The following is a 115,343-nucleotide window of genomic DNA, read 5'->3' as shown; positions in this document are numbered from 1 at the left end:
CCGGCGGTGGACGGCCACCTGTTCGCGGTGCCGCTGCTCATCGGGTGGACACCGGCGATCGATACTGCCGCCTACCCCGGTCGACTCCACGTGTTCCCGCCCTCGCACACACGGTGGCTGCTGCAGGTGGAAGGCTCACCGACCCGTGATGGCGGTCTCGTCGTGCGGATGACAGGCAGCGCAGAAGCATTCGGCCACTGCGAGATCGACGCGGTGTCGACACGCATCGTGCAGCGCGTGGAGTCGATGTGACCCGGCAGCCTCGACGCCACTCACTCGCCGCGGATGGGGGAACGACCAACCGCGTGACTCCCGTCGCAGTACGGCTGGATCGCCGACCGGCCACACCGGCACAGGGCCACCGTGGCGCGGCGCCGCGGCACCGGATCGCCCAGGGTGTCGACGATCTCGACGTCGCCACGCACCACCAGGGGGCCACCGGGGGTGACCGTGATGCGCGCGGGGGCGCGACGCGCACTGCGCGGGTTCTCGAACTGAGCGGAATCCATATCACCATGGTGCGCCACGAGGCGGCCGGACGCGAGCGAGTTGACGAACGCAGCCGCCGACCGGTGGCCGAACGTGGGTGGATGGCGACGTGACCACGGAAACCGTTGGGGCCGGGCGCTGCCCGATGGTCGAGCCGTGCGGTGACCTCGGTCGGGCCCTGGCCGAACTGCTCGACGGCAACCCACACGACCCACGCCGCGACCTGGCGGTCGGCGATCAGGCGCTGTTGACGCTCCCTCACGATGCAACGCTTCTCGACAACCTCGACGCACAGCGCACATGGTTCTTGCTGGCCGAGCTAGACGGTCGCGGACTGGCCGGTGTCGACGACCGTTGGAACGAACATCCCGCGGTGGCCGATCTGCGGTGGCGGTTGGGTGGTGCACTCGAGGCCGCGATCCGGGATCGGACAGGTCCGATCGTGGCGTGTACCGCCGCCGAGCTGCCTGATCGAGTGCGCGCCGAGCTCGCCGCCGTGGACTCACCACCGCTGTCGGTGCACCTTGCGACGAACGGGACCGTCGAACACTACCAGGACCTGCTCCGGCATCGGTCGCTCTACCACCTGCGTGAAGCCGATCCGCACACCACCGCCATCCCGCGGTTGACCGGCCGCGCCAAGGCCGCCCTGGTGGAGATCCAAAGCGACGAGTACGGCGGCGGACGTCACGAGTGGATGCACTCGACGCTGTTCGCTCGGACAATGCAGGCACTCGGGTTGACCACCGACTACGCCCTCTACGCCAGCGGGCTGCCGGCCATCACCCTGGCATGGTCGAATGCGTTGACATTGTTCGCTTCACGGCGTGAACTGCGGGCGGCGGTCGTCGGCCACCTGCTGGCACTCGAGTGCACCTCGTCGATCCCGAACAAACGCAACGCACAAGGTCTTCGACGACTGGGTTACGGCGATGCCGCGACTGCATTCTTCGACGAACACGTCGAGGCCGATGCCGTGCACGAGCAGATCGCTTTGTACGACATGGCCGTTCCGCTGCTGGAAGCCGAGCCGACGCTGTCGATGGATCTGCTCACCGGCTTTCGTGCCGCCCTTGCGCTGGATGCCGATGTCGCGCAGTACCTGTTGCGGCAATGGGGAATCTGAGAACGACGCCGCGAACCGCAACCGGTACGGTGAGCGCTGCTGCGCCGGCGAGCGCCACCGCCGCGGAGACGTCGGTGAGCCAGTGCGCTGCCATGTACAGCCGAGTCGCCGCAACCACCGCGGTGAGCGCGAGGGCCGAGATGATCGCGATCGATCGCGTGAGCGTGGTATGGGTGATGATCACGGCCAACACCAGGAGCAGGGCGGCTATGCCCGTCACATGTCCCGAGGGGTAGGAATTGACGGTCTCTACCGTGGTGATCTGATCGATTGCCGGTGGCCGCGCTCGGTGTACGACAACTTTGAGGATCTCGCAGATCCCGCCTGCTGCGCTGACGGTGGCGACGATGGTCAGCGCACGAACCACGGTGCGGTCGGCGACGAATGCGACTCCCGCTGCTGTCATCGTCATCACCGCGACCCACAGGGGTCCGAACAGGGCGGTGACCAGGACAACGATGCCGCTGCGCGTGGGGTCCCGGTGATCGAGCACGAATTGGAGAGTGGACTCGTCGAGCGCTTCCAACGGCTGGTGTCGGGTCATCACGCCCACTCCGTACGCCAACACGAGCAACAGTAGGACGGTCGCGATCATGAGGGCCGAGAACCGCTTCATGAGGCCAGCATGTGGCTAGGCACCTGTGGGACTGCTGTACGCCGCTGAATGCCGGCTGAAAGTGACAGGTGCCCGCGCGGGTGCGCACCGGCGCGGACGTTGCCGGTCTCTGCGGGCCGTTCGGGAAGGCGTCGCGACGACGTACATTCGGGGGATGCCCAAGCGGTCGCGCCGACGTCACCCGTCGGGTCGTGGTGTGCGGCAGCGGCGCACCAGTGTGCGCACGCGGCTGACCGTGTTCGGCGCAGGCATGCTGACGTTGGCTCTGGCCATCGCCGGCGGTGTGGTGCTGTTCGTGCTGTATCACTCGCTCACCTCCTCCGCGGATGCGGCGACGTCCTCGCGTGCCACCGAGATCGCCGACTCGGCCGCCACGGACGGTGTGGGTGGGATCGATCCGGCGCTGCTCGTCCACACCGACACGATCGACCTGGTCCAGATTCTGGATCCGGCTGGCAGGGTCGTTGCCGCCAGTTCGGGTGACCAGCAAAGCCGCGGCATCGTGGGGCCGGTGGCGGCCGATCAGCGTCAGACCGTCGTCGACGCCGCGTACGGCGATGATGAGCCCGAATATCGCGTGACGGTGCAGGGCGTCGCGACCCCGGACGACGAAACGGTGACCGTTGTGGTCGGCGCCGCGGAAGGTCCGATCCATGCCACGGTATGGACGGTGTTCGCGGTGCTGTGCGTGGTTTTCCCGATCATCGTCGCCGCATCCGTCGTCGCCACCCATTATCTGGTGGGCAGGGCTTTGCGGCCCGTGGAGTCCATCCGCGCAGAGGTGGCGGCGATCTCGCGCTCGGGCCGCGCGCAGCACATTCCCGTGCCGGCCACCGAGGACGAGATCGCAACCCTGGCCACCACCATGAACGAGATGTTGGACCGGCTGGCCTTCGCCCGGGAACAACAGGTGCGCTTCGTGGGCGACTCGTCACACGAGTTGCGCAGCCCCCTGGTTACGATTCTGGGACTGCTCGAACTCGCACGCCGAACCGGCGAGCCGATCGACCACGCGACGGTGTCGACTCTGCTTCTGCCGGAGGCACATCGATTGCGTGATCTGATCGACGACATGCTGCTGCTCGCCCGTGCCGATGAGTTCGGGATGACTCCCGAGTTGGCCGATATCGACCTCGACGACCTCGTCAACGACGAGATCACCCGGCTTGACCTCACCACCGACCTGACGGTCACCGCCACCGTCCTCCCGGTACGTCTGCGCGGGGATCGGGGCCAGATCTCTCGGGTTCTGCGCAATCTGAGCGACAACGCTGCCCGTCACGCCCGAACGTCCGTCGATGTCTCGATGGCGATCTGCGGTGCCACGGCCGAAGTGTCGGTGGCCGATGACGGTCCAGGAATTCCGGAGCCGGATCGCGCACGCATCTTCGAGCGATTCGTGCGGCTCGACCCGACCCGCACGCGTAGCGTCGGCGGGGTGGGACTGGGTCTGTCGATCGTCGGTGAGATCGTCCGGGCCCATCACGGAACCGTCGGAGTCACCGAGACCCCCGGCGGCGGTGCGACCATCACTGTGTCACTGCCACTACCGGAAACGGATCAGGCAGTCGAGTCGCCGCCGTCCTCGGCAAGTCGGTAGCCGGCGCCGCGGACAGTGAGGATCGACCGGCGACCGTAAGGCGTGTCGATGCGCCGACGAAGGTAACCGACGTAGACCTCGACGATATTGTCGTCGCCGCGGTAGTGGGCGTCCCATACCGACGCGATGATCTCGGCCTTGGAGACCACCGATCCCTTGTGACGCATGAAGTATTCGAGGACGGCGAACTCTCGAGCGGTCAACTCGATGAGCTCGTCGTCGCGCCGAACCTCACGCCGGGCGGGGTCGAGACTGAGCGAACCGGCGCGGAGGATCGCGGGCCGCTCCGGTGCGCCGCGGCGCACGAGAGCTCGGAGCCGGGCGGACAGGACCACGAAGGAGAAGGGTTTGACGAGGTAGTCGTCGGCGCCCAGGTCGAACGCATCGGCCTGGTCGTAATCTCCGTCCTTGGCGGTGAGCATCATGACCGGAGTCCACACGTCGCGCCGGCGGAGCTCGCGGACCGCTTCGTAGCCGTTGAGCACCGGCATCATGATGTCGCAGACGATGACGTCGTAGGTACGCACGCATGCGGTCTCGACACCCTCGGCGCCGTCTTCGGCGACATCGACAGCCCAGCCGTCTGCCGTGAGCGTTCGCCGTAACGTCTCGGCTGCTCGCGGGTCGTCTTCGATCACCAGTACGCGCACGAGATCATCGTCCGTGCGGCTCGGGCGCTGTCCGGTTCATCGGCTACCCCCATACCGACTGGGCGCCACTGTCGCCGATGAGGTAGACCGTCACCACCGACCCGATGGCGACGGCCAGGATGGCCACGCCCAGCACGATGTCGACCACGCGCCGCGTCCCGCCGGTCAACGACGGCAGTCGCGATCCGATCGCGGTCGAGACCCGTTCGTCGTGCAGCGCCCACCACAGGACGGTCAGGCCGAACAGTGGCCCAGACCAATAGATCATCTGCTCGCCGAGATCGGCGTGATGTTCGATGGACGGGGGGTTACCCAATTGCTCCTCGAGCGCTTCGCCGGCGCTGGTGGTGAGTGGTATCGCGATCAGCGTCGCGAGTGCGAACAGCGGCACCAGGATTCCCAGTCGACGCTGTGCTGCGGGCCACAGCACGACCGCGATGGCCATGATCGCAGTCAAGGGTACGAAGACCACCACGAGGTGAACAAGAAGCGGATGCGCCGGCAATCCGTTGAGAGTATCCACATGTGCGAACGTAGCGAGCTTCGGTTGAAGAAGCGCTGAAATCGGGGTGAAAGAAAATCAATGGCCCACTGACCTGCGCATCCGACACACTGATCGGGTGACCATGTCGGCCCGGACGCACGTGCCCGCGGCGCTGAAGCCCTTCGCGCTGCGCCAGTACAGGCTGCTCGCGCTCGGTCTGGTCCTGGCGATGTTCGCCGACGGTGTCTGGACCGTTGGGGTGGTGTGGCAGGTGATCGAACTCGGTGGCGGCCCCACCCAGGTCGCCGTGGTGACCGGTGTCGCGGCGGTGGGAATGGTCGTGTCCACCCTGGCAGGTGGAGTACTCGCCGACCGGGTGTCGCAGCGGCTCATCATGATCGGACTCGAGATCGCGAAGCTGATCGCCTTCGCCCTCGTCGGGGTGGCGGCGATGACCGGCTGTGTCGGCCAACCGCTGCTGATCGCGGCCGCTCTCGTCGGTGGCGTCACCACCGGGATGTACTACCCCGCCTATTCGGCGTTGCTGCCGAGCCTGGTGTCGACGGCACAATTACAGGCTGCGAACGGGATCGAGGGTTTCCTGCGACCGGTGATCTTCCAGGCCGCCGGGCCGATGGCGGCCGGTGGGGTGATCTCGATTGCGTCACCAGGGGCAGCGATAGTCCTGGCGGGGCTGGCAAGCGCGGCGTCGGCGTTGTTCTACATGGCGATGGAGCCCGTCACCGTACGGTGTGGACCGGATTCCGCAGCGTCTCATCCGATTCGCTCGATCACGGCCGATCTGGCCGAAGGCTTCGGCTACATGTGGCGGACGCCGTGGTTGTGGGCCACGCTGTTCTTCTCATCCGTCCTGGTGCTCGCCGTGATGGGACCGATCGAGGTGCTGGTGCCCTTCGCTTTGCGTGAGCGAGTCGACGGCGGCGCGGGTGACCATGCTCTGGTGCTCACGGGGTTCGGAATCGGGGCGGCGGCGACATCGCTCGTCTTCGCGTCGATACCGATGCCGCGCCGCTACCTGTCGCTGATGTTCGGCATCTGGACGTTCTCGAGTGTGCCGCTGGCGATCATGGGCGTCGCCGAGCAAACCTGGATGTTCGTTGTCTCCGGGTTCCTGATGGGTGCGATGTTCGACGGACCGATGGTTCTGTGGGGGACGCTACTGCAGCGTCGCGTCCCACCCGGGTTGCTGGGCCGGGTGGCGAGCCTCGACTTCTTCGTCTCCGTCGTCCTGATGCCGGTGTCGATGGCGCTCGCCGCACCGGTCAGCCATGCGATCGGGCTGACCGCCACCTTCGTGGCCGCCGGGTTGATCCCGGTCCCGGTGGCGATCGCCTTCTATCTCGCCGCGCGCCTGTGGCGTGACGAGGTGGATCATCCACTCAGGGTCGAGATGGCCGACGTGACTGCGGTGCCGGCCACGGCCCACACGATCGGATATACCCCATAGGGTATTGTGGCGAGAGGCTGGATCGACACTGCACCCGAGGGGAAACGAGGGCTGACGCCCGTGGCGTGGACATCGTGATGAGTTCGATCGCCGGACTGGCGATCGGTGCCTTGCTGGGACTGCTGGGTGGCGGTGGTTCCATTCTCGCCGTGCCCGCCCTGGTCTATGGCGTGGGCGAGCCGATCTCGCATGCGGTGCCGACCGCGCTGCTGGTGATCGCAGTGTCGTCGGCCGTTGCTGTGCTACCGAGAGTGCGTGCTCGACAGGTCAACTGGCGCCTCGCGGGCATCTTCGCGGCCGTCGGCTTCCCGGCAACGCTCGCAGGTGGCGTCCTCGGCGGCCGGCTCCCGGAATCGGCGGTCATGATGGTGTTCGCCGCGGTCATGGTGGTCGCCGCGGTACGCATGCTGCGCGACGTCGGCCCCACGGGAACCGCGTGTGCAATCGACGAATCGGGCATCGACTGGCGTCGCTGTGCCTCGCGATCGATCCCGGTCGCCGCAGCGGTCGGGGCGCTCACCGGGATGCTCGGCGTCGGGGGTGGGTTCCTCATCATCCCGGCGCTGGTGATGGCGTTGGGGGTCGAGATGTCGGTCGCCGTCGGCACGTCGTTGCTGATCATCGCCGCGAACTCGGTTTCCGGGATCCTCGCGCACGTCGGTGATCTCGACATCGACTGGGCGATCACCGCGACGTTTGCGGGCGCGGCGATCGTGGCATCGCTGATCGCGGCCATCGTCGGAGCCCGCCTCCGGACCCAGCGATTGCAGAGGTGTTTCGCCTATCTGGTGCTCGTCGTCGCGGCGTTCGTGGTCACCGAGACGATCGTGGTGCGCTGACCGGCACCAGGTGCTCGGCCGCGGCGGCCACCGTCAGTTCGGTGAGGGCGTCGAGGATGGGCGAACCGAGCTTCCAGTACTGCCAGAAGAGCGCGACGTCGACGTGGTCGTCGACAACTCGTGTCACGCGGCCCGCGCGCAGGGCGTCGGCAATCTGCACCTCGGGTACGGCACCCCAGCCGATCCCGAGTTCGACGGCCCGGTGGAACTCGACCGACGACGGGATGTAGCTGATCGGCGGCGAGACCGGACCGTCGGCCAAGCGAGTCAGGACGTCGCGCTGGATGTAGTCATTGCGATCGAACAGCACCATCGGCGCCTGCGCCAACGCTTCCGCGGATGGACCCCGCGGCATCCACCGCGCGACGAAATCCGGCGTCGCGACGGGTAGATAGCGCATCGCGCCGAGCGGGCGGATGGTGCAGCCACGAATGCCGAGCGGGTCGGAGGTGATGGCGCCCAGTACCTCTCCGGATCGCAGGAACCGACTGTTCTGGCTCTCGTCGTCGCGGAGAACTTCGACGGCCACCGGATGCTCGGCGTGCATCGTGGCGATCACCGGCAGGAACCACGTGGCCAGCGAATCGGCGTTGGCCGCGATGGGCAGATGGATGCGGGGACGATCGCGGTCGGCGGGATCACCGCCGAGCAACTCCGCGCGCGCTTCGGCCGCCAGTAGTTCCCACTGTTTGGCGAGTCGCACGAGCGTCTCGCCGTCGGGTGTGGCAGTGGCGGGTTTCGTTCGCCGCACCACCACCCGTCCCACCGAGATCTCCAACGCCTTGATCCGCTGACTGACCGCTGACGGGGTGATGCGCAGGGTGCGGGCGGCCCCGTCGAAGGTGCCCTCCCGCAGCACCGCTGCGAGCGTCTGCACCCCCTCCTGGTTGATCTCCACGGTCTGATCGTAAGTTCTGTTCATGATTCATGAAAAACATTCGCTGGACTGTTCCAGCGCCGGTTTCTAGCCTCATCGTCATGACCACGTACGTCCTCACCGCCGTCGCCGGCCTGCTCACCGGCGCCGGGCTGATCATCGCGATCGGCCCGCAGAATGTGTTCGTCCTCCGGCAAGGAGTCGCACGAGCGCATGTGGTGCCCGTGGTCGTGGTGTGTGCGGTCTCCGACGTCGTGCTGATCGTCGCTGGCGTGGCCGGGTTGGGTGCCCTGGTGGCCGCCCACCCGTCGGTGGTGACCATTGCCAAGATCCTCGGCGGGGGATACGTCATCGTCCTCGGAGTGCTGGCGGCTCGGCGGTGTCTGCGCAGTTCCGAGGCGATTGTCGCCGATTCCGGTGAGGCCGCGACCGTGAGTCGCTGGGCGGCCGTGGGCATGACCCTCGCCCTGACCTGGCTCAACCCGCACGTCTACCTCGACACCGTGCTCACCATGGGTGCGATCGCGAACAGTCACGGACACGCGAAGTGGGCGTTCGCGGTGGGTGCGTGCCTGGCCAGCCTGCTCTGGTTCGCGACGTTGGGCGGTGGCGCCACCAGGCTGTCGCGGTTCTTCGGCTCGCCCCGGTCGTGGCGCATCCTCGATGCCATCGTCGCCGTCGTGATGTTTGTGGTGGGGGCGGGGTTGCTGCTGTCGGTGTAGCGGACCACCGGCGTGACAGTCATCGTTGCGGTTGCACGACAGACTTTCGGTAATCTCGCGGTCCGATTCCGTAGTGCTGTCGGAATCGGTTTCTGAACGTGGCGACGCTGGGGAATCCGCATGCAGCCGCGACTTCCGAGACGGATAGTGCAGGGTTGGCTTCCAGGAGTTCGCGCGCGCTGCGGGCTCGTCGTGCCGCGATGAGACCCGCCACGGATTGCCCTGCGTTCTCGAAATGGCGGTAGATCTGGCGCCGACTCACATGGAGTTCTTCTGCGATCACGTCGGGGGAGAAATCGGGGTCGCGATGGTGACGTTCGATCAGGTCGAGCGCGGCCTCGTGAACGAACAGGGTGTTGTCCTCGAGGCGGTATCTCTCGACATTGAGTTCGGCCAGCGCCGCGGCGATCAAGTCCACGGCGGCCAGCTCGGTGTCGACAGGTGGGACAGGCCCGGACGAGAGCGCGGTGTCGGCAGCAAACCGTGTGACGAATCCCGCCGCTGCGCGCGCCAGGAGAGTTGATGACGCCCCGCTGCGTTCGGTCAGTTCTGCGGTCCTCCGCAGACGTCCCAGCATCTCGGTCGGGATGATGATGCCGGTGGGGTCGGTGACGGATTCGCAGTACTGGCTGTACGGGACGGCCAAGTTCACGAATACCAGTTGGCCTGGCCGATAGGCGACATCACGGGTTCCTTGTCGGACCGTTATGTGGCCGGGCATGGAGCTGACATGGACGACGACACTCTCATATGGCCTGGCACGCACCAACTGCGGCGTTCTTTCCAACAGCATCGGCGTGTGGAGTGCACAGTATGTGGTCAGCTTCGACAGGGTGCGCCGGTACAACATCGCCCCGAAGTTGTCGGGGTCTGGTGTGCTCACGTCGACCAGTGCGTTGTACTGGGTCATGCCGTCGGCCCCGAAGCGCCCGATCGGTGGTGTCGGGGGACTGGTTCCGGCGTAAGCCTCCAGCCGGGTCGTCCACTCCGAAACCAGGTCACAGGTCAGTCGCGTCGATGGCCTGTCCGTCATGATGCCCGTCCTACGCACTGGGCGTCCGCCGCCTGGGCAGCACGACGAGCGAAGCGAAGAAGAAGCAGAGCGCGCCGATGAACGTCCCCACCGTCGCCACTGTGGCGTCGACCGTCACCCCGTCGGGGGTGATGTAGGCGCCCACGGCCGACACGCCGAATGCCACGCACCCGATCCAGTTGATCTGCACCGACCACCAGTCGGCGCGCCGGGGTGCCCAGTTCGTCCCTGTCGCACGGTAGTAGGCGATGTACGCGACTGCGCCGCTGACCAAGAAGGCCAATGACCCGCCGGCGTCGGGGCTCCATACGAGATGGCGCTGAGAAGGGATCGAGTGGGCGGCTATGGCGGCTGTTGTGCTCACATTGAAGAGCACTGTGCCGAGCGATTGGGATGCAGCGGTCAACCACTCGGCTCGCACCATCCGGCCCGTCCCGTACGTCACCGGCGCGGTGCGGTCGCCGCTGCGCAACAACTGGATCAAGCCGGCGGTGGTGAAGAACCATGCGCCGATGAAGTAGCAGATGTTCGACGCCGCGGCACCGGCCCACTGTCCGAAGCCCGGAGCCGACCCCAGTGCGAACAATGCCGAGCCGATCATGAAGCCCCAGCACTGCTTCCGCAAGGTCGGGGCTAGCGCCGCACCGATCCGGTCGGCGCCGGCATCCGCAATACTCATCCCAACTCCCGTTTCGAACTGTCTGACCGGGGCGACGGACACGTCGCCCCGGCGGCGACCTCAGTGGTGGAAATGCGAGCCGGTTCCTTCCCGCGGCATCGGGGCGGAGAGGTTGTCGAGGAACGCGATCTCGCTCTCCATGTCGCGCAACAGCGCGTTCGCGAGGTCATGACTGAGACCTGCTCGAACGACGATCCGCTGCAGCGTCATGTCCGCGAGGTCGTCGGCCATCGGATACGCTGGAACCAACCACCCCTTCATCCGCAGCCGATCCGACAGATCGTAGAGCGTCCACTTGTCGGTGTAGCCGGACTTGAGTTGCCAGGCGAAGACGGGGATCGTGTCCCCCTTGCTCACGAGATCGAACGGGCCCATTGCTCCGATCGCACTCGAGAGGTGCTGCGCGACATCCAAAGAGCCCTGCTGCACCTGCCGGTAGCCCTCGCGGCCGAGGCGAAGGAAGTTGTAGTACTGCAACAGGACCTGTGCACCGGGGCGAGAGAAGTTGAGCGCGAGGGTCGGCATGTCGCCACCGAGATAGCTGCAGTGGAACACCATGCTCTCGGGCAGTGCCTCGACGTCGCGCCAGATGATCCATCCCAGACCGGGATAGACAAGGCCGTACTTGTGGCCGGAGGTGTTGATGGAGACCACTCGAGGAACACGGAAGTCCCACTCGAGATCCGGCTGGCAGAACGGGGCGATCATCGCGCCGGATGCGCCGTCGACGTGGATCTTGATGTCCAGGCCGGTCTTGTCCTGGATCTCGTCGAGCTTCGCGGAGATCTCCTTGACCGGCTCGTAGAGACCGTTGTAGGTGACACCCATGATCGCAACGACGCCGATGGTGTTCTCGTCGACGTACTTGTCCAGGTCGTGTCCGTCGAGGACGATGTGTTCGTCGCTGACCGGTACCCATCGCGGCTCGACCTCGAAGTAGTTCAGGAACTTCTCCCAGCACACCTGAACGGCCGTGGACAGCACGAGGTTCGGCTTGTCGATCGGCTTGCCCTCGGCCTTGCGCCGGGCCTGCCAGTGGCGTTTGAGAGCGAGGCCGCCGAGCATCGCGGCTTCCGAGGAACCGATGGTCGATGTCCCGATCGAGTTCTCGACGTCCGGAACATGCCACAGATCGGCGAGGATCTTCCAGCACCGATCCTCGATCGCCGCGGTCTGCGGGTACTCGTCCTTGTCGATCATGTTCTTGTCGTAGGTCTCTGCGTACAGCTGCCTGGCTTCGTCGTCCATCCAGGTCGAGACGAAGGTCGCGAGGTTCAGCCGTGCATTTCCGTCGAGCATCGCCTCGTCGTGCACGATCTGGTAGGCGGTCTCCGGCAGACTCATGTCTTCCGGGATGGTGAACTTCGGAAGCTCGGTGGCTTCACCTGGACGGACGAAAACCGGGTTCAGAGTGAGACTGTCGCCGATATTCGTCGTGTGACGTGCATTGGTGTGCTTGCGCTTGGACATGGAAACTCTCCTCGTCAAAGATCAGGGGTCACTTCAGCGGGTATGCGTTGCTCGTCGTGTCGGATATGGCTGTCGCGCGGCCTCCTACACCTCGACCGGCGGATACAGCCGATCCATGTTGTATTGCCGGTTGCGGCGGGCCGCCCAGGTCGAGACCGCGAGACAGGCGGCGGTCAGAAGAACCAGGACGGTCAGCGCGATCCAGAAGCGATGGTCGATCCCGCCGAGCGTGAGCTGTCTGAGTCCGGTGACCGTGTATGTCATCGGATCGACCCAGTGGATGTACTGGAACGGTTTCGTCGTCGTCGGGACCGGATATATCCCTCCCGCAGACGTCAGCATTATCATCAGGAATGCCAACGTGACGACCCTACCCACTGCCGGCCCGAAAAGGGCATTGAACATCTGGATCATGGCCAGGAACACTGCGACCATCAACAACATGAAGCCGAAGGTGGCCACGGGGTACATCGGGCGCAGTCCTACTGCGAAGACGACGACCAGGTAAAGTATCGCGGCTTGGAGTACGCCGACGAAGAACGTTGGCGCATAGGAGGCCAGGACCACACGTAGTGAGCTGAGCCCCTGCGCAATCGGCCTCGACTGGAGCGGAGTGAACAGCATCCAGGCGATGATGCTTCCGACGAACAACGCCAATCCGAAGAAGAACGGCGTGAACCCGGTGCCGAAGGTCTTCGCCTCGTTGAGAGTGTTCTCCGTCAGCGCCACAGGTTTGGAGAGGGCGTCGGCCAGAGCGTTGCGTTGCTCACCTGACCATTGCGGGACCGCCTTGACTCCCTCGTCGACCTGAGTTGCGAGTTCCTGCGTACCCGAAGCCAGCTGTGTGGTGCCCGCCGCCAACTGATCGGCGCCATCACTGAGCTCGACGAGTCCTGAGCTGAGTTGATCTGCACCCGAGCTCAGTTCGTCGGCGGCGCCGCGCGCGGCGAGGATGTCCGAGCGCAGTCCACCGTTCTCCAGCAAGGCCATGGCCGTACGGGCCGGACTCTGCGGGTTGCCGAGTTGTTGTGACAGCGTCTTCGAGTCCTCGCGTACCCGGCTGATCGTATTGTCCGCGTTCGGTCCCAAGCCCTCGGTGGCCAGGAACTGCACCGCAGGTGTCAAGGTGTCGGCCAGCCGGCGGACGTTGGGATCAGAGTTCGCCCGTAGTTGTTCGACCACTCCGGAAACCAAACGGCTGGCCTGTGACTGAGTAGACGCGGCGGCCGAGAGCTGGGCGTCGAGTGTGGAGGCGTCGGAACCGAGGCGCTGAACCACGCTGTTGAGCTGGTTGGCGTCGAGGCCGGCGCCGCCGGATCGATCGAGGATGTTGAGAATGGGGTCGGTCGCCGAGGTGACCGCGTTGTCGAGTTGGGTGAGTCCACCCGCCAGTTCACCGGCCCCGTTGCGGGCCGTCACCAGATTGGTTGCCAGCTCCTGGGCACCGTTGTTGGCTGTCTCCATTCCGGCATTGAGTTCATTCACGCCGTCCTGCGCCTGCTTCAGTTTCGGCATGAGGCCGCTCACATCGTTGAGCACGATGTCGAACGTTTGCGCGCCGACCTGAGCGCCGACCTGGTTGACCACCTGCTCGGCCGCATCCTGCCCCATGACGGTCGAGAGATAGTTGTTGGCGTCGTTGTAGGTGAAGATCAGTTCAGCCGAACGGGGATCGGACCCGGTGGGTGATGCGACGGCCTCGCTGAAGTCTTCGGGAAGAGTGATGGAGAAGTAGTACTTCCCATGCTCCACACCATCTCTGGCGTCATCGGCCGAGACGGGATGCAGGTCCAGTTGCTTCGAATCGATCAGGCCCTGCGCAACCTGATCGCCTGCCTTGAGCGGTTCGCCCTCAACTGTGGTGCCGCGATCAGAGTTGACCAGGGCCACCGGGATCTTGTTCACCGCGTCGAAGGGATTCCAGAATGCCCACAGATAGAGAGCACCGTAGAGCAGCGGCATGAGGATGATGACGGCCAAAGCGAGTCGGGGCATGCGGCCCCGGTAGTAGCGTTTGAAATCGCTGCCCGGCGAGAATGCGGCAAGCATGTCAGATCCGATCGTGTTGTTCGAGCTGGACGAACTCGTCGTCTGTCAGGTTGTGAACGTCGACAACGTCCCGGACACCGTTGAGCCGGGCCCCGTTGACATCTGCGGTGATCACCGTCTGGTCACGTCCCAGGTCGACCAGGCGGGAGAGAAGTTTGTCGGCGCTCTCGATGCGAGTCAGCCGATCGACACCACCGACCACCAACAGCGGCGGCCGACGAATGTTCGCCATCGCGATTCGGAACAGCGCTGCGGTGAGCTCGGGGAGTTCTTCGACGTAGTCCTCCATCGCGGGCAACGCGAAGTTGCCGAAGACCGGCCCACACAGTCGCTCGAGGTCCTCCTGCCGTGACGGACGAACCCACCGGTACCAGGGCGCGGCCCACCGGATCTGTTCGGTCACAACATCACTGACTCGAATCGTCTGATCGATACCATCGACCTCGTCGATGTCGGCGATCGCGGCCTGCGAGAACAGATGGTGGGCATCGTTGGCGCGGCCAAACGCCGTCAGGGTGCCGGTGGACGGCCGCATGCGTCCGGCCAACGTGAGGAGCAGCGCGGTACGACCTCGCCCACCCGACCCCGCAAGCACTGTGACTCCGCCGGCGCGGACAGAAAGACTCGTGGGGCCGAATATGCGACCCCATGACGCCCGCACCCCGATCTCTTCGGCGTGCAGCAGCACATCACCTTCGTCGGCGATCGGTGCGATCTCCGTGGTGATCTCATTGCTGAACGAATTGTCGTCGGGCATCGTCTGTTCCCGTCGTCGGTGCCTGGCGGTCCGCGCCGCACGGCAAATCGAATGAATGGCGTTATCGACTCGGCGGGTTCAGTGGGCTGAACCTACCGACTGCGACTCTGTGATGATTGGTTACGGGTGCAGGGAAGGATCTCGTCTTACTCGGACCTGCGTCAGGTTGGTATCGGCGAACAAAAAGAAACTATGCGACGCCGAGACTGGGCCGCTCCCACTTCAGCGCATTGTCGGTGCCGATGTTCAGGTGCACCGTGCAGACGGACCGGCGACGAACGCGTCAGATGTCGCAGTGGATGACCTGTCGAACATGCCATCAAGGCATGCGGCCTTGCGGAATGCGGTCCTGCGGGGATCAGGCGTGAAACTCATGGTGGAGAATCTAGCGCGAGCAAACGAAAGTTGTCGACCGCGGCCGAACCGTGGTGACACTTCGACCGGCCGGTCGAAGTGACTGCAGGAGAACGCGATATAGCTGCCGGAAAGCTCGCTGCGGGGACGGTCGGCGCAGTAGAATACCGCAGCGGCGTTGTTTGTGTCCAGATTTTCGGTCGGTCGTTGCGTATATGTGGAAAAGTGCGTGCCTTTCCGCACTTTCGGGTGGCGCGAAAGGCCCTGGCCGTCCCTGATTGTGGGCACAGAATTTTCATCTGGATGGCACTTTTCTGCACTTTGTTGGCGCAGCGGTAGGGCGCGAGCGAGGAAGTGGGGTAAGAGTCGCTGTGCGGGGCAGCCGGCTGCGGCAGGAATGGGCATGGAATTGTCGGCCGCCGGTGGGGTTGGCGAGTTCGATCAGCGGTGTGCTCGGCGATACCAGGTGTTTATCGGGTGTTCAGCAGCTTCCATGTCGTCGGCCAGTGTTGGCGGGTGATGAAAGGGGCGATCACGCTGGCGATCATCATGGAGATCGCGATGCTCAGCACGGAGAGCGCGGCGTTTGTGCCCAGACTGTCGAGTTGGTGATCGGCGGTGATGGCGCCGCTGACCGCCACGAATCCCATCGATCCGGGAACGATGAGCCAGAAGGACGGCAAGAACACCGCAAGCACGCTCGGTCGGCCCTTCGCATACGCGTTGATCGTCCACGCCACGAGCAGCGCGGTCCCGATGGCCACGCCACCGGCGAACGCCGACGAGATCGCATTCACCAGAAAGTGATTGAGCCAGAAGGTGCCGACAGTCAGAGCGAGCACCCACAGCCACAACCGCCGTGGCGTGCAGAAGTACAGCATCGTGCCGAGACCGAAGATCGGTGCAGCCGGCCATAGCACCCACGATGGTGCCTGCGAACTCGTCAGGTCCTGTAGGTCTGCTGACGTGAGTCCGACGATGTCGATCGCCAACGCCAATCCGAACGCCATGGACAGCAGAACGACGAGCGAATAGGCCAGACGTGTTGTGCCCGCGATCATGTCACCCGCGGTGATCTCGATCAGAGCGGTGGCCAGTGCTGCCCCGGGGATCAATGTCACGACCGGTATCACCGCCAGTCGAACCGGATCCGGCAATCCACCATGGACCGCCCACAACGTGATCACAAGCGCAGACAGAAAGGTCAACAGCACCGGCATCAATGCCGCCAGCGCGCCTTTGACGTTGGACCACAGCAGGATCGTCGCCGCCGGTATCGACACCAGTACCGCGGCAACGGTAGCCGCGGCACTCATCCGGAAGCAGAAGGCGAAGCCCAGCGCCATCAGCGCGTACCCGACGCCGCGGACGAGCGGATTCACCGGCGGCCGCGAATCGGCGATCGCACCGAACTCATCGATGGCCTGGCCGATCGGCACACCGGCCTCCCGCAGGCGGTGCACCAGTGCCTCGGCTTCGGCGATCTGGTCGAAGCGGTACATCGAACCCGTGTTGGCCATCCGCACCCGGCCGGCCGACTCGTCGAGCGCGATGATGTAGTTGGCGAACACCTGGGTCGCGATGTCGTGACCGTAGGCCGTACAGATGTCGTGAATCACCTGGGTGATCCGCGGGACCGGATACGACGATCTGTTGAGAGCGTTGCCGACCTCGACGATGAGGGTCAGCATCTCCGCGGTGTCTGGGCTGTCTCCGTGCTCGGCAATGTGGTCTGACGTCATCGGGTCAGATCGAGAAACCGCCGCGGTTGATCGCCGACTTGCCCTCCTTGAGGACCAGCAGGATGTTGTCGTGGTCGGTGAGGGAATCGATGTCGGCGAGCGGGTCACCCTTCACGACGACGATGTCGGCGAGTTTGCCCGCTTCCAGGGTGCCCAACGTGTCGTCGACGCCGCACAGCTCGGCGGAGGTCTTGGTGGCCGCGACGAGCGCCTGCATCGGGCTCATGCCGCCGAATTTCACCAGGCAACCGAGTTCGCCGAGGTTGTCGCCATGATCGGGGACCAGCCCGGCGTCGGTGCCGACGGCGACCTTGATCCCGGCTTCCACCGACGCCTGGATCGACTCGTGGGCGAGCGCGTGCCACTTGGTGCTTTTGGCGACGGCCTGCGGGGTCGCAGTGTCGGGCTTGAGCGTCTCGATCAGCGTCGGAACCAGGAACTGTCCGCGCTGGACCATCTCGGTGCGCAATTCGTCGGTCAATGCGTAACCGTGCTCGATGCTGTGTGCGCCGCCCTGCACAGCGGCTTGGATGCCGGCGAGGCCGATGGCGTGGGCGGCCACCTTACGGCCTCCGTAGTTGGCGGCCTCCTCGACGAGCGCCGCGACGATCTCGGTGCGGGCACCAAGCCAGTCCGGGTCATCACTGGGGGAGGTGACGCCGCCACTGGAGGCGACCTTCAGCAGGTCGACGCCGTCGCGCAGGAGTGCGCGGGCGTGACGGCGTGCCTCGTCGACCGAGTCGACGATGAGTCCGCCGATCAGCCCGGTGCCATCGAGTCCGGACGGGATGTGGAAGTCGGCGTGGCCGCCGGTCTGACTGAACATTTTGTCCGCGACCAGCAGCCGCGGTCCTTCGATGATCCCGTGGGCGACCGCGTCGCGGACCCCGACGTCGACACCCATCAGGTCGCGGACCGTGGTGACGCCGGCACCGATGGTGGCGGTGAGGCGGTCCAGGATCTCGAAGTAGCGGTAGGACTGGGGGACCATCGCGGCCATGATCGGCGAGCCCTTGGTGCCGGGCAGCGACAGGTGGACGTGGCAGTCGAAGAAGCCGGGGGTGACGGTGTTCCCGCCGACGTCGATGCGGATGGGTGTGGTCGACTCGTCGACCTGTGGGGCGCTCGAATTGCTTCCGGCGTAGGTGATCTTCCCGTCGTCGATGACAACAACAGCGTCGGAGACGGGATCGGCTCCGGTGCCGTCGATGAGCCGGGCGTTGTGCAGGATTAGTGTCGTCACACCATCGGTGTACGCGATCGATGCAGAGATCTCAGCATCCGACGACACATTTCCGCCCGGTAGCCGATATCTGGCACAAAACAGACGTTCGTCGGCGCCGATCGACCGTCTGGGCGCCGGCCCCGAGCCGGCCGAACCTCGTCCGACCGAGGAGCTGCACCGGACGGCAGCGGCCCCCGGTCTGGGGCGAGCATGCGCCTCGTCTCGCGAGCCCACTTCTGCTCCTGCGAGTCCTCATCCGCTCGCGGGCGCCGAAATCCACTCGCGGACCGTTTGGCTTCTATCGGAGGAGGTCGGGGCTCACACTTTCGCCGGCTGCGGCTCCCACAGGTCGGGGTCGACCTTGTTCTCCAGCGGGATCTCTCGGATGGCGGTGCCCTCGACGTCGACGTTGGGCAGGATCTTGTCCAGCCACTTCGGTAGCTTCCAGGCGGTGTCGCCGAGCAGGGTTATCACTGCCGGTACGACGATCATCCGGATGATGAACGCGTCGAAGAACACCGCTGCGGCCAGCGCGAAACCCATCATCTTGGCGATGGTGTCGGGGGCGAGCATGAACGCCGCGAACACCGAGATCATGATGACCGCTGCCGAGGCCACGACGCGGGCACCGTGCTGGTAGCCGATGATCACCGAGTCCTTCGCCGACACCCCGTGCACGTATTCCTCGCGCATGCGGGTCACCAGGAACACCTGGTAGTCCATCGCGAGACCGAACACCACACCGACGAGGAAGATCGGCAGGAACGAGATGATCGGTTTGGTGTGGTCGATGATCCCGAAGTCGCCCTCCTGGAAGATCGCGACCGTCGCACCGAAGGTGGCGCACACCGAGAACAGGAAGCCGACGGTCGCGATCAGCGGCACCAGTAGCGAGCGGAACACGACCGTCAGGATGATGAACGCCAGGCCCACCACCACGATCAGGAAGGGGATCAGCGCCGAGCTGAGCTTGTCGGAGATGTCGGACATGATCGCGGTCTGACCGCCGACGTTGACCGTCGCACCGCCCGGATCTGTCGCGGCGAAATCGCGGATCTGCTCCATCAGCTCGTGAGTGGCCGGACCGCTCGGTGACTGCTCCGGCGTCACCGAGATCAACGCGGCAGTCGCACCCGACTGGGTGTCGGCCGGATTCTGGCCGTTGCCGACCCACGTGATCTGCGCCGGGTTGGCGACATTGTCGAGGGTCTTGACGTGCGCCACCACCTCGGCGGCGGCCGGGGCGACGTCGCCACCCTGGGCGTCGCTCACGGTCACCAACAGGGGCCCGTTGATCCCCTCACCGAATCCCCGCTGCAGCAACTGGGTGGCTTCGTACTCGCTGTCGGTGGTGGACTCCATGCCCAGTTCCATCTTCGTCATCGGGATCGCGGCGATGGCCAACAAGACCAGCCCGATGATGGCCACCGGCAGCGGATAGCGAGTGATGAACCGGGCGAACCGCAGACCGTTGGACGGCTGCGAGTCGGGCTCGTCGCCGTGCCGGACGCCGGGGATGCGGGGTGTGAACGCGAACCGGCCGAATGCACCGAGCAATGCCGGGATGAGCGTGATCGCCCCGAGCACGGCGATGAACACCGCCACCGCGGCCGCCACGCCCATCTGGGTGATGAACGGGATGCCGACCACGCCGAGCGCAGCGACGGCCACCATCACCGTCAGACCGGCGAACACCACCGCCGACCCCGCAGTGCCCACGGCCCGCCCGGCGGACGCCTCCCGATTGCCGTCGAGATTGAGCTCCGAGCGGTAGCGCGACACGATGAACAGCGCGTAGTCGATGGACACCGCGATGCCCAGCATCGTGATGATCGTCGTCGCGCTCTGCTGCACGTTGATGATCTCGGCGCTCAAGGTGACCAGCAGCATGGTGATGCCGACACCGAGAATGCCGGTGACGATCGGGATGAACGCGGCGATCAATGCGCCGAACGCGACGATCATGATGATGAAGGCGACGGCGAAACCGAGCAGTTCCGAGGTGCCGCCGGCCTCGAAGACCTGCATCAGCGATCCGGTGCCCTCCACCTGCAGGCCATCGCCGCGGTGTTCGGCCAGCAGCTCCTTGAACTGCTCCATCTCGGCCGGCGTCAGGTCCTGCATGGGGATGTTCTGGCTGATCTGGATCAGACCGACCCTGCCGTCGTCGCCGAGCACCGCAGCCGCCATGGCGGGGTCCTGTTCGGCGACGGTGACCGGGTTGGCGACGGTTTGCGGGTCGATCACCTCGGGCAGCTCACGCGCATCGGCCACCAACGCGTCGATCTGCTGCATGTGATTGGCCAAGCCGTCTTCGGCGGCGATGAGGATGCTGGTCGAGGCTTCCATCTGCCGCTCGTTGATGGCGGGGAAGTCCTCCTTCATCACCGTCATCGCCCGATCGGAGTCGGTGCCGGGCAGTTCGAAGTCGGTGGCGAACTTCGGCTGCACCGCACCGACGATCGCGCCGAATGCGATCAGCACGGCGAGCCATGCGCCGATCACCGACCACTTGTGTCGAAATGTGAAACGGCCGAGCCGGTACAACCACAACGCCACGGTCAGAACCTCCCCTTGGATGTGAGGGTCAGGGTAGTCGGCGGAGCGGACACGGCGATGTGACCACGGGCACACCAGGGCGCTGCCCGATTCCTATGATGAGCCCATGATCGTCGTCCTTCGTCAGGAGTGCCACCGTGACCGATGAGACCACTGCGCCGACGGGCGTGGGCCGGGCCCGGCAGAACGAGATCTACACCGAGGGAATCCACGGTCGTCGGCCCCGGGTGCCGACCGATCACGCCGAACTCGAGCGCCGGGCGCAGCGGGTGATGTCGAAGCGGGCGTGGGCCTACATTGCCGGGGGAGCCGGCGAAGGGGCGACCATGACGGGCAACCGGGCGGCCTTGGATCGGTGGGCGATCGTGCCCCGGGTGCTGCGCGACGTGTCGTCGCGCTCGTTGCAGACGGAACTGTTCGGACGGACGCTACCGGCTCCGGTGCTGTTCTCCCCGGTCGGCGCGGGTGCACTCGCGGCCCGCGAGGCCGACGTGCACATCGGCCATGCGGCCGCGGAACTCGGGGTGCCCTACATCTTCTCCAACCAGGGCAGCGCGCCGATGGAGCGGGTGGCCGCGGAGATGGACCGGGTGCGGCCGGGCGCGCCGCGTTGGTTTCAGCTGTATTGGTCTACCGACGACGACCTCGTGGACAGTCTGCTGGCGCGCGCGGAGAAGATGGGGGCCGACGCCGTGGCGGTCACCCTCGACACCACCATGCTGGGGTGGCGGCCGCAGGACCTGAATATCGGGTCGTTGCCGTTTGCGCGCGGTGAGGGGATCGACCAGTACACGTCGGACCCGAGGTTCACCGAAATCGTCGCCGATCGGGTCAGGGCCGCGGTGGGGGAGCGTCCGGAGATCTCGCTCGGCGCGATCAAGACCTTGTTATCCATCGCGCGGAACTCGCCGGGACGCCTGCTGAAGAATCTGACGGCGCCTGAGCCGCGGACCGCGGTGCAGACCTTCCTCGACATCTATTCGCGGCCGTCGCTGAATTGGGATGACATCGCCGGGCTCCGGGATCGGACGTCGCTACCCATCGTTCTCAAGGGGGTGCTGCACCCCGACGATGCGCGCCGGGCGATCGATGTCGGGGTCGACGGGATCATCGTCTCGAACCATGGTGGCCGTCAGGTGGATGGTGCGATCGGGTCGATCGACGCCCTGGCCGCCATCGCGCCGGTGGTCGACGGCCGGATGAGGGTGCTGGTGGACTCCGGAATTCACACCGGCGCCGACGTGTTCAAGGCGCTCGCGCTCGGCGCGGACGCCGCGTGCATCGGCCGCCCGCACATGTACGGGCTGGCGCTCGCCGGCGCCGACGGTGCGCGGGATGTGGTCGCCAACATCATCGCCGAACTCGACCTCACCCTCGGCCTGTCGGGCCACACCTCCGTCGCCGACATCACTCGCGAAGCGCTACAGCAGATTTCGTAGTACGAACACGCGAAATTCGCATGTTCGTACTACGAAATCGCCGGGAGGTCAGACCAGCGGGCGTCCGGTGCGGATGCGCCAGCGGACATCCCACAGGAAGAAGTTGAAGGGGAACTCGCGCAACACCTTCGGCAGGTGATCACTGATGGCCTTGGCGGCCTTGTTGTGCGCGTTGAAGACCCGACGCTTCCACGGCGTGAACTCGAGTCCCATCTTGTCGCGGAAGTTCTCCGGCAGGAAACCGATGGTCAGCAACTCGAACCACCAGCCGAACAGGAAGCTGAACCAGCGCGGCATGAACTCGGCCCGCACGATGGAGATGAGCATGTCGCGGATGACGGGATCGATCTCGAAGGTTTCCACGGTCTCGTCCCAGTAGGTCTGGAAATCCGCGCGGGTGGCCGGCCACATCTCACGCGGGACCTGCAGCGTGGTGCCCAGCACGGCGCCGTTCTGGTAGGCCTCCTCGGTGATGTCGGCGGGATCGCCGTAGAAGTACTGCATGTCCTCCCACCCCTTGTAGAGGCAGGCGGCCACCCAGAGCTGCAGCTTGGGATCGAACGCGTTGTACTTGACCGGGCTGTCTTCGGTGGAGCGGACCTGTGCGTGCGCCTTGCCCACGGCCTTGCGGTACAGGCGCCGATCCTTCGGCGTGCCCATCACGGCGACGGCAAGGTAGCTCAGGGTGGTGCGGGTGCGCTTGATGGGATGCTTGAAGAGGTTGCCGCTGTCCACGCGGCTCTCGTAGACGCCGTATCCCACTGCGGGCATCGCGAGCTGCATGATGACGTTGGCAGGTCCGGCGAGGGCCGAGATGCCCTTCATCTCGTTCTGGCGCGTCGGCAGCGCGTCGAGCTCACCACGGGTCATCCGCGCCTGCGGCGGGATGTACTCGGTATCCGGGTCGACCGCGGCGAAGGCGGGTGGCAGGTCGATGTCATCGACGAGTGGTTCGGTGCTCATTGAAACCCCCTGTTCGAGCCGCCATCTGACTACGGCTGTTGTCTTTTTCATTGGACATTGTCAAGCTGGTCGATGTCAAGCGCCGACGGCGCCGGTGACGACAGTGTCAAGATGGGTGGGTGGCGAGTACATCCGGTGAGACGAAACCTGCCGACGCTTCCGCAGGTGAGAACCTGCGCGCTTACGGTGGCGAAGACGGAGGCATCCGGGTGGCCCGACGGCGGGCGACACTGATCGACGCCGCGCTGGAATTGCTGGGTGCCTCGGACGGCGGCTCCATCACCGTCCGCGGGGTCTGCCGGGAGGCCGGCCTCACCACCCGCTACTTCTATGAGAGTTTCGATTCGATCGAAGCGCTGGTCGCCGCGACGTTCGACGGTGTCATCGGGGAGATCGCCGAGCTGGGAGTGGCCGCATTCGATTCCGGCGACGATGTCGAGGGCAAGGTCCGTGCTGCCGTCGGGGCCATCGTCGCGGTCATCGACGAGGACCGGCGTAAGGGTCGACTGTTGTTCTCGCAGGCGCTGCTGAGTCCGACGATCGCGGCCAAGCGGATGGAATCCACCGAGATCTTCGCCGCGCTCACCGTGCAGTCGGCGTCGGGCGTGGTCGAGTTCAAGTCGCGTCCAAGGGGGATCGCCGCGGCGCACTTCCAGGTCGGTGGACTCGGACGCGTCCTCGCGGCCTGGCTGGAAGGGCATCTCGACCTCGATCGGGAGGGTGTTGTCGACGTCAGCGTGGGGTTGATGATGGCGCTGGCCGACGGTGTGGCGCGCTTCGACTAGTGCCGGATGCGGGCCGCGGGACCGGCTACGACTATGTTGGACCTCATGACTAGCGGGACCGGCGACACCGATGTGCGTCCGGAGTCCCTGGGCCAATGGCGCGACTACGGCGAGTCGACGCTGCCCGTGCCGCTGGCGGCCGCGCTCGCGGCATTCGCCGAGCATGGGTACCACGGGACGTCGGTCCGCGAGATCGCTGCACGTGCCAACCTCTCGGTGCCGGGGCTCTATCACCACTACCCGTCCAAGCAATCCCTGCTCCAGGGTCTGCTCGAACGCACGATGACCGATCTGCTGCACCGTTCCGAGGTGGCCATCGCCGAGGCCGGCGACCGGCCCGTCGACCAGTTCGATGCCGTCGTCGAATCGTTGTTGCGGTTCCACATGTACCGCCGCGAGCAGGCGTTCGTGGGCTCTACGGAGATTCGCAGCCTCGACGACGGCTACAAACCCACCTACATCGGCCACCGCGACCGGCAGCAGCACATGGTCGACGAGATCGTGTTCGCCGGCGTCGAGGCGGGCGACTTCGCGACGCCCTACCCCAAGGACGCCGCCCGCGCCGTCGCCACCATGTGTGTCGGAGTCTCGACCTGGTTCAAGCTCGACGGCGAACTCGGGGCCGACGAACTCATCGCGCGCAACCTGGAACTGGCCCGCGCGCTGGTCGGCTATCGAGCCGACGGCGCCGTCTGATCTCCCCGGGTTGACCTGAGCCCCATCACCTGGCAAGGTGTCGATCGCCGAACGATCGCTCGGTCGGTGCCACCCGGTGAGGAGATGCGATGTCCGTTGACCTGCGTTACGACGACGATGTGACCGAAGTCGTGGAGAAGACGACCCGGTTCGTCCGCGACTACGTCCTGCCCCTGGAGAACGAGCACCGCGGGGACATCAACGCCGCCGGCGGCGACGATCTCCGACGGGAGATGAATGCCAAGGCCAAGGCCGAGGGCATCTTTGCGCCGCACGCACCGGTGCAGTTCGGCGGGCTCGGCCTCAACATGTCCGATCGGGCGCCGGTGTTCGCCGCTGCAGGCTATTCCACTTTCGGGCCGATCGCCCTGCACATCGGCGCCCCCGACGAGGGCAATGTGCACATGCTGGCGCACATCGCCAGCGACGAGCAGAAGCAGAAGTATCTCGCGCCACTGGCCGCCGGTGACGTGCGGTCGGCCTTCGCCATGACCGAGCCGTCACCGGGGGCGGGTTCGGACCCCAATGCGTTGAGCACCGCGGCGGTGAAGGTCGACGGCGGATGGAAGATCAACGGCGAGAAGCGGTTCATCACCGGTGCAGAGGGGGCCGGCTTCTTCATCATCATGGCCCGCACCGCCGGTGCACCCGGTGATCGGGGCGGCGCCACCATGTTCCTGGCCCCCGCCGATACCCCGGGCATCTCGGTGGACCGCCACATCGTCACCACCGACCGGTCGATGATCGGTGGACACTGTGAGGTCAGCTTCACCGATGTGTTCGTGCCCGATGAGGACATCCTCGGCGAGGTCGACGAAGGATACCGGTATGCGCAGGTGCGCCTCGGCCCGGCGCGGATGACCCACGTCATGCGGTGGTTCGGCTCCGCGCAACGCTGCCACGACGTCGCCGTCGACTACGTCTCCAAGCGTGAAGGCTTCGGCGGCAAGCTCGGTGACCTCGGCATGATCCAACAGATGGTGGCCGACAACGAGATCGACCTCGCCGCCAGCATGGCGTTGCTGGTCAAGGCATGCCACGAACTTGACGCCGGCAGCCACGCCTCCAACGAGACGTCCATCGCGAAAACCTTTGCCGCCGAAGCATACACCCGTATCGCCGACCGCAGCATGCAGATGTGTGGCGGCCTCGGCGTGTCCGAGGACCTGCCGATCGCCCGACTGCAGCAGGAGTTGCGGCCGTTCCGCATCTACGACGGACCCTCGGAGGTACATCGCTGGGCGATCGCACGGCGCGCCATCGGCCGGGCGAAGAAGGCCGCCCAGGCGGTGGCCGGCCGATGAGCGAGCATCCTGCGCTGGATTCCACGCTGCTGCGCGACTTCCTGGTCCGCGAAGGCGTCGGGGTCGTCGGCGACCTTCGGGTGGACCTGATAAGCGGCGGCAAGTCCAACCTCACCTTCAGTGTGCGCGACGACGAATCGCATTGGGTGGTGCGGCGTCCGCCGACGAGTGGGCTCACCCCCTCGGCGCATGACATGAACCGGGAATGGGCGGTTACGAGCGCGCTGCAATCCACCGACGTGCCGGTGGCGCCCGCCGTGGCCATTGACTCCGACGGCGAGGTGCTGGGAGCGCCGTTCACAGTGGTGGAGTTCGTCGACGGCCGGATCATCCGCACCGACGACGATCTGACGGCGCTGTCCGACGATGAGATCGACCGCAACGTCGACGGTTTGGTCGACACCCTGGTGCGGCTGCACGCCGTCGACTTCCGGGCCGTCGGTCTCGGTGATTTCGGTCGACCCGACGGGTTCGCGGCCCGACAGGTGAAGCTCTGGGCGCGGCAATGGGGGCACGTCAAGACACGCGACCTCGACGATGTGGACCGGCTGGTCGCGGAGTTGAGCGAGCGGATCCCGGCCGAGGCCGACACCACGATCGTGCATGGAGACTACCGCGTCGACAACACCATCCTGTCCGCCGACGACCCGGGAACTGTTCGGGCAGTGGTGGACTGGGAGATGTCGACGCTGGGTGACCCGCTGACCGACATCGCACTGATGTGTGTGTACCGCCGCAAGGGGTTTGACCGCGTCGTCGGGTTCGACGCAGCCTGGACCAGCGACCGGTATCCCTCCGCCGACGACATGGCGCAGCGCTACGCCACCCGTACCGGTGGCGACCTGGGTGACTGGGACTTCTATCTCGCGCTGGCGAATCTGAAGCTCGGCGTGATCGCCGAAGGCATCACCTATCGGGCACGAGCCGGTGCGGCATCCGACGGTGCGGACCGCGCGGCCGAGGCGACCGGCGATTTCATTTCGGCGGGTCTGAGCACATTGAGGGGGAAAAATCGTGTCTGACAACAAGGTTGCGCTGGTAACCGGCGCGTCGCGCGGTATCGGCGCGGCGATCGCGGAGCGGTTCGCCGCCGACGGATGGGATCTCACCATCAGTTCGCGCGGACGTGAGGCGCTCGAGCAGCGGGCCGGTGAACTCGGCGATCTGGGGGCCGGACGGGTCGAGGTGATCCCGGCGGACATGACCGACGCAGACGCGGTAGAAGGTCTGGCCGCGGCGCACCGTGAGGCATTCGGGCGTTGCGACGCGCTGGTCGTCAACGCCGGTATGGGACAGAAGGGGAAGGTCGCCGACCTTCCGGTGCGCAGGTTCGACCGGCTCTATCAGGTCAATGTGCGTGCGCCATACATCCTGTTGCAGTCGCTGGTGCCGGTCCTGCGGTCGACCGCCGAGATCGCCGGTGCGGCAAAGGTCATCGCGGTCGCCTCGATCACGGGTGTCTATCCGGAGCCGGAGTTGTCCGCCTACGGGGCGACGAAGGCGGCGCTGATCTCGCTGTGTGAGACCTTCAATCTCGAGGAGTCGGCCAACGGGGTCAGCGCCACCACCATCGCCCCGGGCTACGTGGACACCGACATGTCCGACTGGCTCAAAGACACGATCCCGGGCGAGGAGATGATCACCGTCGGCGACGTCGCCACCATCGCCCACTCGGTGACCCAGTTGTCGCGAAATGCTGTGCTGCCCAACGTCGTTTTGACGCGGCCGGGGGAGAACCTGCACCGGGCGTGACGGGGGTCTCGATACGCAGGGTCGTCTCCTTCGTCGCCGGTCCTGCTACTCGACCGGCGAGTGGAGCGCTCATCCGTGGACGCTCCCCTGCTGTTCGAGTGGGCGGGTTTCTCTTGCTGTTCGAGTGGACGAGCTTCCCCCGCTGTTCGAGTCGGCCGTTCCCCCGCTGTTCGAGTGGGCGGGTTTTTCCTCGCTGTTCGAGTGGACGAGCTTCCCCTCGCTGATCGAGTAGGTGACGAGCGCAGCGAGGAGCCGTATCGAGATCACCGGAACGTGGCGAGCCCACCCTCCCGGTCGGCGAGGTGGGCGTGTTCGTTGAACGACACCACCGAGACGCCGCTGCGTCCGACGATCAGTTTCGATACCGATGCATTGACCATGGTGCGAGACAATGCGGGCCACGCGCTCGGCGGAATCTCCCACAGTTGTGCCAGCCACTGCGTGATGGTGCCGGCCGACGACACCACCAGCACCGTCTGTTCTGAGCCAGCCAGCGCGGTGGCGCGTTCGGCGGCGGCGCGCACCCGCTTGGCGAAATCGGTGAAGGTCTCGCCGGTCCCGTGCTCACCGGTTCCGCTGATCCAGTCGGCCAGCCCCGCGTCGAGGCGCTGTTGATAGCTGCGGCCGTCGCGATACTCTTCGGCGCTGGTCGATCCCACCAGGGCGGGCAGGGCGTACTCGTTCCAATCAGGGTCGACCTCCGGGGTCGGCGCACCGGGGACTTGCGCGAGAACACCCGCCAGGGTCTGTGACTGTCGCGGCAGATCGCCGCTGAGCGCCGCGGTGATCGTATCGGTGAGACCGGACAGCAGGGTACCGGTGAGGCGCGCCTGCAGCTGTCCGGCGTCGGTGAGACCGCCCGGTCCGTTGACCGGCGGCTCGTCGGAGCCGTACACACCGTACGCATTCGGATCGGCCTGCCCATGCCGCACCAGATAGATCACGCCCATGGGTCACACCCTATGGCGTAGCGGCCGACGCCGATGAGTTCGGGCTGTTGCCGCGGTCTGCACCTGCAGGTCTGTCCGCGATCGAGGAGTGTCCGCTGTGTCGACGATGGTGTTCGTCAATCTGCCCGTAGCCGACGTGGCACGGTCACGCGCCTTTTTCACCCGTCTGGGCTTCCGGTTCGACGCGCTGTTCTGTGACGAGGGGACGGTGTGTTTCGCGGTCAACGACGGTTGTCGGGTGGTGCTGCATCGGGCACAACGCTTTGCCGGCTACGCCGCGGGTGCCCTCGCCGATCCGCGGTACGGACGGGAGACGGTGGTAGCGGTGTCGGCGACATCGCGCGCCGAGGTCGATCGGTACGCGGACGCGGCGTTGGCCCACGGCGGCACCCACCTCCGTGCCGCCGAGGACCTCGGGTTCCTGTACTGCCGGAGCTTCTGCGATCCCGACGGGCACGCCTGGGAGGTGCTGTGGATGGACCCGGCGCAGATCGCCGCGGGTCCGGATGAGGCCGCGGAGGTCTGCTGAGCAATACGGTCGGTGCGGGGGAGTCAGTGGAATGGGCTCGGAGACGTGCGCGCCGGCGCGTCGTACGGTGTCGGCGGCAGACCGAACCTGGCGAAATCCTCCTCCATCGTCGAGCTGAAGAACGCCACCGCGTATGCGACCGTGCCGTCCGCGCCGAGGTCGAGGACCTGCAACTGGAACGGACGATGCACGCCATCGGGCTCGCGCATGTAGAGCCCGAATGCGGGCTGTCCGTTGGCCACCGTCGGCAACAGGATCTGATCGCCGGGCCCCTCGGCGGGACAGTTGCGGGCGATGAGTTCGCCGATCGCCTCGGCCCCCTGATACCAACCGGTGAACGGGGGCATCTCCCAGATGGATTTGTCGGTGAACAGGTCGACGATCGCGTCTATGTCGTAGCGCTCGAACGCCGAGACGTACTTCGCGAGCAACTCGCGTTTGGTCGAGTCGTCGAGCACGCTCGGTGACTGGTCGGGCCCGGGTGTGTTCTTGAGCTGTTCCCGGGCACGCTGCAGCAGGCTGTTCACGGTCGCGGTGGTGACGCCGATGGTGTCGGCGACCTCGGCCGCTTTCCACTGCAGCACATCGCGCAGGATCAGCACCGCCCGCTGTCGCTCGGGGAGATGTTGCAGCGCGGCGATGAAGGCGAGTCGGATCGACTCGCGTGCACCGATCACATACGCCGGATCGGCATCGTCGCCCGGTGCGATCTCGTCGACCGTGCCGGCGAACGGCTCGAGCCAGGGGACCTCGTGGTCTTGTAGCAGGGTGTCGGTCGGGTCGAAGGCGTCCCCGCCGAGCCCCGACGGCATCGGGCGCCGCTGCTTGCTCTGCAGTGCCGTCAGGCAGGTATTCGTCGCGATCTTGTGCAGCCAGGTGCGCACCGAGGCCCGGCGGTCGAACTTGGCGTATCCGCGCCACGCCCTGATGTAGGTCTCCTGCAGGAGATCTTCGGCGTCGTGGTGCGAGCCCATCATGCGGTAGCAGTGCGCGAGGATCTCGCGCCGGTACGGCTCGAAGACACCGACAAAGTCGTCGTCGGGCGCGGTCTGGGTGGTCGCGGTGGACATGTGATCAAGATTACGGGACACCTCTGACAAGGTCAGCCTGTGAATGGATGACACATCGGATGGAACCGGGGACGAGGCTGATGCGTCCAAACCATGGCTGCGCGTTCCGGCCACACCGGTAGGGGACGCGCCGCGGCGGAGAATCCGTCGGGTCGGCGGTTGTGAGGGGGGCCGCCGACCCGCGCGGCGACCGCAAGTCGGGGGTTGGAATCACGCTGCGCGCAAGTGGTCGGCGCCGTAGCCCGCAGGCATATATTCGCCGGTGAACGCCCCTGCCGGCCAGCCACGTAGGGCGGTGATCCCCGGATGCGGCGGTTGCCGGTCGGCCTGCGCCGTTGCTAGCTTGATCGACATGACGCACGCCACCGCCCGACTCCCAGAGGTCACCCATGTGACCACCGCACTGGGCTGCCGGCTGCCGTTGGCACGTGTCCTGTGTTGTCGACGAATGCGCTGATCCGCTCATTCGCCCTGGGGCCGAAACGCCCACACTCTTCGTCGCACCCGAAGTCCGGCGCGCACAGACGCGCGGCCGGGCCGGATGTGGCACATTCGATGAGGACACACAGATGACCGCAACGCTCGACCACCGATCCACCGCGATCTCCCCTGCATCCGCCCGCACGGTTTCTGCCGCGCCGGTCGGCACCAGATCGGGACCGGCCCGGACGTCGCCGTCTCGCCGAGAGCGGGTTCGGAAGGGGGTCCCCGACATTCACGTCGCCACGCCACAATTGCAGCTGTCGTCGAAACCCGCTGCCCTCGTCCTGCGCACGGCGCGGCTGGCCGGCCCCGTCTTCCGCGACGAGGCCGCCGAGCAGACCGGTCTGAGCGTGTCGACGGTGAACCGGCAGGTCGGTGCCCTGCTCAAGGCCGGGTTACTGCGCGAACGGGCCGATCTCGCACCGGCCGGGGCCATCGGCCGACCGCGTTTACCGTTCGAACTCAACGTCGCCGACTTCCTGACCCTCGGCATCCACATCGGCTACAAGGTCACCTCGATCACCACCCACGACCTCTATCACCGGGTCGTCGGGGCGATCCAGATCGAAACGCCGGTCGCCGACACCCCCGCTGACGTCCTCATCGCCATCGGCCAGAGCGCTCGCCGCTTCCTGACCCGCTGGACGGGTCGTCGCGTGCTGTGGGCGGGTGTCGCCCTCGGCGGCCGGGTTGCTACCGGTGGACTCGTCGACCATCCACGACTGGGCTGGACTGCCGCCCCGGTGGGGCGGGTGATCGCCGAGACGGTTGGTCTGCCGGTGTCGGTGGCATCGCATGTGGAGGCGATGGCCTCGGCGGAACTGGTGGTCAATCCAGAACAGAAGAAGTCGAGCTTCCTGTACTTCTATGCCCGCGAGATGGTGGGTACCGCGTTCTGCGTCGACGGAACGGTCCACACGCCGGCCGCGGGGCCGCCGGTGATCGGGCATTTCCCGACCGGGCCGACCACCCTGCTCGACCCGGCGAAGACAGGGCAACTGGAGGCGGCTGCCAGCGACACCGGCGTGGTGACCGCGGCGCAGGCGCTGGGGTTGCGCGTCGTCGACATCGAGGGCGTGCACGACAGCGCCCGCAACGGTGATGCGACCGCGCGGGCGTTGCTGGAGGAACGAGCCGAGGTGCTGGGCCGCACGGTCGCGTTGATCGCCGACATCTTCAATCCCGACCACATCGTGCTCGGCGGGCAGGCGTTCACCGACTTTCCCGCGACACTGCCCACCGTGGCCAAAGCACTCAAGGCCACCTCGGTGGTCGCCAACCGGGATGTGCGCGTGTCGCATTCGGGGTCGACGGTGCAGCAGCAGGCCGCCGGTGCGGTGTCGCTGGATGCCATCTACGCAGACCCGCTGGAGGCGTTGGCCGTGACGGCGTGAGTGAGTCAGACGTTGCGGAAACCACAACGTCTGACTCACTCAACAGCTGGCTCAGTCGATGGTGCGCTTGTTGTAGGCGCGCAGCGCGAACGGTGCGAAGACGATCGTCAACGCGACCGACCAGATCAGTGTCGCCAACTCCGGGTTCTGCAGCGGCCACGGCTCGCCGGGGCCCGCGGCCGGCCCGTTGCCCCACAGCACGCGAAGCGCCTGCACGAGCGACGATATGGGGTTCCACTCGGCGATGGTCTGCAGCCAGGTCGGCATCGGGTCGGTGGGCACGAACGCGTTGGACAGGAACGTGATCGGGAACAGGGTGGTGAACATGAAACCGTTCACCGCCTCGACCGTCTTGAGCCACGATCCGACGAGGATGCCGAACCAGATCATCGCGAAGCCGAATATCAGCAGGAGCGCGAACGCCAGAACCGCGTCGACAAAACCATTGCGGATACGCCAGCCGATGGCCAAGCCGGTAACCGCCATCACCACGATGCCGATCGAGGAGTGCAGCAGACTCGCGATACTGCGCCCGATGATCACCGCGGAGCGGCGGATGGGCAGCGACCGGAACCGGTCGATGATGCCCTTCTCGAGGTCGGCGGTGATACCGGTGGAGACGATGAACGCGGTGAACACGATCGTCTGACCCATGATGCCGGGCAGCAGGAACTCTTTGTACGACGGTCCGCCGGTGTTGGTGATCGAGGCGCCGAACACGTAGGCGAACAGCAGCACGAACATGATCGGCTGGATGGTGACATCGGAGAGCATCTCCGGCATCCGCCGGGTGTGGATCATGTTGCGTTTGACCATGATCCAGGACTGCTGCCAGATGGTGGTCTGATGGATCTCCGGGCGCTGGGAGATGGCGCTGCCGGTGAACGCGGTGGTGGTCATGCGTTCTGCTCCTCTTCGGTGGAGGTTTCGTCTTCGGCGCGGTGGCCGGTGAGCGACAGGAACACGTCGTCGAGGCTGGGCCGGGCGAGGCCGAGATCGTCGACGGCGATGCCGCTCTCGTCGAACCAGCCGACGACCCGGGTGAGGTCGGCCAGCCCGTCGGCGGAGGTGGTTAGTTTGCGGGCACCCTCGTCGATGAAGACCTCACCGCCGGTCTTGCGGAGCAGCGCCTCGGCTGCCGGGATGTCGGAGGCGTCGGACACGGTCAGCACGAGGCTGGCCGCGCCGGCCTGTTCCTTGAGTTGCAGCGAAGTGCCCTGCGCGATGATGGTGCCCTTGTCGATCACCACGATGTTGTCCGCGAGATGATCGGCCTCTTCCAGATACTGGGTGGTCAAGAGCAGGGTTGTGCCGCCTTTGACCAGGTCGCGCAGCACATCCCAGAGTTCGGTGCGGCTGCGCGGATCGAGGCCGGTGGTGGGTTCGTCGAGGAACAACACCGGTGGCGCGGCCAGGAGGCTCACCGCCAGGTCGAGCCGGCGACGCATGCCGCCGGAATACGACTTGACCTGTTTGTCGCCGGCCTCGGTCAGCGAGAACTGTTCGAGCAGTTGCTCGGAGCGTCGTGCGAGTTCTTTGCGTCCGATGCCATAGAGACCGCCGATCATGCGGATGTTCTCCCGGCCGGTGAGGATCTCATCGACCGTTGCGGCCTGCCCGGTGAGACCCATGCTGCGGCGGACCATGTCGGGTTGTTCGATGACGTCGTATCCGGCGACCCGCGCGGTGCCGCTGGTGGGTGGGGAGAGCGTCGTCATCATCCGCACCGTGGTGGTTTTTCCTGCGCCATTCGGCCCGAGCAGGCCGAGGACCGATCCCTGGGGGACGGTGAAACTGACGCCGTCGACCGCGGTGAAATCGCCGAAGCGCTTCACGAGATCAACGGCCTCGATGGCGACGTCGCGCGTCGACGGGGTGGCCGGCGTTACCGCCGGAGCAGTGGGTGAGCTCATGATTCTCCACGTTATCGATGGGGTCTGACAGATAGCGAGCCAATTTTCGGTGTCGGGACGGCGCTGCCCCGTCAGGTACACAGACCCGCGCGCGTCCCGAAACTCATCGCCGCGGCGCTACGGCGAAGTCCGATATGTCAGATCACGGTAGAACTTCAACTTCACTCGAAGTCAACCCAAACCTGGCGTTCCGCGTATGCGGGTATTCTGCACTGAAATACCCGATTTTGCGGATATTGTTGGGTGGTGGCCGCGATTCGTATCCGAGATGCAGCCGAGTTGCTGGGCGTCAGCGATGACACCGTGCGCCGGTGGGTGGGCACCGGGCAGCTGAGCGACGCGGGTGGCGAGCAGGGTGTGGCGACCGTCGACGGAGCGGAACTCGCCGCCCTCGCGCGTGACCGCGCGCGACGCCCACCCGACGACGGCAACCCGGTGCTCCGGTCGGCACGTAACCGTTTCACCGGACTGGTCACCGAAGTGATCGCCGACGGCGTGATGGCGCAGGTCAGCATGCAATGTGGGCCGTTCGAGGTCACCTCGCTGATGAGTTCAGAGGCGGCGCGGGAGCTGCAGCTCGAACCGGGTGTGGTGGCCACGGCCGTGGTCAAGGCGACCACCGTGATCGTGGAGCGACGACCGGATTGAGTGGATCGGTAGAGATGAGTTGAGGAGACTGCGTGAAGATTTCTGGGTTGTTCCGCCGAGCACTTGTGGTTGCCGGTGTGACGCTGGCCGTCGCGGCGGGAAGCGTCGGGTGTTCGAATGACGACACCGGGTCGGACTCTGTGCTCGACGTCTATGCCGCGGCGTCGCTGACGCAGACTTTCACCGAGATCGCGGACATGTATGAGAAGGCGCACGACGGTGTGGACGTGCGGCTCAACTTCGCCGGTTCGTCGGCGTTGGTGAACCAGATCCAGCAGGGCGCCGACGCCGACGTGATCGCCACCGCGGACCAGGCAACCATGCGACGTCTCGGCGATGCTGCCGTCGATCCGAAGATCTTTGCCACCAACACGCTGGTCATCGTGACCGCGTCTGGCAACCCTAAGAACATCGACGGGTTCGAGAGCCTCACCAATCCGGACACCTCGACGGTGGTGTGTGCGGTCGAGGTGCCGTGTGGCGCGGCGACCGCCCAGGTGCAACGCAACACGGGTATCGAGTTGTCGCCGGTCAGTGAGGAGACCTCGGTCAGCGCAGTGCTGGCCAAGGTGACCTCCGGTCAGGCCGACGCCGGACTCGTCTATGTCACTGACGCGAAGGGGGCCGGCAACACGGTGTCGGCGGTGGGTGATCCGGCGTTCGCCTCCGTCGTCAACTCGTACCCGATCGCGACGCTGCAGGGCACCCCGCATGCGGCCGATGCGCAGATGTTCGTCGACATGGTCCTCGGCGCAACCGGCGCCGAGGTGTTGGGTGCGGCCGGGTTCACTCCCGCCCCGGCCTGATGCGTCGGATCCCCCTCTGGCTGTATGCGCCCGCCGCTGTGGGGGTGGCATTCATCCTGATCGGTCCGGTCGCGTTGGTGGTCCGGATGCCGTGGCAGGATTTCGTCGCCTCCGTGACGTCGCAGGAATCGCTGGATGCGCTGCGCTTGGCGGTGGTCACCGCGCTGACGAGTACGTCTCTGTGTCTGTTGTTCGGGGTGCCGATGGCAGTGGTGTTCGCGCGATCCGACGGAATCGTGGTGCGGGTGATCCGGGCACTCGTGTTGTTGCCGTTGGTGTTACCGCCCGTCGTCGGGGGCCTGGCGCTGATCTATGCGCTCGGGCGCAACGGGGTCGTCGGGCAGTATCTCGATGACGCCGGCATCACCATCGCCTTCACGACGACGGCGGTGATCCTGGCACAGACCTTTGTTGCGTTGCCATTCCTGGTGATCAGTGTCGAAGGTGCCTTGCGCTCGACAGACGGCGAGTTCGAGCAGGTGGCCGCCACCCTCGGCGCGGGTCCAACCCGGACTTTGTGGAAAGTGACTTTGCCGCTGGTGATTCCGTCGCTGTTGGCCGGAACGGTGTTGGCGTTCGCGCGGGCGCTCGGCGAGTTCGGGGCCACCATCACCTTCGCCGGCAATCTGCCGGGGACCACTCAGACGGCGCCGCTGCGGATCTATCTCGATGCGATCAACGATCCCGCACAAGCATTGCCACTGGCATTGGTGCTGATGGTGGTCGCTCTTGTCGTGGTGGTGGCGGTGCACCTGCGGCCGAGTGGGACGGCGGCGACATGAGTGCGCTGTCCGCACGGATTCGGGTGGAGAACCCCTCGGTGGCTGTCGATTTCGAGGTGGAGGCGGGTTGCACCCTGGCGGTGATGGGACCCAACGGAGCCGGCAAGAGCACCGCGCTGTCGGTGCTGGCGGGGTTGCGGCGAAGTGCCGGGTCGAGCGTGCTGGTGGGGGACCGGGTGTTGCAGGATGCGCGGCAGTTCGTGGCCCCGCATCGGCGGTCGGTGGCGTTGCTCGCACAACGGGCGCGGTTGTTCCCGCATCTGAGCGTGCGCCGCAACGTGGCATTCGGGCCCGCCGCAGCGCGACTGGGACGCACCGAGATCGCTGCCCGGACCGACCATTGGCTCGACGCGGTGGGCGTCGCCGACCTGGCCGACCGCATGCCCGGCCAGTTGTCCGGTGGTCAAGCGCAGCGGGTGGCGCTGGCCCGGGCGCTCGCTGTGCAGCCCGACGTCCTGCTGCTGGACGAGCCGTTCGCGGCGCTGGATGTGTCGGTGGCGCAGCAGATCCGATCGCTGCTGCGGGAACTTCTCGCGGAACGTCACGGCACCACGGTGCTGGTGACCCACGATCTGATTGACGCGGTCGCGCTGGCCCGTGACGTCATCGTTCTCGACCAGGGGCGGATTGTCGACGAGGGGCCGACCGCCGACGTTCTCACGCGGCCTGGGCATCCGTTCACGGCCTCGTTGTCCGGGCTGAATCTCTTCGTCGGACGGTTTCACGCAGATGCCGTCGACGACGGCGGCGGCCGGCAGGTGGTCGGTGTCGCCGCCGACGATCTCGGTGCCGGCGACGCGTGTGCTGCCGCGTTCTCGCCGCGGGCGGTGGCCGTCTATCTGCAGGCACCCCACGGGAGCCCGCGCACCGAGCTGCGTGCGCAGGTCACCGATGTGCTGCCGAGGGGCGATCATGCTGTGGTGCGGGCTCTGTGTGGTGATCAAGTTGTGGACGCCGAGGTCACCTGGTCGGCGGTGACCGACCTCGCGATGGCGCCCGGGCTGGAGGTGACGATGGTGGTCAAGGCCAGTGAGGTGCGGATCTATCGGGTGCCGTCGTCGACCGGTCCGTCGTAGTACTTGTTGACCTCCAGGGTTCTCGCTTTGAGACGACGATATCCGCGGACGTTGAGTGACGGGATGGACCGGAGATAGAACCGTTCGTCTTCGGCCAGGCCGGTGGCGACCGCGTCGTCGACCAGAATCGTTCCGGGGCGGGCCGATCCGGCCAGTCGTGCGGCGATGTTCACCGGTTCACCGAAGACGTCGCCGAGCCGACTCAGCACCCGTCCGCGGGCGAGCCCGACGCGCAGTGGCGGGATCTCGTCGGACTCGGAGAGTCGATGGATGGCGATCGCGATCACGGCGGCCTCCGATGGGTGGTGCGCAGTGAACATGACCGCATCGCCGAGCGTCTTGATGACGTGGCCGCCGTTGGCGACGACGATCTCGAAGGCGTTCTCCTCGAACGATTCCAGCAGTTGCTCCAGTTCGTCGAGGGCGATCCGGCGAGACAAACTGGTGTAGCCGACGATGTCGGCGAACCCCACCACCAGATCGTGGCTCTCGTCGGACTCGAGCTCCACGCCATGGTCGAGGGCCAGGGCCAGGTGCCGGCGCCAGATCAGCTGTTGCACCTGCCCCAGCGCTGCCGACATCTGGTCGATCGTGAACGGGACGTCGGGATCGCGGTCGAACTCGCGGAGCTGATCGGCCTGCCAATCCGCCAAGCGGGCCATCGTCTGGCCGATGGCCCGCGCGGTGGCCACCTGCGCGGTCTGCGGCATGGTGTCCTCGGAGTCGGCGAACAATCGCAACGCGTCGAGATCGGCCTCGGTGAAGATCTTGTCCGGCGTCGAGGTGCGGGCGAAACCAAAGGCATTCCAGATCTTCTCGGCATACTCAGCGCTCAACCCCAGCTCGGCGACGAGTTCGTCGCGGGTGTAGCGCGGTTCGCCGGTGCCCGGTGTCGTCATGGGGTCAGCTTAGGTGAGGCCGGCTGGTGCGCGGTCCGGGAACATGGTTCCCGCGCGCCCGGTGATCATTCGCGCGTGAAATTTCACGCGCGAATGATCGATAGGTGCGCGAGTAGGTGTACGCCGCTCAGACCCCCAACACACCCTTCATCAGATACGCCATCTGAGCCCCGAACTCGGGTCGATGGACGCCGCGCCGCATGCGGATCGCGTCGTTCACGACCGAAAGGGACGCGTGCACGTCGATGGCCGCGCGTTCGCGCGTCAGCTCAGGTTGCGCCTGGGTGAGCAGGTCCACCCAGCGAGCCACATAGCGGCGCTGGATGTCGATCAGGTCATGCGCCGTCGGCTGGCCGGCCAGTGCATAGGAGTTGTTGAACGACACGGACAGATCCGGGGTGGAGGTGATCACGTTCACATACGAGTCGACCAGCAGCACAAGCAGTTTGGCCGGGTCGGAGGTGGACGCATAGGCGGCCATCACGCCGGCTTCGAGGCGGGTGGCGCTGCGCTGACCGATGCCGGCGAGGATCGCCATCTTGGAACTGAAGTGCTTGTACACGCTGGGCCCGGTGATACCCACGGCGGCGCCGATGTCGTCGACGCCGACGCCGCTGTACCCGCGCTCGGCGAACAGCGCCGCGGCGGCATCCAGGATCTCATCGCGTCGGGTGGGTATGCCGGCGCCCGGAGGTGGCAGCGGGGGCAGGGGTGGCGCCGTGGCCGGTCGCAGGACGATCACCCGCCGCACCAACAGATCGACCTCCTCGAGCGATCGCGTTGTCGAGAGTCGGGTGTTGTGCACCGACAGGCTGCCCGCCACACTCAGCACCGCCCACGCCAGGGTGACCGCCTCCCGTTCGGCGAGGTCGGTTCCCTCGGCCAGCGCCGCGCCCCAGCGGTGCAGGATCGCGCGGGTGCGCAGGACCACCTCGCGGTTCTGTTCGTCGGTGAGATGTTGGCTTGCCCAACGCCACAACGATGTCGACTGCGGGCGTCGTACCCCGAGCATGCAGACCGCTGCGATCAGGTCGTCGACCCGGGCATCGGGGTCGGCCATCGCGCGACCGGTGCAGGCCTCGAGGTCGTCGACGCCGGCGAGTACCGCGGCCGCCAACAGGGCCTGCTTGTCGTCGAAATGCCGGTACACCGACGGCGCCGTGACCCCTGCGGCCCGCGCGATGTCGGCCAGCGACACCTGGGTGTACCCGCGGTCGGCGAACAGCACGGCGGCCTGCTCGATGAGCTGGCTCTTGCGGTCGGCCGGACGGGTGCGCCGGGTGGGCTTCTCGGTAGGCATGGTGAATCGACCATAGCGCATATCTAGCGATGCAAGTGAGTCCCTGACCACCCGCTATAGCCAAACAAGTTATTCCACGTTAGCCTGGGAAGGTAACCACCATGGTTCATGCGAAAGGAACACTCAATCGTGGCTGATCAAGCATTCATCTACGAGGCGATCCGTACGCCCCGTGGCAAGCAGCGCGGCGGTTCGCTGCACAGCGTCAAGCCGGTCGACCTGGTGTCCGGGCTGATCGACGAGGTTCTCGCCCGGCACGGTTCCCTCGATCCGGCCGACATCAACGACGTCGTCCTCGGCGTGGTGTCGCCGGTGGGTGAGCAGGGTGCGGTCATCTCCCGCACCGCGGCCCTCAACAGCGGCCTGCCCGAGAGCGTCCCCGGCACCCAGATCAACCGCTTCTGCGCCTCCGGCCTGGAAGCCACGAACCTCGCCGCCGCCAAGGTCGCGTCGGGCTTCGACGATCTCGTTCTGGCCGGTGGTGTCGAGGCGATGTCGCGCGTGCCGATGGGTAGCGACGGCGGAGCGCTGTTCACCGACCCGACCACCGCGTACGACAACTACATCGTCCCGCAGGGCATCGGCGCCGACCTGATCGCCACCCTCGAGGGCTTCAGCCGCGAAGACGTCGACGCCTACGCGGCCGAGTCGCAGGCCCGCGCCGAGAAGGCTTGGACCAGTGGCTACTTCGCCAAGTCGGTGGTACCGGTCCGCGACATCAACGGCGTCATCGTGCTCGATCACGACGAGCACCGTCGTCCGGGCTCGACCGTCGAGTCGCTGGGCAAGCTCAAGGCCGCCTTCCAGGCGCTGGCCGACATGGCCGGCTTCGACGATGTGGCGCTGCAGAAGTACCACAACGTCGAGAAGATCAACCACGTCCACACCGGCGGCAACAGCTCCGGTATCGTCGACGGCTCCGGCCTGGTGCTGCTCGGTAGCGAAGAGGCCGGCAAGCGCAACGGGCTCACCCCGCGCGGCCGCATCGTCACCTTCGCCGAGATCGGCTCCGAGCCGACCATCATGCTCACCGGCCCGACCCCGGCCACCGAGCTGGCGCTGAAGAAGGCCGGTCTGACCGTCGACGACATCGACGTCTTCGAGCTCAACGAGGCATTCGCGTCGGTCGTCATGAAGTGGATGAAGGATCTGAAGATCCCGCACGAGAAGGTCAACGTCAACGGTGGCGCCATCGCCATGGGTCACCCGCTCGGCGCGACCGGCGCGATGATCTTCGGCACCTGCCTCGACGAGCTCGAGCGCACCGGTGGCCGCTACGGCCTGGTCACCCTGTGCATCGGCGGCGGCATGGGTGTCGCGACCATCATCGAGCGTCTCTGACCTTCCACTTCACAGAAAGAACTCTTCAAACACCATGAGTGACAACATGTTCAATTGGGAGAAGGACGCCGACGGGGTCGTTGTCCTGACCATGGACGACCCGAACCAGGGCGCCAACACCATGAACGACCTGTTCATGACCTCGCTGCCGACCATCGTCGAGCGCCTCGAGGCCGAGAAGGACGACATCACCGGTGTCGTGCTCACCTCGGCCAAGAAGACCTTCTTCGCCGGCGGCGACCTGAAAGACATGAGCAGCGACCGCGGCTCGCAGTCGAAGGAAGAGATCGCCACCGCGATCACCGAGCGCACCAACGCCATGAAGAAGGTCATGCGGCGCCTCGAGACCCTCGGCAAGCCGGTCGTCTCCGCGATCAACGGTGCCGCGCTCGGCGGTGGCCTGGAGATCGCGCTGCACACCCACTACCGCATCGCAGCCGATGTCAAGGGTGTCCAGATCGGTCTGCCCGAGGCAACTCTCGGCCTGTTGCCCGGTGGCGGTGGCGTGGTCCGTACCGTGCGTCTGCTCGGTATCCAGAATGCGCTGATGGGTGTGCTGCTGCAGGGGCAGCGGTTCAACCCGACCAAGGCCAAGGAGACCGGACTGGTCGACGAGGTCGTCGGCTCCATCGAGGAACTGATCCCGGCCGCCAAGGCATGGATCAAGGAGAATCCGGAAGCCGCGCAGCCGTGGGACAAGAAGGGCTACAAGATCCCGGGTGGTGCTCCCACCAACCCGGCGTTCGCCCAGAACCTGCCGGCACTGCCGGCGTTGCTGCGCAAGCAGATCAAGGGCGCCAACATGCCGGCTCCGCGCGCCATCCTGGCCGCCGCCGTCGAAGGTGCCTACGTCGACGTCGACACCGCCGACATCATCGAGACCCGCTACTTCGTCTCGCTGGTGACCGGTCAGGTCGCGCAGAACATGATCAAGGCGTTCTTCTTCGACCTGCAGCACATCAACGGTGGCGGCTCGCGCCCCGAGGGAATCGAGAAGTACACCGCCAAGAAGGTCGGTGTGATCGGCGCAGGCATGATGGGTGCCGCGATCGCCTACGTATCGGCCAAGGCCGGCATGGAGGTCGTGCTCAAGGACATCGACCTCGACGCCGCCAAGAAGGGCAAGGGCTACTCCGAGAAGCTCGAGGAGAAGGCACTCGCCAAGGGCAAGACCACCCAGGAGAAGAGTGACGCGCTCCTCGGCCGGATTCATCCGACCGTCGACGCCGCCGACTTCAAGGGCGTCGACCTGGTCATCGAGGCCGCCTTCGAGTCGGTTGACGTGAAGCACAAGGTGTTCCAGGAGATCGAGGACATCGTCGAGCCCGACGCGATCCTGGGTTCCAACACCTCGACCCTGCCGATCACCAGCCTCGCGCAAGGCGTGAAGCGGCAAGAGGACTTCATCGGCATCCACTTCTTCTCGCCGGTCGACAAGATGCCGCTGGTGGAGATCATCCGCGGTGAGAAGACCTCGGATGAGGTGCTGGCCAAGGTCATCGACTACACGCTGCAGATCCGCAAGACCCCGATCGTGGTCAACGACAGCCGCGGCTTCTTCACCAGCCGCGTGATCGGCACCTTCGTCAACGAGGCCATCGCGGCCGTCGGCGAGGGTGTGGACCCGGTCTTCATCGAGCATGCAGGTTCGCAGGCCGGCTACCCGGCGCCGCCGCTGCAGCTGATGGACGAGCTGACCCTGACTCTGCCGCAGAAGATCCGCAAGGAGACCGAGGCGGCGCTCAAGGCCGAGGGCAAAGAGATCCCGCAGCACGGCAGCAACGCCGTCGTCGACTGGATGGTCGAGAACGGCCGCACCGCCCGCAAGGACGGCAAGGGCTTCTACGACTACGACGAGAGCGGCAAGCGCACCGGTCTGTGGCCTGGCCTGCGCGAGCAGTTCAACTCGGGCTCCAAGCAGATCCCGTTCGAGGACATGCAGGAGCGGATGCTCTTCGCGGAGGCTCTCGAGACAGTGAAGTGCTTCGACGAAGGTGTGCTCACCTCGGTGCCCGACGCCAACATCGGTTCGATCTTCGGCATCGGCTTCCCGGCGTGGACCGGTGGTGTCGTCCAGTACATCAACCAGTACGAGGGCGGGCTGCAGGGCTTCGTCGACCGTGCCAAGGATCTCGCGTCCAAGTACGGCAGCAACTTCGAGCCACCGCAGAGCCTGGTGGACAAGGCAGCTCGTGGTGAGAAGTTTTAGGGGCGAGAAGCTCTGAGCTGACCTCAGCTGACGAAAGGGGCCCCGAGCGGATTCGATCCGGTCGGGGCCCTTTCGCTGTGCTGGCTGCCACGATGCATCTGGGTGCGGCGACAAATGCGTTGCGCGATCACGGCCACCGTGGCAGAGTTCTGCGTCGGCATCGGGAGAGCAGTCGAGAGCGGGGTACCGCGATCATGTTCTGCGCGTGTGATTCCCGACGTCTACTGCATGGCAAAGGATTGACGTCCTCGAGGTTCGAGTCCTCACTCGGCGTCGCCCCCGGGAGCACGGACGTGATCGGTCCAGCGGCCACCGTCGCATGTCGACGACTGGGCCCCACCGATCGGTCCGCCCGCGGGCGGCGTCCCGCCAGGCAGGCCGATCAACAACACCGAATACCGAAGCGACATGTCTTGCAACGCAATGGAAAGGAGGCTCGCCATGTCCATTTTCAACCGTATGTCCGTCGATCCCGGCTGCGTCGTCCTCGAGTATCGGGGCGGCTCGCTGTCGCGAGTCCTCCAGACGGGCAGCTACTCGCCGCGATCAGACGCTCAGTACCGGGTCGTCGACCTGCGGGAGCGGCTCGTACCTGTTGCGCTGCAGGAGGTGCTGACGTCTGACGCCATGTCGGTCCGCGTGTCGATGACGCTACGAATGGTCGTCGCCGACGCGGTGGCCTTCACCGAGCGTGCCGTCGACCCGATTGCTTCGGTATACCTGGCCACCCAGATTGCGCTTCGTGAGGCGGCAGCCTCGGTGAGCGCCGACGACCTGATCCGGCGCGGCGATGCGCTGGACATCGGGGCCATCCGATCGGCCGCGTCGGCGGCGGGAACCGAGGTGGGCGTCGAGGTGCGTGACGTGGTGGTCAAGGACATCGTGGTGCCGGCCGAGGTCCGTGCTGCGGCGCTCGAGGTGATCACCGCGAGGTCGCGCGGTCTGGCGAAACTGGAGGCGGCCCGCGCGGAGACGGCGGCGTTGCGTTCGCTGGCGAACGCCGGTCGTCTGCTCGACGCGCACCCGGCGCTGGCTCAGTTGCGGCTGATCCAAGCGGTTCCGTATGGGTCGCGGGTCGTGCTGTCGGTTGACGGTGCGGACCTGCCGGCGGCCGCCGAGTAGGTGGGTGGGCGCGTATCGAGGTTGCTTGCGTGGTCTCGATACGCGCCTCGCCTAGCGGCTCGGCGCTACTCGACCGGCGAAAAGAGTTGCGGCTCGGCGTTACTCGACCGGCGAGAAGGGTTGCGGCTCGGCGTTACTCGACCGGCGGATGGTGTTGCGGATCGGCGCTACTCGACTGGCGGATGGTGTTGCGGCTCGGCGCTACTCGACTAGTGAGAGATGTTGGGGCGCTGGTCGACCGGCGAGTTGAGCTAGCGCAGCAGGAATGCGCGCACAGCCGACTCGAACTCCTCCTTGGCCTCGATCATCACCCAGTGTCCGCACTTGGGGAACACATGCAGTTCGGCCTCAGGGATGAGTCGCATGGGCACCATCGCCATGTCGGGCGGGCTGACCCGATCATCGCGGCCCCACGTCAACAAGGTGGGGCAGGCGACCTTGTGCATCATCGACCAGTAGGGCGGGGTGTCGGAGGCGGCCAGGAACTGTTGCTGCATCTCGAACGCCGCCGACCCGTACATCATCTGCGCGGTCTTCTGGGCATCTGGATGGATGGCGGCCTGCCAGCGTTCCTCGATGAGTTCCTCGGTGACCAGTGTGCGGTCGTAGACCATCGCCGACAGCCAGCGCACCAGCTTGTCCCGATCTGGTTCGTCGGTGAACTCCTGCAACAGGCGCAGACCCTCGCTGGGGCTCGGACTGAAGACGTTGGGGCCGACGCCGCCGATGGTCACGAGCTTGTCGACGCGGTCAGGCTTCTTGATGGCCAGATTCACGCCGACGACACCGCCCATCGAGTTGCCGATCATCGGGGCGGACTCGATGTCGAGGGCGTCCATGAACCGGATCACCGACGACCCGGCGGTCAGCACCGGATGGCCCTCGACGGGGTCGCTGACGCCGAAGCCGGGGAACTCGATGACGTAGCAGTGATGGGTCTGTGCGAAGAAGCCGAGGTTGCCGCGGTAGTTGCGCCAGCCGGTCACGCCCGGCCCCGAGCCGTGCAGCAACACCAGCGGTGGGGCGGAAGGATCGCCGGCCTCGTGATAGCGGATCGTGCCCTGATCGGTCGAGAGTTCGCGCTTGGTCGCGTCGTAGGTGACATCCACGAGATCAGAGTAGAACGTGTTCTAGTTTGTTGTCACGGAGGTGTCTCGCGAGGTGTGCGAGACGCCGAGGATGTCGTGCAGGATTCGGTGGACGATGGCGTCATGCACGATGGTGTAGCGCACGGTCCGTCCGACCCGCTCGGCCTGTGCCCACCCCTGGTCGCGCAGGGCGCGCAGCGACTGTGATGCCGCATTCTCGGTGATCTCGGCCCGTGACGCGAGCTCCTGCACCGTGGATTGCGGAGACGCATGCATCTCTATCAACAGACGTAGGCGCGTCGAATCGCTGAGCAGCGCGAAGCGCGACGCCCACTCGTCCACTCGGATATCGGACATCCTGCCCTCCTGGCCAGTTACCGCTTGTTCCATCGTCGGCTACCGTCCGAATTGCGGCAAACGCCTGTGTGCCCAAACATATGTGTAGACAGACATGTGTGTATATGGACAGATGACAGTTGGATGAGGGCAACGACGATGAGACGACAATTCGCTGCGACCGGACTGATCGCTGCTGCGGTGATCGCCACGGGGTGTGGCGGCTCGACCGCAGACGATGGCGCCACCGACCAGATCGTGCTCGGGGAAAGTCAGGAACTCGGCGACTTCAATCCGATGATGGGCTACGGGCAGCAGGGAGTCTCACCCATTTACGAGGGCCTCCTTCGGCCCGCCGCCGACGGGGATTCGAGGGTTCCCGACCTCATCCCTGCGCTCGCAGCGGAAGCCCCGCAGCAGGTCGCAGATCGTGTGTGGCGCCTCGCCCTGAAGACCGATGTCACCTTCTCCGACGGCAGCGTCTTCGACTCGGCGGACGTGGTCGCCACCTACCGGGCCGTGCGCGACCCGCAGGTCGCAGCAGAGATCTCGACCGACTTCGCGCCGATCGTCGAGGTGGCCGCCGACGGTCCCGACGCAGTCACCGTGCGGATGAACACCGACGCCGATCCGTCGCCGTACCTCCTGTTGGGTCTGGCGCCATCAGAGGCGATCGAAGCCAAGCCGGCCGCCGAATGGGCGTTGAACACCCAGCCGGTGGGTACCGGACCCTACCGGCTCGACTCCCTGCAGCCCGACCAGGCGGTGCTCGTCGCGCGAGACGGCTACTGGGGATCGGAGCCGCAAGTGACCAGGCTCGTCTATACCCATACGCCGGACGACAACACCCGTGCACAGCGCATCGCAGCCGACGAGATCGACGGCACGAATCTCCCGCCGAAACTGGCCGACAGCCTCGAGAATCGTGCCGGGGTGAGTGTGACGGCGGTGAAATCGGCCGACTGGCGTGGTGTGTCGCTGCCGTCGGCCAACACGTTCACCGCGGATGTCGCGGCGCGCCGGGCGATGAATCTCGGGGTCGATCGCGCCGCCGTCGTGCGTGATGTGCTGAGCGGTCGCGGCGAACCTGCGAGCACCCCGATCGCCTCGGTCTACGGCGACGCGTACGACGCCGATGCCCAGTTCTCGTTCGACCTCGACCGAGCCCGACAGATCCTGGATGATGCCGGGTGGGTACCCGGTCCGGATGGTGTCCGCGTGCGCGGGGGCGATCGTGCATCGTTCGGGCTGCTCTACAACGCCCAGGACACGGTGCGGCGTGATCTCTCGGTGGCCTTTGCCGCGGCGATGAATCCCCTGGGGGTCGAGGTCACTCCGCGCGGAACGAGCTGGGACGAGATCGATACGAGACTCGACGCCGATGCGGTGCTGCTCGGCGGAGGCGCGACGCCTTACAGCATCGACTCGCAGGTGTACGACGCGTTGCACACCCGCGTGCCCGACTCGTCGCCGTACTCGAATCCGGGGAACTTCACCGCACCCGGTCTCGATGCCCTGCTCGATGCGGCTCGGCGCAGTGCGCCCGGTCCGGCCAACGATGCGCGTTACCGCGAGATCCAGACGGTCTACGAATCGGCGCCGTCGGCGGTGTACCTGGCGTTCCTGCACCACACCTACGCTGCACGCAGCGACGGCTGGACCTACGACGCACCGATCCTCGAACCACATTCTCACGGCGTTGCGTGGGGCCCGTGGTGGAACCTGCCGTCCTGGCGTAGTGACGCACCATGACTCTGCTTCGACCGGCCACCTCAGCGAGCGCAGCCGGACACGGCGACCCGGTGAACTCACCGCGCGGTGGGAGAACCCGGGAACGTCTGCGGATCACCCGACGGCTGCTCGGACGTCGATTCGTGGTGGCGATCCCCACGATCATCCTGGTGTCGCTGGGCATCTTTGCGATCGCGGCGGCCTCCCCGTTCGAACCTCTCGCGGCACATCTGGGTCCGAACTACCAGTCGGCGACACAATCGCAGCGTGACGCGGTCCGCGTCGCCTACAACCTGGACCAGAACTGGTTCGAGGCGTGGTTGAGATGGTGGGGGCATCTGCTGACCGGTGATCTCGGCTGGTCGTCGATACGAAGCCAGCCGGTGGCCGACGTGATCGCCGACCGGCTGCCCTTCACCCTCGGCATGGCGTCGGCGGCGTTGATCACGGCTGCGGTCATCGCCGTGGTCGGCGGGGCATTCATCGGCATGCACCGCGGTGGTGTGCTGGATCGATGTGTCACGGGACTGGCCGCGGCCCTCGCCGCGACACCGCCGTTTGTGGTCTCCCTGGTGCTGGTGAGTGTCTTCGCCGTGTCGCTCGGCGCCTTCCCGACCTCGGGTGCACGTCGTCCGGGCGACCCGTACACACTCGACGGCATCCTGACCCACGCGGTGCTGCCGTTCATCGCCCTGACGATGTCGATGATCCCGTGGTTGCTGCTCACCATGCGCTCAGCGGTCGTCGACGCGGCCGGCTCGGATGCGGTGCGCGCGGCCCGAGCCCGGGGGATCGGCGGCTGGGCGTTGCTGCGCGGCCACGTCCTGCCGGTGTCGGTGTTGCCCACCCTGGCGTTGCTGGGCACCCGTCTTCCTGAACTGATCGCCGGCGCCGCGATCGTGGAAACCGTGTTCGGCTGGCCCGGGCTGGCTGAAGCTCTGGTGGATTCCGCAGTGGCCCTGGATTTCTCGTTGCTCGCGGCGTTGGCTGTCGGATCGGCGGTGCTGGTGCTGATCGGCTCCGCGTTGTCGGATGCGGCCGCTGTGTGGATAGACCCACGGATCGGGATGAGCGCATGATCGCGGGGATCTCGAGGTCACCGGCCACATCGACGGTCGTCGGTCGGGGAGTCTGGGCCTTTCGTGCCGGACTGCTCGCCCCGTGGATCGTTCTCGGACTGGTGGCGATCGTGGCGATCGGCTGGCCTATCGTCGCAGGACCGCAGTCGCCGGACTTTGCCGCGTCGCTGCGTGCACCCGGTGGCGAGCACCTCCTGGGCACCGACCATTCCGGCTACGACCTGGGTGTTCGGACCGCTCAGGGGCTGCGCATCTCGCTGGTGATCGCCGCCCTGTGTGCGGTGCTGTCGACGCTGATCGGCCTGCTGATCGGCATCGGGTCGGTCACCGTCGGCGGGTGGTTCGACGCCGTGGTCATGCGCGTGGTCGATGGTGTCAACGCGCTCCCGCATCTGGTGGTGGGAGTGGTCATCGCGGCCATGTGGCGCGGGGAACCGATCGCGATCATCGCCTCCATCGCCTTGACCCACTGGCCCGCAGTGGCGCGGGTGGTACGCGCCGAACTACTCGACAACACCTCGGCGGGCTGGATCGAATCGGCCCGGCTCGCCGGAGCGTCACGCAGCTTCATCGCGACCCGGCATCTGTTACCGGCGGTGACAGGTCAGGCGCTGGTCGCTATGACGGTGCTGCTCCCGCACGCGGTGTGGCATGAGACGACCCTGTCGTTCCTGGGCGTGGGTCTGTCCCCGGACGAAGCGAGTCTCGGCACCCTCCTCGGTCAGGCGCGCGGCGACGTCCTCTCCGGGGCGTGGTGGACGCTTGCGGTTCCGGGTGTCGCGCTGATGATCACCGCGCTGGCGTGTGCGGCGGCCGCGTCGACATTGCGCAGAGCGAGTCGGCCACCGACCGGGGAGGTGTGGCGATGACGGGCATCGACCGGGAGGTGTGCGCTCGCGTCGAAGGCCTGACCGTCGACATCACCGCCCGGCGCCGCTGGGATCGCATCGCGGTGCGGGTCCTCGACGATGTGGACCTCGAGTTGTCTGCCGGTTCGGTGACCGCGCTGGTCGGTGAATCCGGGTGCGGCAAGTCGATGATCGCCGCCGCTCTCACCGGCCTCTTACCCGCAGGGTCGCGGATGACCGGATCAGTCGTGGTCGACGACCGAGCACTCACCATCGACGATTCGTGCTGGTCGACGATGCGTGGTCGGCGAATCGGGCTGGTGCCGCAATCGCCGTCTACCTCGTTCACCCCGGTGCGCACCGTCGGCTCCCAGTTGGATGAGGTCGTCCGACGATTGGCCGGCAGTCGATCGGCCGCCGAACTCTGTCGGGACGTGTCCCTGCCCGTCGCCTCGCTCGACCTCTATCCCCACGAGCTGTCGGGCGGGATGGCCCAGCGTGTGGCGATCGCAGCCGCGCTGGCCGGTGATCCGGCGATCGTCGTCGCCGACGAGCCGACGTCAGCACTTGACCGCGAACTCGCCGCAGACATCTAGAAATTGCTCGCCGTCACAGCCGGCGACGGGGCCGCAGTACTCGCCATCACACACGACATCGACACATTGACCGACGGGCGGTGCGACACGATCGCGGTGATGCGCGCTGGTGCGATCGTTGCGCAGGGGCCCATCCACGAGATGCTCGTTTCGCCGGACCCGTATGTTGCCGAGTTCTTCGAGCCCGTCTCATGAGCGTGTCCGGGCAGGTTGCAGCCCCTGGTCCGATGGTCGGCACCGGCCTCGAGGCCCGCTTCGGACGCCGTACGGTGTTCTCCGGTGTCGACATCGTCGTCGAGCCCGGCGTGCCCACCGGGGTTCTCGGGCCGTCGGGCAGCGGCAAGACCACGTTGTTGCGGATCGTCGCCGGACTCACCGAACCATCCGCGGGTCGAGTCGATCGGCCACAGCTGCCGGCAGGCCGGATCGGGATGCTCGCACAGAATCCGCGGCAGGTGAGCAACCCACGCTGGACACTGCGGCGGATCCTCGCCGAGCCGGCCGCGATCGGCCGTCGACCGTGCGACATCGAGGCGACCGCCGACCGGGTCGGACTCGACACCGCGCTTCTCGACCGGTTTCCGGCGCAGGTCAGCGACGGTCAACTGCAGCGGGCATGCCTCGGCAGGCTGCTGGTGCAGGCACCATCCTTTGTGTTGTGTGACGAGCCGACCTCGATGCTCGATCCGGTGTCAGCGCGGGCGGTGGTCGCGATCCTGCAGCACCTCGTCGAGGACGGCGCGGGGCTGATGCTCGTGAGTCACAACAGGCGGCTCGTGGAACGACGGTGTGGCCGGATTGTGGAGCTGGGTGCCTCGTGATGTGCCGCCGGCCTGGCCGGCAGGCCCATCAGCGACCCATCGCGGCGGCGTCCTCGTCTCCGAACTGTTCTTCGAGGGCCTCCGGCGAGTAGTCGAGGTCGATCTCGGCGACGGGGCGTCCGCGCGCGGATTCGATGGCGCTCAGGCGGCGCTGGCCGCGGTCGGCCGCGTAGACGAGGAATTCGTTGTTGTCGAGGCCGAAAGGCTGTTCCTCGAACTGTTCGTTCACCCAGTTGATCATGCCCAGTGCGAGTGGCATCAGCTCTTCCATGCGGCTGGTCACCACGTCCCACAGCGAGTCGTCGGCGGCCACGTGGCGTCGGCACGTGAACGTGCCCCAGGCCATGTGTCTGCGTTCGTCGTTGCCGATGAACTTGATCAGCGTCTGCATCCCGGGAAAGATGCCGTGCCGCGCGCACACCGTCTGCCAGGCGTAGTAGCCGGTCAGCGCCAGACTGCCCTCGATGACGTGGTTGTAGGTGACGCTGGCGCGGACCTGATTGCGCGGCGACGGATCGTTGTCCAGCGCATGTAGCGATGACGGCAACTCGTCGTAGAAAAGCTGCCGATAATAGGGGTTGTCGGCGACGAAGGATTGCAGGTCGCCCGTCAACCCGACCGCATCCATCCACCGCCGGAAGACCTGGGTGTGTTTGGCCTCCTCGAAACAGAACTGCGTCAGATACATCTCGTCGCCGAAGCGACCCTCGGTGGCCATCGCCTTCATGAACGGCTGGATGTCCTGGGTGACCGCTTCTTCGCCGGCGATGAACTGACTCACCAGGTAGGTGGCGCTGCGTCGTTGTTCGTCGGTGATCTCGGTCCAGTCCTGGGCGTCGCGACCGAAGTCGATGGCAGCCGGATCCCAGAAACGGGCGTTGCCCTTGATGAAGAGCCGCAAGGGAAACGAGTCCCAGTTGAGGCCACCGCTGCGCAGCGACGCGAAGTCGGTACGGCCCTGCGTTGTGTGGTCGGCGAGAGTCATGGAGATCACCAGCTAACAATCGTTCGAATCCGATGAATCGACGCTAGTCGGCGTGGTGGACGGGCGTACTGGTTTCTGTGAACTCTCAGGTCGCTGTTTGGTTTTGACGCATCGCCAGCGGCGGTCGCCACCGGTCGATCGCCACGCGGAGAATTGCCAAATCCTCAGCGGGACAACGCACTCGGCCACCACACCCGCTTGCCGATGTCCAGCGTCAGGGCCGGCACGAGCAGTGTGCGCACGATGAGCGTGTCCACGAGGACGCCGAAGGCGACGAGGAAGGCGATCTGGGCAAGGAAGAGCAACGGGATCACCGCCAGTGCCGCGAAGGTCGCGGCCAGTACGACGCCCGCCGATGTGATCACACCGCCGGTGGCCGTCAATCCGCGCAACATGCCGTCGCGGGTGCCGTGGGTCAGTGCTTCTTCACGGACCCGGGTCATCAGGAAGATGTTGTAGTCGATGCCGAGGGCCACCAGGAAGACGAAGGCGAAGAGCGGGACCACCGGGTCGGCGCCGGCGAAGTCGAACAGGCCGTTGAACACCAGCGCCCCGACGCCGAGGGTCGCCGCGAACGAGATCACCGTCGTGGCCAGCAGCAGGACCGGAGCGGCGATGCTGCGTAGCAGCAGCGTGAGCACCACCAGGACCACCACCAGCACGATTGGGATGATCAGGTTGCGGTCGTGGATCGCGGTGGTCCGGGTGTCGAGGTCGATGGCGGTGGTGCCACCCACCAAGGCGTCGGCGTCAGGAATCGGATGCACGGCGTCGCGGATCGCAACCACGGTGTCCTGTGCGGCCAGCGAGTCGGCGGTGTCGGTGAGGGTCGCCTGCACCGCGACCTTTCCGTCGACGACGGTCGGGTTGCCGCCATCCTGCACGAGTTCGGCCGAGGCCACGCCGTCGACGCCGCGGACCGCGTCGAGCACCGCGGTGCCCTGCGGTGCATCGGCGATGATCCAGGTGGGCGAACCGCTGCCGGCGTCGAAATGCTGGGCCTGGATTTCGGCGCCCTCCACCGAATCCACCGATCCGAGGAAGTAATCGGTCTGGGCGACGCCGTCGGCCTTGAATGTCGGGGCGAATGCGGCACCGATGAGTAGCACCACCAGGGTGCCGATCCAGATGGCACGCGGGCGTGTGGCGACGCGGTCGGCGATCGCTGCCCAGAAACGGTGCGTGCTGCTCGGCTCGGAGGAGTCGGTGTGTTTCGGCGCCAACGGCCAGAACGCGGTGCGGCCGAGCAAAGCGAGCGCCGCAGGCAAGAAGGTCATCGATGCGATGAACGAGGCGGCGATGCCTATGGCGGCCACCGGTCCGAGGCTCCTGTTGGAGTTGAGATCGGAGAACAGCAGGCACAGCACACCCAGGATGACGGTGCCGGCCGACGCGCTGATCGGCTCGATCGTGCCGCGCCAGGCGGCTCGGATGGAGGCGTACTTGTCGTCGCTGCGGGTGAGTTCCTCGCGGAATCGCGAGACCAGGAGCAGCGCGTAGTCGGTGGCCGCACCGAAGACCAGGATGAACAGGATGCCTTGGCTCTGGCCGTTGAGCTCCAGGATGTCGCCCGAGGCGAGCAGATACACCAGCCCCGATGCGAGGCCGAGCGCGAAGATGGCGGAGATGATCACCACGAACGGCAGGATCGGGCTGCGGTAGACGACGAACAGGATGAGCATCACCACGACGCCCGCGACCAGCAGCAACAGCCCGTCGATCCCGGCGAATGCCTCGCCGAGGTCGGCGATCTGGCCGGCCGGTCCGGTGACCAGGACCGTCAGTCCCTCTGGTGGTGACGCGAGGGCGTTGCGAAGATCCTCGACATGGTCGGCGGGTTCACCTTCGGCCGCGATGGGGATGAACATCTGCGCTGCCTGACCGTCCTGCGACGGGATCGGCGGCGAGAATTCCGGCCCGAAGCCTTCCGTGCCGGCCAGTGGCGCGGTGGCCGTGGTGAGGAACTCGGTGTCGGCAGGCGTCAGACCGGACGGCCGTTCGGCGATCACGATCGCCGGCACGGTGTCGGAGTCGGTGAAGCCGGCGAGCATGTCGTTGACCTCGGTGGACTCCGCCGACGCGGGGAGGAACGCGCTGTTGTCGTTGGTGGCGACCGAGGAGAGTTTGCCTGCGTAGGGAGCGGTGACACCTCCGATGACAAGCCAACCGAGGAGAAGGAGCGCGGGGATCAGCCAGCGGATCCGGGGCGTGGTCGCCATGGCTTCATGTCTACACGTTCGCGATCTCCGCGAGGGCGACCAGTCGGACAGGCACCGAGCTAACGCTCGATACGCACGCCCAAACTTGAACTGCCACAACGAGAGTAACGATTTCGTATGCGCGGTGATGCATATGAGGCAACGATGTGAACCAGATCGCACAACGCTGTCCAACGAAAGGGGTGCGCGCATGAAGACCAAGGGGGCAATTCTCCGGAATCCGGGCGAGAAGTGGCAGATCGAGGAGTTCGAGCTCGGTGATCCGGTAGCCGGTGAAGTGCAGGTCAAGCTGGTCAGCTCGGGCCTGTGTCACTCCGATCACCACCTGCGCACGGGCGACAGCCCGGCCCCGATGCCGGTGCTCGGTGGCCACGAAGGCGCGGGAGTGGTGACGAAGGTGGGGCCCGGTGTCACCAACCTCAAGGAGGGTGACCACGTGGTCACCGCCTTCATTCCGGCCTGCGGTGTGTGTGATCCGTGCTCACGGGGCGATCAGAACTTCTGCGACGAGGGAGCTCGCCTGCTGACGGGGTTGTCCATCGCCGATGACACCCATCGGGCGCACACCACCGATGGGCAGGGCCTCACGCAGATGTGCCTGTTGGGCACCTTCGCGCCCTACATCACCGTCAACCAGGCGTCCCTCGTCAAGATCGAAGAGGACATTCCCCTGCAGGCCGCTGCACTGCTCGGTTGCGGGGTGGCCACCGGATGGGGGTCGGCGGTGGAGATCGGCGGCACGCATGCCGGCGATATCGTCGTGGTGGTCGGCGTCGGCGGCGTCGGTATCAACTCCGTCCAGGGTGCGGCCGCTGCGGGTGCCCGGATCGTCGCGGCGGTGGACCCCGTGCCCTTCAAGCGCCAGATGGCCGAGAAGATGGGGGCCACCCACACCTTCGAGTCCATGGAAGAGGCGCTACCCGTCCTCGGCGAGATCAGCTGGGGCAAGATGGCCAACACCACCATCCTCACGGTCGGTGAGATCGACGGATCAATGATCCAGCCCGCACTGAGTCTGACCGGTAAGGGTGGTCAGGTCATCGTGACCGGCATGGGCAACTTCTCGTCCATGGACGCCCAGATGAACCTGTTCGAGCTCACGCTGCTGCAGAAGCGGGTGCAGGGTGCCATCTTCGGTGGCGCCAGCCCGCGTACCCAGGTGCCGACACTGCTCAACGAGTACCGCGCCGGCAAGCTGAATCTGAGCGATTTGGTGACCAACACCTACCGACTCGATCAGATCAACGAGGCCTACGATGACATGTTGGAGGGCAACAACATCCGCGGCATGATCGTCTACGGCGACGACGACTACTGAGTTCTTTGATTCCGTAGTACGAACACGCGAAGTTTCGCGTGTTCGTACTACGGAATCGCTCAGCGATTCACACGAGCGTTGACCAGCACGTTGAGGAATCGGATGCCCAGGCCGAGGAGGGCGAGGGTGCTCACCATCTGGATCGACACGGCCACTCGCGCCCCCTGTGACACCGCGGAGATGTCGCCGAAGCCGGTGGTGGTGAACACCGTCAGGCAGAAGTAGAGCGCGTCGATCCGGGTGAGCTGGGTGCTCATGCTGCCGTGGGCGTATTCGGAGAACAGGAAATACACGGTGGCGAAGCCGACGATGTAAAACGCCGCGATGGCCACCAGCATCTCCACCGCGGTGGCGACCGGGTACGGCGATCGGATGAAGTGCCGGATCTCCCACGCACAGAAAGCCATCAGGAGAAGTGCGCCGACGATCAGGCCGAGATAGTTGACCGAGCTCTCCTTGTTGATCGGCAATGCGAAGTAGCCGATCAACAGAAGTACCGCGGCGGCGATCGGCCGGATGATCGCCGCCGCGACCTGACGTCGGCCGACGTTTCTGCGTGCGTCGGCGAGGTCCCCCAATTCCTGCGCCACCGGCTCTACCAGATCCGGACGCGCTCGGACTCGTCGAGATAAAGTGCGTCGCCGGGCGTTACATCGAAGGCGCTGTAGAACGCGTCGATGTTGCGGACCACTCCGTTGCAGCGGAACTCCGGCGGTGAGTGTGGGTCGATGGACAGTCGACGGATCGCCTCTGCGTCACGGGTTTTGGTGCGCCAGATCTGCGCCCAGCTGAAGAACACCCGCTGCTCGCCACTGAGTCCGTCGATGACCGGCGGTGTGGTCCCCTCGGTGGCGAGCCGATAGGCGACCAATGCGATCGACAGGCCGCCGAGGTCGCCGATGTTCTCACCAATGGTGAACTCGCCGTTCACCTTGTACTGCTCGTCTAGGCCGACCGGGGTGAACGCGCCGTACTGATCGATCAGTTTGCCTGTGCGGGCCGAGAACTCGGTACGGTCCTGGTCGGTCCACCAGTCCACCAGGTTGCCATCGCCGTCGTACTTTGCGCCCTGGTCGTCGAAGCCGTGGCCGATCTCGTGACCGATCACCGCGCCGATGCCGCCGTAGTTGGCCGCGTCGTCGGCATCCGGATCGAAGAACGGCGGCTGCAGAATGGCTGCCGGGAAGACGATCTCGTTCATCCCGGGGTTGTAGTAAGCGTTCACCGTCTGCGGGGTCATGAACCACTCGTCGTGATCCACCGGCTGCCCGATCTTGGCGAACTCCCGGTCCTGCTCGAAGGAGGATGCGCGAGCGACATTCCCGATCAGATCACCGCGGTCCACGGTGAGTGCGTCGTAGTCACGCCACTTCGCGGGGAAGCCGATCTTCGGCGTGAACTTCTCCAGCTTCGTCAGCGCCTTCTCGCGGGTGGCCGGGGTCATCCACTCGAGCTCGGTGATGTTGCGACGGTAGGCGGCAACCAGATTATTGATCAACTCGTCCATCCGGGCTTTCGCCTCGGGACCGAAATGCTTGTCCACGTAGAGCTTTCCGACCGCGAAGCCCATCGCGTCCTCGACGAACCCGACGCCGCGCTTCCACCGGTCGCGGATGGTCTCGGCGCCGGTCAGCGTGCGGCCGTAGAAGTCGAAGTTCTCGTCGACGAAGTCGGCGGACAGGTACGGGGCCGCGGAGTGCAACAGTTTCCAGGTGAGCCAGGTCTTCCACTCGTCGAGTGGCCGGGCGGCAATCAATTCGCCTGCGCCGGTGACGAACGACGGCTGACCCACGACCAACTCGGCGAACGTCGAATCGCTGCTGGTGCCCAGTCCGCCGAGCCAGGTCGACACATCGAAGGCCCCGGCCGCGTCGGCGAAATCGGCAAACGTCAGAAGGTTGTAGGTCTTCTCGGCGTCGCGGCGCGCCACCACATCCCAATGGTGACTCGCCAGGGCGGTCTCGAGGTCGAGAACCGTCCGGGCACGGGACTCGGAATCGTCGATACCGGCGAGTGCGAACATCCGGCCCACATGTGCGGTGTAGGCGTCACGTGTCTCGGCGTGCTTGTCCTCGCGGTAGTAGGACTCGTCGGGCAGGCCTAGCCCGGACTGTACGACGTGGACCAGGTAGCGGTCGGACTGTTTGGCGTCGGTGTCCACGTAGAGGCCGAACAGGCCGCCGACGCCGTGGCGTTGGAGGCGCCCGATGCGCAGGCTGAGGTCGTCGGTCGAGCCGATGGCCGCGATCTTGTCGAGTTCGCCGCGGATCGGCCCGATGCCCAGGGCGTCGATGTGGTCGGTGTCCATGAACGATGCGTAGAGGTCACCGATCTTCTGCGCGTCCGAACCAGTCAGCGCGTCGGCATCGGCGCATTCGGTGATGATGTCGCGCACGTTCTCCTCGGCGCGATCGCGTAGCACGTGGAAGGCGCCGTCGAGTGAGCGATCCTCCGGGATCACGTGGCTTTCTAGCCACTTGCCGTTCACGTGGGCGAACAGGTCGTCCTGGACGCGGACGTCGTCGTCCACCCAGCTGAGATCAATACCGGAAACCTGCGAGGTGTCAGTCTGCGAAGCGGTCACCCGTCCATCCTGTCATCGCAACCTCGATTCGTCAGCCTGCTCACCTACGGTGGTGGTATGGGCAACAACACCGAGACCAGCACCTACGACGTCGTCGTGATCGGTGGCGGACCGGTCGGGGAGAACGCCGCCGACTATGCCATCCGCGGCAGTGACCGCACCGCGGTGATCATCGAGCACGAACTCGTCGGCGGTGAGTGCTCATACTGGGCGTGTATGCCCAGCAAGGGGCTGCTCGGTCCGGGCGCCGCGCTGGCCGCTGCGCACGCGCTGCCGGGTGCGCGGGAACGTCAGTCGGCCCCGCTGCCCGAGCCGTCGGCGGTGCTGGAGCGGCGTGACACCATCACCGGCGCCCGTGACGACACCTCGCAGGTCGACTGGGCGCGTGGTGCCGGGATCGAGGTGATCCGGGGACACGGGCGCATCGTCGGCGAGCGGGAGGTGTCGGTGGGCGACCGGCGTATCCACGCCCGCGAGGCAGTGGTGGTCGCGACCGGCAGCACCGCCTCGATCCCGCCGGTGGCCGGCCTACGCGAGGCGCTGCCCTGGACGTCGCGCGACGCCACCAACCTCGTGGACATCCCACAGCGGATCGTCGTACTCGGTGGCGGTGTGGTGGCCTGTGAGGCGGCGACATGGCTGCTCGACCTCGGCGTACGCGAGGTGACCATGGTGGTCCGCGGCCATCGTTTGCTACCCAAGAACGAGCCATTCGTCGGCGAGATGGTGGCCGAGGCGCTCACCGAGCGTGGCGCCGACATCCGCTTCGGCACCCAGTTCGACTCCGTCCACCGTCCCGAGGTCGCCGACACCGGCTACGGCCACCTCCACGGCGGACCGGCCCAGGTCACATTGTCGGGCTCGGGCGAGGTGCTCGAGGTGGACGAGATTCTCGTCGCCGCCGGACGAGCTCCGGCCACCACCGACCTCGGTCTCGGCAGCATCGGTGCCGAGGAGAGTGGTCCGCTGCGCACCGACGACCATATGATCGTCCCCGGACATCCGTGGCTGTACGCCGTGGGCGATGCGAACGGGCGGGTGGCGCTCACCCACATGGGCAAGTACCAGGCCCGAGTCGCCGGTGATGTGATCGCCGCGCGCGCCGAGGGGCGCAACCTCGACAGCCCGCGGTACTCGGCCTTCGCCGATCACTCCGCCGTACCCCAGGTGGTGTTCACCCGGCCGGAGGTTGCCGTGGTCGGTCTCACCGAGCAGCAGGCACGTGACAGCGGCATCGACGTCACCGTCGCCGACATGGACCTGGCCGTCGCCGGTACGTACTTGCTCGATCCGGGTTACTCCGGGCACGCCAAACTGGTGATCGACCGAACCCGCGACGTCGTCGTCGGCGCGACCTTCGTCGGTGCAGGCACCGCCGAGCTCGTGCATTCGGCGACCGTCGCGGTGGTCGGAGAGGTCACCCTCGATCGGTTGTGGCATGCGGTGCCGTCGTATCCGACGGTCAGCGAGATCTGGTTGCGGCTGCTGGAGTCGCTGCGCTGACGATGCTGTCGGCGAGATTTTGGATTCCGTCGGCGAGAAACTGGGTTCTGTCGGCGAGAAACGGGGTTCTGTCGGCGGGGCGGCGGGGGATGCGGTGCCGACTCAGCCCATGAGTTCGCGCAGATCGCGGTCCATCACCCAGATGAGGATCTCTGCGTCACCGGCCGCCGATACTCGCACACCGCCGAGATCGCCGCCGCGGACCGCGTCGCCTTCGGCAAGCAGGTGCTCGCCAACTGTGGGTGATCCCTGGGTGACGAAGACATGGGTGAACCGGCCGCTGGGCAGTTCCACCGAGCTCGTGGCGTCGAGGCGGGCGGCGAATAAGGTGGCCGAGCGATTGGCGATGCGGATCGCCGAATCACGATTCGGATCCCCGGATGCAACCGGGACGAGACCTCCGGCGGTCAGCTCGTCGGAGATGTCGGCGGCGGCATAGGAGGGGGTCAGCCCGAACTCGTCGGGCATCACCCACATCTGTACGAACCGGACGGGTACGGTGCCGGCTCCGGGATGATCGGGCCAGGTGTCGTTGCGCTCCGAGTGCAGCACCCCGGTTCCGGCGCTCATCCGTTGTGCCAGACCGGGATAGACGATGCCCGAGTGGCCCTCCGAATCCTGGTGAACCAGTGCGCCGGACGTGACCCACGTGACGATTTCAGACTCGCGGTGCGCGTGTTGGTCAAAGCCCTGTAACGGAGTGACCACATCATCGTTATTCACCAACAGAGAGCCGTGATTTGTGTTGGATGGATCGTAGTGATCGCCGAAGGAGAAGCTGTGTCGGGACGTGAGCCAGTCGGTGGTGGTGACCGCGCGGTCGGCGGCCGGAATCACGGAGTAGACCATGACCCATTATGTGCCGCGAACGAACGTGTGGTATCGGCCACATCAATTGGGCTGCCTCGGGATCCCCGAGACCCGATCGTGACCCCTCGGATCCCCGAATGGAAGCGGACGGCATCGAAATCCAGTGTGACAAGAGTGAAAATTGAGACTATGAAGATCTGGGTCAAGCGCGCGCCGAAGGTGGCTTGTGCGGCGGCGACCTGCAGCGTCGTGGTGGCGCTCAGCGCGTGCGGAGTGTCGGGTGGGGAGAGCGGCGACGCCGCAGGTGCGGTGGCGCAATTTGCCGCGGCTATGGAACGCCAGGACGCCGGCGGGGCGGCCGAGTTCACCACCGCCCCCGGCCAGGCCGGGGCGGCACTCACCGAGACCCTGCAGTCCATGGATGCCGAGCACATCGACATGGTGGTGCAGAACCCCGTCGAGTACAGCGACGGGACGGCGTCGTTCGGGCTCAAGACCACCTGGCGGTGGGACAAGGACCGCAGCTACGAGACCACCAGTTCGGGAACCGCCCGACACCTGTCGACCGGTTGGAAGATCACCTGGGAGCCGTCGGTGATCCACCCCGGGCTCCCCGTGGGCGGACAATTGCGCGAGATCCGCACCGACGCCACCCCGGCACCGCGGGTGCGCAGCCGGAGCGGTAAGACGTTCATGTACCTGCAGCCGGTCAACGACATCATCCTCGACCCGAACCAGACCGGGGATGTGCGCAGTTCGGTACGGGCACTGGCCCGCACGATCAAGCCGATCGCACCGCTGATCACCTCTCAGGTCATCTCCGAGAAGCTGGCCGAGACCCCCGGCAAACCCATCACCGCGGTGACGTTGCGTGAACCGGACATGCAGGTACTGCAGTCGGACCCGAATGCGGTGCCCGGTGTCGTGGTGCGCAAGGCGGGCATGCTGGTGATGGCCGACCGGCGACTGTCGTCGCCCCTGGAGGCGGGGCTCACCAACTACTGGCAGGCCATCCGTGACGCGACCGCCGGCTGGGAGGTGCAGATGGTGGGCCCGGGCATCAAGCCGCGCAAGTTGGCCGGCGAGCAGGGTCCGCCCGGGCCGGATGTGCAGACCACCGTCGACCAGAGCCTGCAGCTGACCCTCGGCGATGCGGCGGTCGAGGTGGGCCAGCCGGCCACCATCCTGGCGCTCGACGCGGCCACCGGCGCAGTCCTCGGCATGGCCCGCAACAGCTACGCCGTCGACCGGGGCATCAACGCTGACACCGTCTATCCCGTGGGCACCACCCTGAACCCGGTGCTCACCGAAGTGGATCGCACCGCCAATGCCAACCAGGAATCCAGCGACGCCATCATGGACCGGCTGGGACTGGGTGTGCAGTTCACCGTTCCCGGTGCCAGTACGCCGACCAACGACCAGCCCGGAGTGGCCACCGTCGACTTCCGGCCGGACGGGCCGAGCATGTCGATGATGAACATGGGTGCACTCGGGGTGGCGCTGGCGCGGAGTTCGAAGGGCACGATGACCTCGGTGGCTCCGTATGTGATCAAGGGAGTGCCGACGACGGTGGCCGGTGGTCAGCTCGGCGAGCTCGACGCGGCTACCACCGCGCCCATCCTGCGGGCGATGACGACGGTAGCCAAGACCGGCGATGCGAGTGATCTCACCGGAGCGCCCGGCCTGAAGGCGCTGGTGGGTACCAACGGGCCGCAGGGTCCCGGCTGGTTCCTCGGGTTGCAGGGCGGCAAGGTCATCGTCATCTACACCGAGGGCAACACATCGGGGACGGCGGCGCTGCAGGTGGCGCAGAAGTATTTCCGGATCAAGTAGCCCTTCGTGACGCCCTCCGCAAGCTCCGGGCTCCTCAGGGATCGGTGGGTTTCGCGCGCGCATCGATCATTCGCGCGTGAGGCTGCGCGCGCGGAAGATCAATTGGCGCGCGACGAGGCCGAGCGACGACGCACCACCCCGTAGGCTGCGCGCCATCCCAGGAGGAACACGCCGAGGGTGATGGTGGCGACAACGACGAAACTCGGGGCGACGCCCTGGTGCAGCAGGTAGCGCAAGATCATCGCGACCGCGACGGCGCAGAACCAGATCATCACGCCGGCGGGCACGAGCCGCTCGGGGTGGAAGTCGTGGCCGAACCACTCGCTGGACCGCACGTGGGAGAACACATACGCGATCGACCATCCCGCGGCCGCGCCCACCGCGAACGGCCACAGCGTCTGCAGCACGCCGATGACGGTGAGTCCCTCGTCGTGGCTGGATCGGCCGATCATCACGAACACCGTGATCGCGACGAGATCGATGAGTGCGGTCACCGGCATCGGCAGCGCTCGGGCCCGAGCTGCCCGGGCGTCGGTACCTGCGACAACGGGAGAACTCGACATGGTCCCCTACGGTAGCGGGTCGTCGGGCCGTCGACCATCACCCGGATCGGCATCACGCTCGTCGACCCGTCCGGCCCCCGGCTCCGAGTCCAGGTCGCGATCGAGCTCCTCCTCCAGGGTCTCGCCGGTGCGGAAGGTGCCGCGGAACATGAACAGCACCACCACCCAGCCGATGGCCGCGATCAGGATGTAGCTGATGACGCGATAGACCAGCACGGCGGTGATGGCGTCGGCGGCCGGCATTCCCGCCGAGGTCAGGGCGGGAACCAGCACGGCGTCGACGACACCGATGCCACCGGGCAGCAGCGGAACCGCGGTGCCGACCGCCTTCCCGGCCGCGTAGGCCACCATCAGTCCGGCGATGCTGGGATGCGCGCCGACTGCCCAGCACGCGAACGCGAGGCACGCGACGTCGGCGACCCAGTTGAACATGCTCCAACCGAACGACACCCCGAGGTCACGTTTGGACAGCTGCACCGCACGCAGCTGTTCGAGTGTCTCCATGATGCGGTCGTGCCCGTTGCCCGCGGGTTTGCTGCGGACCTGGTTGATCCAGTCCATCACCCGCAGCAGGGTGCTCTGCAGCGATTCGGGATGGCTGGCCAGATACTGGAAGACCACCGCGACCGCGATGAAGCCGACCACCGAGAAGAACACCGAGAACGGGCTGGTCTTGGCGCCCGCCAGCAATGCGCCGCCGAACCCGAGCACCGCCAGGCCGACGCCGGCGAGCAGACCGGACATCACCACCTGCCACGATGCGACGACCGGTGTGGCGCCCCACTTGCGGGTCTCGCGGTAGACGAAGGCCGGCGACAACACCGGGCCACCCGGCATCGTCTGGCTCACCGCATTGGACGCGAGGATCACCGACAACGACTGCCATTGGCCGACCTTGACGCCGCCCGATCGCAACAGTGCACGTTGGACCTGCGCGTAGCTGTCCATGGACAGCAGGGCGGCGACGATGCTGGCGACGATCCAGACCCAGTCGAGGTCGCCGATGCGGCGCCAGGCCTCCTCGAGGCTGGGCGAGATCAACACGACCTCGACGGCCAGGATGACCACGACGATCGCCAGCAGCACCCACCGCAGCCACCAGAAGCGTGACCGCATGGACACGCTTCCCGTGGCGGGCCCCTCCGACGACATAGCCCACACCATATCCACAGCTACGCTGGTGTCTGTGAGCGATGCCGACACCGTAGATCGATCACCCCGTGCGCAGCGGCCCGCCGACATCGTCACGGTCGATCGTGAGAAGGTGCACCCGCTGGTCCGTGCCACCGCTGAATGGGCATGGCGGTTGCTGGTCATCGCCGGTGCCGCCTACGTCCTGGTGTTGACCTTCAACCAGTTCGAGGAAGTGCTGGTGCCGGTGGCGTTGGCCATTCTCGGTGCGGCGATGCTGGTGCCCGTCGTCGATGCGCTCGACCGGGCGGGCATGCCCAGGTCGCTGGCGGTGCTCTTCGCCATCGTCGTGGTGCTCGGCCTGTTGACGGCGGTCCTGACCTTCGTGGTGCAGGAGTTCATCCGAGGGTTCCCGCAGCTCACCTCCGAGATCACCACGACCATCGACCGCAGCCGTGACTGGCTCGTCGACGGCCCGTTCGGCGTGGACCGCGACCAGGTCCAGAACATCGGCAACGACCTCACCGGCTTCCTGCAGCACAACCAGGCTCAGGTCACCAGCGGCGCACTCGCGACGGCGACCACCGCGACCGAGATCGTCACCGGCGCGCTGCTCGCCTTCTTCCTGCTGATCTTCTTCCTCTACGGTGGCGGCCACATCTGGACGTTCTTCACCAAGGTGATCCCCGTCGATACGCGAGGTCGGGTGCGGGCGGCGGGCGTCGCAGGTTTCGCGACGTTGGTCGGCTACGTGCGGGCCACGGTCGCGGTCGCCTTCGTCGATGCGCTGGGTATCGGCGTGGGGTTGGCCATCCTGCACGTTCCGCTGGCGCTGCCACTGGCTTCGCTGATCTTTTTGGGAGCCTTCATCCCGATCGTCGGCGCGTTGGCGACCGGGACGTTGGCGGTGCTGGTGGCGTTGGTGACGCAGGGCTGGATCGCCGCGATCATCGCGCTCGCGATCGTCGTCGGTGTCATGCAGCTGGAAAGTCATGTGCTACAGCCGTTCCTGCTGGGCCGGTCGGTGCGGCTGCACCCGGTCGCGGTGGTGTTGGCGATCGCGGCGGGCATCGTCTCCGCCGGCATCATCGGCGGCCTGCTGGCCGTGCCGTTGATCGCGTTCGCCAACACCGCGGTCCGTCACCTGTCGGGCAGCGCGCCGTCGGCGCAACGCCGCGAGGAGCGGGCCGATGAGCCGATGTACTCCGCCTCACCCGACGAACCGAGGTGGGATCGCGTAGACCATCGTGACGCCGAGGACACCGTCCACACCCAGACCGTCGATGAGTTGCGCCCGACGACCACCCTGCCGGCCGAGCACGAGGACTCCGGCGGGTTGACCGACGACGAGTACGCCCGCTCCGACGCCGACGCCGATGACCCGCGACGCCGTGACGACGACACCTGAACCGCTCCACCGACCGAGCCGCGCCACTCAGTTGGCGATGGCCGTCGACACCGATCCGGTGGGGCCGCTGTGGCGGGCCGCGCAGTTGTTCCGGCTGCTCTCGTATATGTACGCCCTGGGTTTTCAGATCGCGATCAACGACGATCTGGCCCACCGCGCGACCGCGTGGGTGCTGTTCGCGGTCTTGACGGCGTGGACGGCAACCAGCGGCATCGCCTACTACGTCGGTTTCGGTCGCAACCGCTACTGGGTGAGTGCCGACGTGGCGGTGGCCTGCGCGATGATGCTGTCCACCTCATATGTGGCCACCGAATCCTGGGCCCTGAACAACCAGAGTTGGCCGACCACGCTGTGGGCCGTCAATGCCGTGATCTCGGTGGCGTTGCTGGCCGGGCCGGTCTGGGGCATCGTGTCGGGGCTGCTCGTCGGCGGCACCAGTGCATTCGTCAAGGGCGCTTTCGACCTCAACTTCGGTCGCAACGCCACGATCATCATCATTGTGGCCACCGGGATGGCCGTCGGACTGGCCGCGGTGATCGCGCGCCGCGCCCAGGCGGTGCTGGCGCAGGCGGCGGGGATCGCCGCGGCGACCGAGGAACGCGAGCGGCTCTCACGCGAGGTGCACGACGGGGTATTGCAGGTCCTCGCGCTCATCGCCCGACGGGGCCGTGAGATCGGCGGTGAGACCGCCGCGCTCGCCGAACTTGCCGGCGAACAGGAGTACGCGCTGCGACGGCTGGTCTCGGGGGCCGCCGAGGAGATCGAGATCGACGGAACCACCGTCGATCTCGCAGCCCGTTTGCGTGCCCTGGCCGCGGACGGTGTCTCGGTCAGTGCTCCGGGAACCGCGGTCGACGTGGAGGCATTCGTGGCCACCGAAATCCGCGCCGCCGTGATCAACGCCCTCGACAACGTCGTCCGGCACGCCGGGTCAGGGGCGCGTGCATTCGTGTTGCTCGAGGATCTCGGCGATCAGCTCGTGGTCAGTATCCGCGACGACGGGGTGGGTATCGCGCCGGGACGCCTCGGGGAAGCGCAACAGCAGGGGCGGATGGGGATCTCCACGTCGATCGTCGGGCGCATCGAGTCGCTGGGTGGGACCGCACACCTCGAATGCGCACCCGAGGGCGGCACAGAATGGGAACTGACGATTCCGGTGGACGGGAGGGGTAATGGCGCAACAGATGCCGACCGGGTCGGGTGAGTCGGTGGACGGCGCCGCGACCGCACTGCGGGTGATGGTGGTCGACGATCACCCGATCTGGCGGGAGGGCGTGGCCCGTGACTTGGCCGAGGACGGCTTCGATGTGGTGGCGACCGCCGACGGTGTCAGCGCTGCCGTGCGCCGGGCCGGCGCGGTCGCGCCCGACGTGGTGCTGATGGACATGCAGCTGCCCGACGGCACCGGTGCCGAGGCGACCGCAGGTGTGCTCGAGGTGTCGCCGGGCAGTAGGGTCCTGGTGCTCTCCGCGTCGGAGGAGCGTGACGACGTTCTGCAGGCGGTGAAGGCCGGTGCCAGTGGTTATCTGGTGAAAAGTGCGTCGCAGGCAGAGCTGCTGGAAGCGGTCCGGGCGACCGCCGACGGGCAAGCCGTGTTCACGCCGGGGCTGGCCGGATTGATCCTCGGTGAGTACCGGCGGATCTCGGCGACACCCGATCGGGACGACAGCCGTCCCACCCTCACCGACCGGGAGACCGAGGTCCTGCGACTGGTGGCGAAAGGGTTCAGTGCCAAACAGATCGGTACCAGACTGTCGCTGAGTCACCGAACCGTCGAGAACCACGTCCAGGCGACACTGCGAAAGCTCCAACTCGGAAACCGAGTGGAGCTGACGCGGTATGCGATCGAACAGGGGTTGGATGAATGAGTGCGACGGGCGGGCGTCCTTCGGTGACCCACACGATGCCCGAGGGGCCCGCACGCTCACTCCGTTCGCGGGCTCCTCAGGGGCCAGAGTCGTTGTTCCGGAAGGCTATTCGGCGGCAGCCAACGGCGCTTCGGTGACCGGGTTGGCGGTGACCTCGGCCTTCGGCTTGTCCTGCGGCACCAGCATCGTCGCGGCCGCCCCGGCCAACGCGATTGCGGCGAAGATGTAGAACGCCGCACTCGACGAGATGCCTGCGCCGATCAGCAGTCCACCGATCACCGGACCGACGATGCCGCCGAGCCGGCCGAATCCGGCGCACCACGCGACACCGGCGGCACGGGCCGAGGTGGGGTAGAAGTTCGACACGTAGCCGTAGATCAGCACCTGGGTACCGATGGTGCCGGTACCGGCAACGGCGACCGCAGCCAGCAACACCGGCAGCGGGAACCCGAGGGTCAGGCAGATCAGGGCGAATGTGGCCAGGCAGAACGAGGTGGCGACGATGCGCTGCGGGCCGCGACCATCGGCGAGGCGGGCGGCGATGAGGCCGCCGACGATGGCGCCGCCATTGAGGACCAGCAGGAACGACAACGATCCCTTGGCGTTGAAACCGGCCGATTCCATGATCTGCGGCAGCCAGGTGTTGAGGCCGTAGGTCAGCAGCAGTCCGGCGAAGCTCATCGTGCCCAGCAGCAGGGTGGGCAGCGCGAACCGGCGTGAGGCCAGGGCGGCGAAGCCGACCTTGTCCGGCTGCGCGGTGGCCTGTCCGGCGGGCTGCGGGTAGAGGTCGACGGGGATACCGGTGCGGGTGCCGATGGCGCTCGCCTCGTCGAGCCGGCCGCGCGACACCAGCCACTGCGGCGACTCGGGCATCTTGAGCCACGCCAACGGCAGCAGCGTCACCAGCGGCAACGCGCCGACCCAGAACAGTCCACGCCAGCCGATGTGATCGGCCAACAGCAGCGCCAGAACCGCTGCCAGCACGCCGCCGAACGGGACGCCGCTGTAGACGATGGCGTTGAACAGGTTGCGCTTGGATGTGGGCGCGAACTCCGCGACCAGGGCGCCGACGGTGGCGACCAGGCCACCGATGCCGATTCCGGTCAGACACCGGAGAACACCGAAGGTGGCCACGTTGGGAGCCAGTGCGGTGGCTCCCATTCCGATGGAGAACCACGCAATGTTCATCAGCATCATCCGGCGGCGGCCGACCCGATCGCCGAAGGTGCCCGCGATGAACGCGCCGATCATCATGCCGATCAGCGCGTAGGAGCCGAGCGCGCCGGCAGTGCCCGGGCTCAGTTCGCCCAGCTGCGATGGGTCGTCGAGCAGGGTGGGTAGGACGGTGCCGTACACGACGAGGTCATAGCCGTCGAAGACGATGGCGATCGCGGCGAGGGTCACCACCCAAAGCACGCTTTTTCGGTGCTCTGGGCTCGTCCAGGTGGTGGGTGCGTTCATGGGCTGCCTCCAAGGTGGGTGTGCTGGGAGACAATCCTGCGTTGATGTGTGGCCGATCACATCAGGTGTTTGGCCAGTCCTGACCAAGGTGACCTTTGATAGCTCAGATCACGTGATTGATAACCGAGCGCATCCGACGCCGCCGAGGTCAGCTTTCCGAGCGGCCGTTGCCTGAGCGGCTGCGGCGAAGCAGTTCCTGCACACTGATCTGCGCGCCGTCGCCGTCGTTGTCGGAGCGGGCGTGCCGGTCGGTGGCCCGTCGGCGCCCCTCGCCACCGTCGGTGGGTTCCGCCGAACCGGGTCGATCCCCATCCGGCTGCCGGCCGGTCAACGGCGGGGTCTCGTTGCTGAGACCACGATCCATCGGTGACCCCCCTGGTCGCTGCGGCCGCGAGGTGCGTCGTTCGCCTTCGGGGCTCAACGACGCCGCCAGCGGACGCTTACCCGTGCTGTCCAGCGCCGGGCGGCGACCGAGAGCCGAATCCGCCGGCGGGGCAGGGGTCGGGCGCTGCGGTCGCGGGGCCGTCGGTGGCGGTGGTGCCGAGGCGGCCGGCGGCGACACGGGGCGGGGCTGCTGTGACCGGGTCGGTGCCGCACCGGGGTGGGCCGTCGGGGCCTGGGTCGGAGCCGATTGGGGGTTACGAGATTGGGGGTTAGGAGACTGGGCCGACGGAGACTGGGCCGACGGCTCATCGTCGCCGAGGCGGATGCCACCCGCTCCCAGTCGCCAGCTGCCGGTGTCCGGGCCGTCCGACCGCGAACGCCGTGCGCGACTGAATGTGGGTGCGGGACGTGCCGCAGGAGTCGGTCGGCTCGCTGAGCGGTCGCCCGTCGGCGGCGCGGACGGGCCCACGCGTGCGGGCGCCGGTTCGGCCGACGGCCCGGCGACCTGCCCCTCACGCGGTAGTCGGCCACCGGGCACGGCCTGTGGCGCCGCGACGTTCGCCGAACGTCTCGGCGACTGACGATCCGGTGTCGGCCGAGGGGCGGTGCGTGCGGCACCGCGGGCGGCCGCACCCGTCGCTGCGGCGGCCGGAACACCGACGTCGCCGCGCGTCGACCGCGGAGCGGCGCGCATCGTGGAGGTGGGTGCCTCGGCGACGATGGTGCCGGCCGAGCGCATCCGCGAGGCAGCGGCCTGATCGCGCAATTCGTCGGGCTCATCGTCGAGAACCGTCTCGCCGAGCCCGATCTTCTGTTGCATCACCCGCATCCAGCGCGGCGCCCACCAGCAGTCGTCGCCGAGCATCTTCATCACCGACGGCACCAGCAACATGCGGATGATGGTGGCATCGAGGATCAGCGCCGCGATCATGCCGTAGGCGATGTACTTCATCATCACGATCTCGGACAGGCCGAACGCGCCGGTGACCACCACCAGGATCGCCGCCGCCGCTGTGATGATGCGACCGGTGTGGGCAGTGCCCACCCGAACGGCTTCGGTGGTGGTCGCGCCCTTCTGCCTGGCCTCGACCATGCGAGACAACAGGAATATCTCGTAGTCGGTGGACAGACCGAAGATGATCGCGATGATCAGCACCAGCACCGCGGCGAACAGCGGCCCGGGCGTGAAGTTGGCCAGCGCTGCGCCGTGACCGTCGACGAAGATGAACGTCAGGATGCCCAGCGTGGCCCCCAGCCCCAGCGCCGTCATCAGCGCGGCCTTGATCGGCAGCACCAGCGAGCCGAACGCCAGGAACATCAGGAAGCCGGTCACCAGCACCAGCAGGACGGCCATGATCGGCAGCCGTGACATCAGCGCATCGATGGAGTCCTGCGTCAGTGTCGGGGTGCCGGCCACCCACATCGTGAGGCCCTGGGTGTCGATCGCGCGCAGGTCGTCGATGGCGGGCGCGGCGGTGTTGCGGTCCACCAACCCCGCCGACATCTGGATGATCTGCGGTCCGTTGTCGCCGTACTGGCCGGTCAGCGCCCCGCCGTCGGACGACGGGCTGAACTGTTTGGTGAAGCCGGGGATCTGATTGGCCTCGTCGGCGATCTGCTGGATCTTCTGCCCGCTGGCCGCGTCGTTCGGGTCGTAGGCGACGACCAGCTTGATCTCTTCGGTGCGCTCGGTGGGGAAATACTCGTCGAAGTTCTCCTGCGCCACCCGGTTGGGGTTGTCGGGCGGCAGGTAGGCCTCGCTGATGCCGCCGAACTTGATTCCGCCGAACGGAATGGTGAGCACCAGCAACAGCAGGATCGTGGGGACCGCAGTCGCCACCGGATGCTGCATGACCCAACCGGCCAGTCGGCCCCAGAACCCGTTCTCGACCTCTTCCTTGGTCTTGGTGCGCCGCAGGAACGGCAGACCCAGCGCGTCGATCCGCGGCCCCAGGATGGCCAGGGTGGCCGGCAACACGGTGATCGACAAGATCGCCGCGAGCGTCACCGACGCGATCGCGCCGTAGGCGACCGACTTGAGGAAGCCCTGCGGCATGATCAGCAGACACGCCAGCGCCGCGACGATGATGGTCGCCGAGAACACCACGGTCTGTCCCGACGTCATCACGGTTCGGCGGACCGCGGCCTTCGTCGAATACCCTTCGGCGAGTTCCTCGCGGAATCTGCTGACGATGAACAGGCCGTAGTCGATCGCGATACCGAGGCCGATCAGCGTGACCACCGACTGCGCGAAGATGTTCAGTTCGGTGATCTGGGCGAGGATCTTCATGATGCCCAGCGATCCGGCGATCGTCAGACCGCCGATCAGCACCGGCAGACAGGCTGCGATCACCCCGCCGAAGATGAAGAACAACATGATCGCGACCAACGGCAGGGCGATCACCTCGGCACGGTGGATGTCCTTGTCCATGCCGTCGGCCATACTGCCTGCCACCGGTTGGAGGCCGGCGAGTTCGAACGTGGTGTTTTCGAGGTTGAATCTCGCGCCGATGTCGTCGAAGAACGGTTCGATGACGGTGTAGTTGTTGAGCACCGTGGTGTCGTCGTCACCCTTGACGCCGATACTGATGAACGCGTGGCGGCCGTCGTCGGTGAACGTGCGTTCCCGGATGGTGGCCTGCGCGGCCTGCGAGGTGGACGTCTGATCGCGCAGATAGAACGGGTCGATGATGCCCGGATCCTCGCGGTTGACGATGTCGCCGTGCTGCGCGATGAGGTCATCGACGAAGTTCTCCACCTTTGCGCCGAACTCAGGGTCGTCGACGGAGGTGCCCTCTGGTGGCGTGATCAGCAGGATGACGTCGGACCGGTGATCGCGGCCCAGCGCGGTGTCGGCGACCACCGATCCCTTCACCGACTCCGAGGTGGGATCGAACCAGCCGCTCTGGCTGAGGTACTTACCGAGGTCGAGACCGTAGAGGCCCAGACCGCCCATCAGGGCGATCAGAACCGCGATCACGGCGAAGCGCATTCGAAAGACGAATGTGCCGATGGCTCCGAACACGCCTCGTTCCTTTCTCGGTCGTACCTGGCGGATGAAGTGCTGCGCGCGGGAAGTTCTTCAGGCGGGATTGTGGCAAGCGGTCCTGAGTGATCCCTGAGTCGTCGGGATCGATGGAACCGTGATCAGTGCAGCAGTGCCTGCAACGGTCGGAACGGTGTGAGCCACGCCCCGTCGTCGGGCAACGAGTCGAGACCGATCCGCGGCAACGGCTCACGGAACACCGCCGGGATGTCCTCCAGGTCGACGAACTCCAACTCCTCGGTGGTCAAGGCCCAGCTGGCATGCTCGCGGAAACCGATCACGGTGACCGGAACGCCGTCGGCGGCCACCTCGAGCAGCGGCTCCCGGAACGCCTGGCCGTCGGCCGAGGCGACGATGAGGCCAGCTAGTCCAACAGTGTGCCTGCGAAGTGCGATGTGGTCGAGCATGTCGCTGTCCACATCACTGTCATCGGCGAGTTTGGGCTTCGCGAACACCGCATAACCGACGTTGCGCAGCGCATCCACCCACGGCCGAACCACGTCGGCGCTGCCCGGGACGATGTTGGTGAAGACGGTGGCCTCCGGCTCCACCGACGTGCCCGTCGCCGCGGTGGCGGAGATGTCGGCGGTGCGCTGCAACAGCCAGCGGCCCAGCGCGTCGAAGCGCGGTCGGTGCGCCGCGGTCGGGCGGCCGCCGAGGATCGCGCCGAGCCCCATGTCCATGTTGGGTGCATCCCAGACCAACAGCACCCGCGGTGTTCCGCTCTGGCCGGAGATGGTGTCGGCGAACCGATTCGGCCCGGTGCCCGACGGTCCGGAACCTGGCGCTGACCCGGTACTTTGGGTGGGGGCCGGCTGGGTCGCAGTGACGTCGTCGCTCATGCTCCGCCGCTTTCGGTGGGTCGGGAAGTGGGGGGTTGGGGCCGAACATATACGAATTCGTTCACCTCGCGACCCTCTCGTTCGGCGCGCCCCTCGAATTTGGTGGTGGGACGGTCGAGCAGGATGGGCGAGCCGGCCGTCGCCTGGACGACGTGCGGTCGGTCACGCCGCTGGGTGGCGAGATGCTCGGCGATCCACTCCGCATACCCGGCGTGATCGGTCGCGATGTGCAGCACACCCCCGGGCACCAATCGGTCGGCCATCAGTTCCAGCGTGCCGCTCTGGATGAGCCTGCGCTTGTGGTGACGTGATTTCGGCCACGGGTCCGGGAAGAACACCCGGATCCCGGTCAGCGACTCCGATGTCAGCAGCTCGGTCAACACCACCACGGCGTCGCCGCGCACCATCCGCACATTCGTGAGTCCGCCGCGGTCCACCAGACCCAGTAGTTGTGCGAGGCCCGGCTTGTAGACCTCCACCGCGAGGACGTCGACGTGGGGTTCCTCGGTGGCCATCGCCGCCGTCGAGATCCCCGTGCCGCTCCCGATCTCCAGGACGACGGGTGCGTTGCGGCCGAAGAACTCCGGGAGGTCGATCGGTTCCTCGGGGACCCGGTCGGTACCGATCGCGAGGTCGCGGCCCAGCCGGGGCCACAACTGCTCCCAATTGCGCTGCTGACCCGTCGTCAGGGTGCCCCGACGGAATCGAAAACTGGTCACCCGCGGGTACAGACGTGACTGATCGACGCTCTCGCTCACCCGTCCATCGTTGCGCATGGGTGGCGTCGCGGAACAGCCGACACCGCTTCGGCCCCGGTCAGCGGGCAATCGACTCGCCGGACACCATGCCGCGCTGCGATGGTGCACGTTACATTTCCAGCATGGCGAACGACCCCAGCACTGTGTCCCCGGACACGCCCGCCCGGCTGGCCGAGTCCGGGCGCCTCGCCGACGTCGTCGCACCCGATTCACCCGCGCGCGCCGAACTCGCCGACGCCGCGCGCCGCTACGCGCGGCCCCTGCAGGTGCGGGTGACCGGTCGTGCGGGCAGCGGTCGGGCAACCGTCGCGAGAGCTCTGCACGAGCGGCTGTCGGTGGCCGCGACCAGCGATACCGGAGGCGATGACGCGGATCTGTGGATGCATGTGCTCACGGGCCCGCCGCGGGCGCACGATCGGGACATGCTGGCCCGTTCACCGACCGACCGGACCATCGTGGTGCTCAACAAATCCGACACCCACCGCGATCCGGTCGTGGCCGCCGAGGTCGCCGCGCGTTGCGCCGAGCAGATCGATCAGGCGGTGATCCCGGTGTCGGCGCTGCTGGCACGTGCGACGGTCACCGACGACGAACTCGGATTCCTCCGCGAACTGGCGCGCACCGGAGAAGAGATGCCGGCGATGGCCGGGGCGTTCCTCTCCGCCGGCCCCGACGACGAACGCGTCGTGCGCGCCGCACTGATGCGGCGGCTGGACCGGACCGGAATCGAGATCGCGCTCGAGTTGCTCGCCGCACACCCCGACGTGACCGATACGACGATGCTCGACCGCGAACTGTGGCGACGCAGCGGAATCGACGAGGTGATCGCGCCCATCACCGAACGCGTCGGGCGGGTCCGGCAGTGGCGGCTGGTGGAGCTGCGCACCCGGCTCGAGACGATCGCCGCACGCGGGCACGACCGCGACGCCGTGGAGCCGCTGCTTGCGCAACTCGCCGAGACCGAGGCGACGAGATGGCCGGCGGCGTGATGGGCGGCGCCGGGGTGGCCGCCGATGTGTCGGCGGCCGTAGCCGGATTGACCGGCTACGAACCGGCCGCCATCGTCGGCGGGGGGACCGATGTCGCGGTCTTCGGGATCGGCGGGACCGGGGTGTCGACGCTGCTCGAGGCCTGCCGACACATCGACCCCACGCTGCGCGTGGAGTCCGGCCGATGGGGCGCCCGCGCCGACGATGCGGCGGTCGGCGCGGCACTGCTGGTGGTGGATCCGACGTCGTCGGTCGGTGCCGAGGAGCGCGGCGCCGTCGACGAGCTGCGGCGGCGCTTCGGAACCGTGGCGCTGGTGTGCACCAAGATCGACGCCTACTGGGAGTGGCCGCGCATCCTGCGCGCCCATCGCGCGACGCTCGATCCGCGCGAGGAACTCCCCGTCTTCGCGGTGTCGTCGACGCTCGCGCTGTCCGGGACCGACGCCGAGTCGGGCGTCGGCGCGCTGCTGCAGTGGGCTGCCGAGGAGATGGCCGCTGCACCCGCGCAGCGGCGCGAACGCGCCCGGACCGGTGCCGCGCTGGCAGCGCTCGGGCAACTCGAAGACGAGTTGCTCGCCGCGTCCCGCGACGACGATCCCGAGAACCTGGCCGCTCACCGTCGTCGCGTGCTCGAATCCCGCGACCGCGGCCGGGCCGACCGGCTGGCGGTGGTGCGGGCCGGACTGACCCGGGTGCGCAGCGAGACGATCGCCGACATCGCCGGTGGCACCCGCGCGCTCGCCGCCGACGCCACCGCTCGCACGGCGGGGCTGTCCGCGCGGGGTCGCGACGAGTTCGCCCGGTGGCTCACCGACCAGACCACGGCGATGCGAGCGCGGGTCGATACGGCCACCGACGAGCGCCTCGACGAGGTGGCGGCCGCAGCACTGCTCGGCATCGACGCGGCGGCGCCCCGACCGGCACCGGTCGCGGGAACCGACGACGTCGGGCCGCCCTTCGACAGGCCGGTGCCCACGGCACGGCGCAGCGGAGAGGATCTGCTGGTGGTGCTGATCGGTGCGTCCAGCGGGCTCGGGCTCGGGCGGCTCATCGTGGCGCCGATGGCCTCGGTGCACACGCTGCAGTGGGTGAGTATGCCGTTGACCCTGGTGCTCGGCGTCCTGGTGGCGGTACTGGTGATCCGCGTGCGGCGATCGGCCGCGGTACGGGCCGAAATGCGCACCTGGAGCGGCGAGGCGCTCAACGAGACCCGGGCGCGACTCGAACACCGGGTGGGGTCACGAGTGGCCGCGGCCGAAGCCCATCTGATCGGTCAGATCACCCGCTACCACGAACGTCGTACCCGCCAGGCGGCCGCCGATATCGCCGCGATCGACGAGCAGCTGCGCGCCCTGCGCACCGGCGCGGCCCGCCAACCCACACGCGACCGTCTCGCCCGCGTCCGGGCACTGCGCGCCGAACTCGCTCGCGTGTGACCTCGCGTGTGACGGTTCCTCCGCCGGGTATCGCTTCGTCCCCCAACTGCAGTTGGCCGATCTGACGAAACCAGGTGGAAGAACCGATGCGACGGCCGCCGGGAGGGGGCCGAAGTGCGATGGAACCGAATGGCGGGCCGGCGCGTCTTATCATCACGGTGGTGTGCGGATGCGGCATCGACGAGGGGAGTGCGGATGGACATGTCATTTCTGGGTGGTGATCCACTCGGCAATGAATCGTTCGACCACCAGGGGTCGGTGGATCCGGATGGGGGCGCCGCGGTGGGCCGCCACGACGCCGGCGCGGTGTTCGAGCACGCGGGTGCCACGTCGACACCGGATGATCACTTGTGGATGCACTCCGACGGCCGCATCTGGGATCTCGGCCCGGCCGATGTCGACACCGACGACGACGGCATCCGCGACTCATTGACCCGGACCGGCGACGGTGGACTCACCGTCTACACCGACTCCGACTACGACGGGCAGGTGGACAAGATCACCGAGGTCGATGCGGAAGGGACGTTCTCGTCGCGGGTGCTCGACCCGGGCAGCGGCACCTGGGTGGCCACCGACACCGGTAGGTTGGGCTGACCGACGAGACCGAGGCCGCTGAGCTACCCGGCATGGCCGATCGCGCGCCGACTCGGGGCCGACGCAACGTCGGCATACGCCATTGGCCGATGTCGTAATGTGGGATTTGCCGCATCTGGATCACCCCGGTACCTAGCGGGCGCTCGGTGAACGTATCCTGTGGTGACGACGACATCGCGACGGCTGTGCATCGCGCCGTCACCTCGGAGGAGAACCGATCATGACCTCAGCCACCATTCCAGGCCTGGACCCGAAGACCGCCCCGACGAAACACGCCGGATTGCTGGCGTGGGTTGCCGAGGTCGCGGAGCTGACGCAGCCGGAACGGGTGGTGTGGTCCGACGGTAGCGACGCCGAATGGGAGCGTCTGACCGGTCAGCTGGTCGAGGCGGGCACCCTGGTCAAGCTGAACGAGGACAAGAAGCCGAACTCGTTCTTGGCGCAATCCGACCCCGCCGATGTCGCGCGCGTGGAGTCCCGCACCTACATCTGCTCGAAGACCGCCGAAGACGCCGGTCCCACCAACAACTGGGTGGACCCGGCCGAGATGCGCGCCACGATGAACGGTCTGTACCGCGGGTGCATGCGCGGCCGCACGATGTTCGTCATCCCGTTCTGCATGGGCCCGCTCGGCTCCGACGACCCCAAGCTCGGCGTGGAGATCACCGACTCCGAGTACGTCGTGCTGTCGATGAAGATCATGACCCGCGTCGGTCCCCAGGTCCTCGAACTGCTCGGCGACGACGGGTTCTTCGTGAAGGCCCTGCACTCCGTCGGCGCTCCGCTCGAGCCCGGCCAGGCCGACGTCCCGTGGCCCTGCAACTCGGAGAAGTACATCTCACACTTCCCGGAGGACCGTGAGATCTGGTCCTTCGGTTCCGGCTATGGCGGCAACGCGCTGCTCGGCAAGAAGTGCTACGCGCTGCGCATCGCCTCGGTGCTGGCCCACGACGAGGGCTGGCTGGCCGAGCACATGCTGATCCTCAAGCTGACCAGCCCGGAGAAGAAGGTCTACTACGTCGCCGCCGCGTTCCCGAGCGCCTGCGGCAAGACCAACCTCGCGATGATCCAGCCGACCATCGAAGGCTGGGAAGCCGAGACCGTCGGCGACGACATCGCGTGGATGCGTTTCGGCGACGACGGTCGCCTCTACGCGATCAACCCCGAGTTCGGCTTCTTCGGTGTCGCGCCGGGCACCAGCGACGACTCGAACCCGAACGCGATGAAGACCATCGAGGCCGGTAACACCCTCTACACCAACGTCGCACTGACCGATGACGGTGACATCTGGTGGGAGGGCATCGGCGGCGAGAAGCCGGCGCACCTGACCGACTGGCTCGGCAACGACTGGACGCCGGAGTCCGATCACAAGGCCGCCCACCCCAACTCGCGCTACTGCACCCCGCTTGACCAGTGCCCGTCGCTGGCCAAGGAGTGGGACGATCCGCAGGGCGTGCCGATCTCGGCGATCCTGTTCGGTGGCCGCCGCAAGACCACCGTGCCGCTGGTGACCGAGGCCCGCGACTGGCAGCACGGCGTGTTCATGGGCGCCACCGTCGGCTCCGAGCAGACCGCAGCCGCCGAGGGCAAGGTCGGCACCGTGCGCCGCGACCCGATGGCGATGCTGCCGTTCCTCGGCTACAACGTGGGCGACTACTTCGCCCACTGGCTCGACCTCGGCAAGAATGCCGACGCGCAGAAGTTGCCGAAGGTCTTCTACGTCAATTGGTTCCGTCGCGGCGACGACGGCCGCTTCCTGTGGCCGGGCTTCGGTGAGAACAGCCGCGTGCTGGAGTGGATCGTCGGTCGGATCGAGGGCAAGAACGAGGGCATCTCGACTCCTGTCGGCATCGTCGCGAAGCCCGAGGAAATCGACGTCGACGGCCTCGATGGTGTGCCGGCCGAGGACATCGCGGCCGCGCTCTCGGTGAACGCCGACGAATGGCGCCAGGAGATCCCGCTGATCGAGGAGTTGTTCGATTTCGTCGGCGACAAGCTCCCCAGCTCACTGCGCGACGAGCTCGATCACCTGAAGCAGCGCCTCTCGTGAGTTGAGTCTGAGGGTGCGCCGACAGCGGTCGGCTACCCCCTCGCGCCGAGAGAACCCCAAAGAGCGCCGAGAGAATCTGGCTGCGTGATTGGCTGGGTTCTCTCGGCGCTTTTTGCGGTTCTCTCGGCCTCCGTGGGGTGAGTTGGGGAAGTCGGGTTGCCGGGTGCGGGGCCGGGTTGGCGGGGGCCGGGGACTTGGTGGGCCGGTCGGCGACCGAACCATGGGGTAGGGTGCCCTACCATGAGACTTCGCTTGTGGGGGGCGGCGCTCGTGTCCGCTTGTGCTGTAGGGCTTTCGACGATGACCGCAGGTGCGGCGGTGGCGGCACCGTCGAGCAGCGAACCGATTGCGCTGTATAGGGATTCCACGATCATCGGTGCGGTCCCCACCTTCGGCGCGATCTCCGGCCTGGACCGCACCGGAAACGGCACGTACGTGCTGATCTCCACCGACGTCGGCCGGCAGGGCCCGGCCCGGACCTACAACGCCACCATCCCGTTCACGTCGAACCTCGGCTTCACGGGCGGGGGCCGCGTGACCGGTGGCGGTACGGTTTTCGCTCCCTACAACCTGCCGATCCTTCCCGGCGGCGCACAGTTCGAGGGCATCCGCCGGTTGGGTGACGGCTATGTGGTGGCCAGCGGCGGGGCGAATCAGTTCGTCCGTGTCACCGGTCCGATCGGCAATCACGTGCGGGATCTGCCGCTTCCGTCGGCCTACCGGGTCTCCGGCAAGTCCGGCCTGAACGGTCAGCGCGGGTTCACCGGAGTGGCCGTGTCGCCCGGTGATCGGGTCAGCGCAATCACCGCGGGCGGTCTGAAGCAGGACGCGCGCACGTCGGCGCGTCTGATCACCTGGGCCGGCCGCGGCACGTCGGAGTACGTCTACCGCACCGACGGCGACAAGGTGGCCGCCGATGTGCTCGCGGTGAACAACACCGACTACCTGGTGCTCGAACGCGGCAACGGGCGCGCCGCGCGCATCTACTGGACCACCACGCGTGGGGCCACCCCGGTCACCGGGAAGAAGGAGCTGTCCGGCCGCGAGAAGTCGATGCCGAAGAAGCGGATCTTCTCGACCGCACCGTTGACGCGTCTGGCTGCGGGGAACATGTCGGGATTGGCGTGGGGTAACTGGCTGCCGGCGACTCCGTCGAAGGGCTACCGGTCGCGCATCCTCTACATCGTGACCAACGACATGTTCGCCGGTCCGACCCGCGTGCACGGTCTCGAAGTCCATCTGCCCACGCGCTGACTGGGTGCCGCTCCGCTGTCCGAATGACCCGAGGACGTACCCCGAGTCCGTCTCAGGGATATTCCTGATGGCCAACGGTCGGGAGTTTTGGCACCGTTGATGCCATGACATCGGCTCATACGGACGGTTCACTCATCGACACCCGCGCGGTCGCCGCCGGCGCGGCGGATCTGACCAAGGTCTACGGCACGGGTGACACCGTCGTCGAGGCCCTGCGCGGCGTCACCATCGAATTCGGCGAAGGCGAGTTCACCGCGATCATGGGGCCGTCGGGTTCCGGCAAGTCCACCCTGATGCATTGCCTCGCCGGGCTCGACGTCGCCAGCGGTGGACGCGTGCACATCGGTGAGGCAGATCTCACCGGCCTCTCCGACAAGGCGATGACCGAGTTGCGGCGCGACCGCATCGGATTCGTGTTCCAGTCGTTCAATCTCGTTCCGACGTTGACTGCTCGGGAGAACATCACCCTGCCGGTCGACATCGCCGGCCGCGATATCGACACCGAGTGGTTCGACACGGTGATCGGGCGTCTCGGGATCGCCGATCGTCTCGATCATCTGCCCAGCGAGTTGTCCGGCGGGCAGCAGCAGCGGGTGGCGTGTGCCCGCGCCCTGGTCGGTAAGCCGGAGATCATCTTCGGCGACGAGCCGACCGGCAATCTCGACTCGCGGTCATCGGGCGAGGTGCTGTCGATCCTGCGTGCGGCGACCGACGAGTTCGGGCAGACGGTGGTGATCGTCACCCACGATCCGCGTGCGGCCTCCTATGCCGATCGGGTGGTGTTCCTCGCCGACGGGCAGATCGTCCGCGAACTCGCGCGCCCCTCGGCCGATGACGTGTTCGAGGTGATGAAGAATCTTGACGGCGCCGGGAGCGAAGCGAGCGGGCCGAGTGGTGACGGCGCCGGGAGCGAAGCGAGCGGGCCGAGTGGTGACGGCGCCGGGAGCGAAGCGAGCGGGCCGAGTGGTGACGGCGCCGGGAGCGAAGCGAGCGGGCCGAATGTGGACGGCGCCGGGAGCGAAGCGAGCGGGCCGAAGCACGCAGCCGACGAGAACACCTCCGAGGTGCGCTGACCACATGGCCTCCTCGACGGTGATGCGCCGGGTGTCGTTGCGCAACCTGCGCGCTCACAAACTCAGACTCTTCCTGACCGTGTTCTCGATCGTCCTCGGCACCTCGTTCGTGGCCGGGTCGATCGTGTTCACGTCGACCATCTCCAAAGCGTTCAACGACATCTTCGACTCGGCGGCGCCAGGCGTGGCGGTGGAGATCACCCCGGACAGCAATCAGTCGCCGGGTGTGCCGCTGACGGTCGTCGACGACCTGACCGCGCAGAAGCAGGAACTGGGTATCGACAAGATCGTCGCCAACTACACCGGCTCGGTGACGATCGCCGGGTCCGACGGCAAGGCGTTGCAGACCGGTGGCGCTCCCAGTGTCGGTACCGCCTACCTTCCGCCTGATCAGTCGTTGTCCCCGGACAGCAGCAAGATCCTGCCCGGTGGTCGTGGTCCGACGAATGCCGGTGAGGTGGCCTTGAATTCGTCGGCCGCAGACGAAGCAGGCCTGCAGGTCGGGTCCACCACACAACTCGTGGTGGGGCAGGGTTCGGCGCAGCCGCGTGAGGTGACGGTGGTCGGGCTGCTCGATCTGCCCGGCTCCACCGGCGGCTACGTCAACGTGCAGTTCGACGAGGCGACCGCGCGCAGCTTGTTCTCCGACGGGCAGCATGTCGCGCAGGTGGACATGTCCGCGGTCGACGGTGTCACGCCGGAAGAGTTGCAGCAGCGGGTGCAGGCGGCACTGCCGCCCGACACCTACGAGGTGCGCACCGGCGATCAGGTGCGTCAAGACCAGAAGGACCAGGTCAACGAGTTCCTGACGATCTTCACCGCAATCCTGTTGGCGTTCGCCGCGATCGGCCTGATCGTGGGCACCTTCATCATCTACAACACCTTCTCGATGATCGTCGCGCAGCGCAATCGCGAACTGGCGCTGCTGCGGGCGGTCGGTGCGAGCCGACGTCAGGTGTCGAGGTCGGTGCTGTTCGAGGCGTTCGTGGTCGGTGTGATCGGCGGGCTGGTGGGCCTGGCCGTCGGTATCGGTTTGGCGGCGTTGCTCAAGGCGCTCACCACCTCGGCCTCGGGGCTACCCGACGCGCCGCTGCAGATCGGCGTGTGGGCGGTACTGGCGGCGTTGTTCGTCGGGATCGTGGTGACGATGGTCAGCGCCTGGGTGCCGGCTGTGCGGGCGTCACGGGTGCCGCCGGTGGAGGCGATGCGCGCCGGGATGGCGGAGGGGTCTGCTCCGCTGGTGCGACGCACCGTCATCGGTGCGGTCGTGGGTGTCATCTCGCTGGTGGCCATCGTCGCCGGTGCGATGGGCGTCGGCGTCGGACCGGCGATCGCGGTCGGTGCCGGTGCGGCCGGTGCGATCGCGGCGGTGGTCTTGGCCGGTCCGGCGTTGTCGCGGCCGGTGGTGGGTGCCCTCGGTTCGGTGCTCGGCGCCCCGTTCGGCCGGATCGGCCGTCTGGCCCGCACCAATGCGGTGCGCAATCCGCGACGGACCGCGGCGACGGCGTTCGCGTTGACTCTGGGTCTGATGTTGGTGGCGGTCATCGGCACCCTGGGAACCTCGTTCAAGGGCACGGTCAACGAGGCCGTGGACAGCGGGATGACTGCGGAGTTCATCGTCGCCGGCAGCAATCAGATGCCGATTCCCGGGGCGGTCGCCGACCAGGTGGAGCAGGTCGACGGTGTGGCGGCGTCGGTCAGTTTCGGCATCATCCAGGCGACGGCCGACGGCCAGCAGGTGGCCGGCTATGGCGCGGTGGGCGGGCAGCCCGCCGATGTCGCGGTGCTCGACATGCGCGACGGGGCGTCGGACCAGTTGCCTGCCGACGGCATGTTCGTCAGCGAACGCACCAGCATCGACAAGGGTTGGCAGCGCGGCGATGTGGTCACCTTCACCGGACCCACCGGCCAGGAGGTACCGGTCACGGTGTCCGGGGTGTACGCCGACAACGAGGCGTTGCAGCCCTGGTTGGTCGGACCCGACGTGTACGACCAGTTGGTGCCGGCCTCGGCGCAGGTGAGCGCGATGATATTCGTGGCACCGGAACCGGGTGTCTCCGCGGAGACGTTGCGCACGAATCTGGAGGATGCCACAGCGTCCTACCTGACCGTCCAGGTGCAGGACCGGACGCAGTTCAAGAGTTCGGTGTCGAGTCAGATCGATCAGATGCTGGCCACCCTGTACGCGATGCTCGGCCTGGCCCTGCTGATCGCGGTGCTCGGGATCATCAACACGCTGGCGTTGTCGGTAGTGGAACGCAAGCGGGAGATCGGAATGTTGCGCGCCGTCGGCATGCTACGGGCGCAGGTCCGTCGCAGCATCTACCTCGAGTCGGTGCTGATCGCCATTTTCGGTGCCATCCTCGGGGTGCTGCTCGGCACCGTCATCGGCGTGGCGCTGGTGCGCACGTTGGCGAAATGGGGCCTCGGTACGCCTGTGGTGCCGTGGACTCTGATCGTCATCACGCTGGTCGCGTCGGCGGTGGTGGGCGTGCTTGCAGCGTTGTGGCCGGCGGTCCGGGCGGCGCGCACGCGGCCGCTGGAGGCGATCGTCGAGGCGTGAGGGCCTCGGGTCGCACACCCGCGTCGTCGGCGGGCAGTGACACAATCGGTCCATGACCCGACCACCCGACGAACCCTGGGACCCGAATCGCGAGAGCCCGGAGACGCGACGTTTCGAGCCTTCCGACGAGACGGCCGCCTACGGGCCGACCGATGAGATCCCGGGTCAGCGTGCACAGGGCGCGGGCCCCGGCGAGCCGCCGACCACGGCGGCGCAGCCGGGGCCCTACGACGCGCCGCAGGCGTACACCGCGGCCAACTACGGCGCGGGTTATGGGGGGCCCGGCTACGGCGGTCCGGTACCACCGGGGCCCCCGCCACCGAAGAACACCGGACGCACCGTCGGTCTGGCGCTGGCCGCGCTCGGCGCCCTGGTGGTGCTGGCGCTGGTCGGTGTGCTGATCGCGCGCGGCGGCACCGACGACGGCACGGACGCAACGGCGGGCGCCGACTCGTCGTCGGCGACGACGTCGACCACCGAGCGCGAGGACACCACCACGTCGACCACCACCACGACCGAGGACACAACGACCACGACGACACCCACCGTGGCCCCGGGCGAGGTGGTCTATCAGCTCACCGGCAATGGTGACGTGGTGGGCATCCGCTACCTCGAGCAGGGCAGTTCGACGGTGGTCGCCGCGGCCGGTACCCCGTGGTCGCAGGCGGCGACGGTCGGCGGGACGTCGGCGGAGATCACCGCCATCGTGATCCGCGGCCCGGTGACCTGCAACATCCTGCGTGGTGAGGATCTGCTGGCGTCGTCGACCAGTCGAGGCGGGCCGCTGCGCTGCGCGGCGACCGTGAATTGACGCCGCCCCGCGGCGCTCAGCGTTTCCGTAGCACCAGCACCAGGTTGGTGCCGAGGATCTCGCGCAGGCAGGGCACGCGCATCACCCACCACAGCCACGACGGCAGATAGCGTGGGAACGCGCCGACGACGTCGGCACCGGCCACGGTGCCGGCCCATCGCAGCCCCTGCGCTGCGGTCACCGGGAACAGTGAGGTGCCGTAAAGGTTCTTGGGCGGATGACCGTGCCGACGGGTGTACCACCGCGCGGCGCGATGCCCGCCGACGTAGTGCGTCAGGCCCATCTCGTGTCCGCCGAACGGCCCCCACCACAGCGTGTAGCTGATGATCACGGTGCCGCCCGGTCGGGTCACCCGCAGCATCTCGTCGGCCATCCGCCACGGTTCGCGGGTGTGCTCGACCACGTTGGAGGAGAACGTCACATCCATCGAGCGGTCGGCGAACGGCAGCTGCTGTCCGGAGCCGCGAACGGAGGTGCGGTGCTCGAGGCCGCCGGCGTGCATCTCGCTCGGATCGGGTTCGACGGAGATGTAATGCGCGCCGCGGCGGTCGAAGGCGTCGGCGAAGTAGCCGGGACCACCGCCGACGTCGAGGATCACCGCATCCCGCAGGGGGCGGTCGTGCCAATCGCCGACCATCTGGGCCGTGTCGGCGGCGATGGCGCCGTAGAAACGTGCCGGATCGGTCTGCTCGAACCGGAAGTCATCGAGCAGGCGTGCGGCACGCGACAGGGTGGCGTACTGGGCGAACTCCGGCCGGATACCCCGCCCCGGCAGCCGCCGCCTCACGTGTCCACCCGCGCTTGGCCGGTGCCCGGCGAACCGCCGGAGCGGGCGCGCAGCCCGATCATGAAGGTGTGCAACGCGAACCGGAACTCCGAGCGCACATCCTTCGGCAGAGCGGGTACGACCGTGCTCAACGACGGGTACTGCCCGGCGTCGAGGCCGCGGTAGTACTCGAACACCGCGGCGCGGTCGTCCTCGGTGTCCTGTGCGGACTGCAACGCGTATCCGACGATCAACCGCGCCAGCGCGTGATCGGCGGCGCCCGCATCCGAGGCCGACAGGCCCGCTGCCATAAGCAGCGTCAGCGACCGTTCGTAGCGGGTCAACCCCATCGGCCCGAAGTGCACCTGACCGGCGAAGAGACTCGCCGAGTGAGGATGGCGGTGCAGGACGTCGAAGGTGACCACGGCGGAGCGTTCGACGACCTGATCCCACCGGTCGCCGAGGTCCGAGCGCGCCAGCGCGGCGACGATCTCCGACATGATGTGTTCGGCCAGGCGGGTGCACAGTTCATCCTTGCCGCCCGGGAACTGACGGTAGAGCGTGGAGGTCGAGGAGCCCAGCCGCCGGGCCAGTGCGCGCATGCCGAGCGACCCCTGCCCGCCGTCGGCCAGCAGCGACAGCGCCTCTGCGAAGATCTCCTCGGCGGGCAGCGGCGGTCGGCCGCGGGGATGCTCCGGCATCGAGGTTCCTCGTCTCGGCTGATGGACGGTCGGGCGACGTGGTGTCCGAGGCAACTCGGCTCGCCCGTCACGCTCACCTCGCCGGTACGGATCGTCTCAACTATCGTTGTAGACGTCCGACGGGTTAGCGGCTACAGTGTAGCCGCAACAGACACGCTGTCTGTCGTCGGACCGGGACCCCCGGGTCGGACGCGGTATGGAGGGGATACCACGTACGGCTCGGGGGTTCTGCTGTTGCGATCGCCTACTCTGGTCGCAATGTCCGAACCGATTCATGTGCTGCTGCTCTGCTGGCGCGACACCACGCACCCGCAGGGTGGAGGCAGTGAACGCTATCTCGAACGCGTCGGCGCGGAACTGGTCGAGCGCGGTATGCGAGTGACGCTGCTGACCGCCGCCTACGATGGCGCGCCGGCGATCGAGCACCGGGCCGGGGTGCGCATCCTGCGGGCCGGTGGTCGACTCTCGGTGTACCCGCGCGCTCTGCTGACGATCGTGGCCGCGCGGTGGGGCCGCGGCAGGCTGCCCGGTGCGCCCGACATCGTCATCGACACCCAGAACGGCATCCCGTTCTTCGCCGGTACGGTGTCGCCGGTGCCCACGGTGGTGCTGGTTCATCACTGCCATCGCGAGCAGTGGCCGGTCGCCGGACGGTTGCTCGGGAGGTTCGGCTGGTGGCTGGAATCGCGGGTGTCGCCGCGGGTGCACCGACGCAGTAGGTATGTGACGGTGTCGGGTCCGTCGGCAGACGAACTCGTCGCCCTCGGCGTGGACCGTGAACGGATCACCGTGATCCGCAACGGGATCGACGCGATCGTGCCCCAGCCGGCGAACCTCGCCGAGTCCGACGACCCGACCGGCGGCCCGCGGTTGTGTGTGCTCTCCCGACTGGTCCCACACAAGCAGGTGGAGGACGCCCTGGCCGTGGTCGCCGAATTGCGCCACACCCGAGCCGACGTGCACCTCGACGTGATAGGCGGTGGCTGGTGGTCGGATGAACTGCGCGACACCGCCGCCCGGCTCGGTGTGCAACGATTCGTCACTTTCCACGGCCATGTCGACGAGCCCCGCAAACATCAGCTGCTTGCCCGCGCCGACGTCCATCTGATGCCATCGCGCAAGGAGGGCTGGGGTCTGGCGGTGGTGGAGGCGGCCCAACATCGGGTGCCCACCATCGGCTACCGCAGTTCGGTCGGACTGGTCGAGTCGGTCGAGCACGGCGAGACCGGCCTGCTCGTCGACGGCGTCGACGAACTGGTCAGCGCGACAAGGAAACTGATCGACAACCCGGAGGAGGCCGCGCGCCTCGGTGGCAACGCGCAACGCAAGGCGGCCGGCTACTCGTGGTCGGCGACCGCCGACGGATTCATCGACGTGTTCGACGGGCTGCTGCAATCAGCGCCGCGACCAGTGCGATCACCGCGGTAACCGCCCAGACGAGATGGGCGACAATGGCTGTCGTCCGCGCGGCGGTGGACGCCCCGAGATCGGCGATCGGCCCGGGGATGCGATAGAGCGTCAGGTCGGCGCCGCGGAACACGACCGCCGCCTCGGCGGCGAGGGCCGATGGCGGATCGTTGTTCTCCACCACCACCCAGCCGACACCCAGCTCCGTCAGGCGCCCGACTGAGCCACCGGCCGACAATGCCGCGTCGACGTCGGCACCGCGCCCGGACGGCGGATCGACGACCGCCGAATCCACCACCAATCGGCCGGATTCGGCGACCGGCGCGCGCACCATTCGGGGCAGCGGGTCCAGTGACGGTCCATCGGTGAACGAGTACTGCCGCACCGACCCGGTCGGCCACACCGCCACCGCGCCGTGATCGGCGGTGATCTGTGCCGAGACGGCCGCCCAGTCCGACGGGTAGGTGACCGGGGAGATCGTCCCGCCGACACCCCACGCGAGGTCTGGTAGCGGTGCGACGATCAGAAGTGTTGTGGCGGCGAGCGCGAAACCGGCGGGCACCCAGCGGCGTGCGGCGGCCACCGCGGCGGCGGTCGCGACGGCGACGAACGGTACGAGCAGCGCGAGGTACTTCTGGGTGTCGCGGAACAATCCGAGTCCCGGCACGTCCACGGTGGCGGCCGACAGCGTCTCGGCGACCGGCCCGATGGCTGCCACACTCACGGCGATGGCGGTGGCCGCGGCCACCACACCCAGGGTCGCGATCACGCCGGTGTCGGGTCCCCGGTGACGCCACAACCAGACGGTGCCGGTGGCGATGACGAGCAGCAGCGCCGCCGTTGCCACGGCCGCCCACCAGATGGTGCGGCTGGCGGGAACAGCCTCGGCATTCCAGATGCCGCCCAGTCCGAGCACCGTGCCGATGGTGCCGAGTCCCGGTTCGGCACGCACGCCGAAGACGGTGAAACCGTTGTCGCCGGCGGCGATGGACGCATGGCCGACAAGTGTTGCGGTCAGCCACGGCAGGGCGGCGACGACCCAGCCGATCCACCAGAGGGCGAGCATCCGCCCCCGACGGGCGGCCCCGAATCCCTCGTATCGGATTCTGCGCGCACCGATCCCGGTCAGCGCGAGGAGGAGAACGCCGGACAACATCGACCCAGTCGGGGTGAAGGCGGCGGCGCAGAGCGCGGCCACCAGGTGAGTCCACGGCACCCAGCGCGGGGTTGCCTCCGACTGGCCGTCGACGGTGTCACGCAGAATGTCGCACGCCGCGGTGGCGATCCATCCGAGTGCTGCGTACGACACCAGCAGACTCCAGTGTCCCTGCAGGAGGCGTTCGGCCACATAGGGATTCCAGATCGCGACCATCGCCGCGGCAGCCGCGCCGGTGCGCCCGGCTGCGCCCACCAGACGCAGCGCCAGACGGCCGTAGCCGACGCCGGCGCACACCAGGGCGGCGAAGGTGATCGCGACGACCACCGCACCGCCGTCGACCACCGACGACGCCATCGCGACGACCCAGTCCTGCGGGACCGCGCGCGGCGGCAGATCCCCGACGCCCAGGGTGGTGTCGGTGATGAAGGAGCGTGGGGTGGACACCGCATCCCGGTAGAGCAGGTGTCCGGACCGCAGCAGCGGCGCCATGATCAGCGCGGCCAGTGCGCCGCTGATGGCGCACAGGAGGACGACCGGGTGGCGGCGCCGGGTCATGGCCGGCTCAGTAGTGATAGGTGTCCGACGGTGCGGGCGAGTGCACCGAGTCGTCGTCGTAGTCGGAGTTCTCGATGCCGTACGCGCGGGCCAGATCCAGGATCTTGGTGGCGCGGGCGATCCGCGGCAGGTCGGAGCCGTTGCGGATCTCGCCGCCGTCGCGTTCGAACTCGGCGAAGAACTCCTGCGCCCAGCTGATCTCGTCCTGCGACGGCGACAGGCCCTCGTTGACCGGGTGGCACTGGTCGGGTGTCAGGCAGATCTTGCCGGTCATCCCGAATTCCGCGCTCACCGCGGTGGCCTCGGACAGTTTCAGCGCACTCGACCCGACGGTGGGGCCGTCGATGGCGCTGGGCAGGTGAGCCGCCTTGGCGGCGATGGTGAATCGCGACCGGGCGTAAGCCAGGGTGGCCGGGTCGTCGCCGAAGCCGGTGTCACGCCGGAAGTCGCCGATGCCGAACGCCAGCCGGAACGTGCCCTTGGCCGAGGCGATCTCGCTGATCCGTTCGAGCCCCCGCGCGGTTTCCACCAGCGCCACGATCGGCACATCCGGCAGCCGCTTGGCCGTTTCGCTGACGTGGTCGACCGACTCGACCATCGCGAGCATCACCCCGCCCACCGATGTGCTCGCCAGTGCCGCGAGATCGTCGGCCCACCACGAGGTGCCGAACCCGTTGACCCGTACCCAGTCGGAGTGTCCGGCGTCGAGCCACTGCACCACGTGGTCGCGGGCGCTCACCTTGTCTTTGGGCGCCACGGCATCCTCGATGTCGAGCACCACGACGTCGGCGCGTGACCGGTGCGCCGCCTCGAATCGTCCGGCGTGGGCTCCGTTGACCAGCAGCCAACTGCGCGCGAGTACCGGATCGATACGGAAACCGACGGGATCTGTACTGGCGGCGTCGTCGGAAAAGTTCTGGTCGTACATCGAGGCGGTGCGCTCCTGCGGCGGCGGATGGGACCTCACCATCGTTGCCTATCGCGCGTGCGGCGTGCAAAACACCGTGCCGTCCCCGGCTTGCCGGACGCGACGTGCACACTTGAGGCCATGGCCGGGCACGACGACCGCATCGCTGGACACGATCGGCGTGCTCTCGGGTCGGCTGACGTCACGACGGCCAGGGCCGAGCGCTCGGGTGTGGCCGGGGCGCTGGGCTGGGTGGCGGGTGGATCGATGGTCGCCAACGTCTGTGCCTATCTCATCCACCTCACCGCGAGCCGGTGGTGGCTCGACACCGCCGAATACGGCGAACTCGCCGTCGGCCTCACCGCGATGCTCGTGCTGACCGTCGCGGCGCTGGCCTTGCAGGCGGTGGTCGCGCGCGCCGTGGTCCACCACGCCGATCCGCGCCGGATTCGTCGCGTGACGGTACAGACGACGATTGCCGTCTGCGTACTGGTGGTGGTCGCCATCGTCCCGACTGCGTGGGTCACCTCGATGAGCATCGACACCACCTCGGCGGCCCTCGTCGCGGCGCCGATGCTCACCGTTATCGGCGCCGGTCAGGGAATACTGCAGGGGCACAAGCAGTTCCGCCTGCTCGGCTGGGTACTCGCGGCGGTCGGCGTGTTGCGCACGGCGCCGCTGATCGCTGCACTGGCCGTCGGTGCCGGTCCCGCCGGAGCGCTGGCGGCCAGCGCGTCGGGCATCGCGGTCGCCGCGGTGGTGGTGCTGTACGCGACCCGGGTGGCTCCGATCGGCTCGCCGACACCGGCCAGGACTGCACTCGGCTCGGGCGGTATCGGACTGCTCGGCGTGGTGCAGGCTTCCGGCGTGCAGTTGGTGCTGGTGGTGGCGGCGTCGGTCGACCTGCTGCTGTCGCGCACGGTGCTCTCGCCCGACGACGCGGGGATCTACGCGTTGGGGGCGATCGCGACCAAGGTGGCGTTCTGGCTGCCGCAGGCGGTGGGGGTGGTGTTCTATCCCCGCCTGGCGGACCCGGCGACGTCGCGGCGCTCCCTGGTGCATGCGGTCGGGGTGGTGGCGCTGATCGGGGTGATCCTCACCGTGGGTGCCGGGTTGGCCGGACCGTTGGTACCGGTGCTGGTGCGCCCCGACTACCAGCCGCTGGTGCCCATCCTGTGGCTGTTCGCCTACACCGGCGCGATGCTGGCCGTACTGCAGGTGGCGTTGCTGTCGGCGATCGCCCGCTCGGCGACCGGGGTGTCCGCGGTCACGTGGGTGGTGGTCGCCGCCGAGATCGCGGTGATCGTGGGCGCGGTGGACACGATCGTGGCGCTCGCGGCCACGGCGGCGACCGCGGCGACGATCGCCGCGGTCACGACGACGGTGTGGGGTCTGCGTGCGCAGCGGGTCGACGAGGTCGTCGGGGCGGCCAGCCGCGAGTGATGAGCATCAGGCCGGCCGCGATGGCCGCCAGCCCGGCGAGGGCGGCCAGGATCGGCACGACGCGACCCCAGATGGCGATCGGGGTGTTCAACGAGGTCGCGCGGTCACTCATCCGCGCCTGGGTCGGGTCGTCGTAGCCGAAGCTCGCCGACAACGCGGTCAGCCGCTGATCGGGGAGCGAGGTGTCGATGAAGCGGTAGCTCTGTTCGATGGTGATCTGCTCGTCGAGGATGGTGCCGGTGGCGGTGTCGACGGCCAATTCGGTGCGGCCGCTGTGGTGCAGGGTGGCCGTCAGTTCGCGGGCCGGGTCGACACCGGGCACCCCGAACCACGAGGCGGGCCGGGTGATGATCGTCGGCGGGGCGCTCTGCGCATCGCCGCTGATCTGATGCAGGTCGGTGTCGGGGACGTCGGCGACGAAGCGGGTGGCGTCGCGGCCGTGCACGGTCGTCGTGCCCGCCGGGCGCAGCGGCACCGTGCGCCGGGTGATGACGTCGAACCAGGTGTGTTCGGTATCGGAGACCCCGAACGGCAGCAGATAGGTGTAGCCGGTGCGGTCGGGGACGCGAATCGGGGCGGCATTGCTGTCGTACTGGATCTCGGAACTGCCGGGCTGTCCGCTCGTGGGACCCAGGTCGGGCAGCGCCGACGTGCGGTCGAGGGTGATGCGGTCGCGGACGGCGCCCACGGTCGGATCGGTGCACTGCGCCTGCCCGGCCGGCGGCTCGGTGTCGCTGCCGGGGCGCGGGGCCTGCGGATCCACCTCGCGGTCGTCGTCGACCCTCAGCGAGTCGGCCTGGATGGATGTGCCCGCCTGCAGGGTGACGCGGTCGGCGTCGGACGGCTGGACCGCGACGAACCGCTGCTGCCGGACGAGGTCGGCGCCGACGACCCGCGCCGACGCGGTGGCCAGCGAACACCGGTCGAACACCTGCGCCGACTCCGCGTCACCGGTACCGGTGCTCAGGGCCGTGGTGGTGACGTCGGTGGACAGCGGGATGGTGCGCAGACCGTCGACGAACACCGTGGGCAGTGCGATCGCGGCCGCGAGCAGGAAGCCACCCACGAACAGCAGGACCGGTCCGATGAGATCAGTGGTCTGCAGACGGCTGGGCTGCACACCGTGGGGGCCGGGCGACGACATAGGGGCGAGCGTACTGACCGGCTGTGCCGGCGCCGTAGGCGTGACCCGCTGTGTGACGTCCGGCTACCCTGAGTGATCAGCATGAGCAGTATCGATCCCCCGACCAGTGTCGTTTCCGCGTCCGACGCGCCGACGGCTGCCCGCGAGGTGCGTCGGTTCTTCGGCCAGCTCGAGGGGATGCGGGCGATTGCGGCGATCGGCGTGCTCACCACCCATGTCGCCTTCCAGACGCAGGCGGTGGAGTTGCCGGTGCTGGGTCCGCTGCTGGGTCGCCTCGATCTGGCGGTGGCGTTGTTCTTCGGACTGTCCGGTTTTCTGCTGTGGCGGCCGTGGGTGGCCGCCGCACATCGCGCCGTGCCGCGCCCGCGGGTGCGCCGCTATCTGCTCCATCGGCTGGTGCGGATCTGGCCGGCGTATGTGGTGGTGGTGTTCGTGGTGCTCACCCTGCTGCCCGACGCCAAGGGCGCCGACCTGACGGTGTGGTTGGCCAACCTCACCCTGACGCAGGTGTTCGTGCCGCTGTCGTTGACGGCGGGGCTCACCCAGATGTGGAGTCTGTCGGTGGAGGTCGCCTTTTACGCCTTGCTGCCGGTGATCGGGCTCGCGATGGTGCGGCTGCGCGTCGCCGACGGTGCCGGGAGCGGGCGGATCGGGTGGCGGATACCGGTGTTGTTCGGTCTCGGGGCGCTCAGCCTCGGGTGGGCGTGGCTCGCGATGGTATTACCGGTGGCCGCCGGGGTGGAACCGAAGAACTGGGTGTTCGGGCACCTGCCGTGGTTCTTGGCCGGTCTGGTGCTCGCGGAGATGGTCGGCGCCATCGAGTTCGACGCCCGTCGGCCGGTGCCGCGGTGGTTGCGGGTCGTCGCCGGAATCGGTGCCCGGCGGTGGGTGATGGCCGCACTACTGCTCGTCGCCTACGTGCTCGCGTGCACCCCGATCGCCGGTCCCACCGGCCTGGGTGATCTCGCGCCCTGGCAGTTCGCCGTGAAGATGGTCCTCGGTGCGATCTGCGGGTTCGCGGTGCTCGCGCCACTGGTGTTTTCGGCGGGGCCGTTCCGGTTGTTGTGTTCGCGGGTGATGCTGGCGTTGGGCCGCTGGTCCTACGGCATCTTCATCTGGCATCTCGCAGTGCTGGCCGCAGTGTTTCCGCTGTTCGGGATCGTGCCGTTCAACGGCGATTTCGTGCTCGTGTGGGCCATCACGCTGGCCCTGACGATCGGGGTGTCGGCGGCAAGTTACGCCTTCATCGAGGAACCGGCTCGCCGGCGGTTGCGGACCTGGGAGAGTGCACGGGCGAATCGTCGCCGGGCCCAGCCGGATTCGTCGCCGAACACAGCCGAGAAGACCGTCGACGAGACGGCGATCAACGCGGGCAACTGAACCCACCAGTCGAAGCCGGTGTAGCCGGTCGAGGCGTGCCAGGGCCCGCTCGCGAGGCCGAGGGTGGCGGCCACCATCGTGGTGAACACCAGCGTCACCGTGAATTGTGGCCGCAGGCTCAGTGTGATCACGCCGCTCAGCGCCGCGACCGCCAGCCCCCACCACCCGGCGAGCAACCACGCCGCGCCGAGCCAGGACACCGCCGCCGCGCCGGCGAGCCAGGACTCCGACAGGCGGGGGCCGGTGACCGGTACCGGGTGGGGGTGGGCCGAGCTGCGCCGTGGCCACCAGGCGAGCAGCAACAGCAGCGCGGTCAGGGCCAGCCCGAGGCCGAGCGACCAGCGGTAGAGCGAGTCGAACCGGTATGTGAGGTCGATGGAACCGGCCGCACCCGCGGGCACCACCCAACCCTGCTGCCAGCCGTTCACCACCACCGGGGCCAGCTCGCGGCCGTCGAGTGAGGCCTGCCACCCGGGGTTGGTGCTCTCCGGCACCACCAGGATGCGGTCGCGGTCGACGGCGTCGACCGCGACACCGCGGTGGGTGTCCGACCAGTCGGTGACGTCGGCGGGTACGGGCGCGCGCGATGTGCCGACGTCGGGCCGGTCGGTCACCGGCAACGAGACCTGGTCGACGCTGAACGCCGGGCCGGGGTTGACCGACAGTTCCTGTTCGCCCGCGGGCAGCGAGACCGGTTGGGAGGTACAGGGTGTGGCGACGACGGGACGGCCCGCACGCAGATCGCCGGCGGTGGTGCGCACCGACAGGCCGATCACCTGACCGGACACGGTCAACCCGATGCCGGCGTCACAGCCGATGTCGATCACCTGGTCGTCGTCGGGGGTCGGCTGCGGGCCGGGCAGGATCTGCACTTCGCTGATCCCGACCGGGGCGGCGCGGGCGAATCCGAGGCTGTTGACGTCGATGAGGTCGGTGGTCTCGGTGACGGTCAACCGAATCCGGTCGGTCACCGCCGGCGCCAGGTCGACGATGCCGTCGCGGCCGACGGTGCGTGCCTGGGTGCCTGTGCCGAGGTCCACGGTGACGCGGTGCGGCGCAGCCGGATATCGTTCGGGCAGAATCAGTCTGAGGCGCTCGACACGCTGGGCCTGCGGTAGCCGGATCACGAGCTCGGGGTCGTCGGCCTCCTCGTCGTCGGAACGCGTGGCGGGTTCGGGTGCGGTCCAGGTGGTTTCGGGGTTACCGTCCACCGCGGCACTCGCGTTGCCGCGCGGATCGTCGACGGCGGTGGGGCCGTCTGCGGTGACCTGGCCGGGGGTGTGGATCAACGCGCGCAACGCATCGCTGGATTTCGGCCGCAGCACGACCGTCGGGTCCACAGTGACCGGGGCGGGCACCGACAGGGCGCGCGTCACGATGCCCGGTGTTTCTGGGGCCAGACCGAGGCCGGGTGCGCAGCGCACGGCCGTGTCGTCGGCGACGCAGGTCGAGCGGCCGCCGAGTTCCTGGGTGAGCAGCCAACCCGCAACGGTGGTGCCGGACGGTGGAGCGGGCAGCGTCACTCGATGCCGGATCGTCATCGGCGCTTGGGTGGCCAGGTCCGCGACGGACACCTCACCGAGTGCGAACTGGTTGCCTGCGCTGCCGTCGGCGGTACTGATCGCCCGGATCTGTACCCAGCGGGTCGGGCCACTGGGAGCGGTCACCGTGACCGGGGTGCCCGGTTCCACGTTCTGGGTGACCGCGCTGCCCGACTCGGTGCTGACCAGGATGGCCGACACGTCGGAGCCCAGCGCCGGCGCGGTGGTGAGGGTGACCGCGAGATCCGAACGTGGCTCGGTGAAGTCGAGTCGCAACCACTTGCCGACCGCGGAGTCGAGGCCGTCGGAGACCCAGGCGGTGTCGGGGTCGCCATCGAAGGCTGCCGCCGACGAATTGGCCGGTGACGTCTGGCCCAGTTGGGTTGCGTCGGACGCAGATCCGGATGTGGTGACGCGAACCTGGTTGGGTTGATTGTTCAGCAGCCATTCGCCATACACCAGCGGTTGTCCGTCGACGGGGTAGTCCGCGATGGCGTTCTGGGTGCGTCGCGGGTCGTCGGGAGCGCGGATCGCCGAGCTGTGGTCGTCGACGCGGCCGAAGTCGGTTTCGCGGTCCGTGGGGGTATCGGTGATCAGGACGCCGGGGCCGTCGCCGAGTCCGGCGTGGCGGGCGTCGGCGGCGAGCAAGGCCGGTCCCATCGGTGGGTTCCCGGTGCGTGCCCGTTGTTCCTGGACCGCAGCGAGCGCCTCCGGTCCACCTGCCACCCGTGGGGTGGCGTCGGCGTCGACGAGGACCGGTCCGGTGCCGGGGAATACGGTGTCGGCGTTGACGGCATAGATCTGGATGGCCGGCATCGGTGGGCGTAAACCATTGTCCCGCACCACACCCGGCACGGCGGCCGGTCCCACGTCGGGGCCGAAGGTGGCCACCCGGTCGAGTCCCGGCGAGGTGTCGAGGGCCTGTTGGGCGACCAGCGGGCGGGCCGAGCGCGACGTGTCGGGGTCGAGGTCGGCGCGCAGCACCACGAAGCCGATGCCCTGCTGGGCGAGGGTGGCGGCGAGGCCGGGGGAGCCGCGGCCGTCGGCGATCGCGCGTTGTACCGAGTCGAGGGCGCGGATGGCGCCCGGCGGGGTCAACGGGATGGCATCACGCACCGCCCACGGGGTGTCGGCGAGCGGCTGCAGCGGTTCGTCGCGGGTCAGACCCCACAGTTGGTCGGCGAATGGTGCGCCCGGCACCACGAGTGTGCGGGTGGGGGCGGTGGTGTCGGGGCCGGAGCTGTGTTGCGACAGCCAGTTCGCCGTGGCGCGCCAGTAGTCGGGGATTTCCTTGTAGGTGCCCGCGGGCGCGAGTTGGCCAGTCCACATCAGCGAACCGGCGCCGATGGCGGCGACCACCACGACGATCGCTGCCGCCACCGGCCGGGACCGCTGGGGGTGGGCGAAGGAAGCCGCGGTGTCGCGAACCGACGTGGTGCCGGGCAGCGGCACGCGGGCCAGCAGATGCGCGATGCCGAGGACCAGCGGGATGCGGATGAATGGTTCGAACTTGTGGATGTTGCGCAGGAAGGCGCCGCTGCCGTCGAGGAACACCCGCACGGGTTCGGCGATGGGGGAGCCGAGTTCACCGGCGTAACCCACACACATCAGCAGCAGACCGACGACCAGCACCGTCACCAATCGTCCGCGGAAGGGCATCCGCCGCATGCACAGTCCGGCGAGTCCGGCGGCGGCCAGCACGCCGGTGGCGACGACGGCGGCGGGTTGGGTGACCAGCACGGCGCCGGCGACGCGTTCCGGTGACACGAACGGTGTCCATGAGCTGGTGCCGCGCAACACCTCGGTCAGCGATGTCCATTCGGTGGTGACCCGGGACGACTCGATGAAGTCGAGGAACGGCGGACTCACCCTGGACAGGATGAGGAGCGGGATCACCCACCACGCGCAGGCCATCGTCAGTCCGAGCGCCCGCCAGGCGCCGAAGCGCCACCAGCGGCGCGCCGGGACCACGGACAGTGCCGGCGCATGCAGCAGCCACCACAGCACTGCGACACCGAGCGCGGCGAGGGTGGCGACGGCGTTGACCGCGCCCATCAGCGCGACCGCGGCCGCCGACTGCAGAGCTGCGCGCCACACCGGGCGGTCGGGTACGCGGGTCAGTACCCGGATCAGCGGCAGCAGCACCCACGGGGCCAGCACCATCGGCAGCGTCTCCGATGAGATCGAGCCGATGGTGGTCAGGATGCGTGGGCTCAGCACGAACACGATGCCGGCGATGATCCGGGAGCCGGGGGAGCCGATACGCATCGCCTCGGCGAGTCGGACGATGCCGACGAACCCGATGACCAGCAGCAACGCCCACCACAGCCGTTGGATCACCCAGGGTGGGAGATGCAGGAAGTCGCCGAGAGCGAAGAACGCGCCATGCGGGAAGAAGTAGCCGTACGCCTGGTTCTGCACCTGGCCGAGGGGCGCGTTCGCAGACCACAGGTGGGCGGCGCGGGAGAGGAACCCGATCGGGTTGGCGGTGAGGTCGAGTTTGGTGTCGGCCGAGATCCGCCCGGGCGATTGCAGGAACGAGATGATCAGCGCGCACAGCGCTGCCACCGCGATGCCGCGGCGGGAGAGGGTGGCGTTCTTGGGCGTCGAGGAGCGAGGTACCGCTGGCGTGATAGGCGTCAGGGAGGGCCGCCCGAAGGTCAGTTGTCGGACCCGGAATCGCCGCGTGAGCCGTAGTCGACCGAGCCCTGCACGAACCCGTTGTTGGGGTTGATGCTGTTCACGTCCGTCGACGGGCTGGTCTCGGTGGACAGGAATCCGCCGAGGAACACCGCCCCGAGACCCACCACGATGCCGGCGACCCCGGCCACGGCGCCGGCGACGAGACGGTTGTTGGTCATGGCGACGAAACTACCATCGACCGGTGATGACGACGGTCACCGTGGTCGCGTGGTTCCGGTGGGCCGGTCAGCGGATCACGATCGATCCGTTGCATGCGATGGCGGGGATCGCCCAGAGTGCGTTGCTGTTGGTCGCGTTCAAGGTGATGTTCACGCGGCCCGTGCCGATCGCGGAGGTGTTGACGACGAAGTTGTGCACACCCTGATACGGCGGGCTGATGTGCGTCGTCGACCGCAGCACGCCGCGCTTGTTGGTGCGGGTGTTGTGCCAGTCGAGGCGGGCGTCGGAGCGGTAGCCGACGCCGATCCAGTAGCTGGTGAAGTCGACGGCGATGTAGGTCTTCCCGGCGTACTGCGCCACGATCGCGCGACTCGGCATGAACGGGACGTCGACGACGTTGGGGCTCAGCCCCAGGCATTGGGTCATCCGGTACTCGGTGGCGGCGGCGGCTTCTCCCGCGGCGGCAGTGGTCAGGCCGACGACCCCGGCGCCGGTGATGGCGACGGCAGCAGCGGCGGCGGCGACACGATGGCGGAGCGACTGGCGCACAGACATGGTTCCTCTTATCGGCGACGACATGGCGTTCACGGATGCGGTGTCCGCTATGGGCGTTACCGCCGGCCGGGCGTGCTTTGTTAGCCACGTCACGGTTTTGTGACCGCCTTGTGATCCCGCGAGGGCTGCGGAGTCACTACGCAGTGACCGGCGGTTGCTTCTCACATTGCGCCGGAACGATGAATACCGGCCGGTGGCAGTGTTTGAGGACCCGCTCGGCGACGCTCGACCGCAGCAGCGCCTTCAAGCCCGACGACCCGCGGGTGCCGGTGACGAGCAGATCCACGGCGAGCGCGTCGGCGGCGGCGACCAACGCTCCCCACACGGTGGACTCGACCTCGACCAGCGAGCCTCTCGCGGCGAGTCCGGCCTCGAGGGCCAGTTGGACGCCGCGGCGGTTGATGGTCTCGGCTTCCTCTTCGAGAGCCTGGTCGACGCCTTCCTCGAGGCGGGTGTCGATGAACGGCTGCATGCCGCCTGAGAGCGTCGACAGGCGGGCCGGGGACAGTTCACCGGGCTGCCACGCGGTGACGACGTACGCGGTCTGTGCGCGGAGGAATCGGCCGGCGTAGCGGATGGCGCGGTCGGCGTTGTCGGAGCCGTCGTAGGCGATCATCAGGGTCTGGCGGGCACCCCGGTCCATACCACCGTTGGTCGGGGCGGACTGGGCGGTGGTGGGTGCGCTCGGGTCGGACCCCACGTCCATTGCCCCAGGTTACATGCCAGACTCGTCGCATGGGCTCATCTACACGAGGTTCCGTTGTGCGTGGCGTGGTGTCGATGATCGCGGTCGCGGTCGTGGCGGTGACGAGCGCCGGGTGTGCGAGCAGCGAACCCGCGGGCGTCACGAGCAGCGCGACGTCGGCATACAGCGCTACGTCGGTGGTGTCGAGTTCGTCGGCCGTGGCCTCGCCGACGCCGGTGGCGTGCGGTGCGGCCGAACTGGATCGGATGACGTTGCGGCAGAAGCTTGCCCAGCTCATGGTCGTCGGCGTGACCGGTACCGCGGACGCGCAGGCGATCGTGGACTCCGAGCAGATCGGCGGGATCTTTGTCGGTAGCTGGACCGACAAGTCGATCCTGACCAGCGGTGCCGCGGCGCGGATGTCGCGGGGAGGGCGAATCCCGTTGATGATCACTGTCGATCAGGAGGGCGGTCGCGTGTCGCGGTTGTCGGAGTTGGGTATCGACAGCCCGTCAGCGCGGGAACTCGCGCAGACCCGAACGCCGGAACAGGTGCGGGAGTTGGCCGCCTCGACCGGACGGCAGTTGAGTGAACTGGGTGTCACCGTCGATTTCGCGCCGGTGGCCGACGTGAGCGATGAGGCCGATGGCGAGGTGATCGGGGATCGCTCGTTCAGCAACGACCCGGCGGTGGTGGCCGAGTACGCGCAGGCCTATGCCGAAGGTTTGGCGTCGGCCGGGATCACCCCGGTGTTCAAGCACTTTCCCGGGCATGGGCACGGTTCAGGTGATTCTCATCTAGGCGTGGTGGTGACGCCGCCGCTGTCGACGCTGGAGACCAGTGATCTGGTGCCGTATCGCACGTTGCTGCAGAATCCGGGGCCGGCTGCGGTGATGATGGGGCATCTGATCGTGCCCGGACTGACCGGGCCGGAGACGCCGTCCAGCATCAGTCCACGCGCGTATGGCATGTTGCGGACCGGAAAGCCTTATGGCGGACCGGCATACAACGGTGTGGTGTTCACCGACGACCTGTCCGGGATGGCGGCGATCAGTGCGCGGTACCCGATCGAGCAGGCTGCTCCGATGGCGATCCGCGCCGGCGCCGATATCGCATTGTGGCTCACGACTGACCGCGTGCCAGCGGTGCTCGATGCACTCGAGCAGCAGGTGGCGTCGCAGCGACTGAGCGAGCAGCGGGTGGATCGTTCGGTGGTGCGCGTGCTGCGATCGAAGGGCGTGCTGACGTGCTGAACGAGCCGCCCGACGAGGGTGCGGCGCGACACGATCAGCCGCCTCGTCCTCGCGTTCAGATCACTCCGATGCGCACCGAACGTCCGGTGCGCGGTCGCGGGGTCGTCGTTGCGGTTGGCCTGTGGGCGGCGGCGATCGTGGTGATCGCGGTGACCGCGGTGTTGGTGGCGTTGCACCTGAACGAGATTCGCGTGGTGTTGTCGCTCGACCTCGCGCGCGACGAGCCGGGCGCGACCGCCGACGAGGTGGTGCGGGCGGTGAACATCGCGCTCGGTGTGGGAGCGGTGCTGATAGGCGTCGTGGTGGTGACGGCGATCTACGGATGCACTCGCCTGTGGCAGGGCGCGGGTTCGGGGCGCGGGTGGCTGGTGGTCGCGGTGATTGCGGCAGTGGCGGTGACGGTCGGTGCAGCGATCGTCATCGGGCCGTCGTCATCTGCGGTTGCCGAGGTGGGGCTACCTGCGCTGTTCCAGTGGCCCCTGCCCGCCGTTGGGTCTGCGATCGGCGCTGTGGCGACGGTGATCGCCTACGTCAGCGCGGGTAGGTGACGATGATCTGTCCGGTGCGGGCGTTGCGCCAGGTGATGGTGCGGTCGGTGTGCATGGTCGGTATCCACGGCCCGTCATGTTTACGGTCGTGGTCGGGTCGGCATAGGGGTGCGAGGTTGAAGGCCACGGTCCAGCCGCCGGCCATCGGGTCGGCATGGCAGAACTTGAGCAGGTGGTCGAGTTCGCATTCCTCGGATGGTCGGCCGCAGTAGGGGTAGCGGCAGCGCCGGTCGAGTTGAATGATCTCCGCGCGTAGGGCGGCTGACGGTCTATAGGTCAGCGCTCCCGGTGGTGGGGTGGCGAACCCGCCGTGCCCGGCGAGGTCGATGGGTGGGGCTGGTGTGCGGTTGCCGAAGATGATCAACCCGCTGGCGGTACGGGTTTCACTGGGGCGCGCGGTGATGGTGCTGGCGTGTGGTGCGATCCGAGCGGCATGGGCGGGATCGATGGCGCCGTAGCCCATCAGGCGGGCCGGGTCGAGACCGGTCGGGTCATGGAGCAGGGTCAGGCCGGGGACGACGAGGTCGGAATCGGAATCGGTGTCCGGGTCGGTATCGGTGTCCTCGGTGTGTTCTGCGTCCGCGGTGAGTTCGACCTCTGCGGCCATGGCGTGTGCGGCGGGTGGTGCGGTGATGAAGTCTCGTCGGGTTTCCGGGGAGGGCGTGACATCCTCAACCTCGTCATCAGCGTCATCGATTCGGGAGTCGGCTTGTCCACTCTCACCATTGTTGTCGGTGTCCGAGTCGATGCCTCTGTCGGTGCCGCTGTCGTCAATGTCGGCGAGGGTGATCGGCTGTTCCTCGGCCGCATCCGGCCCACCGGTCGCGGGTTCGACGGCAGTCTGGCCGGGTGTGCTGGTGTCGACTGATGACTCGCGGACACCGCCGGTGACCGGACTCGGGGTGGTGGCGGGTGCTGGGTTGTTGGTGCGGGTTGGTGTGGCGGGGCAGGTGTCGTCGCCGCAGTGGCAGCGTAGTTTTGCGCCGGGGGCTTTGATGATTTCGGCGAACGCGGCGACGCGTTGGGCTTTGATGCTGCGCCCATCACGGCGACACACCCGTCGTCCGATGAGGGCGCTGATGCGGTCGCGCAGGTGTACGCCGTGTTCGGCGGGGATGCAGGCATCGACGGTCATGTGCCCGAACGCTTCGTTACCGATCGTCACATCCCCGAACAGGTCGGCGATGTCATCGCGCGTCTCGGCGGCTCGATCGGGGTCGAGGCTGATGATGATGGCGTCGAGATCATCTCGCAGGGCGGTGTCGGTGGTGGGTCGGCTGGCCAGATCGAGCACCACATCGTCGAAATCCCACGGCTCATCCTCGTCGGCATCGTCGGCGGCGGGATCGTCGGTGGCGGCGGGGTCGGTCTCGGACGCAGCATCATCGGAGCCGCCATCATCAGTGCCGTCGCCGTCGGAGCCGTCACCGTCGGTGCCGGGATCGAGGTCAGCTTCGGGGTCGTCGAGGTCGAGGGTGAGTTTCTCGTCGACATCCTTGCTGTCGGGTTCGTCGGTGGTTTCGGCGTTGTCGGCGAGTTCGCCGAGTCGTGCTCGCAGATCGCCGGTGGGGCCGGTGGCGGCGCCGCGGATGGCCACACCCAGCCGGTGAGGTCTCAAATCGCCGGCACGGAAGGCGTCACGGATCTTGGGGTGTTCGTCGAGTAGTTCGTCGAGACTGACCCATTCGCCGGCTTGACGTCGGGAAATACCCAACTGCAGTGAGATTTCGCCTTTCGCGGCTTTGTCGGCGGCGTTGCGGACTCGGTTCGGAACGAAATCGTTGTATCCGGCGAGGCGCTCGTTGTAGGTGGATTGCCCGATCTGGCGGGCGATCTGCATCGCGATGGCTTGGGCTTGGTTACTCAGCCGCAACAGGTCGCGTCCGTGTTGCGCCAATTCGTCGATGCTGCTGCCGGCTAGGAGGGCGTCGTCGGCGGCACGGTCGGTGAAGGTGAACACAAGACACTCCTTTCCGGCGACGAGCAGCGGTATCAGGATCGGGATGGTTTGGTGGGGAATCGAACTGCTATCAGACTATCGGGTGGGTCTGACAACTTTGGCGTGTTGCGGGTCGGGTGTGGATGGACTTGTTCGGTGAAGTTGGATTCAGGTTATCGGTGGGGTGTGACAGCTTTTCGTGGGTGAGTGTGGTTGCGTGGGTGGACCCTTCGTGACGCGGACTCGCAAGCTCGGACGCTCCTCAGGGATCGTGAAGTGAGTTATGGACTTCCTCCTCGCGGTGGGAAACGTTGGCGGGTAGTCGGACTGGTATCAGAATATCGGTCAGGTCTGACAACTTCGGGGTGCTGCGGGTAGGGTGTGGACGGACCTGTTCGGTGAGGTGTTGGGTTCAGGATAGCGGTGGGGTGTGACAACTTTTGGTAAGTGAATACGGTTGCGTGGGTGGGCCCCTTCGTGACGCTTCCCTCGCAAGCTCGGTCGCTGCTCAGGGATCAGGGGACGCGGTCTCGCAAGCTCGGTCGCCACTCGTGACCAGGGGCTTCGTTCGTTCCTCAGCGGTGATCGGCGTACGCGTCGAGCTGCGCGACAACACCTTCCGCGCTACGCGTGGCTGTGGCGCATGCGGCGGACGCCTCGGCGGGCAGCAACGGGTGGCGGCCGAGGTTGCGCCACGACTGCGCGGCGTCGACCGCGGCGGCGCGGACCTCCGGCGGGGAGGCGTCGGGATGGAGGCGCAGGCGGGAGGCGGGGTCGACGCCGTGGCCGCCGATCAGGTGGCTCAGCTCGTCGGTCTGATCTTCGGTCAGCGGCAGCCCGCCGGCGCGAATCGTGTTGAGCAGCCGGAGTTCGCGGAAACCGTGGACGTCGGCGAGAGCCTGCCTGACCGATGCGCGCACGTCGGTGGCTGCGGGACTTCCGTTGTGCGACAGCACATGGTCGAGGGCCACCAGCACCGAATGTGCCTTGAGCTGGTCCGCTCGTTGACCGAACTGGATGTCGATGACGTCACTGAGCTCGGCGAGGCCACTCCGGGTGATCATCTCCGAGGCGAGTTGCGTCGAGGTGGTGACGCCGAAGCGGATCAGCGTCACCCCCAGCCGTATCCCGAACACCCCGAATCGCTCGGCGAGCGCTCGGCGCGACGCAGCGTCGATGTGGGGGAGTAGGTCTGGTCGTTGGAAGCGGTCTACGCTGAGCAGCGCGGACTCGAGGTCGGCCGGCGCGACCGCAGCCAGCTCCATCAGCGTGCGGAACTCCGCCTCGCGCATCGTGCGTGCACCCAAGGCCACCAAACCCGCGACCGGAACCACGGCCTGGCACAAGCCGGTCCGCGACAGTTCGGTCGCGAATCGACCAGCGATCTGCTCGGCAGAGATCATCGCATCCATCCGGCCGGCGCCGAGCTCATCGGCGCGGGACACGACACCGATCACGCCGAGGGGCCCAGACCCGCCGCCGATCGATGCGGCGATGCGGCGCAACATGTCGGTGTCGGTGGCCGACAGTGAACGCATCAGATAGACGACCGCATCGACGCCGGACTGTCCGTCGTCGGGCGTGAGCAGCGACAACGTCGAGGCCGACAACTCGGTGGACAACGACGCCGTGCCCGGGGTGTCGACGATGGTGCGGGTGTGCAGTGCGCGCGAAGGCCATTCGACGTCGAGGTGGTCGACGTCGTCGGCGGTCAACGTACCGAAGTCGAAACCGAGCCGCCCGGCAGTGCGAGTGACCGGGATCGACATCGATCGACCGTCGACAGCCCGCGCGGACACCGACGCCACCTGGCCGCGCCGGTACCACGTGACCACACGCGTGCACTCGGTGGCATCTGTCGGCGCGATATCCTGCCCGACAAGCGCATTGAGCAACGTCGACTTTCCGGCTTTCAGGGAGCCGGCCAACGCGATGCGGACCGGCTCGGACAGTCGTTGCGCGCATCTGTCGACCGCTGCGGTCGCCGCTGCGTCGCCCGTCACCGCCGCGCGTGCCGCCGAGATGAACTCGGCGGCCTGATCGACACCGGTCATCACGCCGTCACCGCGAGGGATTCCAGACGGTCTGCGGCGCGGCGCAGCGCCGCGACGTCCGACAGTGACGATTCCACCGCGGCAGCCCGTTGCGTGCGTTGCGTATCGGCGAGTGAGGCGGCGGACTGCGCTGCGCTCAGCGACTCGGCGATCGAACGTGAGGTCTGTTCGGCGACGGTGGTGAAATGATCGCGCAACACTCGCTGGATCACCCGCAGACGATCGCGTGATTCCTTGCCGACCTGGAAGCTGACGTCGTCGGTGAACGCCCGCACCGCGTTCTTGGCCTTGGCGCGCCGTTCGACGATGCGTGCCTGCTTGTCGTCGCGATAGGCTTTGCTGCCCAGCAATACTCCGGCGCCGACGGACACCGGGTTGATCAACGCCATGCCCATCATCGTGGAGATGAGACCGAACATCAGGACGCCGCCGTACGACCCGCGCATCCCCACCAGCAGCTTCTGGCTCAGTCCGGTTTTCTGTGCATCCAGCGCGGCCAGTTCGGCCACCGAGTCGAATACCCCGTCCAGATCGGCAATGTCGATGGCGGGCAGCGATTCGTCGCCGGATTCGGCGAAGTGTGCGGCCACCCGCTGCGCGAGCCACACCGATCGCTCGTGCGCCCAGACGAAATTGTCGCCCACCACCGCCGCGGTCTGATCGGCCAGCCACTCGGCGAACCGATCCCAGTCGGTGCCCGGATCGCCGTCGTCGATGGCCCGCTCGGCTTCCCGGGTCACCGCGCGTAAACGATCACGCAGGTCGTGGTCGATGTCCGCGGCGAGATCACCGATCCCGTCGGCGAGCGTCTGCTGCCACTGCGCGGTGCGGCGACGCATGGTCTCCGCGTGGTCTTTGGCCTCCTGTAAACCCGATACGGCGCGGCGCGCGGTATCCGGATCACGTAGCCCCGCCAGTTCGCTGCCGTAGGTCAACGCCAAATGCTCGGACACCACCCGCAGATCGTTGGCGACGGTCGCCCGGGTGGCCTGCTGGGCGTTGGCGACCACGCTGCCACGCAGGTAGCGGTACAGGTCGACGAATCCGGCCTCGGTGTTGAGTTGCTCGTCCTGCAGGCGCAACGCGTGAATCCGCAGCGCCGACGACACCGGCAGCACCGGGATGTCGATGCCCGCGGTGCGCAGGTGCGCGCGGTCGGCATCGGCGATCGCCCGCCACTGCGGGTAGAGGTCGGTCTTGGTGAGCAGACACGCCACGGTCGGACACAACTCGGTGACCTGCTGTAGGAAGCGCATCTCCGGGGCGGTGAACTCCTGGCTGGCGTCGGAGACGAAGAGCACCGCATCCGCGGTCGCCACCATTCCCAATGTGGTTGCCGCGTAGGGGTGCCCGTGCCCGCCGACGCCCGGCGTGTCCACCACGACGAGTCCGTCGGCGAGCAACGGTCCCGGTGCGTCGACCTCCAGCCGCGCCACCTCCCGACCCTCGGCGAGATCGGTGGCCGGGGTGATGGAGGTGATCTGATCCAGCGGGACCGGTACCCGGTCCTCGGCCGCGCCGCCGACCACGAGGTGCGCAACCGGTTGCGCGGCATGGCCGATCACGGTCGGCACCGCCGTCGTCTCGTCGTCGCCGACCGAGCAGACCTCGAGATTCAACAGCGCATTGACGAACTGGCTCTTACCCTGCTTGAGCTGGCCGACGACGACGATCCGCAGGCGAGGATCGGTCAGTCGTGTCCGCGCCCCGGACAGCCGGGTGACCAGGTCACCGCGCCCGGCCTCCTCCGCGAGGCCGACCATGCGGTCGAGCAACTCGGGGAGGGCGGACGTGGTGCCCGCGGGAGCGTCTCCCGGAGCGGGTGTGCTGTCGGTCATGGTGCTCTCACGGTAACGGGGTCGGACGGAACGCGGCGACGGTGCGTGTCGCGGGATGGCGTGGGATCAGTTGCCGAGCAACCCGTCGTGGTCGGACGTATCCGTGTCGGTCACGCCCGCATCTGTGTCTCCGCCGAGTCCACCGGACAGCCCGCTGGTCAGTCCGCCGGTGAGTCCGCCGGACAGATCCGAGGTCAACCCGGATGCGGTGTCGACGGTTCCGGACAGCGCGCCATCCGCGGCGCTCGTAGCCGAACCGGTCAGCGAACTGTCGGCGTCGGCACCGCCCGATGCCTCCGCTCCACCGGCCGCCGAGGCCGACGCGTCGGCCGAGCCGTCCGCTCCACCGGCCGCCGAGGCCGACGCGTCGGCCGAGCCGTCCGCACCACCGCTCAGCGAGGCCGCGGGGCCTCCGAGCGCCGCATCCAGGCCGCCACCGACGGTGCTGTCGAGTCCGCCGGTCACCTGGCCCGCCGCATCCAGCCCGCCGCCGACCGTGCTGTCGAGTCCACCCGTGACCTGACCCGCGGCATCGGTGACACCGCCGACGTCGAGTCCGCCGTCTGCGGAACCGCCCGGCAGATCCAGGCCACTCTGCAAACCGAGACCGTCGGTCAGGCCGGTGCCCCCGGTCAGGGCGCCACCGAGTTCGCCGCCGCCGGATGCCGAGCCGTCACCGGACAGACCCAGATCGACGCCGGCGCCCTGCACGGTCTGGTCCACCGCGCCGGCAGCCGAACCGGCCAGACCGGCACCACCGGCCAGCCCCGAGTCGCTGTCCAGACCCAGCCCGCTGTCCAGACCCAGCCCGCTGTCCAGACCCAGCCCGCTGTCCAGACCCAGCCCACTGGTGAGCCCGAGTCCGCTGTCCAGACCGCCGGTGAGGGCCCCTGTGACGCCGGAGTCGCCGGTCAGCGACAGGTCGTCGCCGAGGAGTCCGGTCGATGCCAGCGAGCCGCCGACCGAGAGCGGTCCGGTCGCCGACAACCCGGTGTCGGTGAGTGCGAGCGTCGGGTTCGCGATCGCATCGATCTCACCGGTCACCAATCCGCCCAGACCGCCGACGGAGTGCAGGCTCGAGTCGAGGGTGGCGGTGATGCCGTCGGCGGCCGAGGCGTCGAGGTCCAGTGCGGTACCCAGTGTCGAGGTGACCGCGGTGGTGAGGTCGGTGCCGGCGTTGAGTTGCCCGGTCAACTCCGAACCCAGATCCCCCGAGTACGCCGCACCGAGCACCGCCCCCAACGAACCGCCGAGCCCTGCGGCCACCTCACCGCCGGCGCCGAGCGCCGACGACAGTGCCCCTCCGAGCTCGGCCGTGGTGCCGGTGAAGACCTCCCCGCCCAACGCGCCGGACAGCGAGCCGCCGAGCGCGGCGTCCAGCGAGCTGCCGAGGTTGGTGACGAGTGCGCCGTCGACGCCGAGTGCGGTGCCCAGGTCGGCGGCGAGGAGCTGTCCGATGCTGACGCCGGATGCGGCCGACAGCAGGCCGTCGACGCCGACGGCGCCGTCCAGCATGCCGCCCAGGGAGGTTCCCAAGGCGGCGGCGATGTCGCCACCGGCACCGCCGACCGCGGCGAGCCCCGCCGACAGATCGCCGGTGAGGCCACCGTCGAGCAGACCCGTCAGGTCCGCGCCGATTACGCCGCCGGCGCCGAGCGCGCCCGCCAGCGCGCCGCCGAGGTCGGCGCCCACCTCGCCGCCGGCGCCCAGCGCCCCGGACAGCACGGTCGACAGCGAGGTGTCCAGCCCGGCACCCGCGTTGAGGAGCCCGTCGAGGGCGGCGCCCGCGGAGAGTCCGTCGAGTTCCAGGCCACCGTCGAGCGCGATGCCCAACGCCCCGCCGAGAGCGGCACCCAGGTCGGCGGCGACGTCGCCACCCGCGGCCAGCGTCGACGACAAGGCGCCCCCGATGGCCCCTTCGAGGTCACCACCTGCGGAGATGACCGAATCGAGGCCGGCGCCGAGCGCGGCGTCGAGGGCAGCCGACAATCCGGCCTCCGCGCCGCCGCCGACCCCGAGCACGGCGGCGACGGCACCACCCATCACCGCACCGAGGCCGGCGCCGCCGGTCAACGCGATCCCGCCGACGGCCGCCGCGCTTGCCGACAGCACCGCGGTGACCGCGGTACCCAGTTCGGCGGCGACCGCGCCGCCGGCACCGAGTCCGGCGGCCAACCCACCGCTGAGGGTGGCGCCCAGCTCACCGGACAGTTCGCTGATGGCCTGCGCGTCGAGCAGTCCGCTCAGCGCGGCTTCCACACCACCGGCCGCGGCCAGGGTCCCGGCGAATGCGGCCGAGAGTTCGGAGGCCAGCGCGGCGTCGAGGCCCAACGCTCCGGACAACACCGCGGAGACTGCGCCACCGGCGCCGAGCCCCGCCGACAATGCGGTTGCCAGTTCGGCACCGAGTCCGGCGCCCGCGCCGATCCCGGCGCCCACCAGGCCGCCGAGGGTCGCGCCGAATGCGCCGGCGGCCGCACCGCCGAGTTCCAGACCGGCACTCAACGCCCCGGACAGTCCGCCACTCACGGCACCGGCCAGACCGCCGCCCGCTTCGAGCGCGGCATCCAGTGCGGTGGCGAACTGGCCGACGAGTGCGCCCTCGGCCCCCAGCGCTGCAGACAGCGCCGCCGCAGCCTGCCCGCCGATACCCGCCGCCGCCGACATCCCGCCGGCGAGCATGGTGTCCAGCGCCGCACCGATGGTGCCGCCGAACTGGGCGGCCACCGTACCGCCCGCCGCCAGCCCGGCCGACAGGGTGGCGCCCAGCATCACCGCGAGTTGTCCGGCGAGGTCGAGATCGCCGAACGCGATGCCGCCCAGATCCAGATCGCTCACCTGGAATCCGGACAGGTCGATCGCGCCGAGCCCGATGCCACCGAGCGCCGACCCGAAGTCGATGTCACCGACGGTGAAGGATCCGAGGTCGAAACCTCCCAACCCGAAACCGAGACCGCCGAGATCGACACCGCCCATCGAGCCGCCGCCGAGTCCGATGTCGCCGGTCCCGACACCGCCCAGGCCGACCCCGCCCCCACCGGCAGCGCCACCGCCGATGCCCACCCCTCCGAGGGCACCGCCGGCAGCTCCGCCACCGAATCCGGCCCCGCCGCCCAGCGCTGCGCCGGCGCCGGTGATCGCCCCGATGCCGGCACCCGCCGACACCAGACCGGCGTCGGCGATGAGCGGCGCGGCGGCCGAGATGTCAGCCGGAGTCACCCCGTGCAGGCCGGCCGCGTCGAGCGAGGCCTGCGGGTTGCGGCAGTACGCGGCAATCGATTCGTCGTCGCGCAGCAGGCCGAGAATGAAGTCGAGTACGGCGTTGGTGGCCATCAGGATCGTCCCCTCGTCGGACGAGACCAAGGTGATCTCGTGTCGTGAATCCGACGGTAGGGACACCGTCACCGGCGCCGCATCGGGGAAAATCCCGGGTTCTTCGGCGGGCCCCGGGGCACCCTCGGGGTTTTGTCCCCATTCTCTGCCTAGAGCTAACGAAAGGCCCTCTGAGCGCGACACACTCAGCAAGCGCACCGTTGGAGACCAGGGCCATCACCGGCAACGGGTGATGTCGGAACTGTCGACTCCGATCCGGGTGCGAGGACAGGAGTGTGGGTGATGACCCTCGGAATCGGTGTCAAGATCGGCGCCGACACGTGCGTGGCGACGGTGGCGACCGACGCCGCGTGGGAAGCGACGATCACGCGTGAGACGACCCGACTCGTCGGCCGCGACGATTTCCTCGATCGGGTCGGTGACCCCGTCGCGCTCGTGGACGCCGACGGCGACCCGATCGCTGCCGCGGACCTGTTCGCCGACGCGGTTGTCGCCATGGTGCAGGCGGTGGCCGACGAGGTCGCCGACGTGTCGTCAGCGCGGCTGGCGATCGCCCACCCCGACAGCTGGAGCGCCGATGCGCTCGACGCGGCGCGCCGCAGCGTCGACGACCGCCTGGGGCCGACCGGCGTGGAGTTGGGCTGGCAGCCCACCTCCGCCGCCGTGGTCGCCGCCGCCGAGCATGCACACGGATCGTTCGCCGACGATTCGGTGGTGGTGTGCCACGATCTGGGCGCCTCGGCGGTGACGGTGTCGGTGGTCCGGGCCGGCGACGATCCCGAGGTGATCGGGCAGCCGCTGATGTCGTCGGCGGTCAGCGGTCGCGAGTTCGACCGGCTGCTGCTCGCCGAGGTGCTCGAGGTGACCGGCGCCGCGTCGGCGCTCGGCGCGGCGGCCACCACCATGGCCGATCCGACGGTGCTCGACGACCTGGAACGTCTGCGCGCGGACTGCCGCGCCGCGAAAGAGACGCTGTCGGTGGACACCGACACCGTCGTCGACGTCGCGGTCGCCTCGGTGCACACCGAGGCCCGGCTGGTGCGCGAGGACGTCGAGAATCTGTTGCGCGCCCCGATCCTGGAATCGGCCGCGCTGATCCGTGAGGCACTCATCGCCGCCGACGTCGAGCCCACCCAGGTGAGCGCGATCGTCGCGACCGGCGGTGGTGCGGCGATCCCACTTGTGGCCGAACTGCTCTCGACCGCCGCGCGAGCCTCCGTGGTGGTGGACCCGGACCCGATCACCGCCCCGGCAGCCGGGGCCATCCTGTTGGAATCCCGCGTGTCGGCCGCGTCCACCGCCATCCTGCCGGTCGACGCCGCCGCGACCGCGGTGCAACCCACCGAACCGCCGGTGCGCGGCATCATCCCGGCGCCGGCACTGCCGGTCGGCGAACCCGAACCCCGGCTCAGTCGCCGTCGACGAGGCACGTTGGTGGCCGTCGGCACCGCGGTGCTGGCCGTCATCACCGCTACCGGGCTGTCGGTGGGTACCGGCCTCGTCGGGCATTCGGAACCGGCCACACCCGCGCCGGCCGGGGCCGCGGTCACCGAGGGACCCTCGAGTCGGACATCACCGGCCGGCGGCACGGCCGGGCTGCAGGCCGAACAACTCGAGAGTCGCAACGGTGCGTCGGGTGCCACCACGACGGCGCCGGGGACCACCGCGGCCGATCAGCCGGGCACGCCCACCGCGCCGGGCACTCAGGCGCCGGGCACGCAGGCCCCTCGAACCCAGGCTCCGGGCACTCAAGTGCCCGGTACCCAGGCCCCGGGCACTCAGACCCCTGGCACCCAGGCTCCGGGGACCGGTTCTCCGGGCACTCAGAATCCCAGCCCCAACCCTCCGGCGCCGAGCCCGCCGCCGGAGTTCCCGGCGGACTCGGGTAACGGTGGCGGTTCCGGCGGTGGCGGTAATGGCGGTGGCTCCGGCGGTGGCGGGTTGACCCAGCTGCCCGGCGAGATCGTCGGCGGCGCCGGCGACACCGTGTGCGGTGTCACCGACCTGCTGTGCCTCGGCCGGTAGCGCCGATGTCGGTGGAGACGGCAGATGCGGCACACCGGCGGTCGGCGACCGCGGCCCGCGATTGGATCGACGACGTCGTCGAACGGCTCGGTAGCGGTGCCGGAGACTGTGCGCTCATCGTCGGTCCGCCCGGCACCGGCCGATCAGGACTGCTGGCGACGGTCGAGCACCGCCTGCGGGACGCGGGCGCGCACGTCGTGGTGGGACCGGCTGGAGCGTCGACGAGCGCCGGCACACGCCCGGTGGTGATCGCCGACGACCTGCACACCTGGCCGAGCGACGTGGTGGCCGACCTCGCCGCACGCCTCGAGCGCGGACAGATCGCTCTGGTCGGCGCCACCCAGAAACGTCGCCGCGGCCGAGAGCTCCCCGCCCTCATCGCTCGGGGCCGACGCAGCGGGATGGAACTCGAACGACCCGCGATGTCCACCGGCGACGTGATCGACCGGGCCGTCGAACTCGGCGTGTCCCTCACCCCGACCGAGGCCTCCCACATCCGTCGACGGTGCTGCGGCGCGAGCGCCCTGATCGACGTCGCGCTCGAGGCCGTGCGTGGCGAGGACATCGAGGACCCCGATGCGCTCACCGAACTCGACCCGGTCGCCGTCGCGACCCGCATCGCCCGCGACTGGCATCACCAGCTGCTCGGTGACCTCGACGACGACGCGCTCGACGTGCTGGCGGTGGCCGCTGTGGGCGCCGCACTCGATCCACACTCGGTGTCGACGATCCTGGAGCTCGAACCGCGCGATGCCGGGGATGCCGTCGACCGTGCCCGCGGCACCGGCCTGCTGGGGGCCTGTGACCGGCCACTGCCCGAACTGATCGACACGCTGCGGGCCGTCGTCGGCGAGGTGCGCCTCGGTGTGCTGCGCCGACGGGTCGCGCAGACCGTCCTGGACACCGGCAACCTGACCGCCGACGATGCGGTCCGCGCGGTGGAGGCCGGCCTCACCGGCACGGTCATCGTCGACACTCTGCGTGCGGCCGCTGACGAGGCGCCACCCGAGCGTGCCGCGGCGCTGTTGGTGACCGCCGAACGGGGTGGGGGAGCGCCGACGATGCTGCGTCCGCATCGCGCGCGACTGATCCTCGACACCGGCGACGTGGTCGGGGCGGCCGCGTTGCTCGACGAGGTGCTGCAGTCCGGCTGCGAGCCGGGGCCGGAGGTTGCCGACACCGTCGCCGTGGCCGCCGAGGTCGCCACCGCGGCCGGGCGTCCGGGCCATGCCGCCGAGCTGTTCGGTTGGTTGGGTACCGAGCACCTCGGAGTGCATCGCGCCGCTGCGGTGACCGCGCTGCTCGGCGTCGGCGACCGGGGCGGGGCCGACACCGTGCGCGCCGCCGGCACCGGACCACCGTCGACGCTGCGGCATGCCGAGGACACCGTCATCGGCTATCTGCTCGACGCAGGCGACGGGGGCACTTCCTGCGACGCGGTGATCGCGGCCTGGTCGGCGGTCGGGGATGCCGAGTCGCTGCGGCCGTGCGTGTGGCCGGTGTTCGCGCTGGCCCTCTGCCGCGGCGAACTCGACGGTGCGCGAGCACTGGTCGAGGGTGTCGAGGCCGTGTCGCCCGGCGACCGCGACGTGCTGCGGTCATGGCTGTCGGTGCTGGCCGACGGCACCGATGGGTCGGCCGCGCACCTCGACGACCTGACACCGGCGACCCGGCTGCGGGCGGTCGTCGCGGGACTCGGCGCCGCGCGTCGGGCCGATGATCGCGATGCGCTCGCCTCGCGGTGGCAGCGGGTGGCGCCGTCGGTGTCGACGATGCAGGTGAGTCTGCACGACCTGATCGTCGTCGACGAATGCCGGCGCAGTGCCGCCCGCCTCGACGACGCCGACCGATTGCACCGCCAGTGTGCTGCGATCGACGATCTACTGGGCGCGCTCGGCTCCGGCACGGCGTGGCATCGTGCCTGGCAGTGGAGCGAGACATCCATGCCCGGGGTGCCGGCCGCGGTGTCGGCGCCGGCCCCCGTCGTCGACGGTCCGCTCACCGAGCGAGAAGCCGAAGTTGCGCGTGAGCTGCTGGCGGGATACACCTACCGGGAGATCGGTGAGCGTCTGTTCATCTCGGCGAAGACCGTCGAGCATCATGTCGCCAACATCCGGAGGCGGCTCGACGCAGGTTCCCGCTCGGAACTCCTGGCCGCAATTCGCGAGGTCGGCTACCGCTGAACTTACCCCCGGGTAAGATGGTCCGAACGCGTCGACGCGCGATCTGGGCTAGTGGTGAGGAGTGGTGATGGCCGGCGGTACCAAGCGGTTGCCCCGTGCGGTGCGGGAACAGCAGATGCTCGATGCCGCGGTCAAGGTGTTCTCCGAGAACGGCTACCGCGAGGCGTCGATGGATTCCATCGCCGCCGAGGCGGAGATCAGTAAGCCGATGCTGTACCTGTACTACGGATCCAAGGACGAGCTGTTCAGCGCCTGCATCGAACGCGAATCCACTCGCTTCATCGAGGCCATGAGCGTCGGCTTCGACCCGTCGCTGCGCCAGCGCGAACAGGCCTACACCGTCGTCAAGGAATTCCTGCGCTTCGTCGACGAGCACCGGCAGTCGTGGAAGGTGCTCTACCGCGTCGCCGTCGGCACTCAGACGTTCTCGCATTTTGTCGTCGACAGCCGCAAACGCGTCACCGAAATGGTCACCGAACTCATCCGCACCGGCACCACCGTCGAGGGTGCCCGCGACATCGACTTCGAACTCACCGCCGTCGCCCTGGTTGGTGCCGGTGAGGCTGTCGCCGACCGCATCACCGAAGGCGACGTGGACCTCGAGACCGCCACCGACCTACTCGTCGGCATCACCTGGCGCGGTCTGAAGGGGGTCGGCACCGCCGACGTCGGCGTCGACTAAGGCCGCACAGTTCCGCCCTCGGCGTACGCCGAGAGAACCCTGTTTCGCGTCGAGAGAACCCCGAGTTGCGCCGAGAGAACCGGCGGATTCAACCGGTCGCTGCAACAGGATCGGACGGGTCTGATCGTAGTAGCTCGTCGAGTTTGGCGGCGGGCGTGAGCCAGCCGTGTCGTTTGCGGGGTCGGGCGTTGAGTTCTGCGG

At 67.6% G+C, this 115,343-nt stretch carries 93 protein-coding genes and 2 pseudogenes (1 of these 95 running past the window's edge); 48 read left to right on the top strand and 47 right to left on the bottom strand.

Annotation, left to right across the window (positions count from 1 at the left end; translation table 11 throughout):
- Positions 1 to 252 carry the 3' portion of a non-ribosomal peptide synthetase gene (locus L1892_RS07110; protein ID WP_235722880.1) on the top strand. It extends 4,011 nt beyond the left edge of the window, so 252 of the gene's 4,263 nt are visible here — the last part of the coding sequence; the start codon falls outside the window, past its left edge; the stop codon is at positions 250 to 252.
- Between the two features lie 20 nt (positions 253 to 272).
- Here the strand turns inward: L1892_RS07110 and L1892_RS07105 are convergent, their stop codons facing one another.
- Positions 273 to 509: a CDGSH iron-sulfur domain-containing protein gene (locus L1892_RS07105; protein WP_235722879.1), complete on the bottom strand. Its 237-nt coding sequence runs from the start codon at positions 507 to 509 to the stop codon at positions 273 to 275.
- 89 nt (positions 510 to 598) lie between these two features.
- Between L1892_RS07105 and L1892_RS07100 the strand changes: the two genes are divergently transcribed.
- On the top strand, positions 599 to 1,615 hold the full coding sequence (locus L1892_RS07100; RefSeq protein WP_235722878.1) for an iron-containing redox enzyme family protein: 1,017 nt from the start codon (positions 599 to 601) through the stop codon (positions 1,613 to 1,615).
- Here L1892_RS07100 and L1892_RS07095 read toward each other — a convergent pair.
- On the bottom strand, positions 1,542 to 2,231 hold the full coding sequence (locus L1892_RS07095) for a phosphatase PAP2 family protein (protein ID WP_235722877.1): 690 nt from the start codon (positions 2,229 to 2,231) through the stop codon (positions 1,542 to 1,544). The two genes, L1892_RS07100 and L1892_RS07095, sit on opposite strands and share 74 nt — an antisense overlap.
- Positions 2,232 to 2,385: 154 nt before the next feature.
- Here L1892_RS07095 and L1892_RS07090 point away from each other — a divergent pair, with 154 nt between their 5' ends.
- Entirely contained in the window at positions 2,386 to 3,831 is a 1,446-nt protein-coding gene (locus tag L1892_RS07090; protein ID WP_235722876.1) for a sensor histidine kinase, read from the top strand.
- Here the strand turns inward: L1892_RS07090 and L1892_RS07085 are convergent.
- Both L1892_RS07085 and L1892_RS07080 read right to left on the bottom strand, forming a co-directional pair.
- On the bottom strand, positions 3,792 to 4,481 hold the full coding sequence (locus tag L1892_RS07085) for a response regulator transcription factor (protein ID WP_235722875.1): 690 nt from the start codon (positions 4,479 to 4,481) through the stop codon (positions 3,792 to 3,794). The two genes, L1892_RS07090 and L1892_RS07085, sit on opposite strands and share 40 nt — an antisense overlap.
- A gap of 43 nt (positions 4,482 to 4,524) precedes the next feature.
- Entirely contained in the window at positions 4,525 to 5,004 is a 480-nt protein-coding gene (locus tag L1892_RS07080; RefSeq protein ID WP_235722874.1) for a DUF2231 domain-containing protein, read from the bottom strand.
- A 103-nt stretch (positions 5,005 to 5,107) separates the two neighbouring features.
- On the opposite strand from L1892_RS07080, the gene L1892_RS07075 reads away from it, so the two are divergent.
- Together L1892_RS07075 and L1892_RS07070 are read left to right on the top strand one after the other, a co-directional pair.
- Positions 5,108 to 6,433 (top strand): MFS transporter, encoded by a 1,326-nt coding sequence (locus L1892_RS07075; protein WP_235723037.1) that lies wholly within the window; start codon positions 5,108 to 5,110, stop codon positions 6,431 to 6,433.
- A gap of 65 nt (positions 6,434 to 6,498) precedes the next feature.
- Complete coding sequence (locus L1892_RS07070) at positions 6,499 to 7,272, top strand: sulfite exporter TauE/SafE family protein (RefSeq protein WP_235722873.1); 774 nt, start codon at positions 6,499 to 6,501, stop codon at positions 7,270 to 7,272.
- Here L1892_RS07070 and L1892_RS07065 read toward each other — a convergent pair.
- Positions 7,247 to 8,170, bottom strand: a complete 924-nt coding sequence (locus L1892_RS07065; protein ID WP_235723036.1) for a LysR family transcriptional regulator ArgP — start codon at positions 8,168 to 8,170, stop codon at positions 7,247 to 7,249. The genes L1892_RS07070 and L1892_RS07065 overlap by 26 nt on opposite strands.
- An 80-nt stretch (positions 8,171 to 8,250) precedes the next feature.
- Here L1892_RS07065 and L1892_RS07060 point away from each other — a divergent pair, with 80 nt between their 5' ends.
- Entirely contained in the window at positions 8,251 to 8,871 is a 621-nt protein-coding gene (locus L1892_RS07060; RefSeq protein ID WP_235722872.1) for a LysE/ArgO family amino acid transporter, read from the top strand.
- A 19-nt stretch (positions 8,872 to 8,890) separates the two neighbouring features.
- On the opposite strand, the gene L1892_RS07055 is transcribed toward L1892_RS07060, so the two are convergent.
- The 8 genes from L1892_RS07055 to L1892_RS07020 form a co-directional block, all read right to left on the bottom strand.
- A complete protein-coding gene (locus L1892_RS07055; protein ID WP_235722871.1) occupies positions 8,891 to 9,904 on the bottom strand; it encodes an AraC family transcriptional regulator in 1,014 nt (337 codons plus the stop codon).
- A gap of 10 nt (positions 9,905 to 9,914) precedes the next feature.
- Positions 9,915 to 10,583, bottom strand: coding sequence for a hypothetical protein (locus L1892_RS07050; RefSeq protein ID WP_235722870.1), 669 nt, complete (start codon positions 10,581 to 10,583; stop codon positions 9,915 to 9,917).
- 60 nt (positions 10,584 to 10,643) lie between these two features.
- The gene (gene gad, locus L1892_RS07045) at positions 10,644 to 12,053 is read right to left on the bottom strand and encodes a glutamate decarboxylase (RefSeq protein WP_235722869.1); all 1,410 of its coding nucleotides are present in this window, start codon (positions 12,051 to 12,053) and stop codon (positions 10,644 to 10,646) included.
- Between the two features lie 84 nt (positions 12,054 to 12,137).
- Positions 12,138 to 14,102, bottom strand: a complete 1,965-nt coding sequence (locus L1892_RS07040; protein WP_235722868.1) for a YhgE/Pip domain-containing protein — start codon at positions 14,100 to 14,102, stop codon at positions 12,138 to 12,140.
- Position 14,103: 1 nt separating this feature from the next.
- Positions 14,104 to 14,859 carry an ATP-binding cassette domain-containing protein gene (locus L1892_RS07035; protein WP_235722867.1) on the bottom strand — a complete coding sequence of 252 codons (756 nt, stop codon included), beginning with the start codon at positions 14,857 to 14,859 and terminating at the stop codon, positions 14,104 to 14,106.
- Positions 14,860 to 15,683: 824 nt separating this feature from the next.
- Positions 15,684 to 16,955, bottom strand: a complete 1,272-nt coding sequence (locus L1892_RS07030) for a threonine/serine exporter family protein (RefSeq protein ID WP_235722866.1) — start codon at positions 16,953 to 16,955, stop codon at positions 15,684 to 15,686.
- A 4-nt stretch (positions 16,956 to 16,959) separates the two neighbouring features.
- Positions 16,960 to 18,198: a metal-dependent hydrolase family protein gene (locus L1892_RS07025; protein WP_235722865.1), complete on the bottom strand. Its 1,239-nt coding sequence runs from the start codon at positions 18,196 to 18,198 to the stop codon at positions 16,960 to 16,962.
- A gap of 300 nt (positions 18,199 to 18,498) precedes the next feature.
- Positions 18,499 to 20,739, bottom strand: a complete 2,241-nt coding sequence (locus tag L1892_RS07020; RefSeq protein ID WP_235722864.1) for an MMPL family transporter — start codon at positions 20,737 to 20,739, stop codon at positions 18,499 to 18,501.
- Between the two features lie 137 nt (positions 20,740 to 20,876).
- On the opposite strand from L1892_RS07020, the gene L1892_RS07015 reads away from it, so the two are divergent.
- Positions 20,877 to 22,178, top strand: a complete 1,302-nt coding sequence (locus L1892_RS07015) for an alpha-hydroxy-acid oxidizing protein (RefSeq protein WP_235722863.1) — start codon at positions 20,877 to 20,879, stop codon at positions 22,176 to 22,178.
- Positions 22,179 to 22,226: 48 nt separating this feature from the next.
- On the opposite strand, the gene L1892_RS07010 is transcribed toward L1892_RS07015, so the two are convergent.
- Positions 22,227 to 23,141 carry an oxygenase MpaB family protein gene (locus tag L1892_RS07010; RefSeq protein ID WP_235722862.1) on the bottom strand — a complete coding sequence of 305 codons (915 nt, stop codon included), beginning with the start codon at positions 23,139 to 23,141 and terminating at the stop codon, positions 22,227 to 22,229.
- Between the two features lie 119 nt (positions 23,142 to 23,260).
- Between L1892_RS07010 and L1892_RS07005 the strand changes: the two genes are divergently transcribed.
- From L1892_RS07005 to L1892_RS06985, 5 genes are all read left to right on the top strand, one after another.
- A complete protein-coding gene (locus tag L1892_RS07005) occupies positions 23,261 to 23,926 on the top strand; it encodes a TetR/AcrR family transcriptional regulator (RefSeq protein WP_235722861.1) in 666 nt (221 codons plus the stop codon).
- Between the two features lie 45 nt (positions 23,927 to 23,971).
- Positions 23,972 to 24,622 carry a TetR/AcrR family transcriptional regulator gene (locus L1892_RS07000; RefSeq protein ID WP_235722860.1) on the top strand — a complete coding sequence of 217 codons (651 nt, stop codon included), beginning with the start codon at positions 23,972 to 23,974 and terminating at the stop codon, positions 24,620 to 24,622.
- 89 nt (positions 24,623 to 24,711) lie between these two features.
- A complete protein-coding gene (locus L1892_RS06995; RefSeq protein ID WP_235722859.1) occupies positions 24,712 to 25,926 on the top strand; it encodes an acyl-CoA dehydrogenase family protein in 1,215 nt (404 codons plus the stop codon).
- Positions 25,923 to 26,948, top strand: a complete 1,026-nt coding sequence (locus L1892_RS06990; RefSeq protein ID WP_235722858.1) for a phosphotransferase family protein — start codon at positions 25,923 to 25,925, stop codon at positions 26,946 to 26,948. The genes L1892_RS06995 and L1892_RS06990 overlap by 4 nt, the downstream gene beginning before the upstream one ends.
- Positions 26,941 to 27,678: an SDR family NAD(P)-dependent oxidoreductase gene (locus L1892_RS06985; protein ID WP_235722857.1), complete on the top strand. Its 738-nt coding sequence runs from the start codon at positions 26,941 to 26,943 to the stop codon at positions 27,676 to 27,678. Before L1892_RS06990 ends, L1892_RS06985 begins: the two co-directional genes overlap by 8 nt.
- Positions 27,679 to 27,941: 263 nt before the next feature.
- Here the strand turns inward: L1892_RS06985 and L1892_RS06980 are convergent, their stop codons facing one another.
- Positions 27,942 to 28,628, bottom strand: a complete 687-nt coding sequence (locus L1892_RS06980) for a histidine phosphatase family protein (protein WP_235722856.1) — start codon at positions 28,626 to 28,628, stop codon at positions 27,942 to 27,944.
- Between the two features lie 97 nt (positions 28,629 to 28,725).
- Between L1892_RS06980 and L1892_RS06975 the strand changes: the two genes are divergently transcribed.
- The gene (locus L1892_RS06975; protein ID WP_235722855.1) at positions 28,726 to 29,157 is read left to right on the top strand and encodes a VOC family protein; all 432 of its coding nucleotides are present in this window, start codon (positions 28,726 to 28,728) and stop codon (positions 29,155 to 29,157) included.
- A gap of 23 nt (positions 29,158 to 29,180) precedes the next feature.
- Here the strand turns inward: L1892_RS06975 and L1892_RS06970 are convergent, their stop codons facing one another.
- Both L1892_RS06970 and L1892_RS06965 read right to left on the bottom strand, forming a co-directional pair.
- On the bottom strand, positions 29,181 to 30,227 hold the full coding sequence (locus L1892_RS06970) for a sigma-70 family RNA polymerase sigma factor (RefSeq protein ID WP_235722854.1): 1,047 nt from the start codon (positions 30,225 to 30,227) through the stop codon (positions 29,181 to 29,183).
- Positions 30,228 to 30,437: 210 nt separating this feature from the next.
- Complete coding sequence (locus L1892_RS06965) at positions 30,438 to 30,581, bottom strand: hypothetical protein (protein WP_235722853.1); 144 nt, start codon at positions 30,579 to 30,581, stop codon at positions 30,438 to 30,440.
- 215 nt (positions 30,582 to 30,796) lie between these two features.
- Here L1892_RS06965 and L1892_RS06960 point away from each other — a divergent pair, with 215 nt between their 5' ends.
- Entirely contained in the window at positions 30,797 to 32,104 is a 1,308-nt protein-coding gene (locus L1892_RS06960) for an ROK family transcriptional regulator (RefSeq protein WP_235722852.1), read from the top strand.
- Positions 32,105 to 32,155: 51 nt separating this feature from the next.
- Here the strand turns inward: L1892_RS06960 and L1892_RS06955 are convergent, their stop codons facing one another.
- Together L1892_RS06955 and L1892_RS06950 are read right to left on the bottom strand one after the other, a co-directional pair.
- Complete coding sequence (locus tag L1892_RS06955; protein ID WP_235722851.1) at positions 32,156 to 33,004, bottom strand: ABC transporter permease; 849 nt, start codon at positions 33,002 to 33,004, stop codon at positions 32,156 to 32,158.
- Positions 33,001 to 34,017, bottom strand: coding sequence for an efflux ABC transporter ATPase subunit, DrrA-related (locus L1892_RS06950; RefSeq protein WP_235722850.1), 1,017 nt, complete (start codon positions 34,015 to 34,017; stop codon positions 33,001 to 33,003). The genes L1892_RS06955 and L1892_RS06950 overlap by 4 nt, the downstream gene beginning before the upstream one ends.
- Before the next feature lie 246 nt (positions 34,018 to 34,263).
- Here L1892_RS06950 and L1892_RS06945 point away from each other — a divergent pair, with 246 nt between their 5' ends.
- The 4 genes from L1892_RS06945 to L1892_RS06930 are packed head-to-tail and all read left to right on the top strand — an operon-like array spanning position 34,264 to position 37,329.
- A complete protein-coding gene (locus L1892_RS06945) occupies positions 34,264 to 34,665 on the top strand; it encodes a TOBE domain-containing protein (RefSeq protein ID WP_235722849.1) in 402 nt (133 codons plus the stop codon).
- A 32-nt stretch (positions 34,666 to 34,697) separates the two neighbouring features.
- Positions 34,698 to 35,471: a molybdate ABC transporter substrate-binding protein gene (modA, locus tag L1892_RS06940; protein WP_235722848.1), complete on the top strand. Its 774-nt coding sequence runs from the start codon at positions 34,698 to 34,700 to the stop codon at positions 35,469 to 35,471.
- The gene (locus tag L1892_RS06935) at positions 35,471 to 36,253 is read left to right on the top strand and encodes an ABC transporter permease (protein ID WP_235722847.1); all 783 of its coding nucleotides are present in this window, start codon (positions 35,471 to 35,473) and stop codon (positions 36,251 to 36,253) included. Before modA ends, L1892_RS06935 begins: the two co-directional genes overlap by 1 nt.
- Positions 36,250 to 37,329, top strand: coding sequence for a sulfate/molybdate ABC transporter ATP-binding protein (locus L1892_RS06930; protein ID WP_235722846.1), 1,080 nt, complete (start codon positions 36,250 to 36,252; stop codon positions 37,327 to 37,329). Before L1892_RS06935 ends, L1892_RS06930 begins: the two co-directional genes overlap by 4 nt.
- Here L1892_RS06930 and L1892_RS06925 read toward each other — a convergent pair.
- The gene (locus tag L1892_RS06925) at positions 37,296 to 38,228 is read right to left on the bottom strand and encodes an adenylate/guanylate cyclase domain-containing protein (RefSeq protein WP_235722845.1); all 933 of its coding nucleotides are present in this window, start codon (positions 38,226 to 38,228) and stop codon (positions 37,296 to 37,298) included. The two genes, L1892_RS06930 and L1892_RS06925, sit on opposite strands and share 34 nt — an antisense overlap.
- 127 nt (positions 38,229 to 38,355) lie before the next feature.
- Positions 38,356 to 39,528 (bottom strand): TetR/AcrR family transcriptional regulator, encoded by a 1,173-nt coding sequence (locus tag L1892_RS06920; RefSeq protein WP_235722844.1) that lies wholly within the window; start codon positions 39,526 to 39,528, stop codon positions 38,356 to 38,358.
- Positions 39,529 to 39,657: 129 nt separating this feature from the next.
- Between L1892_RS06920 and L1892_RS06915 the strand changes: the two genes are divergently transcribed.
- The 3 genes from L1892_RS06915 to L1892_RS06905 all read left to right on the top strand — a co-directional run bounded on the left by L1892_RS06915 (position 39,658) and on the right by L1892_RS06905 (position 44,200).
- Complete coding sequence (locus L1892_RS06915; RefSeq protein WP_235722843.1) at positions 39,658 to 40,869, top strand: acetyl-CoA C-acetyltransferase; 1,212 nt, start codon at positions 39,658 to 39,660, stop codon at positions 40,867 to 40,869.
- Between the two features lie 34 nt (positions 40,870 to 40,903).
- Entirely contained in the window at positions 40,904 to 43,078 is a 2,175-nt protein-coding gene (locus L1892_RS06910) for a 3-hydroxyacyl-CoA dehydrogenase NAD-binding domain-containing protein (protein WP_235722842.1), read from the top strand.
- Between the two features lie 441 nt (positions 43,079 to 43,519).
- Positions 43,520 to 44,200: a slipin family protein gene (locus L1892_RS06905; protein ID WP_235722841.1), complete on the top strand. Its 681-nt coding sequence runs from the start codon at positions 43,520 to 43,522 to the stop codon at positions 44,198 to 44,200.
- 251 nt (positions 44,201 to 44,451) lie between these two features.
- Here the strand turns inward: L1892_RS06905 and L1892_RS06900 are convergent, their stop codons facing one another.
- Together L1892_RS06900 and L1892_RS06895 are read right to left on the bottom strand one after the other, a co-directional pair.
- Positions 44,452 to 45,309 (bottom strand): alpha/beta fold hydrolase, encoded by an 858-nt coding sequence (locus L1892_RS06900; protein WP_235722840.1) that lies wholly within the window; start codon positions 45,307 to 45,309, stop codon positions 44,452 to 44,454.
- A gap of 21 nt (positions 45,310 to 45,330) precedes the next feature.
- Complete coding sequence (locus L1892_RS06895; protein WP_235722839.1) at positions 45,331 to 45,645, bottom strand: ArsR/SmtB family transcription factor; 315 nt, start codon at positions 45,643 to 45,645, stop codon at positions 45,331 to 45,333.
- Positions 45,646 to 45,783: 138 nt separating this feature from the next.
- Here L1892_RS06895 and L1892_RS06890 point away from each other — a divergent pair, with 138 nt between their 5' ends.
- From L1892_RS06890 to L1892_RS06870, 5 genes and pseudogenes are all read left to right on the top strand, one after another.
- The gene (locus L1892_RS06890) at positions 45,784 to 47,376 is read left to right on the top strand and encodes an ABC transporter substrate-binding protein (RefSeq protein ID WP_235722838.1); all 1,593 of its coding nucleotides are present in this window, start codon (positions 45,784 to 45,786) and stop codon (positions 47,374 to 47,376) included.
- Entirely contained in the window at positions 47,373 to 48,434 is a 1,062-nt protein-coding gene (locus tag L1892_RS06885; protein ID WP_235722837.1) for an ABC transporter permease, read from the top strand. Before L1892_RS06890 ends, L1892_RS06885 begins: the two co-directional genes overlap by 4 nt.
- A complete protein-coding gene (locus L1892_RS06880) occupies positions 48,431 to 49,303 on the top strand; it encodes an ABC transporter permease (RefSeq protein WP_235722836.1) in 873 nt (290 codons plus the stop codon). The genes L1892_RS06885 and L1892_RS06880 overlap by 4 nt, the downstream gene beginning before the upstream one ends.
- Positions 49,304 to 49,320: 17 nt before the next feature.
- Positions 49,321 to 50,073 (top strand): annotated as a pseudogene (locus L1892_RS06875) (ATP-binding cassette domain-containing protein).
- Positions 50,070 to 50,699 (top strand): ABC transporter ATP-binding protein, encoded by a 630-nt coding sequence (locus tag L1892_RS06870; protein ID WP_235722835.1) that lies wholly within the window; start codon positions 50,070 to 50,072, stop codon positions 50,697 to 50,699. The pseudogene L1892_RS06875 and the gene L1892_RS06870 overlap by 4 nt, the downstream one beginning before the upstream one ends.
- Before the next feature lie 28 nt (positions 50,700 to 50,727).
- Here the strand turns inward: L1892_RS06870 and L1892_RS06865 are convergent, their stop codons facing one another.
- Both L1892_RS06865 and L1892_RS06860 read right to left on the bottom strand, forming a co-directional pair.
- Positions 50,728 to 51,684 (bottom strand): R2-like ligand-binding oxidase, encoded by a 957-nt coding sequence (locus tag L1892_RS06865; protein WP_235723035.1) that lies wholly within the window; start codon positions 51,682 to 51,684, stop codon positions 50,728 to 50,730.
- A gap of 164 nt (positions 51,685 to 51,848) precedes the next feature.
- The gene (locus L1892_RS06860) at positions 51,849 to 53,903 is read right to left on the bottom strand and encodes an MMPL family transporter (protein ID WP_235722834.1); all 2,055 of its coding nucleotides are present in this window, start codon (positions 53,901 to 53,903) and stop codon (positions 51,849 to 51,851) included.
- Positions 53,904 to 54,093: 190 nt separating this feature from the next.
- Here L1892_RS06860 and L1892_RS06855 point away from each other — a divergent pair, with 190 nt between their 5' ends.
- Positions 54,094 to 55,221, top strand: coding sequence for an NDMA-dependent alcohol dehydrogenase (locus L1892_RS06855; RefSeq protein ID WP_235722833.1), 1,128 nt, complete (start codon positions 54,094 to 54,096; stop codon positions 55,219 to 55,221).
- Positions 55,222 to 55,280: 59 nt separating this feature from the next.
- Here L1892_RS06855 and L1892_RS06850 read toward each other — a convergent pair whose 3' ends face one another.
- The gene (locus L1892_RS06850; RefSeq protein ID WP_268900060.1) at positions 55,281 to 55,799 is read right to left on the bottom strand and encodes a potassium channel family protein; all 519 of its coding nucleotides are present in this window, start codon (positions 55,797 to 55,799) and stop codon (positions 55,281 to 55,283) included.
- A 17-nt stretch (positions 55,800 to 55,816) separates the two neighbouring features.
- The gene (locus L1892_RS06845; RefSeq protein ID WP_235722831.1) at positions 55,817 to 57,805 is read right to left on the bottom strand and encodes a M13 family metallopeptidase; all 1,989 of its coding nucleotides are present in this window, start codon (positions 57,803 to 57,805) and stop codon (positions 55,817 to 55,819) included.
- A 57-nt stretch (positions 57,806 to 57,862) separates the two neighbouring features.
- On the opposite strand from L1892_RS06845, the gene L1892_RS06840 reads away from it, so the two are divergent.
- Positions 57,863 to 59,308 carry a dihydrolipoyl dehydrogenase family protein gene (locus L1892_RS06840; RefSeq protein WP_235722830.1) on the top strand — a complete coding sequence of 482 codons (1,446 nt, stop codon included), beginning with the start codon at positions 57,863 to 57,865 and terminating at the stop codon, positions 59,306 to 59,308.
- Between the two features lie 102 nt (positions 59,309 to 59,410).
- Here L1892_RS06840 and L1892_RS06835 read toward each other — a convergent pair whose 3' ends face one another.
- Positions 59,411 to 60,157, bottom strand: a complete 747-nt coding sequence (locus tag L1892_RS06835; protein WP_235722829.1) for a pirin family protein — start codon at positions 60,155 to 60,157, stop codon at positions 59,411 to 59,413.
- Positions 60,158 to 60,307: 150 nt separating this feature from the next.
- On the opposite strand from L1892_RS06835, the gene L1892_RS06830 reads away from it, so the two are divergent.
- The gene (locus L1892_RS06830) at positions 60,308 to 61,951 is read left to right on the top strand and encodes an NTF2-like N-terminal transpeptidase domain-containing protein (protein ID WP_235723034.1); all 1,644 of its coding nucleotides are present in this window, start codon (positions 60,308 to 60,310) and stop codon (positions 61,949 to 61,951) included.
- A gap of 98 nt (positions 61,952 to 62,049) precedes the next feature.
- On the opposite strand, the gene L1892_RS06825 is transcribed toward L1892_RS06830, so the two are convergent.
- Both L1892_RS06825 and L1892_RS06820 read right to left on the bottom strand, forming a co-directional pair.
- A complete protein-coding gene (locus L1892_RS06825) occupies positions 62,050 to 62,514 on the bottom strand; it encodes a DUF3054 domain-containing protein (protein ID WP_372474978.1) in 465 nt (154 codons plus the stop codon).
- 6 nt (positions 62,515 to 62,520) lie between these two features.
- Entirely contained in the window at positions 62,521 to 63,666 is a 1,146-nt protein-coding gene (locus L1892_RS06820; protein WP_235722828.1) for a lysylphosphatidylglycerol synthase transmembrane domain-containing protein, read from the bottom strand.
- Positions 63,667 to 63,700: 34 nt separating this feature from the next.
- On the opposite strand from L1892_RS06820, the gene L1892_RS06815 reads away from it, so the two are divergent.
- Genes L1892_RS06815 through L1892_RS06805 form a run of 3 tightly spaced genes read left to right on the top strand, consistent with a single transcriptional unit; the run spans position 63,701 to position 66,921 of the window.
- The gene (locus tag L1892_RS06815; protein WP_235722827.1) at positions 63,701 to 65,053 is read left to right on the top strand and encodes an AI-2E family transporter; all 1,353 of its coding nucleotides are present in this window, start codon (positions 63,701 to 63,703) and stop codon (positions 65,051 to 65,053) included.
- Positions 65,022 to 66,257 (top strand): MacS family sensor histidine kinase, encoded by a 1,236-nt coding sequence (macS, locus tag L1892_RS06810; RefSeq protein ID WP_372474977.1) that lies wholly within the window; start codon positions 65,022 to 65,024, stop codon positions 66,255 to 66,257. Before L1892_RS06815 ends, macS begins: the two co-directional genes overlap by 32 nt.
- Positions 66,226 to 66,921, top strand: coding sequence for a response regulator (locus L1892_RS06805; RefSeq protein ID WP_235722825.1), 696 nt, complete (start codon positions 66,226 to 66,228; stop codon positions 66,919 to 66,921). Before macS ends, L1892_RS06805 begins: the two co-directional genes overlap by 32 nt.
- 105 nt (positions 66,922 to 67,026) lie before the next feature.
- Here the strand turns inward: L1892_RS06805 and L1892_RS06800 are convergent, their stop codons facing one another.
- From L1892_RS06800 to trmB, 4 genes are all read right to left on the bottom strand, one after another.
- Positions 67,027 to 68,382 carry an MFS transporter gene (locus L1892_RS06800; RefSeq protein ID WP_235722824.1) on the bottom strand — a complete coding sequence of 452 codons (1,356 nt, stop codon included), beginning with the start codon at positions 68,380 to 68,382 and terminating at the stop codon, positions 67,027 to 67,029.
- A gap of 148 nt (positions 68,383 to 68,530) precedes the next feature.
- Positions 68,531 to 71,791: an MMPL family transporter gene (locus L1892_RS06795; protein ID WP_235722823.1), complete on the bottom strand. Its 3,261-nt coding sequence runs from the start codon at positions 71,789 to 71,791 to the stop codon at positions 68,531 to 68,533.
- A 122-nt stretch (positions 71,792 to 71,913) separates the two neighbouring features.
- Positions 71,914 to 72,654 carry an NYN domain-containing protein gene (locus L1892_RS06790; protein WP_235722822.1) on the bottom strand — a complete coding sequence of 247 codons (741 nt, stop codon included), beginning with the start codon at positions 72,652 to 72,654 and terminating at the stop codon, positions 71,914 to 71,916.
- Complete coding sequence (trmB, locus tag L1892_RS06785; RefSeq protein WP_235722821.1) at positions 72,651 to 73,430, bottom strand: tRNA (guanosine(46)-N7)-methyltransferase TrmB; 780 nt, start codon at positions 73,428 to 73,430, stop codon at positions 72,651 to 72,653. Before trmB ends, L1892_RS06790 begins: the two co-directional genes overlap by 4 nt.
- A gap of 104 nt (positions 73,431 to 73,534) precedes the next feature.
- Here trmB and L1892_RS06780 point away from each other — a divergent pair, with 104 nt between their 5' ends.
- From L1892_RS06780 to L1892_RS06745, 8 genes are all read left to right on the top strand, one after another.
- Complete coding sequence (locus L1892_RS06780; protein ID WP_235722820.1) at positions 73,535 to 74,401, top strand: GTPase Era family protein; 867 nt, start codon at positions 73,535 to 73,537, stop codon at positions 74,399 to 74,401.
- Positions 74,386 to 75,837 (top strand): GTPase domain-containing protein, encoded by a 1,452-nt coding sequence (locus tag L1892_RS06775; protein WP_235722819.1) that lies wholly within the window; start codon positions 74,386 to 74,388, stop codon positions 75,835 to 75,837. The genes L1892_RS06780 and L1892_RS06775 overlap by 16 nt, the downstream gene beginning before the upstream one ends.
- Positions 75,838 to 76,032: 195 nt before the next feature.
- Complete coding sequence (locus tag L1892_RS06770; protein ID WP_235722818.1) at positions 76,033 to 76,431, top strand: DUF6802 family protein; 399 nt, start codon at positions 76,033 to 76,035, stop codon at positions 76,429 to 76,431.
- 220 nt (positions 76,432 to 76,651) lie between these two features.
- Positions 76,652 to 78,481 (top strand): phosphoenolpyruvate carboxykinase (GTP), encoded by a 1,830-nt coding sequence (locus L1892_RS06765; RefSeq protein ID WP_235722817.1) that lies wholly within the window; start codon positions 76,652 to 76,654, stop codon positions 78,479 to 78,481.
- 240 nt (positions 78,482 to 78,721) lie between these two features.
- Complete coding sequence (locus L1892_RS06760; protein WP_235722816.1) at positions 78,722 to 79,735, top strand: esterase-like activity of phytase family protein; 1,014 nt, start codon at positions 78,722 to 78,724, stop codon at positions 79,733 to 79,735.
- 104 nt (positions 79,736 to 79,839) lie between these two features.
- Positions 79,840 to 80,808 carry an ABC transporter ATP-binding protein gene (locus L1892_RS06755; RefSeq protein WP_235722815.1) on the top strand — a complete coding sequence of 323 codons (969 nt, stop codon included), beginning with the start codon at positions 79,840 to 79,842 and terminating at the stop codon, positions 80,806 to 80,808.
- A 4-nt stretch (positions 80,809 to 80,812) separates the two neighbouring features.
- The gene (locus tag L1892_RS06750; RefSeq protein ID WP_235722814.1) at positions 80,813 to 83,371 is read left to right on the top strand and encodes an ABC transporter permease; all 2,559 of its coding nucleotides are present in this window, start codon (positions 80,813 to 80,815) and stop codon (positions 83,369 to 83,371) included.
- 52 nt (positions 83,372 to 83,423) lie between these two features.
- Positions 83,424 to 84,182, top strand: a complete 759-nt coding sequence (locus L1892_RS06745; protein WP_235722813.1) for a hypothetical protein — start codon at positions 83,424 to 83,426, stop codon at positions 84,180 to 84,182.
- 16 nt (positions 84,183 to 84,198) lie between these two features.
- On the opposite strand, the gene L1892_RS06740 is transcribed toward L1892_RS06745, so the two are convergent.
- Together L1892_RS06740 and L1892_RS06735 are read right to left on the bottom strand one after the other, a co-directional pair.
- Positions 84,199 to 84,969 carry a class I SAM-dependent methyltransferase gene (locus L1892_RS06740; protein ID WP_235722812.1) on the bottom strand — a complete coding sequence of 257 codons (771 nt, stop codon included), beginning with the start codon at positions 84,967 to 84,969 and terminating at the stop codon, positions 84,199 to 84,201.
- The gene (locus L1892_RS06735; RefSeq protein WP_235722811.1) at positions 84,966 to 85,649 is read right to left on the bottom strand and encodes a TetR/AcrR family transcriptional regulator; all 684 of its coding nucleotides are present in this window, start codon (positions 85,647 to 85,649) and stop codon (positions 84,966 to 84,968) included. Before L1892_RS06735 ends, L1892_RS06740 begins: the two co-directional genes overlap by 4 nt.
- Before the next feature lie 258 nt (positions 85,650 to 85,907).
- On the opposite strand from L1892_RS06735, the gene L1892_RS06730 reads away from it, so the two are divergent.
- Entirely contained in the window at positions 85,908 to 87,077 is a 1,170-nt protein-coding gene (locus L1892_RS06730) for a glycosyltransferase family 4 protein (RefSeq protein WP_235722810.1), read from the top strand.
- Here L1892_RS06730 and L1892_RS06725 read toward each other — a convergent pair.
- Together L1892_RS06725 and L1892_RS06720 are read right to left on the bottom strand one after the other, a co-directional pair.
- The gene (locus L1892_RS06725) at positions 87,016 to 88,770 is read right to left on the bottom strand and encodes an MmpA family trehalose lipid delivery protein (RefSeq protein ID WP_235722809.1); all 1,755 of its coding nucleotides are present in this window, start codon (positions 88,768 to 88,770) and stop codon (positions 87,016 to 87,018) included. The genes L1892_RS06730 and L1892_RS06725 overlap by 62 nt on opposite strands.
- A gap of 7 nt (positions 88,771 to 88,777) precedes the next feature.
- A complete protein-coding gene (locus tag L1892_RS06720; protein ID WP_235723032.1) occupies positions 88,778 to 89,698 on the bottom strand; it encodes an HpcH/HpaI aldolase/citrate lyase family protein in 921 nt (306 codons plus the stop codon).
- Positions 89,699 to 89,944: 246 nt separating this feature from the next.
- Between L1892_RS06720 and L1892_RS06715 the strand changes: the two genes are divergently transcribed.
- Positions 89,945 to 91,120 carry a polysaccharide biosynthesis protein gene (locus tag L1892_RS06715; protein ID WP_235723031.1) on the top strand — a complete coding sequence of 392 codons (1,176 nt, stop codon included), beginning with the start codon at positions 89,945 to 89,947 and terminating at the stop codon, positions 91,118 to 91,120.
- Here the strand turns inward: L1892_RS06715 and pgfA are convergent.
- Positions 91,050 to 92,264 carry a cell envelope lipid trafficking protein PgfA gene (gene pgfA / locus L1892_RS06710; protein ID WP_235722808.1) on the bottom strand — a complete coding sequence of 405 codons (1,215 nt, stop codon included), beginning with the start codon at positions 92,262 to 92,264 and terminating at the stop codon, positions 91,050 to 91,052. The genes L1892_RS06715 and pgfA overlap by 71 nt on opposite strands.
- 81 nt (positions 92,265 to 92,345) lie before the next feature.
- Between pgfA and L1892_RS06705 the strand changes: the two are divergent.
- Positions 92,346 to 93,488 (top strand): annotated as a pseudogene (locus tag L1892_RS06705) (acyltransferase family protein); the annotation flags it as partial.
- Positions 93,489 to 93,499: 11 nt separating this feature from the next.
- On the opposite strand, the gene L1892_RS06700 reads toward L1892_RS06705, so the two are convergent.
- The 4 genes from L1892_RS06700 to L1892_RS06685 form a co-directional block, all read right to left on the bottom strand.
- Entirely contained in the window at positions 93,500 to 97,753 is a 4,254-nt protein-coding gene (locus L1892_RS06700) for an alpha-(1->3)-arabinofuranosyltransferase (protein ID WP_235722807.1), read from the bottom strand.
- Between the two features lie 92 nt (positions 97,754 to 97,845).
- A complete protein-coding gene (locus L1892_RS06695) occupies positions 97,846 to 98,046 on the bottom strand; it encodes a DUF2613 domain-containing protein (protein ID WP_160902062.1) in 201 nt (66 codons plus the stop codon).
- A 67-nt stretch (positions 98,047 to 98,113) separates the two neighbouring features.
- Positions 98,114 to 98,602 (bottom strand): hypothetical protein, encoded by a 489-nt coding sequence (locus L1892_RS06690; protein ID WP_235722806.1) that lies wholly within the window; start codon positions 98,600 to 98,602, stop codon positions 98,114 to 98,116.
- 136 nt (positions 98,603 to 98,738) lie between these two features.
- Positions 98,739 to 99,308 carry a universal stress protein gene (locus L1892_RS06685; RefSeq protein ID WP_235722805.1) on the bottom strand — a complete coding sequence of 190 codons (570 nt, stop codon included), beginning with the start codon at positions 99,306 to 99,308 and terminating at the stop codon, positions 98,739 to 98,741.
- 29 nt (positions 99,309 to 99,337) lie between these two features.
- On the opposite strand from L1892_RS06685, the gene L1892_RS06680 reads away from it, so the two are divergent.
- The gene (locus L1892_RS06680) at positions 99,338 to 100,540 is read left to right on the top strand and encodes a glycoside hydrolase family 3 N-terminal domain-containing protein (protein WP_235722804.1); all 1,203 of its coding nucleotides are present in this window, start codon (positions 99,338 to 99,340) and stop codon (positions 100,538 to 100,540) included.
- Between the two features lie 68 nt (positions 100,541 to 100,608).
- Positions 100,609 to 101,088 carry a hypothetical protein gene (locus L1892_RS06675; RefSeq protein ID WP_235722803.1) on the top strand — a complete coding sequence of 160 codons (480 nt, stop codon included), beginning with the start codon at positions 100,609 to 100,611 and terminating at the stop codon, positions 101,086 to 101,088.
- On the opposite strand, the gene L1892_RS06670 is transcribed toward L1892_RS06675, so the two are convergent.
- The 4 genes from L1892_RS06670 to L1892_RS06655 form a co-directional block, all read right to left on the bottom strand.
- Positions 101,072 to 103,048 carry an HNH endonuclease signature motif containing protein gene (locus L1892_RS06670; RefSeq protein ID WP_235722802.1) on the bottom strand — a complete coding sequence of 659 codons (1,977 nt, stop codon included), beginning with the start codon at positions 103,046 to 103,048 and terminating at the stop codon, positions 101,072 to 101,074. The two genes, L1892_RS06675 and L1892_RS06670, sit on opposite strands and share 17 nt — an antisense overlap.
- Before the next feature lie 554 nt (positions 103,049 to 103,602).
- Complete coding sequence (locus tag L1892_RS06665; RefSeq protein ID WP_235722801.1) at positions 103,603 to 105,081, bottom strand: dynamin family protein; 1,479 nt, start codon at positions 105,079 to 105,081, stop codon at positions 103,603 to 103,605.
- Complete coding sequence (locus L1892_RS06660) at positions 105,081 to 106,919, bottom strand: dynamin family protein (protein ID WP_372474976.1); 1,839 nt, start codon at positions 106,917 to 106,919, stop codon at positions 105,081 to 105,083. Before L1892_RS06660 ends, L1892_RS06665 begins: the two co-directional genes overlap by 1 nt.
- Before the next feature lie 66 nt (positions 106,920 to 106,985).
- Positions 106,986 to 110,324, bottom strand: coding sequence for an IniB N-terminal domain-containing protein (locus tag L1892_RS06655; protein ID WP_235722800.1), 3,339 nt, complete (start codon positions 110,322 to 110,324; stop codon positions 106,986 to 106,988).
- 210 nt (positions 110,325 to 110,534) lie between these two features.
- Here L1892_RS06655 and L1892_RS06650 point away from each other — a divergent pair, with 210 nt between their 5' ends.
- The 3 genes from L1892_RS06650 to L1892_RS06640 all read left to right on the top strand — a co-directional run bounded on the left by L1892_RS06650 (position 110,535) and on the right by L1892_RS06640 (position 115,142).
- Positions 110,535 to 112,277 (top strand): Hsp70 family protein, encoded by a 1,743-nt coding sequence (locus L1892_RS06650; protein ID WP_235722799.1) that lies wholly within the window; start codon positions 110,535 to 110,537, stop codon positions 112,275 to 112,277.
- Between the two features lie 5 nt (positions 112,278 to 112,282).
- The gene (locus L1892_RS24785) at positions 112,283 to 114,460 is read left to right on the top strand and encodes a helix-turn-helix transcriptional regulator (protein ID WP_272492739.1); all 2,178 of its coding nucleotides are present in this window, start codon (positions 112,283 to 112,285) and stop codon (positions 114,458 to 114,460) included.
- Between the two features lie 67 nt (positions 114,461 to 114,527).
- Positions 114,528 to 115,142: a TetR/AcrR family transcriptional regulator gene (locus L1892_RS06640; protein WP_235722798.1), complete on the top strand. Its 615-nt coding sequence runs from the start codon at positions 114,528 to 114,530 to the stop codon at positions 115,140 to 115,142.
- The last annotated feature ends 201 nt before the right edge of the window (positions 115,143 to 115,343 follow it).

Origin of the sequence: Gordonia tangerina (assembly GCF_021556435.1) — a bacterium.
In the GTDB taxonomy this organism is placed as follows: Bacteria; Actinomycetota; Actinomycetes; order Mycobacteriales; family Mycobacteriaceae; genus Gordonia; species Gordonia tangerina.
The sequence above is the reverse complement of the archived record's forward strand: the minus strand, read 5'-3'. Positions and strand labels throughout refer to the sequence as shown.

Coding starts and splice junctions, on each gene's coding strand:
- L1892_RS06695 (WP_160902062.1), bottom strand. CDS start 98,046: ATGACCAACAACCGTCTCGTCGCCGGCGCCGTGGCCGGGGTCGCCGGC.
- L1892_RS06750 (WP_235722814.1), top strand. CDS start 80,813: ATGGCCTCCTCGACGGTGATGCGCCGGGTGTCGTTGCGCAACCTGCGC.
- L1892_RS06800 (WP_235722824.1), bottom strand. CDS start 68,382: ATGAACGCACCCACCACCTGGACGAGCCCAGAGCACCGAAAAAGCGTG.
- L1892_RS06730 (WP_235722810.1), top strand. CDS start 85,908: ATGTCCGAACCGATTCATGTGCTGCTGCTCTGCTGGCGCGACACCACG.
- L1892_RS06685 (WP_235722805.1), bottom strand. CDS start 99,308: ATGGACGTGGGGTCCGACCCGAGCGCACCCACCACCGCCCAGTCCGCC.
- L1892_RS07050 (WP_235722870.1), bottom strand. CDS start 10,583: ATGAGTATTGCGGATGCCGGCGCCGACCGGATCGGTGCGGCGCTAGCC.
- L1892_RS06960 (WP_235722852.1), top strand. CDS start 30,797: ATGACCGCAACGCTCGACCACCGATCCACCGCGATCTCCCCTGCATCC.
- L1892_RS07055 (WP_235722871.1), bottom strand. CDS start 9,904: ATGACGGACAGGCCATCGACGCGACTGACCTGTGACCTGGTTTCGGAG.
- L1892_RS07105 (WP_235722879.1), bottom strand. CDS start 509: ATGGATTCCGCTCAGTTCGAGAACCCGCGCAGTGCGCGTCGCGCCCCC.
- L1892_RS06860 (WP_235722834.1), bottom strand. CDS start 53,903: ATGGCGACCACGCCCCGGATCCGCTGGCTGATCCCCGCGCTCCTTCTC.
- L1892_RS06820 (WP_235722828.1), bottom strand. CDS start 63,666: ATGTCGTCGGAGGGGCCCGCCACGGGAAGCGTGTCCATGCGGTCACGC.
- pgfA (WP_235722808.1), bottom strand. CDS start 92,264: ATGTCGTCGCCCGGCCCCCACGGTGTGCAGCCCAGCCGTCTGCAGACC.
- L1892_RS06775 (WP_235722819.1), top strand. CDS start 74,386: ATGGCCGGCGGCGTGATGGGCGGCGCCGGGGTGGCCGCCGATGTGTCG.
- L1892_RS07000 (WP_235722860.1), top strand. CDS start 23,972: ATGACTAGCGGGACCGGCGACACCGATGTGCGTCCGGAGTCCCTGGGC.
- L1892_RS06825 (WP_372474978.1), bottom strand. CDS start 62,514: ATGTCGAGTTCTCCCGTTGTCGCAGGTACCGACGCCCGGGCAGCTCGG.
- L1892_RS06855 (WP_235722833.1), top strand. CDS start 54,094: ATGAAGACCAAGGGGGCAATTCTCCGGAATCCGGGCGAGAAGTGGCAG.
- L1892_RS07010 (WP_235722862.1), bottom strand. CDS start 23,141: ATGAGCACCGAACCACTCGTCGATGACATCGACCTGCCACCCGCCTTC.
- L1892_RS06920 (WP_235722844.1), bottom strand. CDS start 39,528: ATGCCTACCGAGAAGCCCACCCGGCGCACCCGTCCGGCCGACCGCAAG.
- L1892_RS06640 (WP_235722798.1), top strand. CDS start 114,528: ATGGCCGGCGGTACCAAGCGGTTGCCCCGTGCGGTGCGGGAACAGCAG.
- L1892_RS07035 (WP_235722867.1), bottom strand. CDS start 14,859: ATGCCCGACGACAATTCGTTCAGCAATGAGATCACCACGGAGATCGCA.
- L1892_RS06905 (WP_235722841.1), top strand. CDS start 43,520: ATGTCCATTTTCAACCGTATGTCCGTCGATCCCGGCTGCGTCGTCCTC.
- L1892_RS06930 (WP_235722846.1), top strand. CDS start 36,250: ATGAGTGCGCTGTCCGCACGGATTCGGGTGGAGAACCCCTCGGTGGCT.
- L1892_RS06865 (WP_235723035.1), bottom strand. CDS start 51,684: ATGACTCTCGCCGACCACACAACGCAGGGCCGTACCGACTTCGCGTCG.
- L1892_RS06805 (WP_235722825.1), top strand. CDS start 66,226: ATGGCGCAACAGATGCCGACCGGGTCGGGTGAGTCGGTGGACGGCGCC.
- gad (WP_235722869.1), bottom strand. CDS start 12,053: ATGTCCAAGCGCAAGCACACCAATGCACGTCACACGACGAATATCGGC.
- L1892_RS06990 (WP_235722858.1), top strand. CDS start 25,923: ATGAGCGAGCATCCTGCGCTGGATTCCACGCTGCTGCGCGACTTCCTG.
- L1892_RS06745 (WP_235722813.1), top strand. CDS start 83,424: ATGACCCGACCACCCGACGAACCCTGGGACCCGAATCGCGAGAGCCCG.
- L1892_RS06925 (WP_235722845.1), bottom strand. CDS start 38,228: ATGACGACACCGGGCACCGGCGAACCGCGCTACACCCGCGACGAACTC.
- L1892_RS06770 (WP_235722818.1), top strand. CDS start 76,033: ATGGACATGTCATTTCTGGGTGGTGATCCACTCGGCAATGAATCGTTC.
- L1892_RS06760 (WP_235722816.1), top strand. CDS start 78,722: ATGAGACTTCGCTTGTGGGGGGCGGCGCTCGTGTCCGCTTGTGCTGTA.
- L1892_RS06890 (WP_235722838.1), top strand. CDS start 45,784: ATGAGACGACAATTCGCTGCGACCGGACTGATCGCTGCTGCGGTGATC.
- L1892_RS07075 (WP_235723037.1), top strand. CDS start 5,108: ATGTCGGCCCGGACGCACGTGCCCGCGGCGCTGAAGCCCTTCGCGCTG.
- L1892_RS24785 (WP_272492739.1), top strand. CDS start 112,283: ATGTCGGTGGAGACGGCAGATGCGGCACACCGGCGGTCGGCGACCGCG.
- L1892_RS06880 (WP_235722836.1), top strand. CDS start 48,431: ATGATCGCGGGGATCTCGAGGTCACCGGCCACATCGACGGTCGTCGGT.
- L1892_RS06935 (WP_235722847.1), top strand. CDS start 35,471: ATGCGTCGGATCCCCCTCTGGCTGTATGCGCCCGCCGCTGTGGGGGTG.
- macS (WP_372474977.1), top strand. CDS start 65,022: ATGACCCGCGACGCCGTGACGACGACACCTGAACCGCTCCACCGACCG.
- L1892_RS06665 (WP_235722801.1), bottom strand. CDS start 105,081: ATGACCGGTGTCGATCAGGCCGCCGAGTTCATCTCGGCGGCACGCGCG.
- L1892_RS06765 (WP_235722817.1), top strand. CDS start 76,652: ATGACCTCAGCCACCATTCCAGGCCTGGACCCGAAGACCGCCCCGACG.
- L1892_RS06715 (WP_235723031.1), top strand. CDS start 89,945: ATGGTCGCCAACGTCTGTGCCTATCTCATCCACCTCACCGCGAGCCGG.
- L1892_RS06835 (WP_235722829.1), bottom strand. CDS start 60,157: ATGGTCTACTCCGTGATTCCGGCCGCCGACCGCGCGGTCACCACCACC.
- L1892_RS06720 (WP_235723032.1), bottom strand. CDS start 89,698: ATGTACGACCAGAACTTTTCCGACGACGCCGCCAGTACAGATCCCGTC.
- L1892_RS06830 (WP_235723034.1), top strand. CDS start 60,308: ATGAAGATCTGGGTCAAGCGCGCGCCGAAGGTGGCTTGTGCGGCGGCG.
- L1892_RS06660 (WP_372474976.1), bottom strand. CDS start 106,919: ATGACCGACAGCACACCCGCTCCGGGAGACGCTCCCGCGGGCACCACG.
- L1892_RS06790 (WP_235722822.1), bottom strand. CDS start 72,654: ATGAGCGACGACGTCACTGCGACCCAGCCGGCCCCCACCCAAAGTACC.
- L1892_RS06885 (WP_235722837.1), top strand. CDS start 47,373: ATGACTCTGCTTCGACCGGCCACCTCAGCGAGCGCAGCCGGACACGGC.
- L1892_RS06650 (WP_235722799.1), top strand. CDS start 110,535: ATGACCCTCGGAATCGGTGTCAAGATCGGCGCCGACACGTGCGTGGCG.
- L1892_RS06675 (WP_235722803.1), top strand. CDS start 100,609: ATGCGCACCGAACGTCCGGTGCGCGGTCGCGGGGTCGTCGTTGCGGTT.
- L1892_RS06980 (WP_235722856.1), bottom strand. CDS start 28,628: ATGGGCGTGATCTATCTGGTGCGGCATGGGCAGGCCGATCCGAATGCG.
- L1892_RS06955 (WP_235722851.1), bottom strand. CDS start 33,004: ATGACCACCACCGCGTTCACCGGCAGCGCCATCTCCCAGCGCCCGGAG.
- L1892_RS06950 (WP_235722850.1), bottom strand. CDS start 34,017: ATGAGCTCACCCACTGCTCCGGCGGTAACGCCGGCCACCCCGTCGACG.
- L1892_RS06735 (WP_235722811.1), bottom strand. CDS start 85,649: ATGCCGGAGCATCCCCGCGGCCGACCGCCGCTGCCCGCCGAGGAGATC.
- L1892_RS06680 (WP_235722804.1), top strand. CDS start 99,338: ATGGGCTCATCTACACGAGGTTCCGTTGTGCGTGGCGTGGTGTCGATG.
- L1892_RS06870 (WP_235722835.1), top strand. CDS start 50,070: ATGAGCGTGTCCGGGCAGGTTGCAGCCCCTGGTCCGATGGTCGGCACC.
- L1892_RS07030 (WP_235722866.1), bottom strand. CDS start 16,955: ATGACGTCAGACCACATTGCCGAGCACGGAGACAGCCCAGACACCGCG.
- trmB (WP_235722821.1), bottom strand. CDS start 73,430: ATGCGCAACGATGGACGGGTGAGCGAGAGCGTCGATCAGTCACGTCTG.
- L1892_RS06910 (WP_235722842.1), top strand. CDS start 40,904: ATGAGTGACAACATGTTCAATTGGGAGAAGGACGCCGACGGGGTCGTT.
- L1892_RS06995 (WP_235722859.1), top strand. CDS start 24,712: ATGTCCGTTGACCTGCGTTACGACGACGATGTGACCGAAGTCGTGGAG.
- L1892_RS06780 (WP_235722820.1), top strand. CDS start 73,535: ATGGCGAACGACCCCAGCACTGTGTCCCCGGACACGCCCGCCCGGCTG.
- L1892_RS06970 (WP_235722854.1), bottom strand. CDS start 30,227: ATGTCCACCGCGACCACCCAGACCGCGCCCGACGACGACTTTGTCGGT.
- L1892_RS06965 (WP_235722853.1), bottom strand. CDS start 30,581: ATGTCGATCAAGCTAGCAACGGCGCAGGCCGACCGGCAACCGCCGCAT.
- L1892_RS06690 (WP_235722806.1), bottom strand. CDS start 98,602: ATGTCTGTGCGCCAGTCGCTCCGCCATCGTGTCGCCGCCGCCGCTGCT.
- L1892_RS07095 (WP_235722877.1), bottom strand. CDS start 2,231: ATGAAGCGGTTCTCGGCCCTCATGATCGCGACCGTCCTACTGTTGCTC.
- L1892_RS06755 (WP_235722815.1), top strand. CDS start 79,840: ATGACATCGGCTCATACGGACGGTTCACTCATCGACACCCGCGCGGTC.
- L1892_RS07090 (WP_235722876.1), top strand. CDS start 2,386: ATGCCCAAGCGGTCGCGCCGACGTCACCCGTCGGGTCGTGGTGTGCGG.
- L1892_RS07040 (WP_235722868.1), bottom strand. CDS start 14,102: ATGCTTGCCGCATTCTCGCCGGGCAGCGATTTCAAACGCTACTACCGG.
- L1892_RS06895 (WP_235722839.1), bottom strand. CDS start 45,645: ATGTCCGATATCCGAGTGGACGAGTGGGCGTCGCGCTTCGCGCTGCTC.
- L1892_RS06725 (WP_235722809.1), bottom strand. CDS start 88,770: ATGACCCGGCGCCGCCACCCGGTCGTCCTCCTGTGCGCCATCAGCGGC.
- L1892_RS06840 (WP_235722830.1), top strand. CDS start 57,863: ATGGGCAACAACACCGAGACCAGCACCTACGACGTCGTCGTGATCGGT.
- L1892_RS07060 (WP_235722872.1), top strand. CDS start 8,251: ATGACCACGTACGTCCTCACCGCCGTCGCCGGCCTGCTCACCGGCGCC.